The sequence below is a fragment of the Actinoplanes sp. NBRC 101535 genome (assembly GCF_030269225.1).
Classification (GTDB): domain Bacteria; phylum Actinomycetota; class Actinomycetes; order Mycobacteriales; family Micromonosporaceae; genus Actinoplanes; species Actinoplanes rectilineatus.
In genome coordinates this window covers 1-106,958 of the sequence record NZ_BSSY01000028.1, presented here as the reverse complement: position 1 = coordinate 106,958, position 106,958 = coordinate 1, and the positions used below count along the sequence as shown (strand labels likewise).

Here is a 106,958-nt window from a genome sequence, read left to right as displayed (position 1 = left end):
CTGGCGGTTCAGTTCCTGGTCCAGTTCGGTGACCCGCTGGGTCTGGCGGGTCAGGTCGCGGTTCGCTTCGGTGAACCGTTGGGTCTGGCGGTTCAGGTCGCGGGTCAGGGTGGTGACCCGTCCGGTCTGGCGGGTCAGTCTCTGGGTCAGTGCGGTGACCCGTCGGGTCTGGCGGTTCAGGTCGTGGGTCAGCTGGGTGACCCGGTTCGCGTGGGTGTCCCGTTCGCCCTGAACCGTCGTGAGCCGGTTCGCCCAGGTGACCCGTTCGGCGTCGTGTTCGGCGGTTCGGGTCGCCTCGGCGGTTCGGGCGTCGGTGGCGGTTCGGGTCAGCTGTTCGGTGAGGCGGTTCACCTCGGCGCGGTTCAGGTCGGCGATCCGGTTCAGGTCGGCGACGACGGTGCGGTGGGTCGCTTCGGCTTTCACCCGGGTCTGGCGTTCGGCCGCGAGTTTCGCGCGCAGGTCGGTGAGCGCGGCGGTGACCTGTGTGGTGCGGATCCACGGCAGGATCCAGATCCACCAGGGGGGTGCGTCGACGCTGCGTGCCCGGCGGAGGGCTTTGGTGTACCGGACCTGGCGGAGGTGTTCCACGGCGTCGGCGACGGCGGCCGGGGCGCCGGGGCGGGGTGGGTGGTTACGCCAGGCGACCCAGGCGCAGAGGGTGTTGGTCGGCCAGGTGATCCAGCGGAGGCCGAACTTCGGGTTTTCGCGGACGATGTGGCCGGTGCCGCCCTCGAACTGGGCCAGGAACTCGTGGAAGATCAGCATGCCGAGGATCGACAGGATCGCCAGGTAGACGGCGCCCAGGACGGATCCGCCGCCGGCCTCGTGCAGGAAGTTGAGTCCGGCGGAGGTGAGCATGCCGGCCCAGGCGATGTGGATCGCCTTGTCGGGGTTGAGGGCTTTCTTGACGGCCCGGAAGGCGAGCAGGGCGAACGCGATCGCGATGCCGTCGAGGGTGAATGGGACGAGGTATTCCCAGCCGCCGGTCCATTTCAGGTCGTCGCGGCCGAAGCCGGTGAGCCCGCGGGCGGAGCCGATGACGACGGCGATCCAGAACAGGCTGGCGGGGACGAGCGCTGCGATGAGCAGTTTGCGGTCCTGGCGGTCTTCGGCGGTGAGTTCGGTGCGGTTCTTGCCTGCGCGCTGGCCTGCCTTGTAGGCCTGCAGGCGCAGCATCGGCAGGCAGAACAGGGTGCCGAGGCCGAGGACGACGACGATGGTCACCCAGGCCAGGGCGGGGATGTTGGTGGCCCAGCTGGTGGCGGTGTCCCAGGTGGTTTCGGCCCAGCCGCGGTCGGCGCTCGGGGTGGCTGCGCGCGCGGGGGTCACGGGTGGGCTCCGGGTCCTGCCGTTCGGGGGAGCGGCCGGTGGTGGGTGTTCATGGTCGGCAGTCTTGCACGCGTGTGTGAGTTTTGCGAGTTTTGCGAGTTTTGGCCACCCGGACGGGTGCGGCAGTTTCCCGGGCGGGATGATCTGATGGGCTTGCGAGGTTTGCGACTTTGAAGGGGCGCCACGTGACGGAGAAGACCCAGGACGGGCATGCGCCGCGGCCGACCATGTCGGTCAAGCGGGCCGCGGAGCTTCTCGGAGTCCATCCGGAAACCGTTCGCCGCTGGATCGACGACGCCGACGCGGCGGGCGCCTCGGTCGCGGTCCGCAACCGCGACGAGCACGGGAAACCGGTCAAGGGCCGCCACCGGCGCCCGTACGCCGACGCCGTGCAGGAGTGGGCCCGCCGCCGGTCCGGCGAGGCGGCACGGCCCGGGCCGGACGAGGACTGAGGGGGCGCCGGCCGGGCGAGGCCGCCGGCGCCGCGATATGGGCGGCCGCGACCGGCTGGCAACCGCTTTCTTCGGGTGAGTCACGGCATCGATTGTTGCACCATTTTTGGTCGGTCGTTAGCGTGCTTGTACGTCCTGCGTGCGGCCGCCGGCAGGGTCCGGGCATCCACCAGCACGATTGCCCACTCCGGGGCGGCAGGGCCGTGGCGAGATGGCACGGGCAGGCCTGCGGCGTACCGCCGCGGGCGCCGATCGGGGAGAGGCGGCAGGGTGGCCGAGGACAGGCGGATGCAGGGCGAGCCGGGAGACCCGGGCGATCCGGAGGGTCCGGGAGCGGGGCGGGTGCCGTTGCCGCGTCAGCCGCGGGCGTGCGCGGACGCGGTGGCGCTGTACGACGAGCTGTTCGCTCTGGCAGCCGGCGGCGGCCAGGATGAGGAGTGGGCGCCGGTGGTCGACGCGTGGTTCGCCCGGCAGGGGCTCACCCCGCTACGGCGGCCCTGAATCGACGAAACGGCCCCGCCGCCCGGGTCTCGGGTGGCGGGGCCGTTCGCTGTCCGCGGGGCGGTCAACGCCACTCGAAGAGTTCCTCGCCGTCCTTGACACATTCGTACTCGGTGTACGTGCGGGTCTTGCCGTTCTTGGTCTTCGTCTCGACGTCGGTGACGACCTGGCCGCCGCGGCGGGCGCATTCGTCGCGACGCGATTCGCAGGCAGCCGTGCCGAGCAGGCTCAAGGCCAGGGCGATGGTCAGGGCGATCGAGCGGATGTGGTCCATCGGTCAGTGCTCCGGGTGCTGGTCGTGGCGGTGCAGGAGAGCGCGGGTGCTGAGGAGGACGGCGAGGTATGCGGTGCTGCCGCCGGCCAGGTAGACGGTGAGGCCGAGGGAGGCTCGGCTACAGCCGGGCTGGGCGCTGGTGATCTCGTGGAGGGTGCAGGAGAGCGGTTCCACCTCGGCCAGCAGGGCGATGACCGCGGCCATCGCGGCGAGGGCGATCAGGGTGATGCCGATCTGGGCGGGGGTGTGGTGGGCGGGGTGCACGCGTCTCCTTCGGGCGTGGCCGGCCCGCCCTCCGCGAGTGCGGTGGGCGGGCCGGGTAGGACATCAGATGTGGGCGAGGAGCCCGGATTGTTCGGGTTCCCACCATGCGGTGAGCGGGCCGTGGGAGTATCCGCGGAAGTGCACTGTGCCGAAGCCGGCCATGTGCCGTCGTGCCTGTGCCATCCGGGACTCGACGTACCAGCCGGGCTGGAAGTAGGTCGGCGGGCAGCAGCCGTGGTCCAGCTCCAGCAGGTACTCGCTGACCTCGACGCCGCCGCAGACAGGGTCGCAGCACACCCAGGCGTCGACAGGGGCGCCGGCGGGACCGATGTGGGCGGTGTAGGGCAGCAGGACCCGGCCGCGGCGGTGCCGGGTGACGAAGTCGCCGACGTCCGGTGCGGTGGTCCGGGCGAGTTCCCACAGCAGGTCACGCTGAGGCGCCGGCGGGAGTGAGGTGCTCATTTCCGGTGTCCGGTCTTCGTGCGGATGATGTTGTCGCGTTCGATCCAGGCGAGCCGGTCGTGGAGCTGTTCCAGGCGGCGGGGCCGGAGCCAGCGGTGCAGGTGGCGGGTGCCGTCGGGGCGGCCGGGGTAGGCGTGAGGGCCGCTGGTGGTGAGGGTGAGGGTGGCGGGCCGCCACCAGCGGCGTTCGTCCCAGGTGACGCGGGTGATGGCGTCGGGGCGGATGTGCTGGACGCGGTGGTCGCGCAGCAGGATGCGGCGCCACCGGGCGGGTCGCAGCAGCAGGCCGCCTTCGGTGGTCCAGCTCAGGGTGATGCCGGAGGCGGTGACGGGGCGTTCGGCGGGGTTGGCGGCGGCGGGGCCGGCGAGGGCGGCGATGGTGTGGCTGGTGTCGGCGGCGGCGGCCCGGTGCCGGGTGGTGATCATGCGTCGGTCCGGGGCTCGGCGATGATCTGGCGTGCGGTCGGCGGGGCGGTGGCGGGGCGGACCGGGGTGCGGGTCTCGGCGGCGACGTCGGCGGCCGGGGCGAAGCGCTCGCGGGCGGCGGGGGTGTGGTGTCCGGGGGTGGCCGGGCCGAAGCGTTCGTCGAGGAGCTCGCGGGGGGTCTCGGCGCCGGTGGTCTCGGCCAGGAGGGCGGCGGCGAGGGCGGTGAGCTGGTCGGTGGTGGCCGGGTGCCCGGTGTGCGGGCGGGCCGGCTGGACGATGTGGTCGAGGTTCCGGGGCCGGGAGGCGCGGGTGCGGGCGCGGAGGTAAGCACGGTTCACGGGGCGTTTCTCCGATCATGGCTCGGTGGCCGGAAACGCGGCTGCCCGGGACACGGGGATGTGGTGGTCCGGTGTCCCGGGCGCCAGGTGTCAGGTGCCGGGCGTGCCCTGCTGCGAATAGGGCTTGCCCGATGCCCCGACGCTACACGTGCTCGGAGTCATGCAATATGGGCTGTCGTGATTTTAGAGCGGTCATTCACTCCTGTGGGTCAGGCGAGTTCGGGGCGGAACGCGATGCTGGGCATGCCGCCGTAGCGGTCGGCTAGGGCAAGGACGTAGCCGACGACGTCGTCGGGGCGCAGGATCCGTTCGGTGAGGTCGGTCTGGTCGTCGGGTCGCTCGTATCCCTGCGGCGGTGGGATGAGCAGGGTGTAGGTGACGGTGTCGTAGGTGTGGCCGGCGCCGTCGGTGTAGCCGGGCGGGTTCTCCGATTGGTAGGTGACCCATCCTTCGTCGTCGGCTGCGATGAGCAGGGTGCGGCGTAGTGAGGGTGGGGACAGCTCGGGGCTCACGGGCAGGTCGTCAGGCACGTCCTCTCCTCCGGATGTGGCAGGGCGGCGGCGAGCGCGGGCCCGTCGCTGTCGCCAGAGAGCGCGGGTCGCGCTGCTGCCGGTGGTTCGGCGCAACACACGTTAGGACTATCGGTGCTCGTGTCGCCGCGTCTACGGGAGATGGCATTGGCCACTGTGGACAGTAGGCCGCCGGGTCTACCGTGGGCGCGGTCCGGGGTCTGGCGGACCTCGGCGACGGGCGGCATCGACTTTCCTGCCCGAGATATTGGGGCAACAGGCCTGTTGTGCGCATCTGGGCTCACCGGCCGGGTGGTTTCCGCAACCCGATGGTGATCTTCCGGTGCCCGGCTTCCCGCCCGGCGCCGGCGGGTCAGCCTGCTCCGGGCGGGACGACCTTCGACCAGGCGGAGGCGCCGCAGCGGCCGCAGGACCAGTGCCAGCCCACTACCGGCTCGTACTGGTACGGCTTGTCCACCGCGACGGTCGGGGCGTGGCCGCAGGAACACGTCTGCCGGCCGTCGGTGACCTCGAGGACGCCCGCTGCGGGGGTACGCCACAGGTTGTCGGCCCGGTCGTACGTGTAGAGCAGCGCCCCGTCGGCGCCGGTCACGGTCACCGTCACGGTGCCGCGGCAGCAGGTCAGTTTCCGCGCCTGGCGGCGGGCCACGGCGACGTCGTCGTGCACGGTCTCGACGGTCTGGTCCTGCCCGGCGACGGTCATGGTCAGCGCGCAGGCGACCGGCTCGACGATCCGGACCGGTGCCGGACGCCCCGGCGGGTTCTCGGGGTGGGTCGTCATCGTCGGGACCTGCTCTCGGCGCACGGGTCGCAGAAGGTTCCGCCCGGGTAGAGCCGGGCCGGTTCGGTCTCATGACCTGGAGTTTGGCAGCGGTGGGGGTAGGTCCGACAGATATGCCGGGCAACCCGGTGCGAGAACGGCAGGCCGTCTTCCCCGGCGGCCACCGCCCGGACCGCCCACCGGCGGCCGTCCCAGAGGGCGATCAGGTCGTAGAGCCCGGCCTGCAGGTCGACCAGGGCCGGGCCGCCTTCACCGTCGAGGTGCGGCAGGGCGGCGGGGCTGACGGCGCCGCAGGCCGGGCAGGTCCGGGCGGCCGGGTCCTGGCCGGCGCCGAGTTCGGCCAGCGGGGGCAGGGGCGGGGCGTCCTCGAGGGCACGGCCGCTCGTCCCACCGGGTCGCGGCGCGGTGGCCGTCGACGGGCCGGGGACGGCATGGAGACGCCGGCCGACGGGCTGCGGGTCCAGACCAGCTGCGGCGAGCGCGGCCGCGCCGGTGACCGGGGTGTCCGGTGCTGGCTGGCGGGGTGCCGGGACGCGTCCCGCGGGTGTCAGGGCCGCGTCCGGGACAGTCCGGGACTGTCCCGGACAGGTGCCGGCGTGCGCGGTCCACCCTCGGCCGTCGGCGGGTGGGGTCTCACCGTCGGCGAGGGCCCGCATGCGCCAGTCGCCGGGGGCGCGCATCGTCCAGACGAGCCGGCCGTCCGGGTCCGGGGTGTAGTCGACCGCGATCTGCTCGCCGTCGACGGTCTTGGCGTGGCGGATCTTCGCCCGGCAGCGGCGGTGCGGGCAGACGTCCGCAGCGGTCGGGCGGCCGGGTGAGGTCGCCGACCCGGGCCGGGACCGTACCGCGGAGCCGGTCATCGGCCCGGGTCCCGGCGGGCGTGGTCGTTGAGCAGGCCGACGATGAGCTCGGCCAGGGCGCGGTCGTCGTGGAGGGTGACGGCGACGAGCTTGTCGTCGGGGCGGCGGCCGCGGTCGTCGGCCGGCCCGGTGCCGGTACGGACGATCGTGGTTCCCCAGGACCCGCCAACGCGGTACGGCTGGTCAGGCATGGTGGATCACCTCGACGTCGCCGAGCTGGTTCAGCTCTGCCCAGGTAAGCCCACCCTTGCGGCTGGCCCAGCCGCCGGAGTACCAGCGGTCGTCGCCGAGCCGCTGGTAGGCGACCGGACGGGGGCCGACCATCAGCAGGGCGACGGAGCCTACGTCCGGTTCAGCCAGGATCGGCTTACTGGTCGGCGTGCACAGGTCGGCACGGACGAACGCCTGGATTTGGTCGGTTTTGGAGAACAGCTCGACGCCAAGGTCGACATCGTTGGGGTGCAGCTCGACGACCTTGGCGGTGATGGCGACCCAGGTGCCGGGCTGCGGGCGGTTATCGGTCACGGAGTCTCCTCGAGGACGGGCCCGCTCCAGCGGGTGGGGCCGTGCCGGTGCTTCTCGCCCCGATCGAGGTGTCCGGCGTCGAGCTGGCAGCGCATCGGGGTACCGGGGACGGTCAGGACGGCGGTGCAGATCGTGGCCGCGTCACGCAGATGCCGGCGCCGGGTCATCCGGCCATGCCCAGGTCGCGGGCGTGGTCGCAGTACTCCCAGCCGTCGTAGCCCTGCCAGCAACCGCAGTAGGGCTGGACGAGGTGTTCGATGTATCCGGCCGTCCAGCCGGTCTTGGCGGCCAGGCCGGCGACGGTGAACGGCACCCGGTCAGCGGCCTCGCGTTCGGCAGATCGGCGAGCCCGGGCATCGGCAGCCCGCTGGGCGCGGTCCTCCGGGGTGGCGTTGGCCCAGTCAGCCAGGCCTTGGCGAAAGGCTTCGTCGTCGGCGATCTGCTCGTCGGTCATGATGATCGTGGTGCCGTACTTCTCGACGGTGTACATCGCGGTCCGGGCGTGCTCGATGTCGCGAAGGACGACAGCGGGCCTGGCGTTCGGTCCGGGCCGGGGCGGCATGCGCACGGTGCTCCTCTGCAAGTGGGCGTGGGGTTCGTCAGGCCCAACAAGGTCCGAGGCATCGTGGCGCGGGAACATCCCCTGGACGTGTCGGGGGAAGCTGTTCCCGCGCACGGTTGCCTCACGACAATCAATACCCGCTGTAATCGCCTCTCCCGGCACAGCTGGCCAAATGCCTCATGCGGGTACCGAAGCGCCCAGAACTTCAACCACAGGCCCATCCTGGGCGCCTAAACCGGCGTCAGAACCAGGTCGCGGGGGAAATTCTGCAGGGTATGCGGCCATGAGGGCCGCAGCCATTCGAGCGCGTGCCTCGTCGGTCTCTGCACGGGCATGGGCGTCTTCGGAAGGCTCTTGCCGAGGCTTCACCCGAGGCTTTGGCGCAGTACTGGCCGGTTTTGCACTGCTGCGGCGGGCCTCGTGTTCAGCTACGGCTGCTGCGACCCGGGCACGGTTCTCCTCCGCAAGCTGCCGGCCGTTGGTCTTCGGGTCCGAGGCGTGAGGGCTGGACGGGGATGTGCCTCGTTCGTCGGCCAGCTGCGTCATGGCGTCGCGCCAGTGGGGGCACTCCGCGATGTGCCACATGCGCATGGGCACGGTGAACGGGTCCCGGGCGCCGATCAGGAAGGCGCGGCGAACCAGTTCGGCATCGCGCTGTCCGACCTCTCGGACCGCCGCCGATCCGATCACCTTGCGGAGTAGCCGGGTCGACCACAGTGGGGCGGCGGTGGCCACCTCGTCGAGCAGGGTCTGCTCGACGCTGGTGAGGACCGGCCAGTGGGCGTCCGACTTCACGTACTCCGCGGTCTCTTGGTTTGTCGTCTCCGGAGACGTCATCGGGTTCTGCTGGTCTGCGGTTTTCGTAGCGTGAGTTGCGCTCTTAGAGGGAGCAGAAGGAGTACGGAGAGTTCCCCTATCACCTGCAGTAACACCAAGAGTTGTTTCCCGCCCTCTGTTCGGGGGGGCAAGTTCCCCCGAGCTCGGGGCGGCTAGTCCACCTCCATCCGGGGGGGCTTGTTCCCCCCCATGGGGGGGAACAAGGGATGTCGTTTCGGGGGCCGCCTTCTTGGCTTTCGCCTTTGCTCGGCGCTCTTCGCGATCGCGTGCGTCGGCCTCCAACCGTGCCGTGACCGCGGAACCGTTACGGGCGTACCACTCAGCGGGCGACACCGGGCCGGCATAGCCGCGGGGTGGGAACATCTCCACGGTGTAGTACTTCTTAGCCGGTACGCCGACGATGTCGATGGCGATCGCGCCGAGGGCGATGAGTTCCTTCTCGAAGACGCTGATCTTGTCGCCGCGCGAGTAGGACACGACCTGGCCGCCGCGGTGGTACATCAGGATCATCGCCAGGGCCTCGGAGCTCGTCCAGGTGAGGTCGTCGCCACGGCGGTCGTTTACGTGTGACCGCAGAATCGCGTACAGCGCCTTCGCGGTGGCGCTGATGTTGGCGAACAGCACCCAGTCGTGAACGGGCGTGTGGGTCGGGCCGCTGCGTGTGCCTCCGCGGACGCCGACGTCGAACCGGTTGGGCGCAGTCTTCGCGGCGGCCTTGGTGGCCTGTTGGCGGCGGGGACGGCCTTTCGGTGGGGTGCGGCCGGCGCTCATGCGGCGCCTGCGTTCGGAGTACGGGTGGCCGGCGGCGCGTACGCGCAGGTGTTTCGCCAGGTGGTGGGCGTGTCCGTGATGCGTTTGTGGTAATTCACAGGAGGTGTCGCTCTCGATGTAGTTGCGAGAGCCGCCCGGCATCGTAGAATCGTTAACGTTCTGGGCGAACGTGAATGTCCGTCCAGGCCGAGTGGCGAGTCGCGTGTGTCTTGGGAGACGGGTGCGGGATCTCTACTTGCAGCGGTTACGTCGAGGGCTCGCAGGTGGCACTGCGAGTCCTCAGCCGTTTCAGGCCGCGGACTGGCCGAGCACGCGCTCTGCGTCGGCGAGCAGGTAGTCGCGGAGTCCGCCTTCGGTGGCGGGGTAGCCGTGCAGCTCGATGAGCGCCCAGATCTTGTCCGCTTCGTCATCGTGGGCGCGAGTCTTGACCCACCTTTTGCGTGCACCACGCTCTGTTGCTGGGCGGCCTGGTCCGCGGCGAGTTGCTGTGTCCATCGGCGGAGGTCCCCTCCAATTACTAGGTCTCGGTAATTGGCGACCGTACCGGCAATCGATCGGATTTGCTCGACCAGACTCGGCGTGTCGCCGACAAGCCTCGATCGAGTGACGACCTCGCGAGGGTCGGCCGGGGCGAGGAAAACGGACGTGAAGAGTCCCGTGAGCACGTGGAGCATGACCTGATCTCTCAGACAGGCGAGCAACACGAACGGGCAGCCCACAAGGCGTGGCAGACCAGTGTCCGGCTGGTCGGCTATGCTAGGGCCGCCGCGTACGCGTGTTCGCACTCAGATGTTGTGTGCGTACTTACTTCGTGGAGTAGTAGGGCGTTGGGCTTGTGATTTCGGGCGCTGCGAAGAACGGCGGGCAACCGCCTTAGTTCGAACGTTGCAAGTTTCCGGTCTTGATCAGCCGGATTCCAGAACCTCCTTCCCGATGCGTGCGTTGAACGGCCCGCTGGTGTTGTCCGCGCCGGCGGGCCGTTTCTCTATCTCCAGGGCCCGCCCCGGTGAGGCCGATACGCCCCCGGATCGTAGTCACCCCGAGCCGACGCAAGCGAGCACCCGCGAGTCTGTGGCGCCGCGCGATGCCAGGTAGATCCACATATGCCCCGGGATGGGTCCCCCGGAAGAAGTCGCAATGTGCGACATGCCGGACGCGCCGCGCCTCGAGGACGAACACCCGCCGGCACCGAACTCATCGGACAGCCGGTGTGGACCCGGCCGTTTCCGATCACGCACCAGGCGAAATCTCCGGTGTGCCGATCATCCACGCAGGTCAACACACCTCTACGATGTCCCGTACCGAAGTACCGGGACCCCTCGGGAAGCACACGGAGGAGACACCATGGCGACGAAGATCCATGTGATAGCCAACCAGAAGGGCGGCGAAGGCAAGACGACCATCTCGGTCAATCTCGCCGCGATCACCCACTCTGTCCTCACCGACTCCAACAGCCCCTTGGAGAAGCAGCAGGACCAGAGCGCCGGCCACAGCCCCGTCATGGTCGCTTCCACTGACCCCCAGGCTTCCTCGGTCTGGTGGGCCAACCGCGTCGGCGAGCGCGGTGGGCTGCCCTTCGACTTCACCCAAGTCGACCGTCCCAGCGACCTGGAGAAGCTGCGCGGCCTCGGCTACGAGCACATCTTCGTCGACACCCCCGGCAGTCTGGAGAACGCGCACATCCTGCGTGCTTCTCTCGACCAGTGCGACGACGTCGTCATACCCATGCAGCCCGCGGCGCTCTCCTACGAGCCGACCCGGCTGACCATCAACAAGGTCATCAAGCCGCTCGATCTGTCCTACCGCGTCGTCGTCAACAACTGGGACCCTCGCGACGGAACCGTCGACCTCCAGCAGACCGCCCAGTACATCGCCAAACAGGGCTGGCCGGCCTGCAAGACCGTCGTCCGCCGCTACAAGATCCATACCCGGGCGAGCGCCGAAGGACAGGTCGTCACCCAGTACCCCCGCAACCGCGTCGCCGCCGAGGCCCGCGAGGACTTCCTCCTGCTCGCCCTCGAGCTCGGCTACGGCGGCACCCGCAGCACCGCGAAGGAGGCCTGACCGTGGGGAAACGCGTCGACCTCTCCGAACTCGCCGACGAACCCGCCTTCAACGAAGAACGGGCACCCCAGTTCGCCGCGCGGCACCCCGACAAGGTGCCCGCTGAACAGGTGGCCCCCAACCCGCTCAACTCCCGGGTCATCAACCCCGACTCCCGGCAGTTCAAGGAACTCAAGGCGTCGATCGAAGAACGCGGCCAGATCGAGGACTCCACCGTTGCGACCCGCGACGCCTTCCTCAAGATCTACCCCGAGTTCAAGAGCCAGATCGGCACCTGCCCCTACGTGCAGGTCACCGGCGGCCAACGCCGAGCCATCGTCTACGCCCTCGCCCGCCCCCTCGGCATCAGCGTCAAGGACGAACTCGCCACCGACCGCGCCACCTGGGTAGCCGCCACCGCCGAGGAAAACCTCAAGCGCGCCGGCTACAACGCGATGGAGGAAGCCGACGCGGTCGCCCTGGTCGTGAAGGAATGCGGGAACAACCAGTCCGAAGCGGCACGCCGGCTCACCATGAGCCGAGGCTGGGTGAACCAGCGGGCGATGTTGCTACGCCTGGACCCTGAAGCCCAGCAGCTCCTCCGCACACACGCCATCCCCGTACACGAGATCAGGGGCACCGGCCTGGACTGCCTTCCCCGTGAGGAACAGCTCGCCCGAGTCCGAGCGATTGTTTCCGCCAGGGAGACTGATACGGTCGTATCAGGTGCCACCGGCACTGCCGAAACGGCGGCGAACAAGCCACCCGTTCCCCGCCAGCCGACCTCCCGCGCCGCGTCCGCCATGCGCAAACTCGGCCGCATCCCCGCCGACCGCGCCGAAGAACGCGCCGCCGTACGACGCCAACTCGGCGAAGCGCTCCGCACCGAACTACTGTCCTGGGAAGACCGCAGGGCTGTCGCCGAGGAACTCCTGCGCGACGCGCCCACCGACTGACCCGGAATCGGCCCACAACGACCGAGGCCCTCACCCAGCACGGGTGAGGGCCTCACATGTCGCCGCGCCGGGCCTCAGCCCGCGACCGGCTCCTGGCCGCCGAGCCAGCCGGGCTCGTCCGCGTCGACGTGCACCTGGACACCACGGAACGGATCCCGCACCACCCGCTGCTCAGCCGGCACCTGCCGGGCCGCAGCACGCGCCGCCTCGAACTCCCGGAGCCGGCGGCGGCCGTCCTCGAGGGCGGGCCACTCCCCGGCGGGCACAGCCCGTCCGTCGGCGAACTGGACGCCCAGCACGACGCCGTCGCGTTCGAGCCCGGCCGCGTTCAGCGCCGCCTCGGGCTCGCTGCCGAAGATGTCGTAGGTGGTGTTGTCGAAGTTGTTGACATACCAGACCGCGACCGGCTTCCGCGGCTCGTCCTGCCCGGCACCGGCCGGTGCGCGCTCACCCGGAGGCGCCTGCTCTCGGTGTGCCCGGATGAGCAGCAGGGCGAGAGCACCGATGGTCTTGTCCAACTCGTTGACGCGCAGGTCGTCCTTCATCAGGTCGTAGAGAGCACGGCCTGCGGCCGTGTCATCGGCAATGTCGTCGACGACGGACGCCTTCTCGGCGAGGACAGGCAGCAGGGCCTCCAACGTCATGTCGGTGAACCGGCGGCCGGCGGGCTCGATCGTGGTCACTGGCGGGGCTCCTTAAGTCCGATGATCTCGATGTTCGGGTTCTTCATGCTTCGTCCATCGTCTTCGGAGATGGGCGGGCCCGTCCTCGAGGACGGGCCCGGTGCGTAACGGGCTACTGGGAGGCGTGGCTGGTTTCGGTCTGGTCCTGGCGCCCGGCGGTGGGCACCGTCTCGGCAGGGGGGCTCTGGCCCGGCGCCTCGTCGGCGCTCGGGATCCCGGGCGTGACCGGCGGCTGCCCGTCGGGTGCCGTGTCGAGGTCGGGTTTCGGGTCCGTGACCGCAGCCGTTCGTGCTCCGGCCGGGTCGAACCGCATCAGGTCGAACACCAGCCACTCGATGCTGAACGGCGGGAAGGTCATCTCCTTGCCGTTACGCATCCGCGGCTTGCCGTCACAGATGATCGGGTCGTCGATCCCGGGCCGCAGCCCGCGCCGGCCGACCCGGACGCCGAGGACTGCGGGCGGGATCTCCCGGTCGAGGCGCACGAACGCGTGGGCCTCGTACGGCGTCTCCGACTGCACCGCCACCCGGTACGTCTTCTCCCCGCGCCGGGCGGCCATGTTGTCGATCTGCCCCTGAGCGTTGACGATCACCCCGTCCTTACCGCGGGCGGTCATCACCACGACCGCCTGCATGCTCTTGAGCTGGCGGATGATCCGAAGCCACATCTTGTTGACCGCCGACCAGTTCAACGGGCCGATGTTCACACTGGCGTATGGGTTGCGCATCAGGTCAGCAGCAGTCGAGTCCTCGCGCCGGGCGCGGGCTTCGGCGATCGCCGAGAACAAGTCCCACAGGACGCTGCCGGAGTCGACCAGGACCAGCTGAGGTTTGCCGTCCACCAGAGGCTGCGCGTTGATCTCCGCCGCGATCTGCTCCACCGCCGCGGTGAACTCGTACGGCGAGCCGTCGTGTTCGACGATCCGCGCCTGCGGGTCGTACTCGGCGATCTGGTCCGGGTCCTCCCCGAACGGCAGCACCCACGTGCGCCCGAACCGGCCGGACGCCGCGGCGATCCCCACCGCGGTGGTCTTGCCACTGAACTCGCTGCCGGTCAGCAGGATCAGCGGCCACACACACCCGGCCTTCGGTGCCCGGGTCCGCAGCTTGTACGAGTCACGGGCCGGCGGGCGTACCGCGGCCCGCTGCCCCCGGGGCCCGGCCTGCCCGCCGCGCTGGGCGCGGCCGTCGGTGTCGGCGGGCGGCTCCTGTGCCCCGGACAGCCACGCGTCGTCGGCGACCGGCCGGGCCGCAGCGGTGACAGTGGTGGGGCGGTCTGCGGTCGTCGTCATCGCTTTGGCTCCTTGAGCACTCGGTACGGCTTCTTGCCGTTCATGCCGGCCCAGTCCCACGTGAGGATTTTCCGGGCGTTGTCGGTCAGGGTCAGCGCTCCACGTAGAGCGGCTTTGATCTTGTTTTCGACCAGGTCCAACTCGCCGGTCAGCACCTTGATCTGTTCTTTCAGCTCGCGCCGCCGTCGCGCCCACTCCGCCGAACCGGCCACCTCCGCGAATTGGTCCAGCTTCTCCGGCGGCAGACTCGACGCCTTGATCGCCTCCGTCGTCGCCTCCGACCCGTCGACGTCCGGCTCGTGGCCCAACTCGATGTGCCACCACCACCAGTCGTCCACGGTCTTGACCATGGCGTCCAGCTCCGCGTCGTCACGCTCGATACGCCACCACCGCAGGCCATGCCGGCCACCGTCGGCGATCACGTAGCCGTGCGGGGCGCCGGTGACGGCCATGCACCACTTGACCTGAGTGACCGCGTGCACCGCCGGGCCGTGTTTCCAGGCCTGGCCCCAGTCGTCGGTGTCCGGTGCTTTCATCTCCGCGACACCGCCGTCGGAGGTGAACCGGTCCGGGTTGCACCGCAGGTGCTCGGCACCGTCGACGACCCACGTCCCGGTGCGCCGCAGGGCGATCCGGGTCTTGTCGGCGAACCACTGCCCGAGCATCAGCTCGGCGTACCGCCCCCTGGTCATGATCGGCGTCTCGTCCACCGGTCCGCGGTAGCCCATCTTTGTCAGCCAGACGCCGTACTCGCGCTCGTAGCCGACCAGGCCGAGGATCGCGGCGATGTCCGACCCGCCGATCCCGTTGAGTCGTTCGTCGCGCCACGTCTCGTACATCGTGATCGACGCGTCAGCGGGCAGAACCTCGACCGCGTCGACGGGGCGCAACCAGCCACCAGGCTCCAGGCTCGTCGTGTTGTGCGCATCAGCCGGGCGGCTGATAGCCTCGCCCATGCAAGTCTCCAAACGTTCGCGCGAATGATCTTTCGGGTTGTGAGCACGACAGTTGGGTCTTGTCTCTGAAGGCCGCCCCTGCAAGGGCGACCAAGATCGGTCCGCACTCCGAACGCGATGAGGCGTCCACCTCAGTCCGGAGACCGCGGGCCGATCGTCATATCCCGGCTACGGCATCGCGCCGAGAAGCCGCTCGACCTCCGCGACCTCCAGCCCAGTCCGCTCAGCAATCGTCGACGCCGCCCCGGACATGTTCTTGCGCCGGCCGTCCGCCATCAGCGTGTTGGCCAACGCTGTGACCTGAGCCGCCAGCGCCGTCCCGCCCAGCCCGGTCAGGTCCCACGGGTCGTCCTCATCACGCAGCTTCCGCCCCGCAGTCACCCGCCGGGCCACCTGCCGCACCGACAGCGCCCGGTCCCGGGCCACCTGCGCCTTGGCCTCCTCGAGGGAAGCACCCTGCGCGATCAGCGCCTCGACCTGACCGAGGATCTCGACCGCCTGGTCCTGCATCGGCGGCCGCCGCCGGCGCCGCGGCGCCACATCCCCGACACCCTTACGCCGGCCCACCGGCTTGTGCCGGACCGACCGGCCCTGCCGGTCCATCAGCCCGACCCGCATCATCCACTGCCGGGCCCGCCCGGCATACCACCACGGCGCCCGGCCGAAATAGCCGTCCGGCGCCACGATGGCCCGATCGTGCGGCACCGGCGGAGTCCGGCCCCGCCGGCGTGCCCTATCGGCGGCCTCCCGCCATTTGTAGTAATCCGAGACCCACACCCGGAACCGGCCCGTCGACCGGCCGGACTCCGCCGCGAACCGAGCGGAATCCCACTGCTCATCGTCGGTGGTCAACGCCCGGTACAAGTCGTCCGGCCGGTTCAGCAGAGCGGCGAACTTCGCGGGTGGCTGTCTCAGGGGTGGAGAGGACGGCCCTGGTGGGCGCGGGTCGGCGGTCGCGGTCGCGGCCATGATCACCTCGTGTCAGGTCAGGGGTTCAACCACCAAAAACATATCCGGCCGCCCAAAATCACGCAACAACACGTAACGGTCACTAGCCCGGAAGATACGAAAAGAGCAGGTCGCGCACCCACCACCCGGGCACACGACCTGCTCCACCACCCCACCAACCAACTACACGACGCCCAACTCCCCGATCGCCTTCAACGCCACCGACACCCGATACGGCAGCCGACACGACTCACACGCCGGCTCCCCGAACTTCGTATCCCCGAACTCAGCACCGTGATACCGACACGTCTGCGGCAACCCGGCCAACGCAGTCCCCGCCCTACCCAAAGCCCACTCCACCCGCTCCAGACGGCGATGCGACTCGACATACCGATCCCGGCCCCGGACCGCGGCGTCCAACTGCCGGCGCATCTCCCCGAGCAGGGCATCCTTGCGCTGGAGCTCCGTCTCCAGCCCGGCACGCACCTCAGCCACCGCCACGTCGACGTCCTCCCGCGGCCGTTCCTCGATCGCCTGCCGGACATAACAAGCACCGTCGAGCAACTCCTCGTACAGATCCCGGAGCGCATCCCGCCCGTTCCCCGGCTGCAACGTGGTCCCGTACCGCTCAACACCCAACCGCTCCCGCACGACCAGGTCCTCGCGCACCATCGACTGCACCGACGGCGACCCGTTCGGCACCGGAGCCACCTGCTCCTGCACCAGATCCTCACTACGCAACTCGTGCACTCCCTTCCACCGGCGCAGCGCCGGTCGCATCCCTCGCGGCCAGCGCCGCCTCACCACCCGGCGTCAACCGAAACAACCTGCTCCCCGGCTCCGGCTCCCCGACCACCCACCCGGCATTGACCGCCTTGCGGTGGGCACGGCCGGCCCGCTTGTTCTGCCCACCGTGGCGAAGCCCCCGCTGCATCACGAGGCCACCCTCTGACAGGTAGACTCGCCCGTCCTGCACCGCACGCAAGAAAAACGCATCATCGACCGTCAGATACACCCCGGTCACCCGGCGCTGCCGAGCAACCCGGCCTGATACCCACGCGCGACCAGATGCGCCCGATTCCGCGCATCCAGCTTCAACCGCGCCTCCAACAGCCGCGCCCGCGCCGTCGTCTCACTGATCCGCATCAAGACCGCGATCTCCTCGTCCGTATGGCCCTCCGCGACCAGCCGCAACGCCTCAACCTGCCGCGGGCTCAACGCACCCCGTCCGATCTCAGCGACCCGGTCCGTCACCACCGCGTTTCTCGGCACCACCCACCACCTCCTCCCACTTGATGCCAACCCACGCGCCGATGACCTCCTCACCAACCGGCTCGAAGAGGTTGAGCTGGGTGCCCGCCAACGGCAGTTCGCTGGTGAAGAGCGGCGCGGGGAGGAACCCGGTGCGCTCGGCGAAAGCCTTCATGCTGTGCGTGATCCCGGCAGCAGCGGCACCAGCGCCGGTGGTCGCGTATCGCCAAATGCCGGGGGTGAGCCAGCCAGCGGCCAGGCACGCCTGGGTGTCCGCATCTCCGGTCTTGCGGTTCATTTTCTCGAAGACGCGCAGCTCGCCGTTGCACACACGGAGGATGATCACCTGAGCCGGGGTCGGCACGGGCCGGGTCAATACGCCAGCCATCACGACTCGCCACCCGAGAGACCCTGCGCGGTAACCAGATCGAGCAGCGCCAAAGCGCCGGCCACAGTGCCGTCGAGGGACTCGTACACCGGCACTCCAAACCGCCGGGCGGTCCAGATCAGGTAGCGGTTACCCTTCGGCGACGGGCAGTCCGGCGGGCACCCGAGGACAGCGCGGCCGGAGCCCACGTACAGGCCGAACTCGACGTTGGTCGTGAAGGCTGGCATCGACTGGAGGTCGCGCGGGATCCAGAACAGGATCGCGCCAACGGCGTCCAGGCCGGCGACCTCCCACCCGACCTGATCGTGGTAGTCAACGGCCCACCGCCCGTCCCGGGGCTCCGGGACGAGGACGGTCAGCGGCTCCGTGCCAGTCCAGGTGTCGCCGAGCGCGGCGATCGCGTCCGGCCGCCAGGAGGGCACCGCCGCGGACCTTGGGGTCGGGCCGGCCAGGAACACCGACGGGCCGCCCGCGGGGATGGGCTCGCGAGCCCAGACGAGGTTGAGGGTCATGCCGTACCTCCGACGGTTTGCTGTGGCGTCCACGGCAGCGGCAGGCCATCGCCGTGGCTGCGCGGTACGACGTGGATATGGAGGTGGAAAACGGTTTGGGTAGCGGCGGCGCCCCGGGACGTGATGATGTTCGCCGCGTCCAGCTCGCCCGCGAGCTCGGCGGCGCGCGCCATCGTCCAGGCCGACACGACGGGGTCCACACCGACGTCCGCGACGTGGGTACGCGGGATGACCAGGGTGTGGCCCGGGTGGACGCCGCCGATGGGGCGGATGGCGATGCTGTCGTCCCACGAGCGGATCATGATGGCGGGTGCTTCGCCGGCGATGATGGCGCAGAAAACACAGGTGGCGTCACGCATCGCGCGGCTCACGGTTCGCCGACCGATGGCTGTGAACCGGTATCTCTGCGCAGCACGTTGAAGCCGATCTCCGTGAGGGCAGCCCGGAGGCCAGAGAGCGTCCGGTCGGCATCGTGGGTGATGCACTGCTCCCACGTGTCCATCTGCGCACCACGCCGATAGGCGACCATTGCTCGGTCGAGCTGATCCGGCGTGACTTCTATGGGGTCGGACATTCGTGCCGGGCCGGTGCGCGTCAGGCTCAGCGACCACCACTTACCGCCGACGATCTGAGTGATCCTGATCGACTGGTACGCACCATCTTTCGTCTCATGACACAGGCGGAACTGAGTCCATCGGAAGGTCAGCAGGTACGTCTTCCAGCGGCTAGCCACGCCGCTCACCTCCCACCTGACGACGACGGGCGGCAGCCAGCGCTTCCCATGCCCGGTAGTGGCCGCGCTGTGAGCGGACGGCCTGATCACCGAAGAACTTCCGGTAGCGCCGCAGATACCGCTCCCACTGGCGCAGTTTCCGGTTAGCGCAACGGACGCTAGGCACCAGACACCTCCGGCGGATACGGACGGACATCCATGACGTCCTGGTCAGCGGGCTGGAACAGGTTGCGGAACTCGGCGTCCTCACGTGCCCGGAAGTCACCGCTGGGTGTCCGGTAGATCCAGTCGCCGAAGTTGGCCTTGTTCCGGCCAGTGGGCTCGAAGACGGTCAGACCGGAGCAGGACTTGTCCGGCTCGATGAACGGCTTGGAGTCGGCCCACTCGAAGACGGCGTTGATGTTGTCCCGGGTGAGTTGGACGGCCGGCACGGTGAACCAGCCGCGCTTGAAGTACTGAAGGTCAGGAGTACGCACGGAAGTTCACGCCTCCCTGGTCGCCGGGTGGTTTGTGATCCGGTAGCCGGGGCTCGGCTTGAGCCCCGGTGCGCCGAAGAGCGGGACGACCTTGAGGTCGCCGTCGGCGAGCGGCATCTGGCCGAGTGCGGTGCGGCCGTCCTTGGCGGCCGGCTCGGTCGGGTAGGGGCCGAAGGCGCCGAGGATGCCGCTGCCGTCGCTATAGGTCAGGACGACGGCGTAGCCGGTGATCGGGCTGGTCATCAGAAGGTCACCGCCTGGGGGTAGGTCGAGCCGCAGCCCGAGCCGTGGACGTCGAGGGCCATGCAGGAGCGGCACCGGCCGTCCTCGCCGCAGACGCCCATGACCGGGTTGGCCGCGGGCGCCGGGTCGGGCCGGTCGGTGAGCGCCGGCGCGAGGAGCTCACGGAAGCGGGCGTACTCGGTGGTGGTCATGGTGAGCTGACCGCTGCCGCCGAGGTGCTGGCCGCCGGTCGCGGCGAAGAGCCGGAAGTGGACGTGGTGGCCGTTGTCGCTGAAGACCTTGATGCCGAAGCGGACGTCGCTCATGCGATCCGCCTCGCGTTCGGGTCGGGCGTCGCGAACCGCTCGACCTGGGTCTTGATGTCGGTGACCTGGCCGGGCTTGAAGTCGCGGGCGAAGCCGCGCGGCGCGGTGGTGATGACGCCGTCGGCGTCGAGCTCGAAGTAGTCGAAGTTGAGGGTCGAGCTGCTGCCCGAGTGGCGCTGCATGGTGCGGACGCGGATGGCGTAGCCGCCGTCCTTGCGCTCGTGCACGGCGGGGCACCAGCGGTCGCCGAACCAGTAGCTGGCGTCGGCGAGCGGGAAGTAGCGCTCGATCTCGGCGATCGTGATGACGCGGGGCGGGCGCTTGCTCATCAGGCGCTCACCGCCATGTTGGCCAGCTCGAGCAGGACGTCGGCGTGGCATGGCTGGTCGAGCGGGCACCAGCACGCCAGGTCACGGCTGGCGAGGACACGGGTCCGCAGGGCCGCCTTCATCACGGTGTGCGCCTGGATCAGCTCGGCGTCCCAGAACATCGGGTGGAGCTCGTCGGCGTCGATCCAGGAGCGGAACTTCCGGACCACCTCGGCGGGGGTCCACAGGCACTGGATCGTCGGGCCGCAGAAGTCGACGCCGACCCGGAACGGGTTGCCGAACTTGGTGGGCCGGCCGACGTAGACGGCGCCCTCGGGCATCCGCCACCCGGCGGTGCGGCGGCGCTGGATCCGGGCCGGGGGCATGCCGGTCAGCGGGTTGTTCCGTACGGGGACGGAAAGACGGTTACCCACGAGATGTCAGGCCTTCCGGGTCAGAGCGTCGACGGCGAAGTGGAGCCGGTTCTCGGCGGCAACCCGGGAGCCGCGGTCGCCGGCCCCGTCAGCCTCAGCCCAGGCCACCGCCGCGGCGATGAGGGTTACTTCCTCACTGGTGGCCAGGTGGTTCTCGCTGGCCGGGACGTCCTGGCATCCGCAGGTGCCCGTGTGGAGGTCGCGGTGCTTGCCGTCTGGTCCGAGCGGCCGGTGCCGGTCGCATTCGTCGATCAGCCGGCCGAGCCGGGCGATGTGGATCTCTTTGTGTTGCTGGCCCAGGTCGGAGCCGCCGATGCAGGCCTGCGCCACGGACAGCGTCTCGCGTAACATCTTCGGCCCGTCAGGGACCTCGTAGCTGGTGGTCATCGGCGTTCAGCCTTTCGCTCGTGGCCGGGTCGGCGATCTGCCCATCGGAGTAACCGGCCTTCGCGAGGCGCCGGGTGACCACGACGTCGTCGAAGTCGGCGTAGTCGGTGTGACGGGTGACCAGGTAACCCTGGCCACCCGCAGCGCTGGTCATGGACCGTGCTCCCGGTGGGCCGAACACGTCGTGGACCAGGGCGCGCAGAGCGTGTAACAGCGGCGGCAACGGCCGAGGCCGGCCCAGCCGGAGATCGCGAAGACCGTGGCGGTCAGGGCCAGCAGCAGGATGAGGACGGTCACCGGCGGACCACCAGCCCGAGAGCGATCAGGCAGAGACCCAGGTACAGGCCGCCGAGCGACTCGACGACCAGCACCGGGTGGGCGAGCAGACTGCTCACAACGGCACCCGCACGTCCTCGGCCATGGCCGTGGCGGCGCCGGGCGGTCACTGCGGTGCCCCGTCGGCGAGCGCGGCGTCGAGCAGCTGCACGGTCCGCTGGGCGGCGACGAGCCGGGCCGCGACCACGACCGGGTCCTCCTCGACGCGGCGCAGCATCCCGCCGGGCCCGGGGACCAGGGTGGTGACACCGGTCCGGGCGCCGTGGCGGTCGACGGTCTGCTGGGCTTCGGCGCGCAGGTCGGCCAGGGCGGCGCGGGTGTGGAAACTCCAGGCGCGGGCGGCGGCGAGGCTGAGGTGGTCGCGGCCGATGCCGAGTGGCTTGTACAGGGCGGTCCAGGGGGTGGAGCCGCCGTCGTCGCGGATGTAGTGCCACTGGTGGTCGGCGCTGGTGGCCTCCCACGTCTCCAGGCCGGTCAGCCCGGCCTCGGTCTGGCGTGGGGCCTTGACGGTCAGTGCGGGGTCCAGGGGGGTCAGCGTGCTGCGAAGTCGCGCCGGCCTGGCGGTGGTGGTGGGCATCCGGTGTCCTTCCGGGATGTCGTTCGGCCCGGTGTCCGGCCGGGCCGAACACCACGCTACCGGAAATGCTGAATCACGACATCTCTTGTTGCGTGACTCTTTTGGGTCGAATACCGTTCCTCTCATCGCCGCAGCACATCGGGCCGGACACCCGACCACCAGCGGCCTCCAGAGACAAGATCCCTATCGCAGCAGGGAGCACCCGATCACCATGCGCACCATCAGCGACACCGCCGCCCGCGCCGCCCTCAAGGCCATCCTGCGCGGCACCCTCGTCGTCCTCCTCGGACGCGACGCCGCCATGGGCACCATCCAGGCCTACGCCCGCAACCACTGGGGCGACCTCGTCCGCTCCGCCACCGCCGACACCCGCGGCCGCATCACCCACCGCACCATCGGCACCCGCCTCAACGCCGCCGGCTGCTCCCAGGTCCGCGACTGGTGCCTACGCAACAACCACCCGATCCCCGACCTGATCGCCAAGACCACCCCACAGCCGACCCCACGCCAGTCGATTACTCGGCAGGCCGACCCGCTCGCCCTCATCGGCGCAGGCACCGCCCCCGACCTGTTCTAACCAACCCGCGCCGTAGGCCCACACCAGGGCCTACGGCACCCCACGGCCCGGCCACCCGGAGGACCCGGTGTACCTGTTCCCGACCGACTCCCACGGACACCCGCTCCTCGACGAGCGCACCGCCACCCCCGTGCGCTGCGACGGCTGCAACACCGCGCTCACCGCCCAGCCCGGACCGGCCCAGCGCCGCCTCATCCCCTCCCCGTACTCCGAGGCCCTCTACCGTCAGCCTCCCGGCGAACTGTTCTACGTCGCCTGCACCCGCGGCGTCCTGTGCCTCGACCTGGCCGAACTCGCCGACGAGCTCCACTACCGCCACGGCTGCCCGCTCCCCGCCTGCTGGTGCCGCGCCATCACCCGCCCCACCGGCGCCAAGGCCGTCCGGTGACCGACGCCATCGACGCGATCGCCGCGGACCTCACCCTCCAAGAAGCCAAAATCCTCGCCCACTTCGCCGCCGGCGAAGACCTCCGCACCATCGCCGTCGCCGTCCGCGCCACCACCACCGACGTCCACACCGCCATCACCAGGCACACGTCCGGCAACCGCAACAAAGCCACCAACATCGTCACCGCCTGGCGCATCCGCGAACTCCTCCACGAAGAAGCCCGCCTACTGCGCCACCGCCTCGCCGAAATCGACCAGAAGCTCAACACCGCCCGCCCCGCCCGCACCCCGAAACGCAACAGCCTCCCCGCCAACATCTCCGCCACCGCAGCCGAGGCACCCAAGATCCGCGCCTGGGCCGCCGGCCGCGGCATCTACTGCCCCGCCCGAGGCCGCATCCCCTACCGCGTCATCTTCCAATACCGCCAGCACAACACCCAGACCTAGAAAGACCACCGACCATGCGCCTCACCCTGGCCCTCTACGCCACCCACGCCGCCGCGATCGCCGCCTCCGGCCTGTTCGTCTTCGCCGCCGCCGACGCCTGGCTCGCCCTCACCCACTGACCGCCACACCGGAAGGAACCACCCGTGACCCGCGCACCCGACGACATCGACACCACCCGCGTCCTCATCCTCCAAGGCGTCAACCAGGAGACCGGCCACCTCGACGAGCAGCAGATCACCGAGGTCCTCCACGACCTCGCCGCCGACTTCCAGACTCTCGACCGTCACCTGCTCGCCGGCGGGAACCTGCCCACCGCCTGGCAGAACGCCCGCCCCAACAACGAGACCGCCCTCGACCGCATCCGCGACCTGCTCCCACCGCTGGCCGGCGCACCGGTCGATGGCACCCTCGCCATCGTCGAGCACACCGGCGGCCACAAGAACCACGTCGACAGCACCCGCGTCTACGTCCGCTCCGACCTCACCGAGGAAAGCGCCCGCGTTTTCGGCTGGGCCTGGCCCCTGCCGGGCCTCTCCGATAACGGCGCCTGGTGGGAGATCGGCGCCGACGACGGCACCGGGCCGCGCACCTGGGACGAACTGAACTGGCTCGACGACCCGCCCTGCGACCGCGGCACCGTCAACATCACCCTCTACGCCCCCACCAGCACGATCGCCCAGGTCCTCGACGACCGCCCCGGCCCGCAGCCCGAGACCGCTGCCGGCCACCCGGCCGCGCAGCCCGACCTCCCCGTCGACGACGCCGTCGAGACGTACGCGCTCAAAGCCGTCCTCTCCGGAGCCGAGGGCACCCTCGAGGACGACCTCAACGAGGACGGCGCGGTCACCGACACCCAGCACGAACAGGCCGTCGACCTCGGATACGCCCTGCTCCACGCGATCCGCGACCACGCCGACCTCCTGCTCGCCACCGCCCGCCAGCACCTCGAGGCCGGGAACACCACCCGATGACCGGCACCGTCTCCACCGTCCTCGCCCGGCTCCGCAAGGCGGTCACCATCAAGGCCGTCAACCTCGACCCGCAGAAGACCGACGCACTGGTCACCGAGGTCAAAACCAGCGTCCAGGCGATCATCAACCGCCTGCACGACGGCCCGGAACCCCCCACCCAGACCCCGCCCACGCCGCCACCGGACCTCACCGCGGTGCTCGCCTGGGCCCGCAACGAATACAAGCTCAACCTGATCGCCGCCCGCTGCACCACCAGCAGGTTCATGTACGCGATCTGCAACGGCCGCCTCGAGGGCATCCGCCAGGTCACGAACCAGCTCACCACCACCGCCGGCCTCACGCCGGTCGACTGGGAACAGATCAAACGTGACGTTCCCGCCGACGGGATGTACCGGTGACCGCCACCGGCCCGATCAGGTTCGGGATCGCCGTCGACCAGCGCACCCCCGCCCACGTCCACTTCCGGCTGTTCGCCGCCACCGGCGGCCAGCACCTCGGCTGCGCCGGCGTCCTCGCCCTGGGCGCCGCCGAGTACGACGCCTTCCGTACCGCGCTCGGCCCGCTGCTCACCGACCGGCCCGACCCGCCGCCCGCCCTGGACCACACCCGGACCGTCCACGGCTTCTACCTGGTCCGCGACCCAGCCACCGGCCGCACCGTCACCTACGACGCCATGGCCGAGAAACTCGACGCGAGCTGGCTGCCCGCCACCGACCGCCGCACCAGCGCCAGCGCGACCTGGATCGCCGCCGGGATCCTCGACCAACACGGCGAACCCGCCCTCTGGGCCCACCTCGAAGGCCTCTTCCACCAGCTCACCGAGAAGGACACCACCCAGCCGTGACCGACACCCACACCCAGCACGGCCCCGACCAGACCCCCGCCGGCGAGGTCCACGCCGCCGCGAAACTGCTGCGCGTCCACGCCGAACGCGCCACCCCCGGCCCGTGGAACGCCTCCCCGGTCTGGTCACCTCGGTCCCACGTCACCAGCGCGGTCTACGCCGAGGCGCACCCGCCCGGCAGCGAGGTCATCGGGGCCACGCTCAGCAACAACGTCGTCGGCCCCACCAAGAAATATGGAGGCTGCTGGCGCCCGCAGGACGCCGAGTACATCGCCCTGATGGACCCGACCGTCGCCGCAGCCCTGGCCGAGATGCTCGACCACGTCGGCGACGACATGCACGACAACGACGCATACGAGAAGTCCCACCCGGGCGGCGTGTTCGTCCACGACCGCTTCGACGACGCCCGGCACGACTGGACCGCCGCGCTCGCTCTGGCCCGCACACTCATCCCCGCCCCGGTCACCACCGCCAGCGGCACCGAGGACGGCGCCCCGTGACCAACGGCCACGACACCGCCCCGGACCGGCAACCCCAGGGCCACCCGGACGACGACCAGAACCCGACCGCCGCGCAGCCTGTCCCGGACGCCGCACCCGACGACGAGCCGTACGAGTCGATGGGCGACATGATCCAACGCTGGCGCGGCCCGCTCGGCGGCGGCTGATGCCCCACACCGACGACCACGGCTACGCGCTCATCGCCACGCTCGGGCCGATGCTCCCGCTCCCGCTCGTCACCGCGATCATGCGCGTCATCGCCGACGCCGCCGAAGCGACCGGCTGCCGCAAGACCGGCATCGGCGACGGCCTGGAGATCAAGGCGATCCTGCCCGCACCCGGCACCCGTACCGAACTCCACGCCATCACGATCGGCCCCAGCGGCTGGCACCCGCAGATGTACGCCTGGACCTGCTCCTGCCTCACCGAAGCGACCAGCTCCTACGGCGACCCCGGCGGCGCGTTCACCGACGCGCTCGCCCACATCCCGGACGGCGACACCTGGACCGCCCACCCGACCAAACCCCGCACCACCAACTGACAAGAAAAGGGGGGCCAGGCCGTGGTCACCCGCTGGACACCCGCCCACCGCGCCGACCTCGGCCTCACCCCCACCGACCTGCCAGCCCACACGATCACCGTCACCAACCGCACCTGGCACCTGCTCCACCAGTACCTGACCGCCAGCGGCGCCCGTGCCACCGACCACCTCGCCGGCCGCGACCAGTACATCCCCGCCCAGCTCGCCAACCACTGGGGCGCAGTCCTGTCCGCCACCGACCCCGGCGACTGGCTGCTGGTCGGCCGGTGGAACGGCCACGCCGTCGTCACCGCCGGACTCACCCACGCCACCAATGCCCACGGGTTCGCCGACACCCACGAACTGACCCCGCTCGCCGGAACCCCGCTGCACACCTGGCTCCAGCAGACGGGCCTGCACCTCGCGACCACCCCGACCGGGCTGGTCATCACCGCCACACCACACCAGGAGAACCGCATGTCCGTGAACCTGTCCAAAGGCGGCAAAGTCGACCTCACCAAACAGGCCGGCGGCACCCTCGCCATCGCCCGCATCGGCCTCGGCTGGGACGTCCGCCGCACCACCGGCGAACCCTACGACCTCGACTCCTCCCTCATCGCCCTCGGCACCGACAGCATGAGCGTCGGCGCCGACTGGTTCGTCTTCTACAACAACCCGGCCTCCCCGCACGGCCTGATCAAGCACCACGGCGACAACCTCACCGGTGCCGGCCAAGGCGACGACGAGCAGATCCTCGTCAACCTCGACCAGCTCCCCGCCCACATCCACGAACTGGTCGTCGCCGTCACCATCCACGAAGCCCGCGCCCGCGGCGGCCAGAACTTCGGCCTCGTCGAGAACGCCTACATCCGGATCCTCGACGAGGCCACCGGCACCGAACTGGCCCGCTACGACCTCACCGAAGACACGGGCCAGGGCGTCAACTCCCTGGTCTTCGGCAAGCTCTACCGCCGCGGCACCTCCTGGAGCTTCCGGGCCATCGGCGACGGCTTCACCGAGGAACTGGCGTGCCTCGTCAGCGCCTACCAGATCCGCTGACCTTCGGACAGCCCACCGGGGCCGGGCCGGTTCGACAGCCCGAACCGGCCCCCGCCCCGGACACCCCGTCCTTCCCGCACCACCAGCAGAAAGGCCCGCCATGGGACTGCTCGACCGCCTCAAACACCTCACCACCAGCGCCGGCACCAGCCCGCTCACGCCCGCCCACACCGTCACCCTGATCAAGGACCGCGCCGGGACCCCCGCCGTCGACCTCACCAAACTCCGCCGCGACGGCCACATCGACCTCGCCAAACGCGCCGACACAGCCGGCATCGCCCTGCAGAAACGCGGCCTCGCCGGCATCCGCGCCCAGGTCGTCCTCGTCCTCGACCACTCCGCCAGCATGCACACCGACTACCGGCACGGCCACGTCCAGACCCTCGTCGAACGCGTCCTCGCCTTCGCCATGCAGGTCGACGTCGACGGCCTCGTCCCCGTCATCCCCTTCGACACCCACGTCCGCCCGGACGTCGCCACCACCGTCCACACCTACCCCGGCGTCGTCGACCGCGAGATCTGGCACCCCCAGGGCATGGGCTCCACCAACCTCACCGCAGCCCTGCACACCGTCCAGACCCTCGCCGCCGACACCGACCAGCCGCTACTCGCCGCGATCGTCACCGACGGCGACCCCAACAACAAACAGACCGCCACCCGCGCCGTCGCCGAACTCTCCCGCTACCCCGTCTTCCTCAAAATCCTGGCCATCCGAGACGTCCCCTACCTCGCCCAGCTCGACGACATGCGCGCCGACCTGCGCCTGGTCGACAACGTCGACACCAAGACCTTCCCCCAGCCCGCCACCATCACCGACCTGCAGTTCGCCGACGCCATGGCCGACGAATGGCCCACCTGGATCACCGCAGCGACCCGCGCCGGCGTACTCGCATGACCCGCCCCCTCGTCTTCCTCGACACCGAAACGACCAGCCTGGGCCCGGACCGCCGACCCTGGGAGATCGCAGCCATCCTCCGGGAACCGGACGGCACCGACACCGAGTACTGCTGGTTCGTCGACCCACGCGACCTCGACCTCGGCAACGCCGACCCCGCCAGCCTCCAGTTCGGCCGGTACTACGACCGCCACTCCGCATACACCCCCTACGACCCCAACCGCCACGCCACCCGGGTCCGCCGGGAAACCGACGTCCTCCACCTGCTCGAAGGCCTGACCCGCGGCGCCACCCTCCTCGGCTCCAACCCCGCCTTCGACGCCGACATGCTCGCCACCCGCATGCGCGCCAACGGCATCTGCCCCTCCTGGCACTACCGCCTCGAGGACGTGCCGACCATGGCGAAGGGCTGGCTCTACGGCACCGGACGCCCGCTGCCCGAACCGGCCAAGTCCGACCAGATCTCCCTCGCCTGCGGCGTCGACCCGCAACGCTACGACCGGCACACCGCCCTCGGCGACTGCCGCTGGATCCGCGACCTCTACGACACCATCACCCGGAAGGACCGGCCCACCGCATGAACACCAGCACTCAGACCGCCACCACGCCGACCGGACTCAACTACGTCCAGCAGATCACCCGCGACCTCACCACCCAGCTTCCCGACTGCGACACCCACCTCATCGGCTTCTACGCCCTGCTCGCCCTCACCCACGGCCAGGACACCACCCTCGAACACGTCCACGACGCCTGGGCACTCTGGCGCATCAGCACCCGGCCCGACCACCCCGACCTCATCCTGTTCGACCAGCTCACTCCCGAGGTCCAGGAACTCGACCGGCCGTATATGCAGGCCATCCACCAGGCCGCGGCCCGGGTAGCCGCGGCATGAGCCGGCACACCGTGCCCGCCGACACCGACGGCATCGAAATCATCGTCGGCTGGGACGTCCCGCAGGCCACCTTCTTCGCCCAGGCCTGGGACCGCCGCCGCCTCGCCGACGACCCAGCCGCCGAGCTCGTGTGGATCGGCACCGAATACCGCGAGATCCAGGACCCGCAGACCGTCCTCGACGCGATCAAGCCTTGGGCCACCATCCCGGAGGGCCTCGCCGACACGCTCTACCAGGAGGCGCACGCGTGACCGACAGCATCACCCCGCCGATCCCGGCATCGTGCGCCAGCCGCCCCGTCGTGGGCGGCCTGGCCGCACCGTTCGTCAACATCCGCCTCGCCGACGGCGGCGTCGACTTCCGCACACCCCACCAGCCCACCTATGAACGCTGCTGGGTCGAGGGCCTCTGCCAGACCTGCGGCCAGCCGGCCGGCCCGCTCGTCGTCCTCTTCGGCGGCCCCCGCCAACTCGAATCCGGGCGCTTCGACGAACCGCCGCTCTGCCCGCCCTGCGCCGTCTACGCCTCCCGCGCCTGCCCGATGGTCGCCGGCCGCATGCCGCACTACGCCGACCGGCAGCGCCTCGCCGAAGGCCGCCGCGGCCACGTCTGCCCGGACGCCGGCTGCACGTGCGGCGGGTTCCGCGAATCCGACCCGGACGCGTACGACGCCTCCGGCGAGCCCGCCCACGACTGGTACGCCGTCTACGTCCGCGCCGGGGCCTGGCAGCTCACCGGCAACGACGTCGAGGTCCCCTGCTCGGACCGGGGGTGCCTGCACAAGCGCCTGCTGATCAACGGCTGCCAGCTCACCGAGGAACCCCGCAAGGTCGTCCTGGTCTCCACCCAGGACCGCGGACGCGTCTGGGAACGCGTCCACCAAGCCACGCCCGCCGGTGAGCACGTCAACTGCCCGCACGACCCGGAAGGCGCCGACGGCAACCCGTTCGCCACCACGGTCTGCGCACCGCTTCCCGCGGACGTGCGTACCGAGGTCGTGGATCTCACCGAGACGAAACTGGCCGGCCTCCAGGGCGAAGACCCGGCACGCCTCGCCGGCACCCTGCGCCGCCTCACCGACCGGGTCCAGGAACCCGGCCACAGCATCAGCGGCTACAACCCGCAGCGGCCCGGCCATTGACCTGGACCGGGAAGAAGACCTGCCCCTGCGCGCGGCCGCGGTACTCCTCGGAGACCGCCGCCGCGCGCCAGGCCGCCGCCGAGAACCGCCGGTGCGACCCGGTCGTCACCGCGTACCGGTGCGAGGGCTCCCGGGCCTGGCACCTCACCGGCCGCGGTTTCCAGCCCACCGCCCTGCGATCGGCCGCCCGCCGGCTGGCCCACCGCCTGGTCGCCCACCCGGCCGGTGTGCTCCTGGACGACTTCCGCGCCACCACGCTCGGCCAGCGGCCCGGCAGCAAGCCGTGGAAGAGCACCTGGCGCACCGCGAACCGGCTCGTCGCCCTGGGCGCCGCGGCCTACGCCCCGGACGTCCTCGAGGGCGAGACCCAGCCGAGGCTGCTGCTCGCCGACGACCGGGCAGCACGACGGATCGTGCAGATCGGCCTGGACGCCTACATCGAAGAGACCAGCCGGCCCGCCCTCGAGGCGGCACCGGGGTGAGGCCCGCCGTCCGTGAGCTTCTCGCGCCGCGGCCGCCGCCACCCCGGCCCTGCCCCGATCAGACTTCGCAGCGCCCGACCTCCAGAAGAGGACCAGACCCGCCATGCCCCAGCAGCCCGCCCTCGAGGCCATCGCCGCGCGGATGGACGACACCGACCGGACCATCCTGGAAATGTTCTCCGCCGGCAAACGTGTCCGTGCGATCGCCGCCGACATCGCCGCGGACCTGCACACCGTCACCGAGGTCATCAGTGAGCTGGCGTCGAACGAGCGTGACCTCGCCGCCCGCCTCGTCGCGATCTTCGACCAGCGGCACCCGCGCCCCACCGCGCCCCCGGTACCCGAGCTGCGTCCCACCCCGCCCCCGGCACCCGGGCCGGGCGCCGACGAGCCGCAGGAACCGGCCGCCGAGGACACGGCCGGCACGGGCCTCGCACTCATCACCCGCGGCCCGGTGCAGGCCGCGCCCAGCACGGCCGCCGGTCCCGGGGAGCGGGCCGAGACCGCGATCAGTACCGCGTACGCCGAACTCGCCGCTCTCGCCGGGCCCCGCCAGCCGCTGCCCGAGGTCTCCAACCTCGACCAGCTTCTGGCTGCCGCCGTCGAGTCCGGCGACACCGGCCTGGCCGCGCTGGCCGGAAACATCACCACGATGCTCGCCCGGATCCGGTCCTACTACGACCGCGAGCAGCACGCCCGCCGGGTTCGTGGGCTGATCGCCGAGCACCGGGCCGCGATCGACATGCTCTTGGAGGACCTCGACGCGCTCGGGCCGGACGCCGACGGCCCGTTCCCCATGGCCGCTGTGGCGGCGTTGCCCGGGCTTGCCCCGCGGACACCTCACTCCTGAGGGTGGCCTCCACTCGGATTCACCTTTCCGGGGTGATGTCGGGTGATGTCGCGGGGATGGCACACCCGCGTCGCCGAGCGGGACAGCCCGTACCGGCCCTGACCGCGGGACCGGCATGCACCTGCATGCCGGGCCCGCCGTCTCCGGGGGCGGGCAGCGGCACTGACCTGCGCGGCAACGACGAAAACAGGGGCGAAGGTCTCTACCCGGGCCGCGCGCCTACCGGCGCGTACGGTCCTGGGTAGAGGCCTTCGCCCCTGCTCTGAAAACGCTCTCTGTGGTACGCCAGGCCCGGAAACCGGCACCCGTACCGCGTGAATGATCTAAACCGGGCCATAACGCCCCGCCTTACGGGGCGTTATGGTACCCAAGAGTGAGATCCGGATAGAGACCACCGAACGGCAGCTCGGCGTCTCATCTCCGCGATCTCATATGTGCAGGTCAGGACACCTGAAATATGTACCGTCCACGGTCTGCGCACGCCCCTGGGGAAGCGTTTCACCCCGGTGAAACCACCCTCAGGGCGAGATGTAACGCACCGTTGACGGACCTGCTGACGACTTGCTCTGATCAGCGCAGAAGCCCTGCGCCGTGAAAGCTTGTCCACCGCGGACCGTGCCGCCGCGCGCCGATGGGGACACTGCCTTGCCCGCAGTGCCCCCACCGACGGTGCAGACGGCGTAGTGCCGGCCGCAGTAGCGATCCGGTGGGGACGGGGCGGTGATCGTTTGCCGCGTACGCTGCCTCGTCCCTGCCGGCTCGCCACCCCTTTTACAAGGCAAGCCGCGGGAGACCCAGCCGATATCCACGGCCATGGGTCCATCGTGTCCGGATGTGATCCGGTCCGTGCCATTGTGCCTGAGATAGCCGCGAAAGACACCGTTTGCGACCGATCTAATGCTACGGACGTACGAGTTACGCCATTCCGGCCGCCGGGGCGGCTGGAATGACCAACGCCCCGCCTCAATTCCAGTGACGCTCAGGTAATCAGCAAAGCACCCACGGTTATTTCAATGTGACCGAACGGCCGAGCATCGACGCCCACGTCCGCGCCCCCACCCGGCCATCCACGACAAGGCGGTGCCGGCCCTGCCACCACCGCACCCCCGACTCCGTCTTCACCCCGAACACCCCGTCCGGCTTCCCCGCCATCGCACCGATCTTCTTCTGCAGCCACAGCACATCCGCACCCCGCACCGGCGGCCGCCGCAACCGCAGCAGCCGCTCGCCTTCCCGCCACACCTTCGCAGGCGCCTGCAACAGCGCCACCGCCGCCAGGAGATCCGCCTTCGCCCCGCGGGCCTCGAAATGCATGTCGTCCGGCCGCGTGAAGTCCATCCCGGCCCGGATCAGCCGCTTCCCCTGGTACGAGTACTTGTCCTGCAGGTCCCGGATCGTCGCCCGCTGCGACGGGCTGAACGTGTTCTTCGCGCCCATCGCGTGCTCCGGAGCGTTCAGATCCATCGCCCCGCCCCAGGCGTGCTCCGACCAAACGTTCGTGCCCGCGATCTTCCGCGGGTTATGACCCCAGCACCAGCCTTCGACCAGCGGCTCCACCTCGCGGTGGAAGTCCCCGGCGAACCCGAGCAGCAGCGCCGCGACCTCCCGCCGCAGCGGCAGCACCACTGTGGTGGTGGGCACCTTGAAGTTGCCGATCTTGCTGGAGCCCCACGGCTCCACCGACCACCCCGACACCGTCGCCATCAGGACCCACCCCCGCCCGGCTGCACGACCACGGCCTGGTCCGCCGCGTCGTCGTGCCCGCCCGGGCACGCCGTCAGATCCTCCGGCGGCATCGCCACCGTGCCGGCCACCTCCTCCATGCCCACCGGCGCGAGTTCCGCCAATGGCTCGTCCTGCTGCTCGTTCGGCTGGCCCACGCCGCCTCCTTCTCCCGGAATGCGCAAGGGCCGCGCCCTCGAGGACGCGGCCCTTCTGAACACGCTGTGGTACCGGCGCGCCCGCTGCCGCCGGTACGCTCGGCCTCGTGCAGCCCCAAGACGACGACGCCCTGACAGCGTGCGCCTTCTCCGTCTACACCAGCCGTATGGGCGGCGAGCCACTCGTCGTGGAGATCTACGACGGCGACGGGCCGCCGCGGCGTTCCACCGTGGTACCCGCCGGCGAGACCCGATGGCGGGCCACCGGCACGCCAGGGCAGATGTTCGCCGGCCCAGCGCACGACATCCCACAGCCCATCCCCGGATCACGGGCGGTGGACGCCTGCCCCGTCACCGGATGCCCGTGGGAATACGAGCTGGCCAGCCCACAATTTGAGGACCGCGACGGCCGCACCGTCGTGGTAGTGCCGCCGCCGGCCTGCGCCGACCCGGCCACCCGCGCCGCTGGAGTGCTCGCCGCCCAGCAGGTCCTCACCGGACCGGCGGCTGCCAACTTCGAGGCGGTGAGCCGGCAGATCATGGAGGCGACCAACGCGCAACACGACGCGGTACTGCGCGCGCACCTTCTCGCCCACCCGCACCGCAATCTCCAGGCGACGTTCGGAGACCGGCTCGACGCGGTGCTCCAGGTGCTGAACCCGCCAGCCTGAGCCGCTCGCAGGTCAGGTCAGGTTCTTGGAGCTGTTGAGCACGTACCACTTCGCGTTCGAGGCGACATAGACGAACTCGAACAGGTCTCGGCGGCTGGCGGTGGTCGTGAGCGTGTTGGCGTGGGTCGTGGAGAAGACGAACGCCGCGTTCCACGTGACGGCCCGCGACCCCGTCGCGTCCTGGATCAGCTCGACGATCAGGCGTTGGCCGTCCGCCGGGTTGGTCGGCGCCGCCAGGGTGGTGGCGCCGGTGAGAACCAGACGCTGGTACGACCCGGCGTTGCAGTCGATCGTCACCGTCGCCGCGTACGTCAGCAGCTTCGTCTTGCCGATCAGCGCCGCTCGCCCGGCCCGCAACGCGGCCGCGACCGTGCCCGGCCCGTCCAGCACGATGTCCTTCAGTACCAGGGTCTCGACCACATCGCCGTTGACCGTGGACCCGGTGTCCGCGTAGATCGCGCACGGGCCGAAGACGTTCGGGTGGTAGCTGTTGTCGTCGTCGACGAGCGTTACCGTCGCCGCCGGCTCGACGTAGGCGAGCCCGCACATGACCTGGGAGAAGTAGCCGTCGAGGTCTGCGAGGACCGCGCCGTTACGCAGGGTCACGTGGACCATGTCGACCACGCAGTCCCGCGACGACGACCCGAGCGACACGGTCGTCAGGAACTGCTCGGCGTTCGAGTCGATGACCCGGATGTGGCTGCTGCCGCCGTCGAACTTCCACATCGTCGTTCCGGTGTTCGCCGGCTGCGCGATCCCGAAACACGCGATGAACGTCATCTGGTTGCAGCTGCCCGCAGGGGAGCTGATGTTGTACGCGGTCCCGCCGTTCCCGATGATCTCCACGAAGCAGCGGGAGAACACCGCGTCACCGCAGTTGAACGTCGCGCTCTCGTTCAGCACCCGGATCCCGTTGAGGACCCCGGCGACCTCGATGTTCGTGACCGTGAACCGGAACCCCGACCCGAGCGACATCGCCCAGCCCGTGTGCGACCCGGACACGAACGGCCCCTTGATCGCGACACGCTCGATCGTGCCGTGCCAGAACGACCGCTCACCCGCACCGACCGCGACCGGCTTCGTCGCGTAGATCCCGTGCGTGGCCCCCGCGATCGACAACGTCAGGTCCGACACCACCGGGCACACCGCGTCCCCGAGCTGGATACCCGCCAGGATCCCGGACGTCACGTGCAACACCGTGTTGTACGTACCCGACCCGCGCAGGATCTTCGTGGTTTCGGTGTCCACGTCGTTGACCCCGAGCAGCTGCACCGGCGCCGCGATGTAGTAGTCGCCCGGCGACAGCATCACCGGCAGCCCCAGCACGTTGTTCAGCGCCGTGTTGATCTGAACGTCGTCGGCCACCCCGTCGCAGAAGTAGTTCGCGCCGGCGAACCCGGTCGGGGCGTTGACCGCGGCGACCCACAGCACCCCGGTCGGCGACGCCGTGCCCCCGCCACCGCCGCCGGACGGCGTCGCCCACCGCATCCCCGCGCCCTGGCTGGAGTCGGCGGTCAGCACCTGCCCGTTCGTTCCGACACCCAGCCGCTGCAGCGCCCCCGACCCCGACGCGGCGAGGAGATCGCCCTTGGCCGTGGCCAGGGCGTGCAGCACGGCGTCGCCGACCCGGCCCGCGATGTCGTTCGCGAACATCAGCTTCCGGGGGCCGCCGTCCGCGGACGCCCACATCATGGACACGCCCTCGGGCCCGTAGAACTGGGCGATGTCACCGGCGGCGTACGCGCCGTTCGAGCCGTCCTGCGACACGACGCTCGTGATCGGGGTCGTCCCGTCGACGTCCTCGGCCAGGTCGGTGTACTGCGTCCCCCCGGTCCGCGCGCTGAAGAACTGGATCACCGCGCCGGAACCGACCGACACGACACCACCGGTGTCGGCCTCGAACACGTAGTCGGCGATTCCCGCGCCGAACGGGTGCCGCACAGTGTCAGCCATGAATGTCTCTTCCCGTCAGGCGGTGGCGGCGAGCCACGTGATGTTGCCGAAGACGAACGACCCCGAATCGATGCCGCCGCCCTGATACGTCGGGTCAGCCGTGATCACACCCGCCGTCGTGATCCGCAGATTCGACGAATGGTCCGGCCCGGTGCAGTGGTAGACGCCCTGCCACTCGGCCGCCGGCCGGTACGCGGCACCGAGCGTCGCGACCGTCGCGACCACCGTGTTCGCGATGTTCGACCCGGTCCGCTTGACCGCAACGGACGCGACGACCAGGTCCCCGGCCCGCACGACCTTCGTCGACCCGGACCAGCCGGACGGCGCGGGAACCTCGATGACCCCGGAATTCGACGCCAGCCTCATGTACGTGCCGCTGGTGGTCCCGATCCAGTGGATCCCGGTGTTCTGCTCCGTGAACACCACACCCGCCTCGACCGGCGGCCGGCCCAGGCTGAACCCGACGTACCCGGACCCGGAGATCCACCACGCCCGGTTCGTCACGTCCGCCGCCGCGATCGTCGTGGCACCCGCAGCAACCTTGATCTCGGCCAGGGGGATGTCCCACACCCCGGTCCCGTCGACCGTGTCCTGCCGCACCGCCGACGGCACGATCGGCGTCGCCGCCGCCGTACCGGTGATCACCACCGGGGTGATCGAGAACGCCGCCCCGGCCGCCCGGTTCATCCGCAGCACGAGCAGGTCGATCCGCGGGTTCGACGTGGCGTTCGCGACGATCTGCGTGTTGTCCACGACCGTCTCGGAGATGTTGCGCCAGATCATGCCCCGGATCAGGGCCCGCACCCCCGACCGGATCTTCACCTGCCTGCCGGACGAATCGGCGTACACCGGTGTCGTCCCGGTGAACCCGATCAGCCCCGACAGCCGCGCGCCGGCCAGCTGCTCCAGTTCCGGCATGGTGACCGCACGGTTGTTGTGTCCGGTGTTCGGGTACGACTCGTACGCCACCCGGCCACCTCCTTCGTCCTCGGTGGTCGGGTAGTGAAGTCGTGTTTAGAGGGCGCCCTGCAGCCGGCCGATCGTCCGCCACAGCTTGCGGATCTCCGCGGCCTTCGCGTCGGCGAGCAGGTCGTTGTCGGTGCCGACGATCGGCTCGACAACCTCGCCCCGGTCCGGCGTCACCGTGATGTCCGCCCCCAGCACCAGCGCGGACACGAACGGCCCGCCGCCGTACGGCTGCACCGACACCTGCGCCCCGAGCGGGTAGTCGAAGCCGTACCGCAGCTGCGGCGTCTCGATCACCCGCGCGCTGAACCGCGTCTGCGGGCCCTGCTCCTTGAGCGCCTCGTCACCGGCCTGGTCCAGCTCGCCGGCGTTCGCCGCCCCGCGGGCGTCGACGAACACCTCACGCCGCGCCCACCCGCTGCTGTGCGCGCCGGTGTTGATCCGTTCCTTGATGACCCGGCCGATCCCGGCGGTCGCGTCACCGACGACAGCCACCGTCGCGGTCGGCGCCGACGCCGCGTAGGTCAACTCGCGGATGTTGCCCATCGGCCGGCTGAACACCACGCTGGCGGTCAGGTCCTGCGGCTTGAACACCTGGAACTGCATGCCCGACGACGTCTGCACGATCCGGTACCCCAGCCCCGCCCCACCGGCCAGCCGCGACACCTCCCGCAGCGCGTCCGACAGGATCGTGTCGCGGGTGAACGACGCGGACACCGTCACCCCGGGCAGCAGGCTCGCGCCGGCCGCCATCGTCAGCCCGGTCAACCTGCGCGCGGCCAGGGCACCCGGGCCGAGGTTGAGGTTGGCGAGGGCGTACATCGCGGTCTCCGGGTTTACCGCGGCGATCGCGTACTTCGCGGACGTCTGCGCGGTCGCGGCCTGCGCCGGGTTCGGGTACACCAGGCGGTAGCCGCACCACACCCGGTCGTCGGTGCACTTGACCTTGACCGTGCCGTACCCGTCCGTCCCGTCGGTTTCGATGTTGTAGGCATTCTCCGGCGCCTCGATCGGCCCGGAAAACTCCACCGCCACCTGCCCCGACGGCTCGTCCGTGCGCCGTACGACCAGGCGGGCGTCCGGCGTTTGCACCGCCGACAGGATCCACGGCACCGCGCTGACCTGCAGCTCGCCGAACCCCGCCTCGTTGTGCCTGGGCTTGAGCTCGATCCGGCTGTGGCCGGGCGTGTTGGTCACCGGGTCGGCGTGACCGATCGGATCCGTCAGGATCGTGGTGCCCGCCGCGTTGGTGATCAGCACCTCGTACCGCGACCGGCCCATCAGGCAGTCTCGAATTTCTCGTGGAACTGCGCCGTGATCGCCGTGCCGTCAGTGCCGCCCGGCACCGTCGGCGCCGCGGCACCGGACGCGGAGAACTGGATCTGTGTCTGCGACCGGGCGTCGACCCGCCACGGAATCCCACCGGCCAGCAGGTTCAACGCGCTGATGGCCTGGACACCGCCCGGGCCACGGACCTGGATCGGCCGGGTCGACATCGTCAGCACCTGCCCGGCCGTCAGCGTGTACGTCAGCACGAACGTCTCACCGCGGGTGACGTTGGTCGCCGTCAGCGAGGAGAGCGGCCCACGGATCGTCCACGTCGGCCACGCGTCCGCCACCCCACTGTTGGACAGCGTCGCCTCACCGAGCACCTGCCCGCTGCTGATGGCCGGGTAGGTCGGGGTGATGAAATCCGCCCCGGTCTCCTGCGACCACGTCTTCGACACCGGCTCGACGCCCTGCCAGTACCCGTCCGGGCACAACAGCGTGATACTCGGGGTGGCCTGCCGCCACGCACCGTCTTCCGGCTCCTGCTCCAGCCCGGACCGGTACCGCGCGATGATCTCCCTCGAGGTGCCGTCCGGCCGGATCAGCAACAACCTGCCCGGGCCGAGCCTCTTGGTCTGGGTGAACAAGTCGGTCACGTACCGCCACCGCTCCAGGAACTGCAGGTGCGTGTCCCCGCGGATCCGCAGCGGCCACACGATCGTCCGTTCCCGGACCCGCTCGGACTCCACCGTCACACCACCGTCGGCGGCCGGCGCGGTCACCTGGTCCAGGGGGACCGCACCCAGCCCAGACACGGACTTCAAGCTGAACAGGTCGGAGCCGGGCGGGTTCAGCTGCAGGTCCGTCCCGTCGGGGGCCAGCCACCACGGCTCGTAGAACCCGATCGGCTCGATGACGGGAACGAACCCACCACCGCCGCCTTCGCCGGCACCGCCGTCACCGGGATCCGGATTGCCACCGGACTGGGCACCCCTGGACAGAGGCATACCGTGCGCCCCCTTCTCTCAGCTGCTGCAGGACAGGGGACTAGCGGGGCCGGCCGACCCGGGCACGGGCGTCCATCTCCCGCTGATACGTCGCCAGTTCCGCCGGCGTCGGGTTGTAGCTGAGCGGCGTGACTGACAGATGCGTCGAGTAGTCGTACGACGCCGACGACGCCGGACGTCCGTACGCCACCCGCCCGCCGTACCAGCCCGCCGCGACGTTGAGCAGGTCCCGGCCCCGTTGCCGCGACCCGTTGCGCGGGATGAATGCCTCGCCGCCGGTGCCACGCTCGGCGAACCCGTACATGGTTGCGGCCCGTCCCATGAACAGCTGGGCTTTGTCCATCCGGGCCAGGCCCTGCGCGGCCATGTGGATGCCGCCCTCCCGGTTCGGGACCAGGGTGATCCGCCCGTACGTCTTGATCAGCGAGTCGATCGTGGCTTTCGGGTAGCCACTCGACGCGAGCATCTTGCGCAGCGCGGCGATCTGCTTGTCGTACTCGCCCGTCGCCGACTTCGCGGACTTGGTCTGCTCGTAGCGGGCCTGAGCCATCGCCGCAGCCGACTCCAAGAAGCTGATGATGTTGGACAGGTTCTCGCGGCCGTACTCGGTGCCGGTGTTCACCCCGACCTGGTTCAGCGACAGCTGGTCGCGCAGGTCGTCCATCCCGCCGAGCGTGGAGATCCACGCCTTCGCGAAGCCGATGTTGCCCAAGCTGTTCGTCGGCACCGGCGGCGGCTTCGGCGCCGCCTTCGGCACGTCGTACTCCGGCGGCTGCGCCAGCTTCATCAACGACTTGATCGTCGCCGAGTTGACCTTCTGCTGCTTCAACGTGGTCTTCAGACGGGCGATGTACTGGTCGTACACCGCGTTCGCCTTCTTCACGCTGCCCGTTTCCTCGAACTTCGTGTTCGCGGCCTCCTGCGCCGCCCGGATCCCGTCGAACAGAGCGGACCGGTTCTCCCGGCCCTTCGCCGTCGCCGTCGAGAACGACCGGCCGTTCGCCTTCAACTCCTTGTTCAGCGCGGCGATCGCGTTCTTCGCGTCCAGGGCGGCCTCGGCGTAGTCGAGCTTGGTCGCCTTCTGCCGCGTCTCCGTCGACGTGGTCGCGACCTCCTTCGGCGCCACATTCACCAGCCCGGACGCCGCGGCCAGGGTGACGCCGCCGAACCGCATCGGCATCATCCGCATCCCGTACCACTCGGCGGCCACACCCAGCAGCGCCCGGCCGCGGGCCCGGTTGATCCCCCGCCGTGGCAGGAACAACTCCCCGCCCGTCTCCGGCTCCGCCCACTGGTACCTCGTGCCCGGCGGGGCGATCATCGGCTGCAGCAGCCCACCCGCCGCAGCCGTCACCCCACCGCGCTGCCGCGGCACGTACGCGCCGCCGGCGGCGTTACCGATCGCCACCGTCGAGCCGCCCAAGTTGCTCAGGTTCTGCCGGACCTGCCGGATCGCCGCCAGGGCCTGCGTGTTGTTGACGTTGATGGAGGCTTGGCCGTCCGGCATCCCCTGCAGCTCTGCGACCAGGTTCTCCACCTTGCCGGTGGACCCGTCCACGCCCGGCGTCGACACCTTCGTCGACTTCGACCCCGGAATGCCCTGCACCGCCTGGGCCAGGTCGTACACCTTCCCGGTCGAGTCGACCAGGTTCTTGCCGTCCCACTTGAACGTCTTGCCCGGCGGCAGCCCAGCGATCCCGTGCGCCAGGTCCAGCACGTTCCCGGCCCCGTCGACCACACTGTCACCGTTGAACGTGAACGTCGTCCCCTTCGGGATCGACGCCAACCTCGCGTTCAGCGTGTTCGCCGCCTGCCCGGCCGCCTCGAGGGATGCCGGCATCTCCGCGTACTTGGCGATCAGCGCCTCGACCTTCGCCGGCGCGTACCCCTGCTCGAGCAGCGCCGCCCGCAGCCGCTGGATGTAGCCGTCGTAGACCTGCGCGGCCTTCTCCACCGACCCGGTCTCGTCCAGCTTCGCCTGCGCCGCCGCGGCCGCGCCCTCGACCATCGCGAACAACGCGGTCCGGTTGTCCCGGCCCTTCTTCGCGTTCGCGTCGAGCGTGCGGCCGTTCTTGTCCAAGGTCTCGTTCAGCGCGTCCAGGGACTCCTCGGCCGCGATCTGCGCCTTACCCCACGACAGCGCGCCGCCGTTGAGCTCGTTGAAGACGTCCAGCACCGACCGTGCCAGGGTGACCGTCTGTTCCAGCGGAGCGTTCAACAGCGCGGTCCGGGCGGCCAGGGCCGCGGTGCCGTCGCCGGCGCCGTGCGCGGCGGCCTGCATCTTCTGCAGTTCCGCCCACGTCCCGGGCAGCAGCTGCTGCATCTGCTCGATCGAGACGCCGGACCGGTTCATGACCTCGTTCCAGGCCCGGCCCGTGCCTTCGACGTCCTTGGTCGTCTGCGCGTACGACAGCAGCTGCGCGTCGAGCGCGGCGAAGTTCCCCTCGGCCTGCGCGAACGACGGGCTGCCGAACAGCTGGGCCAGGTCCCCGGTCAGCGGGATCGCCTTCTCCAGCCCGCCGAGCATGCCGGCGAACCAGCCGTCCGACGACGCCATCCACGCCTGGGTGTCCATCTCCCCCCAGCCGTAGCTGAAGGCCTCCTGCAGCTCGCCCGCGTACTTCCCGGTCTCGGCCAGCTGCTTCAGCGACGCGTCGAGGCCGGCGACGTTGGCCGCGTCGTTCTGGAACGCGTCGAACACCTGGTGCCCGAGCTCCAGGGCCAGGAACGCGCCCGCGGCCTTCCCCGCGCCCGCGGCCAGCCCGGTCAGGCCCCGACCTGCTGCGGCACCGGCCGCACCGTACCGGGTCAGCGCGGCAGCGCCTTTCGTGGCCGCGGCGGTGGTCACGGTCATCGCCGTGCCGATCTTGGCGACGCCGACGGCCAGAGCGACCGCGGCGAACAGCACCCCGCCGAGCGCATCGTTCAAGGTCAGCAGGATCCGCAGCAGGGTGGCCACGGTCTCCGACCCGGCGGCCAGGATCCCGAACAGCTGCGCGACCGACGCCGCCATCCCCGGATCGGCGACCGCGTCCCGCAGCACCGCGCCGATCGGCCCGAGGACGGCGCTCAGGCCTTCCCACGCGGTCGTCAGCGTGTGCACGATCCCCGCCACGTCCCCGGCAGCCTCACCGGAGGCCACGTAGGTGCGCAGGGACGCGCCGGCCTGACCGATCGCGTCGTTCGACGCCGCCGCCTCCTTGATCACCATGCCGGTGATCGCCAAGACGTCGTGGGTGATGTTCATCAACTCACGCGCAGCGTGCTGCCCGCTCTCGAAGAACGCCGCCAGGTCCCCACTGGCCCGGGCGCTCTCGACACCGGCGTTGAACTCGTCCAGCCAGCCCAGCAGCCCGTCCCCGACCGCCCGCGCCACCGGGTCCGCCGAGTTGATCAGCGTGGCGATCGACTTCGACGTCGGCCCGACCCGCGCCGTCACCCCGTCGAAGAAATGATCAGCCGACGCGGTGATCGCGTTGAACGCCCCCACGGCCTCCGGCGACGAGCTGGCCAAGGCGATCTCGGCGAACAACTCCGACCAGTCATCGGCGATCTTGTTGAGGCCGCCAGACACCTGCGGCAACGTCTGCGACACCAACAGATCCAGCCCGGCCGCGGTGCCCTTGAACGCCCGGCCCTGCAGATCCTGCTGCATCCCGACCATCGCCGGCCGCAACGCCGCATACTGCTCCACCAACTGCCGCGCCGACGGGGCCAGCTTCTTGAACGGGTCCTTCCCCGACAACTCATTGACCTTGCCGAGCGCGTCGCCGAGATTCCGCGACGCCACATACATGACGCCCATCCCGGACGCCGCACCCGCCAAGATCCCCGGCAGGGCTGCCGCACCCGTCGCCGTCGCCGCCAGCAACGGCGGCAACGCCTTCAACCCACCGCCCGCAGCACCCAGCGCCGCCACACCCGCACCCGCGAACAACAGGCCACGCCCCGCGGCCTGCCCCGAACGCTGGACCTGCTCCCCGGCCTTCTTCGCCTGGTCGCCGTACTTACCCAGCGCCTCACCGGCCTCACCAGCCGACGCCCCGACCTGCCGCTGCGACAACTGCAGCTGCTTGTTCGCCCCGATCGCCTGCGCAGCGCCCTGAACGTAGTCACGGACTGCCATTCGCAGCCGCACGGACACAGTACGAGACGACACGCGGCGCCCCTTTCATTCTCAGGGTGGGCGCCGCCGGCCAGGAGCCCGCGGAGTCTTCGGCACCAACTGCGTCGTATGGATCAGCCACGGCGACGCGTCTTCGTCGTCATCGCCACGCGGCGCGGCCCGCCGCTCCGACCGCGCGAGGACCTTGCAGGAGAAACACTCGGTGGGGTCCTCGGCCCGCCACGCCTGCGACGACCGCGGATCGTCCGGATCGGTGTCCGGATCAGCCGACTGCTCCAGGTGCTCACCACACCTGCGGCACAGCCCCGCCTCCCACATGTCCAGCGCGAGCATCAGGCTGCGTTCCCGGCCGTCCCATTCCGGCTCCGGCCGCATCGTCCAGGCCGCCGGCCGTCCCGCCTCGTCCCACGCGGTCACCGCGCAGATCGTCGCCGGCTCCCAGCCCTCGAACCGGCGCACGCTGACACCCAGCGTCCGGGCCACCTGGACCCGGCGCCTCAGCGCCGGTGACTCTCCAAGTCGCCGAGCGAGAAAGGGAGATCATGGTCCCGGCGGTTCACCTTCACGGCGGCCTCCGCCAGCCGTTCGAACTGCGCGTCGGAGATCCGCGCCCGCCCGGTCAGCAGCTTCTCCCACCGGGCATCGGTCATCTCCGGCTCCGCCAGCGACAACCGCACCAGCGCCGGAAAGAACGTGATCGAGTTGAACCCCTCCGAGTCATGCGGATGCAACCGCTTGGCGTCGGCGGGGTCCCGGCGCGGCGGGTGCGCCTGGATCAACTTGTTGTACTCCGCCCCGATGTTCGCCAGCGTGAACACCACGGTGAACCGGCGCATCTCCTGCTGCAGCCGATCCGCCTCCTCCTGCTCCGGATCCCGCACCTCCACCGGCACGCCCGGCGCCCGGGTCCCGAGCCGCCGGTCCGGATCGTCCGGATCCACCCTGCCGGCCACCCGGGCCGCAGCCGCCCGGTCGGCGGCACGCGCCCCGATCCGGGCGATGACCGCCTCGTACTGCTGGACCAGCCGGCCGTTCAGGCACAGCGGCACCTGGGCCTGCGACGGGGAACCCTCGTCGAGGATCTGATCGAACGTCAGCGGGGACTTGGGAAGAGCCGACATCGCGGGGAACTCGCCTTCTGCCCCCGGCTGCGCAGGGGGCGCACGGGGACAACCCAGACCCGGCAGCCTCACAACAGGGCGTACCAGGGCCGGACAGAAACGACAGGGACGTGCAGGTGCCGGGCCGTGCGGGGAGGTGCACGGCCCGGCACCTCTTCGCGCCACGTCCTCGGAACAACGCGGCGCAAGATCTGGCGAACCAGACGTCAGGTGGTGACGACCGCGTTACGGATGACCTCGCCAGTGACGAAACATTTCTGCGTGATCCGGTGCACGCTGTTCCGCGACGGGTTGTTGCGCCGCTGCACACCCAGGATCACCGGGAACACATCCACGATGTCGCCCGCAGCGAAAGCCTGGTCAGCGTCGATACCCCACCGCATGACCACGAAGCCCTTACGACCCGCGACCAGCTCCAGCTCGGCCTCGTTGTCCGCCGGGCTGTCCGGGTTGAACACGTACGTCCACTCCAGGGTGTCCGTCGAGTCGCCCGGCTGCTCGAACACCTTCTTCGAGCAGAGCCGCGGGTCCTCCACGTTACTCTCGGTGGTCTCGGTGTTGAGCGCGTTATCGCCCGCCAGGTAGCAGGACACATCCAGCGACCCCACCGCGCTGATCTCCGTCGGCGACGGCTCCTCGAGATCGGCGATCGTCGGCACGAAAACCACCGCGACCGTCCCGTTCGTGGTCACCGACATCGGCTGGCTCACTGGCCCGGCTCCTTCTTACTCGAACCCTTCGCCGAGCCGGTCTCACCGATCGCGGCGAGCTCGGCCACCGTCTTCGGGCTCCGGCCGACCTTCTTGAAATTGACCTCGTAGCCGGCCACCGGCTTCAGCCCGGCCTTGGGCAGCATCGACGCCGGATAGTCCGCCCGCGCCCCGGTGCTCTCGTCGGTGCACCAGACCCACGCCCTCGGGCCGTGGGCGGTCACCGACCCATCACTGTTGACCTGGACCGTCGCGCCCGGCGCGGTCGCAGGATTCCTCGTTCCGGCCAAGCCGTCACGCTCCTCTAGCTGGTCATGGGGGATGAATGCAGGGAAAACAGAACGGCGGACGTCCATACAGGACGTCCGCCGTCAGCGGGAACAGGATCAAGAACCGGTGGGCCACCCCCACCGTCATGCGCCACGTCACCGGGCCTGCGCCCGGGCAGCACCGGACGCCACCGGTGCAGCGCGAGGATCAGCCGGTCGACGCCGCCGATCACATCGGCACGGGCCAGGCCGGCGACCGTGACCGTCACCGTGGTGACCACCTCACCGCCCCACCCGGACAGCCGCTCCGCGTCACCGCCGAGCGGGCTACCGCCCGCGGTCCAGACCACCGCGTACGGGTATTCCGCCTGGTCGGGCACCTCGTCGAGGTACACCGTCAGCGCCGACCCCAGCACCGCGAGGCGGGTGGCGGCCAACTGGGCGAGCGCCTGGGCGTGCGCGACGGAAGGCTCAAGGTCGGGCACGGCCACCGCCTCCGTGCAGGCCGATCATCGAGATGGCCTCGGCCGCGGCGACGAAGTCCGGCTCGACCCGGTCCAGCGCCGGGCCGAGGTAGGACTGCGGGGCCATCCGGCGGGTCCCGTACTCGACGAAACCGGAATACTTCAGGTCCGAGCCGATGTCGGCGGTCATCGCCCCGAACCGGCCATCACCGTCGAACTCCGTGCTGATCGAGTTCTTCAGCGCACCGGTGTCGACCGGCGCGAACCCTTTCGCCAAGGCCTCCACCTGGAACCCGCACTTCTTCACCACCGCCGCACCGCGCTGGCCGATCGTCCCGGACGCCGACTCGATCTCCGCCGTGACCGTGTTCAGCTCCTCGATCCCCTCGAACCAGATCGTCGCCACCGCCAGCTCACCCCCGGATCGTCGGCCGGTACACGTCGGCACCGAGGTTGCGCTGCAGAATCTGGGTCGCGGTCGGGACGTCCACCACGTGCAGCACCAGACCGGCCTGCAGCGGATCAGGCGAGCACACGACCTCGACCAGATCGTCCACAAGCGGGACGTCGCCCAGGTCGACCGGTACGGCGACCAGGTAGTTCCCGGTCACGAGCCGGGCGCCGGCCTCCGACGCCGCAGGCGAGAGCCCACCGCGGTTCTGGACCCGGCCCGGCCCCTCGTAGTACACCCGCGCCGGGACCACCGGCGTCCGGCCCGACACCGGGTCCCGGGTACCGAGCGTCTCCGGCCGGCTCACCCGGACTGTGGCTTCCATGCCGCCGGTCACGAGCCGGGTGTGGTGCTGCTGCCACCTCGGGTGGATCATCCGGGTGTTCGCCAGCGGCATCAGTACCCGCCGCCGTACCAGGCCCGCGGCCCCAGGTCCACGAAGTCGAATCCGAACCCGTCGTCGATGTCCGCGCCGGCCGGGTCCTCACGGTCGGCTTGCTCCCGCAGCGCCTTCGCCCGGGTCCGCAGGTCCGCCGACACGGCCGGGCCGTCCGTGCTGAGGTCCTGTGTGCTGATCTTCTTCGCGACCAGGGTCTCCGAGGTGGCGATCGACTCCAACTGCGCGGCCGCCGCCCGCTTCAGGTTCCCGCCCTCTAGGGCGAGGAACGCGAGCAGCTCGGCGTCGGTGTGCAGCGGGAACGCCACATCCGTGTCTGTCGTCAGCAGCCGGATCCGGCCGACGTCCGACGACAAGTCCGTCGTGATCGGCGGCGCCCCGGTCACATCCGGGCTCACCACGAACTTCCCGGCGATCACCCCGTCGGCCGTACCCGACGACTGCACCCGCCACCCGTGCTGGCCCGACGCGGCCGCCTGGTACGACAGCCGGTACGTGCCCGTGCCGGTCTCGTGCGCCAGGACCATCGGCGCCGTGCCACCGGACGGCGTCGCCACGATGCCGGCCACCGTCGCATCCGGCACCGGCGTCCCGTCGAGGTCGGTGATGTCCCACTCGACGACGAACACCGACCCGATCCAGTACTCCCGGGCTGCGGTCACCACACACCTCCGATGATCCGGACCTGCGGCCCGTTCGGGATCCGGACCCGGCCGGACGAAGACGGATACACCCGGACCCGGCCGCCCGCCGGCCGCAGCCGCGCAGGAACCCGCACCACCACCAGCAACCCCACCGACTCGGCCACACCACGCACCCGGCCCTGCTGGCCGCGCCCTGCCTGGCCGTCGACGGCCAGCACCACCGTCGCCGCCGAACCACCACCAGCGGCACGCGTCACCGCGTCCGCCAGCACGACCGTCTCGGCCGCAGCCCGCGACCGCGCCACGACCCGCGCCCACCCGTCCGACACCGCCACCGCAGCCGACCCGGACGCCGTACCCGAACCGGTCCGCGACACCACGTCGGCCACGCCGAGCGCCTGGGCGACCGCCCGGGCCATCACCAGACCACCCCGGACCGCCGCGTCGGTCACCACCGCAGCCTCGGCCACCGCCCGGGAACGGCCGGCACCCGACCCGCCCACCGCATCCGACAGCCCCACCGCGGACGCACCGCCCGCAGTCGCGCCGGACGACCGCGACACCATGTCCGCCACGGGGAGGGCCTCGGCCACCGACCGTCCCAGCACCACGACCCGACCCAGCTGATCGGCCACCGCCGCAGCCTCGCCGACCGCACGCGCCCGGCCCGCCGGCCCACGGCCGACCGCATCTCCGACGGTCACCGACTCGACCACACCGACCAGACCGGACCCGGTCCGCGACACCGCGTCCGCGAGCACCACGCCCTCGAACAGCGCACGCGCTCCGGACCACACCGACCGGACCGCCACGTCCACCACGCCGGCCGCCTCGGCCGCACTCCGGGCCCGGGCCACCTGACGGCCCACCGTGTCGGCCACGGCCAAGGCCTCGGCCACCGCACGAGCCCGCCCGGCAGCACCACGGCCGGTGGCGTCACCGACCACCACAGCCTCAGCCGTACCGCGCGTCAGCCCGGCCAGCCTGCCGACGACATCGGCCACCTGCACCGACTCCGCCGCACCCGACCCGCCGGCACTCTGCCGCGTAGCCACCACGCTCAGACCCACCGCCTCGGCCACACCCCGGGCCAGGACCAGCCCGGACCGCGCACCCTGGCCGTCGACGGCCAGGGCCTCACCAGCACCGGCCGCCCGGGAGAACGGGCCTCGGGCGACCACGTCGGCCACGGCCACGCTCTCCGTACCCGCCCGGACCAGCCCAATCGCCCGGCCGACCTGGTCGGCCACCGCGACCGCCTCGGCCACCGGACGTGGACGACCGAACACACCCCGGACCGGGCTGTCGACCGTCGCGACCGCCTCCGCGGCCGCGCGCGGCACCGCGCTGGTACGGCCCCAGGCGTCGGCCACCGTCAGGGTCTGCGCCACCGCCCGGCCCGCCATCGCCAGCACACCACGCGCCGGAACATCCCCAGCCGCCACGGCCTCGGCGACCGACCGCGACTGCGCCGGCGGTCCCGGCAGCCCCTGGTCGGTGATCAGCACGTCGTCCACGCGGATGTCGACGTTCGCCACCGACGCCACACACCCGACCGCCAGCTCGTCCACCGCGGCCGTACCGAAATCCGCCGCCGACGCGGTCAGCGTCTCGTCCGGCACCGACGACGCCGGGTTGTAGTAGATGTAGACGATCCCGGTCGCCGATGATCCGATACTCACGTCCCAGGCGATCCGCCACACGCTGCTGCCCAAGGTCATCGCCCCGGACGACGCGGCCACCGACGTGTTCGCCGCGTTACGCAGCTCGATCACACCCAGGTTGTTCACGCTGATGCGGAACGCCTGCGACACACCCGAGCGCACCCGCAGCAACGCCGTCTGCGACGGAGCCGCCGTGGGGGCGACCGTCATCCGGCCGTACACCCGCGACACCGGAGCACCCCACTCCGACGCCGACCACGTCGCATACGACTGCGCCGCCGTCCCGCCGGTCGTGTACCGCATCGCGAGCGACCCACGCGGAGCCGCCGAGTCGTACGTCAGCGACGCGCCCGAGCCGATCGTCACCGACCCGAACGCGACCCCGCCCACGCCGCTGTTGCCTGCCGAGACCGCAGTGCCCGATGGTTGGCCGGACTCGAAGGAGTGCCAGAGACGAGCCATGGTGCTGGGCCCGGATGGGGCAGACCTGGTGGACAGGACGATCGGATGCCCGTAGCTGATGGGAGACGACGCCGTAGCCACCGAGGTGCCCGAGAGCGCGGTCTGGTTGGCACCCCCGCCGGTCCAGTCCAAAACAGGAACCGAAACATCAGGCTGATCAAAGACCCACATCGCGCCGGCGCCGAGAGACAGCCACGATCCAAGCGAGAATGCATACCGTGGAAGGTCCGCTTCGGCCACGGGTCGGCTGAACCATCCAATGGCAGCAATGTCGCCGATCCAGGGAGAGGCGCCAGAAACCGCGCTACCGATTCGCGCACCTGTGAGCGCGTTAGCAGCGCCTAACGCGCTGGAGGTTCCGGTGCTCGTGGTTGGCACGCCGCTGCTGTAAGGCATGGTGCATCGGCGCTGGCTTCCTGACCCCTGGGTCTTGGAACACGCAATGAATGCCCAACCGGTTGATGCATTCATATTGTGGGTACTGGACCAGTTGGCTGCGCCGCCCTCAATGCGAGTGCGCCACACCCCCGATGACTGAAGCTCGAACCACAGGCCGTTTAACGCATTCTGGATTCCCGACGGCGCCTGGTTGGAGGCCACCGACCCAACCCGGGCAATGGCCAACATCGTCCATTGATCGATAGTAGGTAATTGGCCGGTGGAAACGGTGATGGCCCCGGAGCCCCCGAAATTCCGTGGCATGACGACTCCTTGTTCAGGTCGTGGTGTAGCTCAGTGCCACCTGTACAAGTTCCGCATCATTCGTAGCTGTATCCGATCCGTCAGCAGCAGCACGCGCGACGCGAACCACCACGAAGTCCCCTGCTGCGAGAGAGTCCGCGTTGGTCAGCGTGATCGACGTCTCGGCCAGGTAGCCGGCCGTGCCCGGCACCGTCGTCGTCCCCGTGTTTGCGCTCGCGAAGTCTTGGGCGTCGACGTCCTGTGCGTCGCCCGGCGTCGTGGCCGAGACCCGCACGTCCCATACCACGCCACCCGACGTTGCGGAGGCCATCTTGAACTGGACCTTCGCCACTGGGGAGGAGGCGTAGTCGTCGGGCATCCGGAACTGCCAGCAGCACCACTCTTCGCTGGACGCGTCGAACGCGAGCTGGAGGAAGTACACGCCGGGTGCGGTCGCGGATGACTTGGTCATCTGCATCGCCGGGGCAAGGTTGCTGGACGTCCCGTCAGGCAGTGTCGCCGCGCCGGGGGACAGGATGATGGAACCGGTGGCCATGCTGCTGCTCCGTCAGGCTCGGCGGGTAAGAGGGGCGGGCGTCGGCCCGCAAGCGCGGGCCGACGGGTGCCAGGTCATGACACCGTTACGGTGACCGTGATCGTGGTGTTGTCGCCGGAGGCCGAGAACGTTGCCGACGGGGAGAGCAGCGACGAGTAGACCATCGTGCCGCTCGACGACGCGTTCAGGACGGCGACCTTGTTGACCGTCACCGGATATGAATCAGATCCATTTCCGGTGAACGTCTTGGTCAGCGTGTACGTCGCCGCCCCGGTGGTGTGCGCGTACGTCCCGACCGCCCGCACCAGACCACCACCCGCCGTGGTGATCTCACCGGTCAGCGTCGTGTCACCCGCAGACGGGGACGTGTTGTTCGCGGTCAGCGCGATGTACTGCGCCGCCGCCGGACGCGAACCGGACGCGTCTCCGAGAGCGCCGCACACGAAGTCACGGCCTGCAGTGTGCAGCATGTCAGCCCTTACCCTTCGTCTCGCCGGCCACCGCGGCGGTGTCGGTGGTGTACGGACCGTGCATGACGTCCGGGTCCTCCGGCTCGCGGACCTCGACCCCGCCGAAATGCTCGGCGAGCAGGCTCGCGTACGCGCCGCTGGTCGACGCCACCCACGCCGGCGCGGACGCGTCGGACATGTGCGGCCACGCCTTGACGACGGTGCCGACGCCCTCGAGGAGCGGGGTGCCGCCGGGGATGTTGAGGAAGGTGCACGCCTTCTTCATCGGGATCGCCCGCCGCACCTTGGGCTCGCCCTGCTGGGCGAGTTCGGTGTCGGTCATCGCCGCGAGGCGCTCGTGGTCGGTGACCTCTTCGACCGCCTGACGGTTACCGAGCCACACCCTCACGTCGGGACTCGGCTCCGGGCTGTCCTTGCTGGTCGCGCTGGTGCTGGTGCTCGCCACCGCGCTCCTCCTGTCTGGAGTGTGTGGGCAGCGGCACCCACAGCCCCGGGCAGGCGGGGTTGTGGGTGCCGCTGGGATCAGATGCCGCGCCCCGGCCGGGCCGGCTTACTCGCCGTCGGCGCTGCCGGTGGCGGGTTTCGGCTTCCCCGCCCGGCGCGGGGTACGGCGCCGAGTACCAGGCGCCGGCGCGGCGGCCGGGCCGTCGCCGGTGTTGCCGGGGTTCTCGTCCTCGCCCTCGGGCTGCTCGTCCAGGACGAAGGTGGCGTCGTGGCCGGGCCGGACCGGGGTGGGGCCGGAGTCGGCGGGGAGTGCGGGTTCACGCAGCAGCACGCCGTCCTCCTGTCCCTGCCGGTCGGTACCCGGCGCGGTTTGGCGGGGTGTGCCCGTCCCTGCCCGGGTGGGGCCGGGACGGGCAGCGCCCGTGCTGGTCTTGCCCGCCGCCGTGCTGGTGCCGGCCTGCTCGCCCCCGAGTGCGTCGAGCAGGTCGGCCAGCAGCTCGCACATGACGACGCCCACCGGGTCTCGTTCGAGGTCGATGGGCGTGATGTGCTTGAGGCGCTGTTGGAGCTGGTCGCGGCGGTTCATCAGGAGACGGAGGAACCGTCGCCCTTCGATGCGATGCCCATCCGGCTGTCCACGAACGAACCGCCAAGGATGTGTTGGACCTTGCGGTGCGCGTCACCGTGGTCGAACGACCACGCGACCTCGGCGCCGCCGCCGAACCGGCGCATGTCCGGCACCTTCTCGTACAGCGCCGGCTGCTCGTACCCGCGCAGGAAGCCCATCTCGGCGAGCGGCCGCGGGCCGTCCGGGGAAGCGAGCAGCCACCAGCTCGTGTCGGCGTTCGCGGTGGTCTGCACCGCCGGGAGCTGGAAGTTCACGCTGATGGACAGGTTCGCGGCGATGCCGTTACCCGAGATGTGCGTTTCGTTGCCCGAGCCGTCCTTGAGGATGTAGTTCGTGGCGTTGATGATGTCGTTCGCCGTCGCCCACAGGCCCGGGCCGACGACGAGGTTCACCGCGGTGATGACGATCGGGTTGCCCCGCTCGTCGGTCCGCTTCATCAGCCGGGTCAGTGCCGCCTGCAGACTCGCCCGGGTCAGCGCCGCATTGGACGCGGCGACGTTGTCGTTCGCCAGGTTGAAGTAGGAGGCGTTCGGGCCGGATGCGTCGGCGAGCAGCCGGGCGGCGAAGTACTCCTCGGTGATCAGCGCGGACTGCGCCAGGTCACCCGGCAGGCTCTCGTACAGGTCGAGGTCGTCGTTGACCATCGCCTCGAAGGAGAGACCGAAACCGGCCTCGTACTTGTCGACGGCGTACTCGTAGACGCCCTCGGCCGTGGTCCGTTCCGGGTGCTCCGCGAGTTCCGGCACGATCGTCAGACGGCCGGCGATACCCGTGTTGGTGAACCGCTTGACCTTGCGGAAGTCGTTCACCTTCGCCCGGCGGATGTACTTCGACCAGGTCGTCGGCGCCGCCAGGTACCGCGCGTACATCTGCCGGTCGATCGTGTCCGCGTGCAGCAGCGGGAACAGATCCGTCGACATCGCCTCGGTGAACTTGTAGATCGGCGTGCGGCCCTTGAGGATCGCCTCGACGAACTGCATCGCCTCGACGGTCGCCGCCTTGTACTTGTACGGGTTCCCGGCGATCTTCGGGTGGGCCATCGCCAGGGACCGCGAACCGCCCTTGACGTGGCCGGTGGAACCGAGCATGGCCCGGCCGGTCTCCGCGGCGGAATCGCCGAGCGACTCGACCACCGGGGTGAACAGAGAAGTACTCATGATGCTGTTGGGTGACCCTTCTTGGGTTGCGGTCAGAGGAGCAGCCGACTCAGACGAAATCGACGATGATGGCGCCCTTGGCGCCCGAGGCCAGGGCCTCCGCCGCGACGCCGAAGAACTTGCCGTTCGTGGCGTCCTTGTTGATGTTCGGGTTCGACGCGCCCGGGCTGTTGTCGTAGTACAGGTCGTCGCCCGCAGCGATCGCGTTGTTCGCCGACGCGTCGTAGCCGTGCGCGTTCACCCGCACCGACCCGACAAACTTGACCGTCCCCCGGCCCGTGGTCGCGTCCTGATCAGTCAGCAGGTAGCCCGGCCGCCGGCCGACCATGCACGGGTCACCGACCTTCCCGCCCGAGGCCGGGAAGGTCAGCTTGCGGTCGAGCTGCTCGCCGTGTTCGTGGACGATGAAGTCACGCTGTGCCATCGCGGAAATCTCCTTGTCTTGAAGTCACAGCCCCCACGCCGCCCGGCCACAAACGGCGCGGCGGGCAGCACCAGAAGCAGAAAGAGAGGGGGTGAAGGGTCAGGAGGCGTTGACCGCGATCACGGCGGCCTCACGCGTCATTCCGCGCCCCATGTAGATCCCGATCAGTTCCTCACGGTTCGCCGCGTCGGCAGCCCGCTCGGCCTCCGACAGCTGCACCACCGGGTTGGCCGGCATGAAGTCGAAGAACCCGCCCGGCGCCGACGCCGCGGTACCCGGGCCGGCGAACCCGGCCGGCATCCCCGAACCCGCACCCGCAGCAGCACCCGCACCCCGGACCCGGCCCACACCGGCCGACTCGAGGATCTGCGCCGCGTAGGCCCGCTCGGCGTCGATCGACGCCGACACCCGGCCCTTCAGCACGTCCTGGTCCAGAGCGCGGTCGGACTCCCGCAGCGGCAGCACCGCAGCGCCGTACTCTGCCCGGACCCGCGCCCGCGCCGGCTCCGGCAGATCCGACTCGGCCAGCAGCGCGTCCACGACCGGCCGGGCCGTCTCCGCCGCCCGGTACCGGGCCAGCTCGACCTCCGCCGCAGACGCGCGCTGCTCGGCGGCCTCGCGCGCCACGACCTCGGGGGACTTGTTCTCGGGCATGAAGCCCTCCTTCACGGTGGTGGGCGCGTTCGGCCCGGAATCGGCCGCCGGCAGGCTGCCGACGGAAGAAGAAGTAGATGGAGCGGCCGGGCCGGGCCCGGTGGCGTCCTCGGCCAGCAGCACCGGCCCGGGCATCTCGAGCGCGGGCAGCTCGGGCGCGGGGGTCTGCTCCCACGGGTGGCGCTGGTACAGCTGCGGGGCGCCCACCTCGAGACGGCCGACGAACACGGCCAGGGCGTCACCGATCGCCGACGAGAGCAGGATCCGCTCGTCGCGCGTCAGGACCCCGTCGCCGTACATGCCGTCGGCGAGCTGGGTGAACTGCAGGTGGATCTGCGACTCGACCCGGGTACCGATCGACTCGGCCTCCCGTACGGCGGTCTCACCGGACCGGTCGGACTCCATCAGCGCGAGGATCCGGCCGCCGGCACCGGGGACCGTCACAAAGTCCACGCTGCGGCCGGAGGTGAGCGCCTCGATGATCAGCCCGTCGCGGCCCTCGGCCGTGCCGTACTCGCCGTTGCCCGTACCGTTGATCGAGACGCCGATCGTTTCCCACGCTTCACGGATCAGCGGCTGCCACGGCGCGAACACCCTGGCGGTGGTCCGCATGACCAGCCGGCCGTCGGCCTCACGGACCGGGTACGGGTCCTCCTCGAACACCGCGGCCAGCGTCCGCAGCGACCGCTCGGGAAGATCAGCGTCTTCGCTGGCCGTCGGATGATCGATGTACATCTGCGTGCCGGCCGGGTACTGCACCGGCACGTCACGCTCGAGGACCGTGTCGGGGTAGTACCGCGACCCCGACCGGTTCCACCCGGACCGGATGACGTCGATCGGGATCAGCCGGCCGGTCAGCTCCTTCGGCGCGGCGGTGACCGACCCCGACGCCTCCCGAAGATCGATGATTTCGCCGGCAACGGCCGGCGCCGGTGGAGACAATGCGACCTCCAGGCAACAAAGGCGCCGCCCCATCAGGGACGACGCCGAGAAGAAAGAGAGACAAGACTGTGGGCGAGCAGAAGCGGTACGGCGACAGCACCACCCGCCGCCTCGACCGGATCACCGCACGCGAATGGCACCAGCTCTACCTGGCCGTCCAGGACCGCATCGAGACGATCAGCCAGCAGCCGGCCAGCCCCGAACGCTCCGACGCCCTCGCCGCCCTGCGACCACTCCTCGAACGGCTCAGCCAGTAGCGACCATCGTCATCGGTGCCCTACGATCGGAGACGGCCGCCGCACCGCCGGCCAGGATCCAAGCCCAGCACCGCGCGCCTACGCCGTGCCAGCCGGGCGAGGAGGACGAAGGGGCGACGCCTCGCGGGCACCCTCATCGAAGACGCTGGCCCGTCATGCTGTCCGAGCACCGGCCGGAGATGAGCGTAGGACGTCCCCGGCAGACAAAGGTGATCCGGCATGACCGCCAACAAGCAGCTCAAGAAAGACGCCCGCGCGCTCGCCGCAGCCGAGGGCATCTCCTATCAGGAAGCCCTGTTCCGCCTCGACCCCGCCCGCGGGGACCGTCAGCTCGCCCAGCAGGCCGGCACCGTCGACCTCGACCGGATCGCCCGGGACCTCGCCGCCGTGTGGAACCGCGGGCGCACCGTCGACCCGTGGCCGTACGACCCTTACGACGACCCGAACGCCGAGCCGTGCACCGGCCACGGTTCCTGCCGGTGCGACAGCTGCCTCCACACGGAACACCGGGAGACCCGGAAGTGCCGTGTGGTCGTCCCGACCGACGGTCAGCCGTACGCCTGGTGCGCGAAACCGGCCCTGTGGCGGGTCATCCCGATCTGCATCCACAGCAGCGGCGTCATCAGGCAGGGATCGGACGGTGACCCGGACGCCGACAAGTTCGGCTCCGTCACCCTCGGCGACAACATCCAGCGCGACACCTGGACTCAGCTGTACGCCTGCTCCACCCAGCACGCCCGCCAGCTGATGAACGACACGAAGCAGAAACGCGACCGGGGCGACTGGCCGGGCCAGGGAACCGGGTGGTTCTACGAGGTCGAGCCCTACGTCTACCAACCCGACGTATTCGACGTCTCGACACCGCTGCACCTGATCGAGTCCCACGCCGACTCGATCACGTACTGGGCCAAGGCAGCTGCCCGAGCCCTGTTCGACGGTGACCGAAAGCAGCAGCAGTACGCCACCGAGGCTGTCCTGTCACACCTGGCCAGCGCAGTCGGCAGAGCCGCCCAGATTGGCCAGCAGCCCCCCGCTGAAAACGACGAGGACGACTACCCCAACGACCCGGGATACTACGGCCGGCCCGTCGACGACCCGGACGGCGAAGCCGCAGCGCTCACCCAGGAGCACGCCGATCACCTGAACGAGCTGGGATGGCACGACGAGCTGGGTGACCAGGGCCGGGACGAGACGAGACAATAGCCCGATGAGCCCCGATTTGATTGTCATCTACGCGTTCATCCTGCTGATGTTCTTCGGCGGCAGCATCATGGGGCTCGTCAAGCACATCCAGGGCCAGCGCCAGACGTTCAGACTGGACATGGAGAAGGAGAAGACCAAGCAGCTCCAGGCGCAAGCCCTGTCGGCCGAGCAGGCCAACATCGCCAAGGACCTGGAGCTCCGGCGAGCCGAAGCGGAGATCGCCCGGTTCGACCGGCGGCTCCTCGACGGCCCGGCCGCCTTATCCGAGTAGGCCAGTGACCAGGCCGGCCGCCGCCTTGCGGTAGCCCATGCACGGCCACGCCACCCGCGACCGGTCCGGGCTGCACGGCCAGCACAGCACCCCGATCTCTCCGTCCGCCCGGCCCGGCGCGTGCCCGGTCAGCACGCCCAGCCGGGCGGGGGAGACCAGGGCGGTGCGGGCGGCGGTGACGGTGAGGGTGTGCTGGAGCGTGGTGGTGAGGCCGGCGATGTTGACGAGCGCCATGGTGGGCACCTCCGGAGAACGACGAAGGCCTCCCCGTGGGGAGGCCTTCGGTGTCCTGTTGGCCGGGGAGAGAATGCCTACAATTCCTATTGACATTCAGATACATCATAGTGACGATTATGTTGTAAAATAATAATGTGTGTCACACACTATTGTTTATCGAACTGCAACTCGCTTACCTCTGAGCCTCGGCCCGGCGGTTCGATCGGAATCCCGAGAGAAGGACGCTGACAGAAGTGCTTCGCTGCGCAAGCAAACAGTGTTGTCCGCTCACTTCGAGATCGGCGAAGGCCCGTATCGTCCGACCTGACCGGCTCGTCGAACGAAGGAGCGAACCATGGCCAGCAACGCACCCGATCCCCTGGACGTCGGCACCATCCTCACCCGCGAGCAGCGCCTGGAGCAGCTCACCGCACGGGCCGACCGCCCGGCCGGCGAGCGCGTCGCCGTGCTGAGCGAGGAGGAGCTGCTCGTCGTGGCCGAGCTCCTGGACGAGCTGAACGCGATCACGAACCCGGACGGCGTCACCCGGGATGGCTGGGGCCGTCTGGCCAGGGTGATGGCGGTGCGGGTCTACGACCGGCTCGGCATCTAGCCGGCCTGCTGCGATGTCGGGGCGGTCAGGGTGACGCCCGGCTGGGCGACCGGTGTTGCGTCATTTTAGTTCGGCTGGATACCGTGGGGTGGTTCCCGCGTCGCACCCGCTCACCCCGGAGGCACCCGATGTCCGACCTCGTCCCGACCAGCAGCACGCCACCCGCGTCCGCGTTCCCGGCCACCACATCCGCGTTCACCTCGTTCACGATCGACTGCAGGATCGGCCCCCACGGCTTCCAATACCTGGCCACCCGCGACCGCGCAATCGTGCTCGCCGTCAGCGACTGGGACCGCGACGCCGGCATCGCGTGGGCTGACCTCACGGCCAAGCTCGCCCCGATGATCCTGCGGACCGCGAACCGCGCGATCAGCTGACCCAGCCCGTTCCTCCGAAGCCCCCGCGGCCTGGCGCCCGGGGGTTTCGGCGTGCCCGGCCCCGCCCGGGTGTCGCCTGCGCGGGTGTATTCGTTGTATGCCGCTGTCACCTAACGTCTTACGTGTGGAGCAGCGCAAACTCGGAAAACGGTCTCTGTCCGTCCGCGTCGGGCAAGACGGCTACCAGCACATCGAGGGCCGAGCCGGACGCGCCGATGTGGACGTCTCGCACATGGTCCGCCGGATGCTCGCCTACGCGGCCCAGCACATGCCCGAGGGCTGGGTCCCGCCTCGGGGAAAAGCATGATGGCCGGCGAGCTGCTCGTCTGGCGCCCGGCTCCTCTGCCCGTACCCCGCCAGTGGTTCACCAGGCGCTGGCGACGCCGGGTCAGGCAGCGATGGTACGCAGACCCGCCGGTCTTCGTCATGGTGGCCGGCCGGTGCGTCCGATGCGGGCTACCGTTCACCTCGCGGGTCAGCCAGCGGGCAGCCGCCGGCCAGGACCACCTCTTCTGCTCCACCACCTGCAAGAGCAGGATCAAGAAGAGACGCAAGAAGGCCAACCAGAGGGAACGGTTCCTCGAAACCCTGGTCGAGGACGCCAGCCCGCTGGTCCGCGTCGTGGCCCTGACCGCGTTGACCGTCTACCAGGAGATGGGTGGGGAGGCGGTCAGCGCGCTGAGGATGTGCATCGGGAAGCACCGCAACACCCTGGACCAGGCGAAGAAGGCCGCGCTCGATCTGAACCACAAGCACCTGGGGGCCGGCACGCCGGTGGCCACCGTATACCGCTGCCCGATCTGCGGGACCTACCACGTTGGCCGGGGCGAGCGGCTCGATGTGGAGCGGTACCAAAACGCCGGGCCATGGTTCGCGGCGCTGCTCGGTGAGGCTGGCCGGCTGGACGAGATGGTCGCTCTCCTCGAAACCGCTCCACGTGTTGGACGGGCAGAACTGACCGACCTGCTCACGGAGGCTACGACCTACTGGTGAAAACGTCCGAGCCGACCGATCTGCCCGGTTCTTGGCGGGCGGCGAGGAGTTCGAGCTGCCGGACGGTCCGGGGCACGTACGACGGCCGCCATCCGGGGTTGTCCTTGAGGACGGCCATGTCCTCGAGGGCGACCGCTCCCGTGCGGTAGAGGGCGTGCCGGGCGGGGCCGAGGATCGCGCGTTGCTCGGCGGCCGGCAGGGCCGCGAGGACCTGGTCGCCGCTGCGGAAGTCTTCGTCCGGCTCGTCGAGGTCGATGCCGAGCTCGCGCCACGTCTTGGTCAGGGGCAGGCGTGCGCAGCGGCCGGAGTGGTGGTCCCAGGGGCCGGGCTGGGACAGGGGCCAGACGGTGCCGTGCATCGCCCAGCAGCTCACGCAGGTCCGGCGGTCGAGGGCCGATGACCACCGCCATCCGCGCAGGACGTCGGCGTTGGCCGCGTGGACCTGGCCGGATGTTTCCCGGTAGGCGTCGAGGATCTCGCAGCGGGCGATGTTGACGGCGCGGGTGAGGCCGCCGTTGAAGGCGCCTTCGACCCGGCGGACCATGTCGCGTGCGGCTTCCTTCGGGTTGCGGCCGAGGGCGATGCCGGCGACCAGGGCGCGGTGCATGGCGGCGGTGGCGTCGGGGGTGAGGGGCCAGGTGAGGGAGGTGACCTGCTGGCGGACGCGCAGGACGATCGCCTCGAGGGCGGACGGCGGGACCATGGCCGCGTACCGTGCGATCGCCGTGGCGGTCAGGTGTGTGGGGAGCTGGGAGGCCATGATGCCCGGTTCGGCGTACAGGGTGGCGCGGATGACGGCTTCGGCGGCGGTCATGATCGTGGCGATGGTGGTGAGGGTGAGGCTGCTGAGGGCCTGGGTGGTGGCGGCGGTCGCGGCGGCGAGGTGGGGCAGGGAGTGGATCTGCCATGGTGCCGGCCAGGTGCCGTGCTGCGCGAGGTGGCTGATGAGCTGGTCGACGAGTTCGCGCCACAGGCCGGTGAGGGTGTCCCAGGCGTTCGTCCAGGCGGTGGTGAGCTGGCGGACGGCGTCGTCGGTGTGCCCGCCGGTGGTGCGGGTGAGTTGGTCGAGGAGCCAGAGGGTGCGTTCGGTGACGGCTATCTGATCCACCTCTTCCGATCTTCCGAGGTGGTGAGATAGTGTCGCGTTACCTGGTGTTGCGTGGTTCCGCATCTGCGGTGGCGGCTGGAGACCCGCTTCTTCGCCACGCGGTCAACATCAGGTCATGCAAGTAGGTAGGTGCAGTGGAAAAGGCGGGCGGGACGACCGGCCAGGGCCCGACACCCGGACCGGACGTCCCGCCCTTCCCCTCTTACGCCTTCTTCGCGAGCGAGGCCCGGTGCCGGCCGATCAGATCCAGCAACTGGTTCGACAGCAGGTCATCCACCGCGGCCGGCGCGGACCGCGCGGCGTGGTGCTCGGCGTAGTCCGACGGACCGCCCGGCCCGGCGTGCGGAGCCGAGTCGCCCGGGTCGGCCGGGACGCTGTCGGCGTGTTCCTCGGTCCAGGTACGGGTGGCGGCCGCTGCGGCGGCGAGCATCTGCTGCCGGTTCATCTCTGCTCTCCGCCGGTGCTGCCAGGGACCGGGCCAGCCGCCGGTTCGGCGAGGACCGGCGGCTGGTAGCCGCCGTCCATCCGGTCTACGAGTGAGCTGGCAGGTGGAACAGCGGTGACAGTGGCCGGCACCTCGTCGGTTGCCCACCTCTGGGCAAGGGAAGCCGGTTTCGCTTTCATGCGATCACCTCGATGTCTAGGACCCGGATACCGTTTTCGTCGACTCCGTGGTCGGCTACCACGCGACGACGCTGGCCGCGGGCGGTCAGGATTTCGGCTTCATGCTGGAAATCAAGCCATACCTCGTCGGGACGCCCCATCGGGGATACCTGGACGCCGGGAGAGCCCTTGGGCAGCAAGATCCTCATCATGACCGGCGGCATGTCGGGTTCTTCCATCTGGGCGACTTGGGCGAACTGGCTGGCGACTCGGACGTCGGCGGTGGTGGAGGCGAAGGCCGAATCCTCCCACTCCATCCCGGTGACGTCGGGCCCCCAGGCGTCACCGAAGATTTTCCCCGGGTCTTTGATCGTCCGGTAGACCAGTACGTCTTTCGGCAACGGCGAGGCAGCCATCGCATCGTCGATCTTCTTCACCACATCGGTGATCTCAGGACCGCCATCAGCGGTACCACGCAGGTAGGAGTTGATCTCGGAGAACGCCTCGCCCTGGTATGTGGCCAGTGCATCCCCGATTACAGCGCTCTGGGATTCCGACCAGCCGGAAGGCACAGAAATGGGGACCCCGGACCCGAACCTGACGGGAACAGAATCAAGGCCGCCCTGACCCTGTGCAGCCTTCTTCGCTGCGGCATCCCAACCAGAGGCTGTCATCCCACCGGACACAACGCCACCCGGCGCTGGGCCGGCAGCGGGAGTTTCCTGCCCGGCGGGTACCGCGGTACCGTTTCCACCAGCCCGGGCAGGGGCGGGCGCGGCTTCCTGTTTGCCCGCCTGCTGTCCAGCGCCGGCCTTCGGCAACACGCGGACGTCGATCTGGCGGATCCCGTCGACCACACCGCGGTCGGTTACGACCTCGATCTCGTGGCCGCGGTCGATGAGGATCTCGGCCTCGGACGGATCACGTGGGTCGTAGAGGTCGATCGCCTTGGTGCCGGCAGGGACGGCCACCCGCATCTGGACGGGGTCTTCGCCGCGGGAGAACGGGGCGATCGCGCCGGTGTCGGTGGACGTCGACAGGAAGCCGTCCTCGCGCCAGCGCATGCCGGTCAGGTCGCCGTCGAGGCGGTCGCCGAACATGGCCCGGGACTGCCGGACCCCGCGCAGGACGGTGATGTCGGCGTTCAGTTCCGAGCCGGTCATCGCGTCGTCGATCCCGGCGATCGCCTGCTGGGTCTGGGCGTTGCCCGGACCGCCGGTCCGCAGCGCGCCGTTGATCTGTTTGAAGTCAGTGCCGTTGCGAGAGTCCTGGTAGCCCTCGAGGCCTGCGCGCTGGTCGTCGGTCAGGTCGCTGCCGGGCCGGTGCGGGCCCTTCGGGATGGCTGCGGAGACTGCGGCCCGGTCGATCTCGGCGGAAGCCGGCGCCGGGACGGCCGGTTGCGCCGGGGTGGGCAGACCGGTGCCCACCGTCGTCTCGCTGGGCGCAGGCCCGGACGGGGTCTCTGGTGCCGTCTGCGGGACGGCCCCCTCCCCGGCGGACAGGCCCTGCTGGTGCTTGTCACGGATGACGTCCGGTTTGAGGTCGTCGCGCCGGTCCGGGTCCGCGTACTGGGCCTCGAGGTCCGCGACCGCACGGGCCACCGCCGTGTCGATCTCCAGTTTTCCTTCGCGGGACTCGTGCCGCCGGTTGTGGGCCTTCTGCCTGACCTGATCGGCCAGACGACGGCCGGACATCCCGCCCTTGTCCCATTTGGCCAGAGCCTGCGACAGGGCGTCGGTCTCCATGCCGTCACGGCGGACCAGGGGGATCGCCCACAGCTGGTCCATCAGCTTGCGCAGGGCGTCCGGGGTCGAGTCCGGGACCTCCGGTGCCGGGCCGTCGGGAGCGTCGAGACCGATGACCGCCAGTTGCACGGCCCGCTTACCGGGCCCGTCTGGCAATCGGCCCGCGAGCGTCTTGAGCTGGTCGAGCTGGGCCTGGGCGGGCAGACGTCCCATGACGGTGTCGGTGGCCAGCCGGCCGAGGTGCTCGGCCAGCGGCAGGCCGTCGACGTCGAGCATCCGGTCGTCGCCGAGCATGCCGACGGCCTGGCCGATCTCGCCGTCGGCGTGGAACGCGACCGGGCTGTCGGGGTCGACGCCCCACTTGTTGTCCGACAGCGGCTGGGTGCTCATGACCCGCGGCAGCGGGCCACCCGGCTGGACCGTCGGCACGTCGGGCACTCCCGCATCGGCGGGGGCCTCGGGTGCGGGGGCGGGCGGCGCTGCCGGGAGCTGGTTCTCCGCAGTACCGGGCGTGGGGGTGATCTCCACGTCGGCGGCGTCGAAGATGACGAGCTGGGACCCGCCGATCTCGGCGCCCAGCTCGTCGTCCATGACAGGCTGGTGCACGTACACCGAGTCGTACCCGGCGGCCTTCAGCCGGGCGGTGATCTCTTCCGGGCCGAGGTCCTCGAGGCGTTCGGCCAGGCCCTCGTCGGCCATCCGGTCGATCAGCAGATAGGTACCGTCCGAGCCGTCCGGTGCCACGTCGACACGGAACGGGTTCTTCACCCGGGACTGAGCGGTGAACTGCAACTCCGCCTGGTTCTCCGGGGAGTCGATCTCCGAGTAATAGAGGTCAGCTGCGTCCTTGTTCGTGGACAGGTAGATTCCACGGCCGAATACTGCGCCGTACGTGCTGCCGTCGCCTACCTTGAGGCCTTCGTTGCGGATCGAGGCCGCCGTGGCCTTCGTGGAGGCCGCGTGCCATAGCTGCGGCCACGTCACCGGCCGCGGGTCGGCCTCGGCCTGGGCGGACTTCGGCGCGGTGACCTGGGCGGTGTCGAGGCGTTTGACGCCCGACCAGGAGGCGTCGAGCATCAGCTGCTTGCCTGGCCACATCGCGGCGCGGCCGCTCCCGGACTCTGGTGTCCAGCCGACCATGGCCCACTCCATCGGAGTGGGCATCTCGTCGAGCGAGGCCGCCTGCGTAGTCCGGTCGACAAGGCCCTGCATCGCGGTAACGGTCGCGTCGTCCCACGTGCCGTCCTTGCCGCGGTTGGCGATCAGGCCGGCGGCATCATTGCCGATAGATTCGGCGGAATCGGTGTTGGCGAAATCGAAGCCGGCACGTGCCCAGGCGTAGCCGCCGACGTCGAGATTGGCGCTGAGGCCCACTTTGGTGAAGCCGTGAGCGGCCGCGAATTGCTCGTTGCGGGCAGCGAAACGGTTCGCGAAGCCCGACCCCTGGACAGTCTTGTGGAGGCGCAGGAGTTCGTTGAAGAGTTGCGGCTCTTCGCCCCGCTGCAGAGCAAAAGCCCGGATGGCCTGGCCGACATTGTCGCCGTCGGCGTTCGTCAGGTCGAGAGTGACCATGATCTGGTCGGACAGAACGCGGACGCCGTTAGGGGCCATCGAGGCAGTGATGCCGCTCGTGGGATCGGCGAAGTGCATGCGCTCGCCCAGGAACTGCCCCAGCTTCTCGGTGTCCTGGGCGCTGAGGCCGTTGTCCTGCATGCCGCGCAGGACCTCGGAGATGCTGAGCGCGTCACCGGGAAGATCACCGGCTGTTGCGGGGCGGAGCGGGTCCACGTTGTCCGCATCGGCAACGGCGTTCGACGTGCTCTTTTCTCCGGCTGCGGCTCGGGCGAGTTGAAGCGCCCGTTCACGTCCGGACTTGGAGAAGGAGATGAGGTGCATCTCGTCTTCTTCAGTGGAGATCGCGGCTTCCTCATCGCGTTCGTCCGGGTCCAGCGAGGCCGACAGGACCGCCCCGGGCCGATCGAGGATCTTGGCGATTTCGGCGTCGAATTCCTCGTGGGAGAGCACGTCCACGCGGGTGCGGAGTTCGCTGAGCGGCACGGTGGTGCCGTCGGCGGCGGCCAGTCCCCGTTCGGCGAGATAGGCATCGGCGGCACCGCGGATTTTCGCTTCGGGGCTGGCCAGATATTCGAGTGCCGACATGAGCTCGGGGGTTTCGTCGCCTCGCGCCTGGTTCTGGTCGAGAAGGTCGAATGCCCTGTTCAGCAGGTTCTCCGGCGGTCCGCCATCGTTGATGAGCGCCACGAGTTCCTGGCCGATGGCCTGGGCGAGTTTCTGATCGTCCGTCACAGCGACCTGGGTGCTGTCTGCATCGACTGGCTGCTGGCCGGGTTCGTCGGCAGCCGGTTCCCCGGTGGTTTGTGTGGCAGGGCCGTCTTCGCCGTCACCTCGGCGGTCGGGTTCGTTGGTGGAGATCAGGTGCTTGGCCTCGGGGCCGATGACGATCGCCGCGTCGAGTTCGTCCTGGGACAGCTCGTTGCGGGCTGGGTCCGGCTCGAGGCGGATTCGGCGTTCCCGGTCGAGGCGGCGCAGTTCGGCGTCGGTGTCCTCGCGGGACATGCCGGGCAGCTGGTCGCGGACCTTTGCCAGAGGAACCAGGTCGCCGGGCTTGCGGCCGTCGGCGGTCAGGGCGTCGTGGATGGCGTCCATGATCTGGTCGGCGGGTGCGACAGCCTGCTCTTCGGGCGCTTGTGGGGCAGAGTCGTCCTGGCCGTCGGCGGCCGCGGGCGTCCCGGGGGTCCCGGGGGTCCCGGGTTCCGGAACTTCGGTGGGCTGGCTGTCGTCGCGGTCGGTGCTGGGCGTCTCCGGGGCACTGGCCGCGGGCACGTCTACGGTAGGAGCGGCATCGCGGTCGCGGTCGTCCTGGGGGCCCATCTCGTCTTCGATGAGGGCGTCGACGAGCTGGGCCTTACGCATCCGGCCGGGCTTGAGGCCGCGTTCGCGCATCTGCTCCTTGAGCTCCGGGACGCGGAGCTTCATCAACTGGGCGCGGTACTCGTCGGCGGTCAGGTCCGGCTGCGGCTCGTCGGCGTCCGCGGGCGCGGGGGCGTCGCCGGGCAGGGTGGTGCCGGCCGTCGTGTCCTCGGGCGCCTGCTCCGTGCCGTCCTGGCCCTCGCCGTCGTCGTTTTGGGCGGGACCGGGAGCGGCAGTCCCCGTTTTTCCGCCGCTCCCGGTGCCCCCGCCCCCGGGCGCAGGGTCCTGCTGGCCCTGGCCGGAGTCTTCAGCAGCGTCCAGTTCGGTCTGCTGCTGGTCGTCGTTGGCGGGCTCGGGCTCAGGCGCGCTGGCCGGGCCGTCCCCGCTGGTGGTGGTGTTCGTGTCTTCGCTGCCAGGGGCGGCCGTGGTGCCGTCGTCCACCGTGGTGGTGTCCTGGTCGCCGTCGTCCTGCTTGCCCTTGCCTTTCGGCTTGGCGGGGGTGTCGGTACGGGGGATGACCACGCCGTGGAGGTCCCAGCCGCCGGCCGGGTTCTCGGTTGCGCCGGTGATGGCGATTTCGGTGTCGCGGGCGAGGAGGACTTCGCCGGCGTCGTCGTTGATGTAGGCCTTGGTGCCGGCGGGTGCGGCGATGTGCATGGTGACCATGCCGGGTGCGGACGGCCCGGGCCGGTCCACGCTGGTGGAGGCGGGGGCGGCGTCGCGCATCTTCATGCCGACCAGGTCGGAGCCGGGGATCTCGTTGAACATCTTCGACGGGACGACGCGGCGCAGGACGATGTCTTCGGGGAGGTCGGTGAACGCGGCGTCGAGCTGGTCGATCGACTCGACGGGCTTGCCGGAGCGTAGGGCGGGGTTGGTTTCCTTCCAGCCGCCGGCAAGGTATCGGCCGATCGCGCCGCCTTCAGCGGACGGGGTGGCGGCGGAGTTGCGCTGCAGCCACTCGCCGGCAGCGTCGGGGCTGCTGATCTCGGCCGGTTTGAAGCCAGCCATGCCCTGTTGGGCGCGTTTGCGGTCCTTGCCGGTCATCGCCTTGGTGGCGGACCGGATGAACCGGCCTTTCGAGTCGCGGGGGTGTGCTGCCGGGTTCCAGGTCGCCTTACGCTTCGCGGCCACCGGCGCACCTCCTAGATCTTGAAGAGGGCCGGGTCGTATCCCCGGTTCGCCGCCGGGGCTGTGCTCCCGGGCGGTGCGCTGTCAGGTGGTGGGGTGCCGTCCTCGAGGGCGGCACCGTCCGGTGCCGCGGACGGGGCGCCAGGCGCGGCCGGTGTCCCCGGGGCTGCGGGTGCGGCCGGGTCGGGTTGGCCGTCGTCGGGCACCGGCGGTTCGGAGCCGAACAGGCCGAACTCGGCGTCGGCCTGCCGTTCCAGGGCCTCCGGGGAGACGCCTTGTTCGGTCGTCGGCAGCATCGCGGCCGCCGCGGCGGCCGGGTCGCCCGGGTCCGGGAGGGGTTTGCCGTCGGGGCCCATCTGGCCGGGCCCGGCCTGGGCGGGGTCGCCGCCTGTGCGGGCGAGGTCGGCGGCCTGCTGTCCTGGTCCGCCGGCGCCGTTGGCGGGGGTTTCGGGCCAGAGGAACTTGCCCTGATCGTCGATCATGGAGTCGACGATCTGTTCGACGTCACGGACGCCGAGGGCCTGCAGGACCAGGCGCAGCAGCAGGTCCGGTTTGAGGGTGCCGGTCCCGAACGCGGACACCGCCGCGTCGATGACCGTCTTGGGGTCCTGTTCGCTGATCGGCGGGAAGACCACTTCGACGGTGTCGTCGGTGTCACCGCGCAGCTTCACGGTTTCCCGGTCGGTGACCTTGTCCCGGACGATCTTCCCCTTGAGGGGGCCCTGAGCGGCACGGACGGCCTCACAGACCACATACCGCAGGATCCGAAGGAACGCACCCGTCCAGATCTTGCGCCGCAGGCCGAACGTCAACTCCGTCGGCTTGTCCAAGGTCTCCGCGGTCGCCCGTGCCCCGGTCTGGCCGGGGTCGGCGAGCAGGATCGTCACCGGCAGATCCAGGCCGGCGGCGACCATCGTGGCGATCGGGCGGCCGGACTCGGCGTCGATCGTCGCCCCGGACTTGGGGATCGCCTCGAGGGACGCGCCCATCGGGGTGATCGCGGTGCCGCCGATGTCCTGCGGTTCCCCGGTCGGCCCGCGGCTGGTGCCGGCCGCGGCGATCGCGGCGCGGGCCTGGGCGCGGTTGCGGCCTTCGGCGGTCAGTTTCCACGCGAATTTCGACAGCGACCGCATCAACACGGCCCACTGCTCCAGGAACTCCTTGTACGCCCGCGCCCAGTTCACCACGCTGTAGGCGTCGGGGATGCCGCGTTTCCAGCCCTTCGGCCGGTTCACCGCGACGTGGACGACCGGGGTGTCCCAGGCGACGTCGATGCCGGCGAACCGGGCGGGCCGCGGGGCAGGCCGGTAGTCGACGTCCGGGTAGAGCCGCTTCGTCTTCTCGGTGGTCTTGATCCCGTCCTTGCCGTACGTCTCGGTGTCCCACTCCCGCAGGTAGAACCAGGGGGTGGCGGCGTCGTCGGGGTCGGAGATGATGTCGGTGATCTCGTCCGCGACGATCGTGCGGGCCTGCACCCAGCCGGTCTGCGGCCGGGTCGCCAGGCTGATGTAGATCTCGCCGTCGGTGCCGAGCGCGCGTTCCATCTCGTCGCAGGCCTGCGGCCCGAACACCGCCGCCGCGTTCCGGTCATCACGCAGGAACGCGTCGACGACGGCCTGGACGTCCTGCTCGCCTTCACGGTCCGGGTCTTTACCGGTCGCCCGGGCGATCACCTCGTAGCCCTGGCCCCACGTGTACACCGACCGCAGGGTGAGGCCGTGTTTCATCAGCGGGTTCGCGATGCTCATCAGCCGGCACACCGCGCGTAGCTGCACCATGCCGGTGGCGGTGAACTCCTGCCGGGCCAGGACGGTGAACGCCCGCCACCCGGGGTCGTTGACGATCTGCCGTTCCAGGTCGGCGACACCGGCCTCGGACAGGCGGGTGGACGAGGCCTCGGCCAGGCGTTCGGACAGCAGGTGCACGGTGTCCTGGTGCTGACGCAACTCCGTACGCAGCTGCACGGCCAGACCGGACTCGGCAGCCTCGGACAAGCTGGTGGTGCGGCGGCCGCGGCGCCGGGCGGTCGTGGCGGTCACCGCGTACCCCCGCCCCTGGTCTCGACATACCGGCGGATCCAGGCCGCGCGGTCCGTGTGGACGTGGACATACCGGCCGCCCTGCCACCGCCGGCGGACCCGGCACGGGCAGTCAGGGGCCGGGGTGTGGGTGGTGCCGTCCTGCGGGATCTCGTGCATCGCCACCCCGCGCCTCCCCTCACACAGCCGAAGCCGCCGATAGGCTGAGACACGACGGGGCGGCCCCCACGGCAGGGAAGTGAAGTACCGCGCGGATCGCGCTTTGCCGGTTGGGCGCGCATGCCCGCGAAGATCCGCGCGGTCGCCGCCCCGCCCGCACGTCAGCGCAGAAGCGCGTGGATCTCACGCTCGAGGAACCGGCGGTGCCTGCCGGGCGTCCAGATAACGGTCAGCTTTCCGTCGGCGGCCCACCGCGCCACGGTTGACCGGCGGACACGGAACAGCGCTGCAACTTCGCAGGGACGCAACAGCGGCTCGACGGGTGCCTGGTCGGCGGTCACGTCGGCCTCAGTCCCGGGGCGGCCAGGACCACTGGCCCGGCCCGTCACCCGGGCCGACGTTGTACTCCGTGAAGCCGCCGGCCTCGCCGGGCGTGAACACCCACAGGTGGACGTGCTGGTCCGAGTCAAGGCCGGGGATGACGCCGTCCTGGACGCCGCGCGGGTCGAGAGTCTCGATGTCGGCGGTGACGACCGCGGCACGGACGGCCTTGTAGCCGATCTTGCCCCGGTAGCGCAGGATGCGCCCGGTGGCCGGCTTCATGACTGTTGGGGCGACGTCCATGATGGTCTCCTTCATGATCTGCCAGGGCGGGCAGTCGCAGCAGGGCACGTAGCAGGTGTGGTGGTACGGCCGGGTCCCGGCAGGGATAGGACCGCCGCGGGCGTAGACCAGGGTCAAGGCGGCTTCCAGTTCGGCCCAGGTCAGCGGTTCGGCGGCGATGCTGTGGACGTCCGTCGTGGGCGGCGGGGCTGTGAGCGCGAGGAGCCGGGCCACGAGCTGTTCCTCAGCGTCGAGCTCCGCGGTCATGCGGTGGCGGGGCGTGACCGGGCGGACCGCGCCTGGAAGGTCTGCGCCAGCTCGATCAGCGTGTTGATGTCCTGGGCGTTGCCGCCCTTGCTCTCGACCTCGACCGCGGCGATCGTGAGTGCCTGCGGCATCGCGGCACGGGCCGCGATCGCGGCGAGGCGGCCGACGTGGCCCGGGTTGTCGGCCATGTACGGGAACTCGGCGATCAACGCCATGCGGATCTTGTTCTCGACGGCGTCCAAGGGCGGCTTGCGCCCGGGCCGCGCCGGGCCGGGGACTGGCTCCGCTTCCGCCGGGCCATCGGTGGCCCAGACGATCGGGGTCTGCCGGGCGGCGCCGAGGGCGGCCCATGCGTGGCCGAGGCGGGCGCGGGCGTCGCCGTAGGCGATCCCGTCTTTGACCCGGGCGCGGCCGTCCGTTCCGAGTTCTTCGCAGGTGGCGTCGAGGATGATTTCGCTCTGCTCGAGGGACCGTTGTGCCCGGAGGAAGCAGGTCTCGGCGTCGGCTGGGGTGGTGGGCTGGTCGTCGAGCACGGGGAATGCCCTTTCAGGAGTGCGGGGTCTCGCAGAGCTGCTCGTCGGCGGCCGGCGGCCGGCCTTCGACGCGGTACGACATCACCGGGCTGGTGCCGTGGTGGCGGTTGGTGGCGATGAGCGCGCCTTCGGGCCACCAGGCCGGTCCGGTGTCGGGTTGGCCTTCAGGAATCTGGACGCGGCCCTGGTACCAGGCGGTGTTGTCGATGATCAGCGAGCCGCAGGTCGTGCAGCACTGAATGCCGTCGTCCTGTGGGGCGGCGGCGGGGTGGATGATGAAGTCGGCGACTTCGGGCACGGGGATGCCTTTCAGCAGTCGGGCGGGATGTTCAGGGGTGAGGCCGGGGCGGTGGCCAGCAGGCCGGCCTCGGCGAGCTTCAGGGCCTGGTGCTGGGCGTGGCTCTTGCCGAGCTCCGACCAGCCGCAGAGGCAGCCGCTGAAGTCACGGCGCTGGTGGGCGACGAGAACGGCCTGCGCGGCCGTCACGGTTGCGTCCTGGTCCACGGGCCTGCCTCTCACCACATGGAGATGGAGCCTTCGGCCGGGCCGTCCTCGTCGTCCTCGACGATCTCTTCGTCGGTGAGGAGCGGGTCGATCAGCAGCCGGTTGAGGGCTTGGGTGAGGGCGTCGACGATGTCGTCGTTCTGGCCGCGGGGGAACGCCTTGGCCTCGTTGGTGACTTTGTAGACCCAGACGTGGAGGTCGGAGTCGGGCAGCCATACGTTGCCGGCTTCGACGAACGGGGTGACGGCGTACGCGCGTTCGACTTTGCTGCCGTCGGGGGTGACCGGCACGATGCCGCCGATCTTGCGGTGCAGCACGTTGATCACGGCGGGTCCGTTGGCCTTGTCCTCGACGAGTTTCAGCCGGGCCTCGGGCCACTTCGCGGTCAGTTGCCGGAACGCGGTGACGGTCTCGGTGAACGACAACCGTTCGTGGATCATGTCGAGGAGGAACGCCTCGACGCCGCGCCGGCCCCAGATCTGCAGGCAGACGTAATCGGAGTCCTCGGTGTCCTTGAACGCGAAGTCGCAGCTCATGACGACCTCGTCGAAGCCGATCGCGAGGTGAACGCCGTCCGGGCGGGCCTGCCACTGGGGCTGCTCGTAGAACCGCCACCAGTCGCCCTTGAAGATGTCGCCGGTGGCCGGGCTCGGCCGGCCCTGGCACAGGGCGGTCCAGGCGCGGGTACCCATAGCTTTCTTACGGGCGTCCCACTCGGCGGTGTCACGGCCCCGGGCGGAGACCATGTACTCGCCGGGCTGCCGGCCGAGGAGGTCGGTCTCGCCTTTGTGCGGGTCGTGGTCGGCTTGGGCGGGGATGTTGATGACCCGCCAGATGTCGCCGTCTTCGCGTTGCTGGAGCCAGCCGATGAGGTCGTCGTGGCGCCAGCGGGTGGCGACGATCGCGACGGCGACGCCGGGCCCGAGGCGGGGGACGGCGACTTCTTCCCACCAGTTACGGACTGTGTCCTGCCAGGCGTTGCTGTCGGCCTGCTTGCCGTCCTTGTACGGGTCGTCGATAATTAGCAGGTCGACGGCGCGGGAGGTCAGGCTGCCCATCGGCGAGGTGCAGTAGACCCCGCCGCGCTGGCCGTCGAGTTGCCACTCGTCGACGGCGACGTCCGGCTGCACGGAGATGCCGAGTTTGTCGCCGTGGGCCACGATGTCGTCGCGGATCGTCTTGCCCCACCGGCGGGCGATCCGGTGCGCGTACGAGACGATCGCGATCCGCAGCGACGGGTCGTTGGCGAGCATCCAGGTCGGGAACCGGCGGCTGATCCGCTCGGACTTGCCCTCCTGCGGCGCGAGGGACACCATCAGCCGATTGGTCGTACCCGCCTTGACGTCCGCAAGCGCCGCGTCGATCACGTCGAGCGCCGGCGTCTGGATCGTCTTGGGTTCCAGCGCGGCCGCCATATGCCCCGGGGTGTCCCAGCGCTGTGACCGCGGGGCGAACTGGGCGCGGGCGTGCTGCCACGCGGAGCTGAGGTCGAGCAGCCCGGTCATGCCGTCAGCAGCAGCGGCCCGGCAGTGGCCTGGTCGATGTGTGTGACGACGAGGTCCTGGACCCGCCGGTCGGTCGCCGAGACGCCGAGGTCGCGCAGGACGCCGAGGATGACGGCCTGGATCATCACGCCGACCTGCTCGGCCAACGCGATCCGGGTTTCGGCGACCTTGGCCTGTACGGCGAGGGAGCAGAACTTGCCGACCATCTCGTGGGCCTTCTGCTCCAGCTGCACGAGCGCGCGGATGCCTTCGTCGGTGGCGAAGATCCGGCCGTCGCGGTCGACGTCGTACTTGTCGCCGACGAACGCGGTGACGCCGCCGGTGGTGAAGATGCGCTCGAGGTCGGCGCGGGCGGTCTGCAGGGCGGGGTCCTCGTGGAGGATCCCGGCGAAGTCGCCCGCGTCGTTGAACCGGGTCTCGGTCTCTTCGTCGGCGAGGAGGATCTTCTTGGCTTGGTGGGCTTTACGGAGTTGCTCGGCGGCTTCGTAGGCCTCGCGGAGCAGGGTGCCGTAGAGGTTGGACTTCCATTTCCAGAACGAGATGAGGCGCAGGATCTCGATGCGGGGGTCGAGGTTCGCGCCGTCGTGGCCGTCGAGGGTCCACTTCGAGAACTCGATCCGGAGTTGGCCCTCGGCGCGGTGCTGCTCGAGTTTCTTGCCGGCGTGCATGCGGCAGGCGGTGGTGCCCTTGACGGCGTCGCCGTGGCAGAGGGCGCCGGTCTTGGTGCGGTGGCCGTAGTGGCCGCATTTGGTTTTGGGGAGTTCTTCCGGGTGTTGGCGCTTGGGGATTGGTTGGCGCATGGGGTTCCCCTCGGGGTGGGGCACCGTGGTGGTGGGTTGTGGTGGCGGTGGTGGGGCTGTGCAGGTGCCCGTTCACCGAGACGCTTGTTGCGCCATTTTAGTTCGGTCGGATATGGTTGGGTGGGGTTGGACGGCCCCTCGTTCAGAGACGAGTGCAAAGGGAGACGGCGTGAGCCACTTGAACCGGGTGATCCAGTTGGGCCGGCGGGTGCTGGAGATCGAGCGGCTGCAGCTGGCCGGTGGGCTGGGTGACGCGGAGTACGGGGCGCTGGATCTGGAGCTGCGGGAGGTGCTGGCGTTGCGGCAGCTGGAGATCGTGGCGGCGCATCGGGCTGGGGCGTCGTGGGAGACGATCGAGGATGCGATGCGGTTCCACGGTCAGCACGTGGACCGGGTGCCCGGTGGCGAGGAGCCTTCGCCGGCGGATGTCCTGGACTCGCTGTTGCGGGAGCACGGCGCCGAGTGGGTGGTGGAGGGGCTCGACTGGATGCGGGCGGCGGTCGCGGAGCACGGTGTGGAGCGGGTGCGCGCGTTCATCGAGGGCCTGGAGCCGGATGGGCGGCTGGTCCTGCGGGATGACGACGTCGACGCCCGCTGAAGGCTGGTGCCAGGCCGGGCGCCGTACCCCCGCGGAGGGGTGCGGCGCCCGGTTGGCGTTTTGGAGACCGGACGGCCGAGCGTGCTCTTCCCGGCCGTCCGGTCGTTGCGCGCCCTTCACCGGGGCCCGTCGAGCATGCGGCAGCGGCTCGGGGCGGGTGGGGCGGGCGGGTTTGTGCACCACGCGTGGGTGCGGGTCGCGGTGGTGTCTCGGAGGACTCTCAGCGCGATGGTTGCAGATTGGGGGTGATACGGGGATTTGTCAAGACGATCCGGCGCTTAGCCAGTGACTTCCTTGATGGCCTGGTAGAACTCGGGATCGTTGGTCCGGGGTATCAGCGCGTTCCGGTTCCCGGACCACAGGTCGGTCCTCAGCTGGAAGCTGCATACGCTGCGCCACTTTCGCCGGCGCCATCGCTGCGGGAGGGCCAGGACCTCCACCGTGGCGGTGTAAGGGCCGTCTTCCAGCTGGGTCTCTGGAGCGTCGTCCCACTGGAACTCGATCACCCGCTCGACCGACTTGCGGCCTTCGACCGCGAACGGCATGGCGTACTGCCGGTGCTTGCCCTGCTCCGGGTAGACGGACCCGTGGGAGGCGATCCAGAACATCCGCTTGGGCAGGGCCTTGTGGTCTGGGGAATTCTCATCCCCGGCGCCACCGCTGAGGCGCAGCTTGATGTCGGCTATCACCAGGGCCGCGGGGGCCGGGTTGTGGAAGACGAGCGGGATGCAGAGCACGATCTTGTGGTTGGTGATGGCCCCGCTGAACACGTGACCTGTCTCGACGCGAGGGCGGCCGCGGCGAACCTGTATCCACCAGAACGATGCGAGCGTGAAGACCAGCGCGGCTACGGAGATGACCACCGGTGGGGTGATCCAGGCGTTGGTGGCTCCGAGGAACGGAAGCGCAATATCCATACGCAGAGTGTTCCGAGCGAACGCAACTTCAGGTCGTCGGCCCCGCCGGCCGTGGCCAGCCGAGAGCGTCGGCCGCGGTGACCGTGAGCTCGTAGAGGGTGCGGGCGGGGCGTGCCTGGGCGTGGGCCTGGTCGGCGGGCTCGGCGGTGGCGGTGGCCCAGCCGGCTTCGCGCATACGTCGTAGGACAGCGTATACGCCGGACATGGACATTCCGGTGTGGGCGATGATCGCGGTTCCCCAGGTGTGGCCGTCGCGGATGGCTTCGGCGACGGCGCGGGTCTGGGTGGTGAGGCGCAGGGTGCCGGGTGGGACGTGGCCTCTCATCGGGCGAGGGGCCAGGCCGGCGGGGGTGCTGGCTGTGCTTGCGCGGCCGCCGGCTGGCGGGGTGTGGCCCAGAGGCGGCGGGTTTCGGTTTCGTCGTCCATGGTGCGCGGTGGCAGTGGGGCGGGGGCGAGGCGGGCGACGCCGACGGCGCGGGCGGTCTGGGTGATGCGGTTGCGGAGATCTTGGACGTCGAGGAGTTGGGTTTCGGGGTCGCCGTCGTAGAGCGGCCGGGGTGGTGCGGGGAGGTCGGTGGCGGTGCCGGGGTTGTAGGCGAGGACGGTGCTGCGTGATCCCCAGCCGTCTTTGAGGCAGGTGGCGAGGCCGATGTAGGCGAGGCAGAAGCCGGTGTAGAAGTTGAGGAGGGAGGCCAGGGGTGCGAGGGCCCAGAGGCTGAGGTGGGCGCGGAAGGGTTCGCCGGGGCGGGCGATGGTGAGGTAGCGGGCGCCGGTGATGTAGGTGAGGCCGAAGGCCCAGGCGGCGATTTCCCAGGGGATGTCGCCGAGGGCTGCGGGGCGGATGATCAGGACGAACGGCATGACGACGGCCATCCAGGTCATGGACAGGAATGACCACATGGTGGACCACCAGACGAAGCGGGTGGGGCGGAAGACGCGCAGGGTCCAGACGCCGCCCCAGAACAGCGAGCGCCACCAGCGGATGCGCTGGGAGGTGAGCTGGGCGAGTTTCTCGGGGTGGAGGGTGTAGCCCCAGCAGCCGGCTTGGAAGAGTGCTTCGCCTTCGAGGAGGGCGTAGCGGGTCATCATGGCGTCGTCGCCGGATTTCATCTTGCGGCCGGCGACGGTGTGGGTGAGGTAGTGGTCGAGGTACTTGTCCCAGATCGCTGCGCGGTAGAAGGAGAGGGCGCCGGAGTTGACGGCGACGCTGCGGAGCAGGGAGTGGGCGGCGCGGCCGTTGAGGTAGGCGCAGACGAAGGCGGGTTCGACGAGGCGGGTGAGCAGGTTCGCGGTGGTGTTGAGGCCGACGAGCATGCCGGTGACGCAGGCGGTCCGCGAGTTGCGGAAGGCGGCGAGTCCGGCGGCGATGGCGGTGGGGGCGAGTTTCACGTCCGAGTCGATGGTGACGATGATGTCGGCGTCGCGGTCTTGGCGGAACGCGACGGCCTGGGCGTGGCGTTTGTCGCCGACCGGGTTGAACGAGTAGCGGACGTCGACGCCCTGGGCGCCGCCGGCGCGTTGCCACTGGCGCAGGACCGGCTCGAGGGTGGGGATGTAGCCGGGGTTGCCGTTCTCGACGATGTGCAGGCGGTTGACCGTGCGGGTCTGGGCTGTCAGGGAATCGAGGAACGCGCGGAACATGGCGTGGTCCTCGTTGTGGGCCGGGACGATCACGGTGACGAACATCCGGTCGAGCATCGCCGCGGCGTGGGTGCCCTCGAGGGGGAGCGGGATGTCACGGTGCAGGTACGGGAAGATCGACGTGAAGACGAGCCAGGCGAACGCGACGGTGCAGACCAGGCGCAGGTCGGTCCAGCCGTACTCGCGGATGGAGATGGCGTGATGCGTGGCGAGGGCGGCCGCGGCGGTGAACGCGACGACCGCGACCGCGTTGGCGCCGCGCCGGTAGGGGCCGGCCACTAGATCTGGCCTCTGCGCCAGCCTCGGGCGCGGGAACGGCCGGGCCGGCCGGGGACCACGTCGCCGATCTTCTGGGGGCGGGCGAGGCGCAGGAGCAGGAATCCCACGATCATGACGGCGGCGGCGATCGCGGCGAGTTTCGGCGCGGGGACGGCGGTGCCGCCGATGACGAGGGCGCTGCCGGTGATCGGGAGCGTCTTGCCGAAGCCGCCGGTGGCGAAGCTCAAGGGTTCTCCTCGTGTCGGGCCCGCTGGTCGGGCTCGTGGGACGAGAAAGAACCGTATTGGGCGATGGGTGGTGCGCGTAATCGCCCGTCAGCGGTCATCCGGAAGAGCGTTCACATGCTGTTCGGGTGGTTCTGGCGCCCGGACGGCGTAACCCGTTCGCTGGCTATAGCCGGGGAAGGTTTAATGCGCTGCCCCGGACGGGGGAAACCGTTCGCCCGGTTCCACGTGGCATCGAAGCATGGCTAAGTTGGCCGGATGACCACTGCGGGCAATATCGTCTTCGCCGCCCTGATCACGACGGTGATTGGGGTGCCGCTGTTCATCCCCATCGCGGTGTTGCTCGGTCTGCCGTTGTGGGTGCCGGTCGCCGGGATCGTGGGTGGGGCGCTGCCTCCACTGGCGTTAGCCGCCTGGTACCGCAGGGTCGATGGGTCGTTCGACGAGCAGTACCCGGGCTGGCGTCATCTCTAGCGGCCAGACGTGACCGGGACGGTCTGGCCGATGGGTTTCGACGCCTGTCCGCGGGCCGGTGGTGGGCGTCCTGGCGTACGGGGTCTGCTGGCGTGCCGGTTGCCGGGTCAGACGTCCGGGTCGTAGTGCCCGGACTGCGAGTACAGCAGCCGGTAGCAGGCGCCCAGGTCGTTGTCGGGTACGCGGGCGTCGGGCTGGAGCCACTGGTCGGCGATCTTCTTCCAGCCGTCGGCGCCGTAGCGCTGGTCGGCGTGGGCCGAGACGATTCCGGCGAGGGTCTCGGCGACTTCGACGTACCGGTCGGGGCTGGAGGTCCAGGCGCGGAAGATGTCGGCGAGCTGGTCGCGGGCGGCGCGGTGGACGCGGTTGTCGGGTCCGGCGGCGCGCATTGCGTCGACGTCCGAGCGGTCGCCGCCTCTGGGCCCGGCCAGGTTGTGGCTGTTGCCGATGAACACCAGGTGCTTGAGGTATTCGGATTCCCAGGAGCCTTCGCGGCCGGCGAGGACGGTGCGCATGGACGGTTCGTACGATGCCGGGACGGACGTGCCCTGGTCGATGAGCTGCTGGCGGGCCTCGTGGACGATGGCCTCGAGGGCGGCCGCGATCGTGAGGACGGCTTTGCGGCCGGCGAGGTCGATTGCCTTCTCGATGGCGTCGACTTCGGCGTCGGTGGGTGCCAGGACCGGGCGGAGAGGGCCGCGGTCGGCGGTGAGCTGGTCGTAGGTGATGCCGTCGGGCAGGTCGCGTTTCCAGCCGTAGTCGGCGCTGTAGCGGGTGCTGGTCCCGTCGGCGGCGAGGCTGAGGTGCCAGCCCTGACCGTGGGTGTCGACGACGCGGTACGGCTGCTCGGTATCGGTGGTCACGGGGTCGGCTCCTCGGTGGTCGGGGTGGCGAGCCTCAATGCGGGCGCGAACGGTGGGCGGGCCACGTCGGGGATCGGGTTGGTCGGCAGGTCGTCGGCGTCGTCGAGTTCGTCCCACCGGTCTTGTTCGGCGGCGCGGTCTGCGGCATGGCGGGCGCAGTCGGCGGTGTGCTCGGGCTGGTCGAGCTTGACGCCGTTCTCGGGGAGGCGTTCGTGGATGCGGGCGCCGCAGGTGTAGCAGGGCCAGTCGAGGCGTGGTTCGTAGACCCAGCGGTCGTAGGGGAAGTCTTCGCCGGGCCAGGTGCCGGCGAGGGCGTACATCCAGGTGGCGACGCGCAGGGAACGGCCGGCGTTGTCGGCGGCTTCGGTGAAGTCGGTGCCGAGCCATCCGGCGATCTGCTCCCAGGAGGTGCCGCGGCCGCGGGCGTGGCGGATCGCTTCGTACTCCTGCAGGCGGGCGGCCTTGGTGAGGGCGCGGGCGGCGGCGAACTGGTGTTCGGGCAAGGGTGTGTTCTCGCCCCAGGTGAAGCCGGGGATGATGCGTTTTTCGGTCCAGGTGGCGGGGTCGGCGCCGTGGTTGCGGGCGTCGTCCTGGACGATGCGCCAGACGGCGGCGGAGGCTTCGGTGCGGGCGTTGCGGTGGCGTTTCTCCTGCGGGGTGTCGCCGTCGAACATGCTCACGGTCCGGTTCCTTCCCGGGGCGCTGCGAGGGTGATACGGGGAACCGTACCGGCTCCGGCAGGTATCGAGTGTTTCCGTTGCCCGGGTTCGCCGGACCGGGTCAGCCGCGGCGCAGGGCGGCGCGCTGGTTCGCGGTGGTGCCGCCCCAGACGCCGTGGCGCTGGTCGGTGGCGAGCGCCCAGGTGAGGCATTCGTCGCGGACGGTGCAGCGGGTCCGGCAGTAGGCGAGGGCGCGGGCGGGGGTGCCGCTGTTGGGGAAGAAATCTTCCGGGTCGATGCGGATGGTGTCGGTGCAGGCGGCGCGGTCGGTGAAGGGTGGCCGGGCGTGGGCGGTCGTGGTGTCGGGTCGGCTGGGCATGGGGTCTCCTGGCCAGGGTCAGCGGGTTCGGCGCCGGGGGCTGGTGCGGTTGCGGCTGACGCCCTGGGTGTGTGGGCGGGCGATGACGCCGGTCTCGCGCAGGGTCTCCAGGGCCCGGGTCTGGTCGTAGAGGGCGCGGCCGGTACGCGGGTCGTATTTGTCGGGTCGGCAGCGCATCCGGATGGTGGTGGCCGAGTAGCGGGTGCCGGGGTCCGGGTTGTCGCGCCAGAGGGCGGCGAGGGTGTCGGGGTCGGCGAGGTAGCGGGGCCCGTCGGGGGTTTCGAGGGTTTCGGTCACGTGGACGGGCACGCGAGGCCTTCGGCGAGGGGTGCGGCGGCGTCGTAGTAGTCGGGGCAGGGCCAGCGCACGGGGCCGGTGTAGTAGGGCGAGGACGTGCAGATCGGGCAGCAGATGAACCGGCCCGAGGTGCGGGGTGCGTGGCGTTCAAGCGTGCGGCGGCGTGCGGCGGTCGAGATGGACGATTCGAGACGGCCGGGCTGGTCGAGGGCGGCGAGGACGGCCTGGTGCTGGACGTCGGCGGGGGCGTCGCGGTTGACGACGGCGGGGCGGGGCTGGAACCAGGCGCCGCCGACTTGCCGGGGCTCGCTGCCCTCCACCGTTTCGGGTAGGCCTTCGCCTTCGAGGTGCACGGCGATCGCGAGTGTCAGGAACCGGGGCTCGAAGCCGATGATGCGCTGGCCCGGGGGCAGGCGCAGTAGGTCGGCGAGGGTGCTCTCGTCGAGGAGGATGACGCCGCGCTGGCGAGGCTGCTGGGGGAGGTGGTAGGCGGCGCGGGTGAGGACGATGGTGCTCCACTGTTCGGGGGTTGCCGGGTCGAGGGGATCGGCGGTGGTGTGGTCGCCGGGGTGTACGCCGTCGGCGTCGACCGGTCGGTGGCAGCGGCGGCGGTCGCCGAGCATGGCGGTCCAGGTGGCGGTGCAGTACAGCGAGGTGGTGGCGGCCAGGCGGGTGAGCAGGTGGCCGGGCATCGGCCGGCTGGTCGTCCATCCGCGGGCGGCGGGGCCGTCGGTGATCGGGTCCTCGGTGATCGTGTAGCCGCTGTAGACCAGGGCGCCGGGTTCGTCGCGGTGGATGTGGTTGGCGGCCAGCCAGGCTTGCAGGTCGTCGGCGAGGACGGTGCCCGGGGGGACGTCGGTGATGAGGACGGGGTGGCGCATCATCGGGCGGCTCCGATCAGGGAGAGGACGGCTTCGGCGGCGCAGTCCGAGCAGGCGCGGATGGGGGTGTAGACGGGGTCGGTGTGGCCGCGGCCGGCGCAGACCGGGGCCGCCGCGTCGATCGCGGCGCGCAGCGCGTTGTGGGAGGGCGCGGGCCCGGAACGGGGCGTCATCGACGCCCGGTCCGGGAGGTCCAGCTGTGCCCGTTCGCCGATGGTGCTGGGGCGTGGGGTGAGGCCGGTCAGGTCGAGGGTGTCGTCGGTGTCGTTTCCCCAGGTTGCGCCGCCGCGCTGGTGGTCGCCGTCGTGGTAGCCGCGGTCGTCGACGGTGCGGTCGCACCAGCGGTTACGGCCGCCGGCGGTGCCGCGGTGGGCGGTGCAGCGCAGGCCGTCGGCGGTGGCGAGGGCGGTGAGCAGGCTGGTGGAGGGGTGGGAGGTGAGGGCGGTGATCTCCCAGCCTGGGGTTTTCCAGGTGAGTAGGTGGCTGGGGCCGATGACGATGTCGATCGGGTCGCCGGGGGTGACGTGGTGGGTGGCGAGCCAGGCGCGGAGTTCGGTCCAGGCGTCGGTGTGCAGGCGCGGTTGTGGCCAGAGCAGGCGGGTGGGGCGGTCGAGGGGGGATGGGCCGAGTGGCATGGGTTCCTCCAGCAGCTGGTCGAAGAGGGTGGGGGCGTCCGGTGGCGGGGTGGTGGTGAGGTGCCAGCGGCGGACGGTGAGGCCGCGTTGGTCGGCGCACTCTTCGCCGTACCCGAACACCGCGCGGTGGCGCAGGACGCGGCGTCCGCAGCCGATACACGCGATCGTGGCCCTGTGCCCGGGGCCGGGAACGGTGCCGGGCGGGGTGAGGGCGTCCAGCAGGGACGGTGGGGCCGTCACCGGCGGCCGTCGCGGGTCCAGCGCACGAGGGTGATGAGCGCCCACGTCGCGGCGGCGCCGAGCAGGATCGCCCCGCCGGTCTCGTGCCGGTCTACGGGCGGGAACAGGTGAGGGCGGGCGGCGACGGTGCCGGCGGCCAGGGCGATGAGGACGGTCAGGGCGGTCAGGGGCGCGCCCCAGCGGTGCCACCAGCGGCGGATCGCGGCCCGGACGGGGTGGTGGACGGTACTCGATCGGTAGATCACGCGTGGTCCCGGTGGTGGGTGGCCAGGTCGGTGGGGTGGAGCGGGGCGTAACAGGCGGCGGCCTGGAATACGGGTGGTTCGAGGATCAGGGGGATACGGACGGCGTCCGGCTGGTCGGTGACGGGGACGAGTAGGACGGCGCCGGCCGGGGTGGTGCGGATTTCGAGGGGGCCGGGCAGGTCGTCCGTGGTCGCGAGGGTGACGCGGTGCAGGAGGAGCCAGTCGCGGATGACGGGGACGTCGGCGGGGCGGGCGTCTCGCGGGTCGAGTGCCCAGATGAGGCGGTCGGGGTCCGGCGAGACGCGGGCGGCCGGGGTACGCAGCCGCCGCCACCAGGCGGCCAGGCGGCCGGCCCGGGGTAGGGGCCGTGGTGCGTTCTCGCAGGCGGTGCACCAGCCGGATGCGGCGTCCTCGAGGAGGGCGGTGTGGCAGCGGGCGCAGCGGTGATCGAACGGGTCGGCGGTCACCGGCTGGTCCTGTCCGCGAGGGCGCGGGCGATGTCGGCGCGGAACCGGCGGGTTTCGGCGCGGCGGATCTGGCGTGGGGTGCGGCCGCGGTCGGGGCAGTCGGGGCCGGGTGGGCAGCGGCAGACGGGGCACCAGGCGGGTGAGGTGCGGCCGGGCATCCGTTGTTGGCCGTTCATGCGGCGGCCGCGGGGGTGAGGGCGGTGCCGGTGAGGCATTGGTCGGGGCAGGTGAGGGTGGCGGGTGTCCAGTAGGGGGTGGTGTCGCGGCCGCGGCCGGTGACCTCTTTCCAGCCGATCGTGAGGGGTTCGTCGCAGGCGTGGCAGTGGGGCAGGTAGTCGTGGGCGGCTTCGGCGAGGTCGCGGTCGGTCTGGGTGTAGCGGCGGCGCCGGTCGATGGGCCATTTGGTGCGGATGAGGCGGGCGAGGGGGAGCCATTCGCGCTGGTCCCAGAAGGAGTGGCAGCGGGGGCATTCGATGCGGGTGCGGTAGGGGTCGTGCCAGAGGCCGTAGCCGCAGACCCGGTCGGTGTCGGTGCCGTCGAGGTCGCGTAGTTGGGTGGGGCAGCGGCCGATCCACTGTTCGTCGGATGTGTAGCCGAGGACGTGCTGGAGTTCGGCGTGCAGGGCGGCGAGTTCGGCGGCGAAGGCGGGGAGGTCGACGTCCGGGTGGTCGGTGTCGGCGGCCAGGACGGCCCATTCGGCGAGGTAGGCGGCGTCGACTTGGACGGCGGCGGCGGTCTGGGTGGCGCCGAACCGGACGGCCCAGCCGGCGGCGACCGCGTCGTGTTCGGTCCGGCCGGGGGTGAGCGCACCGGTGGGGTGCAGGGCGGTGTCGACGCGCTGCTGGTGGTCGGGGCCGTCGTGGCGGATCCCGAGTAGGGCGGCGCGGACCTGGGCGTGGTCGGCGGCGAGCTGCTGTTCGTAGAGGCGCTGCAGGACGATGAGCTGGGCGACCGCGGGCATCAGCGCCGGGGAACGGCGGGCGGCGCGGAGGCGTTCGCCGGTCGTGGCGCGGTGCAGGCGGCGGGCCTGGTCGGCGTCGCAGGCCAGCGACACCCGGGCTTTGAGGGGGCTGCGGGTGTGGTGCAGGGCGATCCGCCAGCGGCGGACCCAGGAGTCGAGCCATTCGGCGGGTGGGATGAGGCCGACCTGGTCGTCGTCCATGCGCAGGACGGGGCGCCGTTGGGGGCGGTGGGGGGTGCCGCAGCGGCAGTCGTGGTGCAGGTAGCCGTCGGTGACGATCTCGGAGTGCCAGGTGGGCAGGGTTTTACGTTCGGTGACCGGTTGGCCGTCGCGGATGACGGTGACGTCGTAGGTGGAGGTGGTGGTCCAGCGGCGGACCTGGGGGGCGAGCATGCGGGCGTCGCGGCGGATCTCGCGGCCGCCGGGGGCGAGTAGCGAGAGGACGGCGAGGTTCGCCGGGGTGGGTGAGCCGACGCGTGAGGTGGCGACTTTCTGGCCGGGGTCGGCGGCGGGGGAACCGGGGACGAGTTGGGCGGGGAGGCGGCCGGTCATGGCCGCGACGCCGGCGAGCTGGTCGCGGATGCGGTCGAGGTGGCGGGTGCAGCAGCGGCCGGGGCCGGGGTGGGGGTGGTTGCCGATCAGGCAGATCTCGGAGTCTTGGTGGTCGTACAACGTTGGCCTCCCGCTGCTCCCTGTGGGTGTGCGCGGCGAGACAGGCGCCCCTTGGCTCTGGTTCCTGCTCGGCGGCCCGTGGTGGTGGTGAGGCTGCGAATCTCGCCACCGGAGGGGCCGTTCGAGGCGGGGCAGGGCAAGGAGAGGGTTCCCGGGTGTCCAGGCCCGGGGTGGTGCGTGTCTGGTGTGGTTGCCGCGTACACCGATGTCCGGCGTCCACCCTAGAGCCTCGGTGCCGGGGTGCGGGTGGGGGCTCACCAGCGCGGACGGGACGAACTCGGGGAAAGGGAGACGGCCCGCCCTCTCACCCAGGGCGGGCCGTCCACGCGAATCGCACCGATCCGCTCACCTATCCGCGCAAGACCACATTACGTGGTTCCGGTGGCCGGTTTCCAGTAGGGGTACCTGCGGGTCGCCCGCAGGTGGGAGGTTCCGGCGGGTATGCGAACTTGCCAGCGCATCCGGGAGCCGATAGTTTCTGCCGGTCACAGTCCGGTTGACCCTGGACTATCGATCATGGACCCCGGACGTGGCTGTGGTGGCTGTCCCGGGACGCGACGGCAAAGGGCCGGCGCCTGGCATCTTCGCGATGCTGGGGCGCCGGCCCTTTGAGCTTCGCAGTACTTCGCATTGAGCTTCGCAGTACTTCGCACTGGTGAGGCAGGCAGCGGTCAGGGGCGCATGTTCGCGCCGGCCGCCACGCACGCGGCGCGGAGTTCGGCTGCGGTGGTGGCGTCGCGGATCGCCGGGGTCGTCGCGGTGGTGGCGAGTTCCCAGGCTTGGGCTTCGTCGGCGATGCCGTGGGCGGCCATGTCGAGCCAGTCGCAGGCGGCCGAGCCGTTGGGGTCGGCGGCGGTGAAGGTCTGGTCCCGGGCGACCTTGTCGTCGGGGTCGAGGGTGGCAGCGGCGCCGGACCCGACGATCCCGGCGACCGTGAGTACCAGGATGCTGACGGCGGCCAGGCCGAGCCCGGCGAGAATCCAGAGGGCGATCAGCAGGGGGCGGGGCAGTAGCCGGTTCTGCGCGGGCGGTGTGGTCACGCCCGCGACCCTGGCGACTCGAGGGCGGCTGAGGCAAGTCCTGTCACTCTGCCGGGGCTCCTGCTGAGCTGGTCATATTGGCTTTTATCTGGATCTGGTCGTCCTGCGGCTGCGGGTCCCCGGTGGGACCGGGCGTTGGCCGCGGCCGGGGCGCCGATGCCCGGTGAAGAGTGGCCGGGTGCCGGGTCAGGGCGGGCATGAGGTGGATGGGCGTGAGTGGATTTTGTGTCCTGGCCTGCACATCCTCTCGCGCATCCTAGGATGTTGTAGAGATTGCGGCCTATTTCTTAAATGCGGCAGTAGTCGCCGCCCGGTGGATCTGGTACCGGCAGGCTGCGGAGACCCCGAGGGCACCGGCGCTGTGGGGTGCGTCCGTCACAGGGGTGCCTCCGTTCGGGTAGAAGGCAGCGCGGCCCGCGTCGGCCGGGGGTGGCCGTGGTTGGGTTCTGGACACTCGGGGTTTCGGGTTGTGCCGGCTGCGATGCGACGTGGTTCCCGGTTCCGGGTGGTGGAGCGCTGCGAGCCTCCTACTTTACGTCGTGTTTTATGGCGGTAGGTGGTGTTGCGCCATTCTTTTTCGGCTTCACCCGATCGGAGATCCTCATGGCGGTACGGACGGTGGGCGAGCGCAGTGTTCCGGTGCCGGAGTTGCGGCGCCGGTTGCAGGTGGCGGCGGTGCGGTCGCGGGCTCAGGTGCTGCGGGCCGCGGTCGGGGCGGGCCCAGGCGTGCCGGCCGACGACTGGACGGGCACGGGTGCGGTGCTGGATATGCGCCGGGCCGGGGTCGTGAACCCTGGCCTGATGCTGCCGGTGGGGACGCGGGTGATGGGCCTGCCGTGGCCTGCCGGGGTGGTGGCCGAGTGCCGTGACACGGCGCTCGGCGGGGTGCGGCAGTCGTTCTGGGTCGCCGTGCCCGGCGGAAAGCGGGAGGCGGTGCACGTGGGCACGCTGAGCCGGGTGCTGTTGCGGGTCGGGTGGTGGTGGGAGTGCCGGTGGTGCGGGCTGGGTGCGCCGGGTGCGGTGTCGCAGGCGGCGCAGGCGGCCGAGCTGGCGGGTCACGAGGCGGTCTGCCCGTACGGTGCACGTGGCTAGGGCGCGGGTGCCGTGGCAGGCGGCACGCAAGTACGTGACGCCGGTGGCCGAGGGTGGTCTGCTGGAGCCGGGCGGGGCGCCGCCGGTGCTGCGGACCGCGCCTGTCGGTGACGCGGACGTCGGGTTGTGGGAGGAGTGCGGCTGCGACTACCAGCGGCCGAGCTCCGGTGGCCGGCCGGTGCCGCAGCGGGAGGATCCGGCGTGGGCGGGGTGGACGGAGGACCCGCCGAAGACCGCGGGGACCGGGAGGCAGTCGTTGCGCAGCGCGTTGACCCGCAAGCCGCGGGCGGGGGATCTAGGTGGGCTGCTGGGGCCGAACTTCTACGGGCTGGGGCACTTCCACTCGGGTGATTCGCGGATGGAACAGCCGGGGATGCCGGATCTGCTGCTCTGGTCACCGGCGGGGCGTCCGCAGGCGTGGGAGCTGAAGGCGATGGGGAAGGTGCCGACGTGGCCGCAGGCGGTCACGATGACGTCCATGGCCGCGGCCGGGTTCACGGTTCGGCTGGTGCGGCCGTGTTGCCTGCTGTCGGGGTGGGTGGACCGGTGGCTGGCCGAGCTCGCCGGGCGGGCGCCGGTGATGGTGAGCCCGTGGGCGGGCGGCCCGGATCGTGTGGCCGCCCCGGGCGCGGTGGTGCCGCGGCAGGGTGCGGTGGGTGTGGCGCGGCCGCGGGTGGCCGGGGCGGTCGAGGTACGGCGGTTCCCTGCGCCGGCTCCGGAGCTGCCGGGGATGTCGCTGGTGGAGGCGGTGGGCGTCGTGGACGGCCTCGAGGGTCCGTGTACCGGGTATCTGGTGCCGTTGCCGGGCGGGCCGTCGGGGCAGGCGGTGGTGGAGGCGTGGCTGCGGGCTGCCGGGTTCACGCCGGGGATGGTGCCGTGGCCGATGCGGCTGGTCGCTGCCGTGGGGTGGCTGGCCGTCTGGGTGAACCTGGGGCCGGGAGCGGGCCGGGGGTGGCGGGTGGTGCGCGTGGAGTCGGCGGTGCCGGAGCGGGCGCTGCTGGCGATGGGCGGGCGGGCGGTGGCGGGCCGGGGCCTGGTCGCGGTGGCCGCTGCGGTGCTGGACGCACGGCCGGATCTGCCTGGGCGGGTGCCAGTTGCTGCCGGGCTGCCGGGTGCCGGTACGTCACCGGTGCGGGGGCGGTGAGTGTGCCGGCGCCGTCGGTGGAGGTTCTGGTGCGGTGGGAGGCGTTCCGGGCGGGGATGCGGCGGCGCCGGGTGGAGAGGGGGTTGACGCAGGTCGCGTTGGCGGCCCGGATGGGCCGGTCGCAGGACTTCGTGTCGTACCTGGAGAGCAACAGCCGGTCGGTACCGGAGATGGCGACGGTCATGTTGTGGGCGGATGCGCTCGGCGGGCAGCCGGGTGTCGTGTTCCCCGGTGAGCAGGAGGCGGTGACGTGTTGAGGTTCGACGATCAGCAGGACGGGGCGGCGTCGGCGCGGCTGGCGGAACTGACGGCCGGGGTGACCCGGTTCGCCGCGACGGTCCGGGAGGCGCTGGGCCCGCACGCGGTGGAAGAACACGACGGGCAGGGTGGTCACCGGTGGCGGTGGACACAGCGGGGGCTGTGGACGCTGACGGTTGGCGGGCTGCTCGAGCCGGAGCCGGTGCTGGCCGGGCCGGCCGGGACGTGGCGGTTCGCGGCGGCGAGCCTGGGGGCGGCGGACCTGGTGCTGTTGATGCTGCACCTGGCCGCGGCGATGCCGGTCGGGGCCGGGATGCCGTTGGAGCGGGTGGCGCAGGCCTTCGGCCAGGCCCCGGTGGCAGAGCTGGCCGAGGCCTCGGTGCCGAGGGCCGTACCGGCGCTACCCGGGCCAGTCGCGGTGGAACGGACCTCGGTGATGCGGCGGCCGGACGCCACGATGGTCGAGCCGATCCCGCCGCGTGGGGTGGTGCCGATGCCGCGGCCGGGCGGGCCGGCTGCGGCGGGCAGTCGGCACGCCGCGGGGTGACGCTGGGGTAGGGCGCGGGTGGTCAGGCGTCCGGTGGCGATGCGGTGACCACGGTGACCTTTTCGCCGCCGATGAGCGGGGCGCCGTCCGGGCCTTTGAGGTACGGGGCGATCCATTTGGGCCGGTGGTCGGACAGCGTGGGGTACCAGTGGTTGCGCCAGTGTCCGCGCACCACCCACCGGTGCCGCCACTCCCGGCTGTTCTCGCCGCCGGTCTGCTCGGCATCGCGGGCACCGGTGACCGTGCGGCGCAGCCGGACCACCCGTACGTCACGCGGGGGCAGGCCTGCTCGCTCGGTACGCCGGCGTTCAGGCCGCGGGGTGGGTTGGTGCTCGGTCTCGGCCAGGTTGTTCTGGGCGGCCAGTTGGAACGCGGCGAACAGCAGGCGGGTCCAGGCGATGGTGCCGTCTTGGCCCTGCTGGCCGTGCAGCAGATACTCCTCGGGGCTCTGCCCTGCTGGCCGCCATGCGAGTGCCGCCTCGTTGTCCACCGTCAGCGGGGGCAGCAGTGCGCGGGCTCGTTGGAGGGTCCGCTCGTCCAGGATCCCGGGCAGGTGGAGCCGGGAGCGAGAGTAGAACGACACCCACAGGCCGCCGGCGGGCCAGCGCGGGTTGCTCTGGGGCCCCCAGGAGGCGCCGATGATGGTTACGTCCTCGTCGTAGAGGCGTTCGGCGGTGGCCCGCATGGTGTCGTCCCCGTCCGCGCGGGTCATCGTGTCGACGACGTCGTCGACGCGGTTGTCCTGGCCGGTGTAGGCCGCGATCGGGCGGGCGAACATCACGAACCCTTGTTTGCTGGGCAGGTCGTGGGGCTGGGGTGCGAAGGCGGGCATGGTGGGGTGGGCGGCCTCCAGCAGGGCGCACAGGTCGTCGTCGACGTACCAGAGGTCGGCTTCGCGTAGGCGCTTCGTCTCCGCGGCCGCCAGTTGCACGGCCACGTGTTCCGGTGGGCCGGCGGGGCGGATGTGCTGGTGGCCGGTGACGATCGCGTCGAAGTAGAACTGTGAGCCCCGGGAGCTGCTGTACCAGTCGGCCAGGTCGCGGCGCAGGCCGGGGATGTCGGCGGCGGTGTAGACGGGCTCGGGCGCGGTGGTCATGCCGGCTCCTTGTAGTGGGTGATCGCGGGGTGCCCTGGGTGCCCGTTTTCAGCGGCGCCGGTCGCGGATCTGGTAGACCCGCGAGCGGTCTTTGAACCCGGCGTCTTTCGCCAGGTCGGTTGCGCCTCCGTCCGCCGCGAGGGCGGAACGGATCAGATCGTCGCGGCGGCCCGTCTCGGCGGTGAGCTCGGCGGTGAGCCGGTCGATCCGGTCGCGGGATTCCCGGATCCCGGCGCGGAGGCTGTCCAGTCCGGTGTCAGTGGTGCTGGTCAAGGTGCTAGTCCTCCAGCTTCTCGATCTCGTGGGCGGCGCGGTCGCGGGCGTCGTCGGTGGCGAGCCCGGCGTTCTCGAGGACGGCCAGGGCGGCCCGGTAGTCGTCGGCCTGGCATCCGGCATCCCAGCCTTCGGCGTAGAGGCCCTCGGCGGAGTTGACGATGGTGAGTTTCTCGTACCAGTTGCCGCGGATGTCGGCCTCGGTACGGATGCCGAGGCTGTCGAGGTAGCGGCCGTCGGGGGTGATGGCGACGACGTGGGCACCGGCTCCTTCGAAGATGGCGATTTTCCATTCGCCGGTGGGCAGGAAGGCGATCTCCCAGATGGCGGTGGCGAGGGTGGCGCAGTCGCCGTTCTGGTAGTTGCGTCCTGCCGGGATGACCATCGTGTTGTCGCTCATGCCACAACCGTAGAGCGCGCTACACGGTCATGTCTAGTGCGCTACACAATCGGATGACGAAACCGGCGGCTCAGTGGCGGCGCAGTTCCCACCACCGGTGGCCGGAACCGCTGACGCCGACGAGGCCGGTGCGCTGCCAGCCCTTCGCCGCGTGCAGGGCGATGGGCTGGGCAAACAGGTATGTCACCGCAGGCAGCTTGTACGCCAGGATCACGTCGTGGTGCCGGCCGTGGAAGGCGGCCTCGTACAGCCCGCAGCCGCGGTGGGCCCGGACCTCGTAGTTGGAGTGGCATTTGATCACCCCGTCGTCTTGGACGCGGGCGGCGCACCACGCCGCAGGGGTGCCGTCCTCGAGGACGGTGACCGTCCAGTGGGTGCCGGGTACGTCCAGTTCGCCGGGGCGGCTCTCTGCGTCCGCCCACATGGCCGTGACGAGAGCCCGATCGGCGCGGATCGCGGCGAGCAGGTCGGTGTATCGCTGCTCACCGTGCCGCAGCGTCACGGTCGTCTCCCAGGTCATCGAGGGTTGTCGCCGTTCGGGTCTGGCTGGATGTCCACGATGATGTGCGTGGGGTCGGCCGGGTCCTCGTGCCAGCTCACCCGGGCCGGGTTGACCAGTACGCCGTCGCGGACCAGGTCGTCGACGACCTGCAGAGCGCGGGCCTCCGGGCCGCCTGCGATGTCGGTGGCCAGGTCCTCCAGTTCGCCGGCCTGCTCCGGCGTGACGCCGTCGGATATCAGCGGTGCGGCCTCGGCGGGCAGGTAGCCGGCGTCGGCCCACCGTGCGGCGTCGGCTGCGGTGAGGGTGATCCCGGAGTTCTGCAGATGTTCGGCGAGGCGCGCCCAGTCCCCGGCGATCCGGTAGTCGGTGAGCTGGCTGGCCTTCGCCCGGTACTCCTTGACGAACTCGATCTTCATTCGCCGGCCCCTTCCTTGACGATGCGATCGACCTGGGTGTGCGAAACGTCGGCCAGGCCGGCGATCTGGCGCAGGCTGTCCGACCCCCAGCCGTGTACGCGGCGGATCAAGGTGTCCCGCTGGGTCCTCGCCTCGTCGAACGCGGCGGCGGCGTCCTCGAGATCCTCGCGGATCTCGGCACGCGCGGCCTCGCGCAGCTGTTCCAGGCAGTCGTCGAAGCCGGTCGGGACGACCGGGCCCTGCATCGAGGTCCGGGCTTCCTTCTCCAGGTCGGTCACCAGCTGTGCGAGCTCGGCGTCGCTGAGGTCGGCGGTGACGTCCAGGTCGGCGTTGGCGAAGTAGTCGGCGGCTTCCAGCTCCGTGATCACGTAGGCGTCGTCGTCGTACCCGGCGATCAGGGCGGTCAGCTCGTCCTCGGCGGCGTCCGCGTCGTCGTCGAGGCGGCCGACGTGGTTGTGGCCGTCCCATGCGATCGTGGAGCCTCGCAGGATCCGTTCGGCCAGTGGGGCGGCTTCGTCGAGCAGGCGGTTGGCGGCGGCCGCGGTGAGGGCCGGCATGTCGTACCGGCGTACGCGGTCGCAGAAGACGGACTCCGGGACGGCGCGGCTACTGATCGGTTCGCCGTCGTAGGCGCAGGTCATCTCGCCGTCTTCCAGGTCGAGGATCAGGTGGACCGGCTGGGGGTCGGACTCGCTGGCGTAGTGGCCGAACAGCTGGGTGGGGTCGTTCTCGTTGAGCTTCGTGATAGTGAGGGTGGTCGCGGTCATGGGTGGCGCCTCCAAACATCCGATCCGATGCCTGTAACTTTATGTGACAGCGGTCAGCCTGTCAAACTTTGTTACACGCGATCGTGCTGAGCCGTTCGGCTGACCGCTTTCGAGGTTCGATCACCAGCCGGGCCGGGTACACCGCCCAGGCAGCCCCCTAGACTGCGGGGCGTACTCGCAAGGCGCGCGGAAGCCGAGCGGGCGGCCGGACGGGCATCGCGGCCCCGTCGACGGGCTGACCTGGCTTGAGGTGTGCGTCTCGGCCCCGGGACCGGGGTCTGCTGCGAGGGACGCCGGCCCGGCCCGGGGAGACGTCCACAGTGTTCGAGCTGCCGTCGAGGGAACCACTGCAGCCGGGCACGGCCCGGGACAGCCGGTCCGCGGGGGTGAGCGCGCTGGCCGAGGGCGCGGTCCGGCTGTACCGGGTGGTCCGGGCCCGTGCCCGCGGGTCGGAGACGCTGTGGGAGGCCCTGGCCGGGGTGGTGACGCTGCTGGTGGCGTCGACGGCGATCGGGATGCTGGCCTACGGCGACAGCGTGTACGCCGGGCCGTCGTACGAGGCGCTGCGCCGGATGCCGGGCGGGATGCGGACCTACGGGGCCGGGCTGCTCGCTCTGGCCGGGATTCTGATCTACGGGTTCGGGCAGCAGCAGCTCGGCCAGCGGCGCCTGTTGCGGATCGGTCTGGCGCTGACGGCGGCCTGGTACATGGCGTGGCTGGTCGCCCTGGCCGCGACGTACGTCCTCGAGGGGCACCTGTGGTCGTGGTCGGCGCTGACGGCGAACGCGGCGATCGCGGCGGTGGCGAATCTGGTGGCCCGGCATGTGCCGCCGGACCGGCGGCGGTGACCGGTGGCGCATCCCTCTGTCGCCCAGGCCCTGGTGGTGCTGGGCGGTGAACGACTGTTCGCGGTGGCTGCGGTGGCCGCTGCCGCGGCGGATTCGACGTCGCTGACGCTGATCGGCACGGTGGTCGTCGCGGCGCTCGCTCTGGCCGGCGCCATCTTCACCGCGTCGTCGGCGCTCAGGCAGTCGACGCAGAACAACCGGATCGCCGCGGACCGGCTGCACCACGACCGTGATGCGGTGTACGACGCCCGCCTCGAGGCCGAGGCGACCCGGTTGCGCGGGGAACGGGACGTGCTGGCCGACCGGTGCACGAAGCTGCTCGAGGACAACCTCGCGCTGAAAGAGACCGTCTCCCGGATGCGGCTCGCGCTGCTGGCCCACGGCCTGGACCCGGACGACATCGTGAAGGGTGGCGGCCATGCTGCCGGACCGGCCTGACCAGGACGACGCGGATATCGCGACGGTGGATCTGGACCTGAGCAGGGTGACGATCGTGGACCGGATCGCGGCGCGCCGGCTGACCGCGGCGCTCGCGGTGGCGTCGGTGGCGGTGGTCGTCGTGGCGACGGCGATCGCGCTGGTGTGCGCGTACTCGCGGATCGCGGTCCTCGAGGACGACCTGCGGCAGCGCCGGTCGTACCGCGACAGCCAGCACGAGCAGCTGCGGGAGGCGTTCTGTGTGCTGGCTGACGGCAAGAACGAGGCGCGGGTGGTGGAGCTGCAGCGGTGGTACGCGTGCCCGGCCGATCCGGGCACGCGGAATTGAAGTTTCGCCCGGGTGCGCGGTTGGTGGCCCGGGGTTTTCGCGGGGGTGGAGACGATCGTGGTGGAGGCGGGTGTGGTGGCCGGGGTGCTGGCCGCCGCGGGGATGGGCGGGGCGCCGGACGCGGTGTCGCAGGAGCTGGCGATGTGGTCGGCGCTGGCCGGCTGGTTCACGCCCCTGGTCGTGGCGGTGATCCAGCAGCGTCGGTGGGCGCCGGAGGTGAGGGTCGCGGCGACGATCGCCGTGTGCGTGTGCGTGGCCGCGGTGACGTGTGTGCTGGAGGGGACGCTGACGGCGGACCGGTGGGTGTCGTCGGCGCTGACGGTGGCCACCCTCGCGGTGGTGACCTACCAGACGGTGTGGAAGAAGGTCGCGGACCGGGTGGAGGGTGCGACGTCGCCGGGCCGGCACCGTGCGCCGGAGGGCGGGCGGTGATCACTCGGTTGGGGGCGGCCGTTCGGGCCGTGTGGGGTTGGTACGAGCGGCGGCGGGTGGCGGTCTTCCTGGTGGTCTGTGTGGTCCTGATGGTCGCAGGTGTGGTCTGGGGGCGCCTCGCCGTGGGCGAGTGACGGTGCGGGCGCGTACCGTCACGACAAATGTCGTCGATGAATCGCGCAAGGAGACCTAGCGTGGATACCGCAGTGCTCGGACGGCCGGACGTTCCGATCCTCGACGTGGAGCGCCTGGAACGGCGTCTGCAGGTGCGGGCGGACCAGCGTGGTGCGTTCCTCGACCGGGCGCGCCTGCGGTTCCCGCGGGCTGCTCCGGCCGACGCCGGGCTGGTGCTGGCGCTCGGGGTCCCGTGTGACTTCTGCCTGCACCTGGTGTTCACCGACGGCGAGGACGGCCACCGGCTGATCGGGTTCGTCCCGGGATCGGCGTCGGGGGAGAGCCGGCACTGGGCGCAGGGCCTGGGCGCGTCCTGCGGCTGAGGCGCTGCGCCACCCGGGTGGGGTATTGACCCGCGCCGCTCCGAAGATCAACGGGTTGGGGCGGGGGACACCTATCGACGCCCGGGTTCCCCCGGCGCCGGCCCGGATTCGCAGACGGGCCGTCGGCCAGCGCGGTACCCGGGGCCAGGCTGGTCCCGGGGCGGCGCCGGCAGGGGGATGCGCGTGAGTGCCCCGGGCCGAACAGAGGATCCTCCGCTGTCCGGTTTCCTTGTGCGTGCGCTGCTCGGCGGCGCCGCTGTGGTGATGAGCGTGGTGGTACCCGCTGAGCAGGCGGGAGCGGTGGCCGTGGCCGGTGCGCGGCCGGTGGTGGCGGGTGTGGTGATGCCCGCCGGGATGCGGGCGCAGGGCCGGGTCCGCGCCCAGGCGGCCGGGTACGCGGCCGGCGCACAGGCTGCGGCCGGGGTGCAGCGGAAACGGTCGAAGATCGTGGCGTACGCCAGGTCGAAGGTCGGCTCTGCCTACCGGCGCGGAGCGACCGGGCCGAAGGCGTTCGACTGTTCCGGGCTGACGAAGAAGGCGTACGCCAAGGCGGGGATCACGTTGCCGCACTCGTCGTACCAGCAGGCGGCGAAGGCGAAACGGATCCCGCGGTCGCAGGCGCGGCCCGGGGACCTGGTCGTCGGGCCCGGGCACGTGGGGATCTACATGGGCAGCGGGAAGATGATCGACGCGGGGAACCCGCGGGTCGGCGTCCGGCACCGCAAGATGTATCGCGGGCTGCACGTCGAGCGGCTGCCCGCGCTCGGCTGAAGTTCTGGCCGGGGCGTTTCCTCGAGGAGACGCCCGGCGACGAAGACGCCCTCGGGCGCCTGCCCCGGCGTAGACCAGGGGGATACCAGGTGCCCGAGGGTGTCTTCGTGTCCGTGGGGCGGGTCAGCCGGGTGGGTCGGTGTCGCCGTCGGACGGGGAGAGTTCGTGCAGTGCCCACAGGTAGGCCGGGCAGGTGCGGTCGGCGGGGCATCCGGTGTCGCAGGGCTGGCCGCGGTCGTGGATGGTCATCAGGCCGCGGGCGGCGATGGGGAGCAGAGCGGGCGGCAGGGTGTCCAGGGCGCGGGGCTCCTGATGTTCGCCGGGGCCGGTCACAGGAGCTGCTCGCCGTGCCGGGGCCCGTCGAGGACGGGCTGGCTGGGGGCCCGGCCCTCGAGGGCGAGTTTCTCGAGGATGTCCGGGATGGCGTCAGCGGGTAGGTGCTGGTCGGCTGCGGGTGGCGCTGGTGGGGTGCGGTTCCAGGGCCAGCGTCGGGGCCGGTTGATGTTGGTTTCCACTGCGGGAGCCTCCGCTTATGTCGGGTGAGGACAGCGCTGGGCTGCTTGATGTGTCCCGACGGTAGGAGCGCGGTGGGCTGCGGTGATAACTAGCGGATATCAGTCGTTGAGGAGTTGGCGCTGGTTCGTGGCGACGGCTGCGGAGCGCATCTGTGTGGACAGTGCGTTGCGTTTGGTGCGGCGGATGATCACGCCGATGGTGTCGGAGACGGTGGGCCGTAGGCGGAACCATTGTGGGCCGATCGCTTCGGAGCGCAGGAACGTGGCGATGGCTTCCTGGTCTTTGCCGATCTGGGCGAGGGCGGTGGCGACGTCGGCGTAGAACGGGGCCTGTCTGTTGGCGACGGGGATGAGGGTGGGGTCGACGCGGCGGGCGGCGTCGAGGGCTTGGCGGGGTTCGCGGAGCTCGAGGCGGATGCCGGTCTCCCAGAATCCGACGTTGGTGGGGCCGAACGCGAATTTGGCGTGGCCGAGGCCGGTGGGTTCGCCGAGGGAGTCGGCTGCTTGGCGGGCTTCGGTGAGGTGGTCGACGGCGAGGGGGCGTTTCCCGTCGATCGCGGAGCGCAGGGCGGCGTAGAGGTGGAGCATGCCGTAGGCCTGGCGTACGCGCGGGTCGCCGGTGTGGGGCTGGATCTCGTCGGCGATGCGTTTGGCCAGGGCGGTGGGGGCGTCGGGCATCTCCATCGGCATGGCGTGGACGCGGATGTACTCGCCGATGCCGATCCAGGCGGGGTCGCCGAGTTCGCGGGCTTCGGCGACGGCCAGGCGGGCGGAGGCCATGGCGAGGTCTGGGTGGCCGAGGTGTTTTAGGGTGTAGCCGACGAAGTAGCTGGCCTGCACGAAGTCGGCGCCGTTTAAGCCGAGGATGAGGTTGGGGATCAGGGGGGCGGCGGTGGCGAAGTCGTAGGCGCCGCCGGCGGCGATGAGGCGGTCGAGGGTGGGGTCTGGGGTGCCGCGGTCGCCGAGTTCGCGGCGTAGGAGGGCTTCGCGGATGGCGGGGATGTGGGCGGCGGCGGTGGTGCGGGCCGGGTCGGCGGGGGTGCCGGGCTGGGCGGTGAGGTCGGCGACGGAGATCTCCAGGGCATTGGCGAGTTTCGCTTCGAGGGCGCGGGAGTCGACGCCTTTGATGCCGCGTTCGATGTAGGAGAGGTAAGGCTGGCTGATCCCGGCGAGGCCGGCCAGGGCGCGTTGGCTCCTGCCTCGGCGTTTGCGCCAGTAGACGACGTTCTGGCCGATGTAGCGGGCGTGCGGGTCGGTCGGCATCGGGTACTCCCCTGGTAGAGGTCAGGGTTCGGGTGGCCGGCCTCTACTCCGGCCACCCGCTGTCGACGGTACCCGCGGGTGGCGGGTGTGGCTGGTGCGTGACACGGAAGGGCCCCCGCCCCGGGCTCCGGGGCGGGGCCGGGATGTGTCAGGCGGCTCGGAGCTGGTCGGCGGGCGGGCGGGGCGACGGGATAACCGGGGTCTCGGGCAGCGCCGCGCGCAGGACGGCGAGGAAGTGGCGCTTGGCGGCGGCGAAGGTGGGGAGGCGCCGGGCGTTGACGTCGGCGGCGATGTCGGCGGCGAAGTGCGGGCCGGGGTCGGGGAGCCCGGCGTGGATGGCGTGGGCGCGGATGAGGGTGGCGCTGAGGTGGGCGGCGCGGCCGGCCGGGGCGGGCTGGGTAGCGGGGCGCATGGGTTCTCCTCGTGGGTTGAGACGAGCGGGCATTTCGGGCGCTGCCCCCACAGGCTATTCGGCCGATCTAAAATGGCGCAACACATGCGGGTGGAATGCCCCTACCCGGATGCTTTTCGGCCGGGAACAGTCACGGCATGTCCTGTTGCGCCGTTTTAGACCGGCACATAGCCTGGACCCGGCCGCCGCGGTGAGCATTCCCGCCCGGCCCGCGCCCTGCCTCAGCACCCCCACCCCGCCTCCTCGAGGGAGCCCTCATGCGAATCTTCGCCGCCCTGCCCGCTTCCGCCCGCCGTGCCGCCGGCTACACGGCCCTGGCTGTCACGATGACCGCGGTCGCGGTCGTGGTGTGCATGGCCGGGACGATCGTCGCGACCTGGTATGCGCCCACGCCGGCGGTGGCCATGCTGTTCGGCGCTCCGGCCGGGGCGCTGCTGGGGATGGCCCTGGTCGTGCCCGGGTACCTGGTCGGGCACCGGGACGGCCGGCGCGAGAGCTCGCGCGGGCAGCGGACGCCCCGGGCCGAGGAGCGGCTGGACGTCCTGCTCGCCCGGGCCCAGCAGGACGACCTGTTCAGTGAGGCGGTGCGGGCCGGGCGGGCGCGGCACCGTAACGCGGCGCCGCTGGCCGGCAAGCGCCTGGTCCGCCAGGCCGTCCCGCACCGGCACGCTCGTGTCTAGTCGGGGTCGTTGCACGTCGTCCTGGCCCGTCTCCTCGAGGAGAGGGGCCCGTCTGTTTTCCGGCCCGGTGCCGGTGCGAGGGGAGGCCCCGGTGCTGGTGCACCCTGCCGGCGCGCAGAGCGCCGCCCAGCAGATCGTCCAGCTGGTCCAGGCGCTGACGCCGGGCTGGCGTGAGGAGGCCGACGAGACGTCCTGGCGGACGGAGAACCCCGAGCCCGACAGCATGTACACCCAGTGGCTGATCGTGGCGACCGGCCAGCTGCACCCGTGGAATCCGTTCCACGGGCGGCCCGGGCCGCTGGTCGTGGCGTTCGCCGACGGGGTGGAGACGCGGATCCAGCTGCCGGGCGTGGTCGACGGCGGGGACCTGGCGGCGGTGGTCGAGGCGCTGCAGGCGCTCGGCGCGCTCCCGTCCGCGCTGGCGGGGTAGCTGCTCGCTGCGGCCCTGCGGGGGTGTGCGTGTCCGTCAGGCGGCGGCGGGGAACAGGTTGGGGAACTCGGCCGGGTCCAGGGGCCCGCCGGCGTCGAGTGCGGCCAGCAGGCGGCGCCGGTAGTTCGGCGGGGTGACGGGCAGCTGGCGGCGCTCGTGGGCGAGGCGGGTGTGGAAGGCGCGCAGTTCGGCGAGGCGGGCGGCGTCCTCGAGGGCGGCCTGGGCGGGTGGGCGCAGGGCGAGGGCGGCGGAGGCCGCGGCGGGGTCGCCGGTGGTGGCGGCGTCGGCGAGGGCGCGGCGCAGGGCGGGCAGGCAGCGGCGGCAGATGGTGGTCAGGTCGGTGGTGGCGTCGGCGCGCTGGCGGGTTGCCGTGTGGGTGCGGCCGGTGCCGGCGCCGCAGTGGGCGAGTCCGCGGATGTCGTAGTGGGTGCGGGCGCCGCTGCGGGTGGTGACCTTGCCGGTGTGGATGTGCATGAGGGCTGCGAGCCTCCGGGGTGCGGGTCTGTCTCTGACGCGGCGGGTTGTCCAGGCCCGGCCACACCCCGAACTGTATTTGACCGAACTAAAATGGCGCAACACTGCTGGGTGTCCCGTTAGAGGGAAGCTCGATTCCCGTGTGCCGGAGACGACGGCGGCCGGGCACCCTCAGGTACCCGGCCGCCGACGTGGGATGTGGTTTCAGACGTCGCCGTAGGGGGTGTCGTCCAGCGCCGTGCGGTACAGGTCCCCGGCGATCTGGGTGGCGTCCAGGTCTTCCAGGTACCGGATCAGCGCGCGGCGGGTGGCGTCGACGTGGCCGGCCAGCGCAGCGGGTTGCAGGTCCCCGGCAGAGAGCGCCACGCGGAAGGCGTCCTGACCGATGGTGTCGGCGGCGAGGCGACGGGCGATCCACCAGGGAGTACGTTCCTGAATCATCACGGTCAGGTGCACCGATTCGGTGGGGGAACCCAGGGAATGCGGGTTGTGGACCCAGCCGCGGGGCAGCAGCAGGACGTCGCCGGGGCTCAGGTCGATGATCTGATCGGGGCCGGCGTCCGCGTATTCAGCGCCCCATCGGGGTTGCCAGACGTGGCGGGTGTTCTGCCATTCGTCCAGGGGATCGGTGACGCGGGGTGCCCAGAGTTCCCACCGTTTGGTGCCGGCGAGCTGGACGGCGACGGCCAGGGACTGGTCCCAGTGCCATTGCAGGCCCTGCTGCCCGGCGGGGGTGGTGAACGCGGAGGCGTAGGCGGGGCAGGCCAGGTGTTGCTGGATGGCGTGGGTCAGAACAGTGGCGGGCGGGTACCACTGTTCGAGGTGACGCATGTGGATGGTGCATCCGGCATCGCGCAGGCGGCGGAGCCGGGCGGGGTCGAGGCGGCCGTCGCGGGTGGTGTACGCGTCGGGGTGGACGGCGGACGACGCGTTGATCACGTTGACGCGGGTGGCGGGCATGCATCCGGTGGTGAGGTAGCCGCGGAGGGTCGCGGCGTCGATCAGGTCGTGGAAACGTGCGTCGTCGGGCAGGCGGTGGGTGGAGGGCTTGTCGGGCCATGGTGTTGCGGTGAGCGTGGCGGCGGTCTGGGGGCCGAAGACGCTGTCGAGGTCCATCCGTTCCTCCTGCTGGTGTCAAGGGCTGGGTTTCAGGGGGCAGGGGATCTGGGTCAGATGGCGGTGGGGACAGCAGATGGCGCTGTATACGGCGATGCCGCCACCGGTGTAGTAGTGCCACCAGGCGTCGGCGCCGCCGAGCAGGCCCGCGCGGGAGTGGTCCAGGCGGGCGTCGAGGTCGAGGTAGGAGTCCAGGGGTGTCGGTGGGTGGGCGGCGTACTGCTTGGTGAGCCAGGCGAGGACGTCGTCGACGTCGGTCCAGGTCTGGTCGGCGGTGGTCTGGGTGCGGCGGAGCAGCCAGTGGCCGGTCTGCATCGGGGGCAGGGAGTTTCCCAGGAACGTGCCGGTGGCCGGGTCCATCGGCGTCAGGGCGGGTCCGGGACGGCGCTGGTGCTCCTGGGCGCGCAGGGTATCGGCACTTCCTGTCCACGGGCCGTAGCCGTGCCAGTGCAGCGGGGTTTCTGCCATGCCTTCGCTTCTTTCTGGTAGAAAGCGGGCCGGCGCAGGTGCGCCGGCCCGCCCGATGATGCCGGTGTGGCCTCTTGTCAGAGGGTCAGGCCACGCCGTGTCGCCCAGCCGAGGGCCAGGGCGTCCATCTCGTCGGCGTCGAAGCGCAGCGTGGGGCTGGCGTCGCCGAGCTTGCTGTCGCCGAGGATGACGCCGGCCTGGCCGGGCAGGTCCCCGAGGGTGGCGCAGGACTCGCCGCCTCCGCCGCCGATGTTGCCGCCGCACATCCTGGTCATGGCGACGTCGTCGGCGGGGAGCTGGTACAGATCCGGGTTCAGCGGCATGGCGATCTCCTTTGCGTACGCGCTACGGGGAGTGGTCCCCGCGCCGGGGCGCCTGCCAGGGTGAGGCCCCGGCGAGATGCCTTGCCTTCACCCTGGCACAGCATTTGACCGATCTAAATAGGCGTTACATGATCCCTCGTGATTCGGCATCAACTGCGGCCGGCCTGCGGCGGAGGCGCGGGCCGGCCCGTTGCCCGGGGTGTACACAGACCGGCCCGCCACCCGTTCTGGGGATGGCGGGCCGGCGGGTCCGCGACCGTGCGACCTGGCGACTGGTCAGGCAGCGGACCTCCACGGGGCACCCGTGGCGAGCGCGGCGAGAGCCCCGTCCCGGCGCAGGCGCTGGATGCCCCGCAGGCAGAGGCCTTTGACTGCTCCCGTGGTGGTCTTGAGGCGCCGGGAGGTCTCCTCGATGCTGAGGCCCTGCATGTGCCGCATCACGATCGGGTTGCGCTGTTCGTCCGTCAGCAGGGCGAGCGCCACCCGGGCGATGACGACCGCATGGCGGGCGGTGTCGTCGGCGAGGACCTGTCCCGCCGTCTCGTCGGTGGTGTCGCGGGCACGTCGCGGCAGGGCGCGAGGGCGGTCCTCGGGCGCCTCGTTTCTCTGGTAGTCGGCGACGAGGAGTTCGCGGCGGGCGGGGTTGCACCGGTGGAAGGTGGCGACCTTGTTGCGGGTGATGGTGATCAGCCAGGCCATGGGGCTCGCGGTGGCGCGGGTGAGCGTGCCGATCGCGCCGAGAGCGCACACGTAGACGTCGTGGACCAGGTCCTCGACGGCTTCCCGCGGGTAGGCGAGCATGCGGTTGCGGACGTGGCGGGTGATGACGGGCCTGGTCAGCGAGTAGAGCTCGCCGAACGCGGCCGGGTCGCCGGCCTGGTGGGCGGCGACGAGGTCCCAGAGACGGCCGGCGAAGGCGGCGTCGCCGGTGAAGTCGCGGCGGCCGGCCTGTTCGGGACGGAACGCGGGAGCGATCGGTGGCACGGCGTCGAGCCCCTCTCCACGAGGTGGGTGATACGGGCGCTGCTGATCAGACGCTAATACGTGCCACTTAATCGCGCAATCTCAACACACGTCATTTTCTGTCGGCCGATTGCCGTGCCGGATCGGGCGGTGAGATCTATAGATGCAACGGCCGGGAGACGCGTCGATGGCGGGCCGCGCCGTGTCGGGTACCTGGTTGACAGCTCAAGCATGTCCGGATAGTCCTGGACCCGCTGGCCAGGCCAGGATTCGCATCGACCGCACAGACGGGCGTCCGGCCCCGCCGGGGGACGGTCACCGCGGGGTGAGGCGGTCCGCGATCCGGCGGCGCTGGGCGCTGGTCGGCTGTTCGCCGCGGATGGCCAGGTGCAGGATCCGGGTGGCGAGCTGGACGGCGGCGGCGAGGCCGGTGCCGGTGGCGAGGGCGTGGCCGGTGGTGCCGGGTCCGTCCCAGCACCACCAGGTGAGCAGGATGGTGAGCAGGATCCAGCGGGTGGTGAGCAGGAGTGCCTGGCGGCGCCAGTCGGCGATGTGGCGGGGCAGGATGCGGCGGGTGCGGTGGACGGCGCCGGGGTTGCGGGAGCGCTCGTTCCACTGCTTGTTGTAGCGGGGGCATTCGGCGACGATGCGCTGCGCCTCGTACGTCTCGGCCTCGGTCTTCGTGGGGAAGACGGCGTGGGGGTCGATCTCGAAGATGTGGATCTCGCGTCGCCAGTGTTTGGTCGCGAGGTGTTCGGCGGCGCGGACAATCCCGGCGCGGCTGGTGATGCCGAGGTAGGCCAGCCAGCAACGGCCGCCGAGCACGAAGGCCAGGACGTGTTGCCAGACGCGGATCCACCAGCGTCCGTCGACGGGCTGGCGGCTCCAGGCGCGGTAGAGCAGGTAGCCGTGTTCGGGCTCTTCGGGCATCGGCCGACCGGGGCCGTCGGTGGTGTAGATCGGCCCGTCCGGCAGAGGCGGGCCGTCCGGTGGGCGGTAGGGGTCGGGCCGGGGCGGCGCCGGGGTGGTGGGCTGGTCGGGTGCGGTACGGATACCGGACCCGACCAGCGGCTGGGGCTGGGTCACGCGAACGGGTCGTCCGGGTTGCCCATCTTCGGGCCGGGCAGATAGGGGCCGCGGGTCTGGGGCTGGATGACGACGCCGGTGACCAGCCAGTTACGCAGCCAGCCGGTGATGGTGGTCCGGTCCGTGGGGTAGCTCTCCTCGCGCATGATGCGCTCGACGTCGAGGGCGGAGACGCCGCCGGTGCCGGCGTTGGCGACGACGATCTGGCGGACGCGGCGTTTCGGGGAGACGTGGTCGGGACCGGTCTTGGCAGCGGGCGGGGCCGGAGGCGGTGTGGTGTCGGTGGGTGAGGTGGCCGGGCCGGTGGTGCGGGGGTCGGTGTCGGGGGAGGCGTCGAACAGGGCGTTGAGGGCTTCGACTTCGGGGTCGACCTGTCGGGGGCCGTACTGCTGCTCGACGTCGCGGGCACGTTGTTCGCCGTCGGCGACGGCTGACTGGAGGTCGGAGATGATGTCGTCGAGGCCGTTCATGGCCTGGCCGAATTCGCCGAAGGCGGCGGTGACGTCGCCGGCGGGGTCGTTGCTGGAGTGCACGGGTCCTCCTCGGGTGGGTCCGGCGGGCGGGGGCGTCCCCGGGCCGGGGCCGGGCGTGGTCGCGCCGGCCGTGGTGGTGGTCTTGGCGAACATCAGCTTGTAGGTCTCGGTGTGCGGGTCGGACCAGATGTTGTCGAAAGTGACGGTCTCGAATCCGTCGGGGCCGCGCAAGCGCAGTGTCACACTGTCGCCACGGGCGAGTGACGGCTCGTCGAGGTCGGGGCGCAGCGGGGCGAGCTGGACCGAGGCGCGGTCGATGAAGGACGGCTCGACGCGGTAGCCCTTGATCCGGTCGGGAAAGTAAGGGCCGTTCATGACCAGGCCGGAGCCTTTCCAGGGCATGCTCTTGGGGTCGAACCGGCCGGAGCGCCATTGGCGGTCGAACAGGTATTGCAGGCTGCTCTCGTCCATCATGCGCATGCCGATCCGGATCCGGGCCTGCTCGATGATGCCGAGCGGGATGTGGGTCTGGACGGCCTGCAGGGCGCAGGCGACGAGGCGGACGCCGCCGCCGCGGCCGGTTTCGGCGAGGGTCTGGATGTCGTCGCGGACGTCGTCGGGCAGGGTGGCGAACTCGTCGACGACCAGCATGATCAGCGGCGGGCCGGCGGGGAGGCCGGAGGAGACCGGCACGTAGTCCTTGCCCTTGGCGAACATCAGGTCGGAGTAGTCGGCCTTGCGCCCGCGGCTGATCTCCAGCAGGGAGGCGACCAGCGCTCGCGCCTGCAGTTCGGTGACCGCGACTTTGGCGAAGACGGGCCGGTCGGCGCGGCCTTCGTGGTGGGCGCGCTGGAACGGGCGGAAGGCGCCGCCGTTGCCGGTGAGGTCGATGCCGCAGAGCAGGACGTCTGTGCAGCGGGCGAGGCCGAGGGTGATGACAGACAGCTGGTTGGACTTGCCCGAGTCGGTGTTGCCGACCATGACCCAGGTCTCGAACCGGGCGGGGGCGGTGATCTCCTTGCGGTCGGAGGCGACGCCGAGAGCGATCGGGTCGGCGATCGAACGCGGCGACAGGTCATCGGGGTACGGGACGTCTTCCTTGAGGGCGCTCTGGGTGGTGACCTTGATGACGAAGTCCCGGCGGCCCATCCCGTCGGTGGGGTGCGGCATGACCTCGACGCCGCAGCCCTCGGGCAGCCCGCCGTCGCCTTCCGGGGCCGCGGCGGCGAGCTGCTCCTCGTAGCCCTTGATGTCGCCGAGCAGGGTGCCGTCGGCGGGCAGCTGGCAGTCGAGGGTGAACCCGTACGCCGGAGTCCAGATGTCGACGGCTTTGACGGTCACCGTGGTGCCGGTGATGGTCTTGATGAACGGCGCCCAGCGGAAGGCGATCGCCTCCTGCTCGTTGACGGGCAGGCGGGCCTGCTCGACGGCGTCCGCGCCGTCGGCCTTTCGTTGGGCGGCTTCGGCGAGTTGCTGGGCGGCGGCGAGTTCCGCGGCGCGGCGGCGTTGTTCGGCGCGTTCCATGGTCCAGCCGATCATGGCGACGCTGGCGGTGCCGACGGCCAAGCCGAGGACCGGTTCGCCGGCCCACGGTGTGCCCGGCGAGGAGAACGCGGAGAGTAGCCGGAAGCCGGGGCCGAACGGGTCCCATGGGCCGATGACCAGGCCGGCGTCGGGGCCGAAGGGCCGCCAGGGGCCGAACCCGAACCTGATGCCCTGGAAGCCGGACAGTGTCCACGCGGACCAGATTCCGGCGGTGAGCCAGCAGATGGCGCGGAACCGCAGGACGCCGGGGGGTTGGCCGTAGTGGTGGGCGACGAGGATCCCGGCGACGGCGAACACGACGCCGAGGGTCAGCCCCCACAGTGAGGACAGGTCCCAGACGTGGGCGAACGCGGACAGGACCCACATGGCGCCGCCCGCGAGGACGGCGCCGACGGCGGGGCCGGTGCCGGGGCCGAGGCTCCAGTCCAGGCGCCGTTCCTTGTGGTCGGCCATGGTCACTGGCCGCCGCTGCCGGTGTAGCCCTGGTTGGCGCGGTGGTCCCACATCGCGTGGCGGGGGTCGTTGAGCTCGGCGATCCGCTGTTCGGACACCTTGATCGCCAGCGGGACGATCGCCGCGGCGGCGGCGTTCAGTTTCTCCTGGGCCTTCTGCAGGGCGGTCATCGCGGCGCTCACCCGCGGGTCGAGCGGGGTCTTGGCCGCGGTGGCGTCGGCGAGGAATTTCCACAGTTTCGCGGACTCGGTCATGAGTTCGGGCAGCCGGGAGAAGTCCTGGTGGAGCATCGGCATGACGCCGGGCGGAGGGGTGTAGCCCTTCGCGGTCTGCTGGGCGGCGATGACGGCTTCGATGAGCTGTTTCATGGTGGCCATGGCGGGGTCCTTGTCTGCAGGTCGGGCAGCAGCGGGGCGCTGCTTCGGTGGTGCGGTTTTCATGCGGGGAGGCGGGGCTGGGGTGGGCGGGGGTTTCGGGCCGCCCTGGCCGCGGACGCCGTCGCCGACGGCGGGCGGGCGGGGGCCGGTGGTCTTGTCAGGCGGGACTTTGTCGGGGATCGGGTGCCGGCCGGTCTTGGAGTTCTTGCCCTTCTTGGTCCCGCCGGTGCCGCCCGTCTTGGGGTCGGCCTTGCCGCCTGCGGTACCCCCGGCGCCGGGCTTCGCGGCCCGGCCGCCGACAACTCCGGTGCCGGGACCGGGGCCTCGCCCGGGGATCGGGTGCGGGCCGGTCGCAGCCGACGGGCCACCGGCTCCTGGGCTTCGGCGGCGCAGCAGCGACGACAGCAGGCCGCCTCCGCGTCCGGCACGGTGCCGCCCGTCGCCCGACCCGGCGGGGCCTTCGCCGCCGGCCGGGCGGCGGCCGAGCAGTGAGCCGAGCCGGCCGAGGAGACCGCCGCCGGTCCGGCCCGCGGCGCCGAGCCCGCGCCCACCGGCTCCGGTGCGCCCGCCCCCGGTCCCGGTGCCCGCGCGGCCGATGGGGCCGAGCCCGAGCCCGGTGCCGCCCGGGCCGAAGACGCTGCCGGTCTGCTGGCGGTTGCGGCGCATCTTGCGGCCGGTCATCACCGCGGCGCCACCGGCGGCGAGGGCGGCTGCGGCGGCCAGGCCGGCGGGTCCGCCGAATTCCAGGGCGGTGGCGGTGACCGCGCCGGCGGCTTCGGCGGCTCCGGCTGCGACGGGGCGCAGCGGGACGACCGGGCGGGTGTACGGGCGGTCGTGCGGGTCGGGGCGGGGCGTGACCGGGCGGACCGGCCGGACGGGGCGTACGGGGGCGGGATCGGCCGGCGGCGTGTAGCCGGGCGGCGGCGCGGGCGCCGCGGCCGGGGTGGCCGGGGCGGTGCCGTCGTCGGTGCTGGTCACGCGGTCCTCCGGGGCGGGGTTCGGGCGGGGCTGTTGTTGTTGTGGTTGTTGTTGTGGTCGTCTCGGCCCGGGGTCTCCGCGCGTTTTCGCTGGTGGGAGGGGGTGTGGTGGGCCGCAACAACAACGACAACAACAACCACAACAACGGGGATTCAGGTGGGCTGGTGGGGGTGTTTTCGTGGCCGCAGGCGAAGGGGGGCGGGCTGTGGCCGGGTGGGTGTGGGCTGGTCGCTGGTGCGGGTCGGGTTCATCGGAGGCTCCCAGGCGGGTCAGGCGGGTCAGGCGGGTCAGGCGGGTCAGGCGGGTCAGGCGGTTCGGGCCTCGTGGGTCGGCTGGCTCGTGAAGCAGCCGGCGTGGGTCGGTTCGGTGCAGTCGGCGATGTGCTGGTTCGCCGCTTCGGCGAGGCGCTGTGCCCGACCCGACAGGCCGGCCCGGGTCACGCGCTTCGCTTCGCGGGCCGTCCAGTGGGTCGGGTCGGGTCGGGTCGCGAACATCTGCGCCAGGGCCGACCCGTCGTCCTGGTTCACGGGTCGGGTCGGGGTGGGTGAACCGGCTGAACCGCCGCGGCCGGGTCGGATCGGGCGTACGTTGCCCTGAACCAGTGCCTCGCGCAGGTCGGCGTTCTCGTCGGCCAGGTCGGCCGACCTGACCCGCTCGTCCTGGAGCAGCTGGGTGAACCGTTCGATGGTCTCGCCCGCGTCGGTTCGGGTCTGCTGGGCCGCGGCTTCCGCAGCGGTTCGGGCGGTTCGCTCGGCCTTGAGCTGCTGTTCGGCGAGCTGGCGGTTCACCTCGGCGGTTCGGGCCGCCTCGGTGAACCGTTGGGTCTGGCGGTTCAGTTCCTGGTCCAGTTCGGTGACCCGCTGGGTCTGGCGGGTCAGGTCGCGGTTCGCTTCGGTGAACCGTTGGGTCTGGCGGTTCAGGTCGCGGGTCAGGGTGGTGACCCGTCCGGTC

Annotated in this window: 145 protein-coding genes; 44 read left to right on the top strand and 101 right to left on the bottom strand. The window is 70.8% G+C overall.

Annotated elements, in window-relative coordinates:
• Positions 1-1,329, bottom strand: a 1,329-nt coding sequence (locus tag QSK32_RS43060) for a hypothetical protein (protein WP_285475294.1), incomplete at its 3' end; no start/stop codon positions are given.
• A 185-nt stretch (positions 1,330-1,514) separates the two neighbouring features.
• On the opposite strand from QSK32_RS43060, the gene QSK32_RS43055 reads away from it, so the two are divergent.
• Positions 1,515-1,781, top strand: coding sequence for a helix-turn-helix domain-containing protein (locus tag QSK32_RS43055; RefSeq protein ID WP_285475293.1), 267 nt, complete (start codon positions 1,515-1,517; stop codon positions 1,779-1,781).
• Positions 1,782-2,051: 270 nt separating this feature from the next.
• The gene (locus QSK32_RS43050; RefSeq protein ID WP_285475292.1) at positions 2,052-2,282 is read left to right on the top strand and encodes a hypothetical protein; all 231 of its coding nucleotides are present in this window, start codon (positions 2,052-2,054) and stop codon (positions 2,280-2,282) included.
• Between the two features lie 64 nt (positions 2,283-2,346).
• Here the strand turns inward: QSK32_RS43050 and QSK32_RS43045 are convergent, their stop codons facing one another.
• The 13 genes from QSK32_RS43045 to QSK32_RS42985 form a co-directional block, all read right to left on the bottom strand.
• Positions 2,347-2,556 (bottom strand): hypothetical protein, encoded by a 210-nt coding sequence (locus QSK32_RS43045; protein WP_285475291.1) that lies wholly within the window; start codon positions 2,554-2,556, stop codon positions 2,347-2,349.
• Positions 2,557-2,559: 3 nt separating this feature from the next.
• Positions 2,560-2,820: a hypothetical protein gene (locus QSK32_RS43040; RefSeq protein WP_285475290.1), complete on the bottom strand. Its 261-nt coding sequence runs from the start codon at positions 2,818-2,820 to the stop codon at positions 2,560-2,562.
• 63 nt (positions 2,821-2,883) lie between these two features.
• Entirely contained in the window at positions 2,884-3,282 is a 399-nt protein-coding gene (locus QSK32_RS43035; RefSeq protein WP_285475289.1) for a hypothetical protein, read from the bottom strand.
• Positions 3,279-3,707, bottom strand: coding sequence for a hypothetical protein (locus tag QSK32_RS43030; protein ID WP_285475288.1), 429 nt, complete (start codon positions 3,705-3,707; stop codon positions 3,279-3,281). Before QSK32_RS43030 ends, QSK32_RS43035 begins: the two co-directional genes overlap by 4 nt.
• Positions 3,704-4,045: a hypothetical protein gene (locus QSK32_RS43025; protein WP_285475287.1), complete on the bottom strand. Its 342-nt coding sequence runs from the start codon at positions 4,043-4,045 to the stop codon at positions 3,704-3,706. Before QSK32_RS43025 ends, QSK32_RS43030 begins: the two co-directional genes overlap by 4 nt.
• 209 nt (positions 4,046-4,254) lie before the next feature.
• Complete coding sequence (locus QSK32_RS43020) at positions 4,255-4,575, bottom strand: hypothetical protein (RefSeq protein ID WP_285475286.1); 321 nt, start codon at positions 4,573-4,575, stop codon at positions 4,255-4,257.
• Between the two features lie 352 nt (positions 4,576-4,927).
• A complete protein-coding gene (locus QSK32_RS43015) occupies positions 4,928-5,356 on the bottom strand; it encodes a hypothetical protein (protein ID WP_285475285.1) in 429 nt (142 codons plus the stop codon).
• A complete protein-coding gene (locus tag QSK32_RS43010; RefSeq protein WP_285475284.1) occupies positions 5,353-6,216 on the bottom strand; it encodes a hypothetical protein in 864 nt (287 codons plus the stop codon). Before QSK32_RS43010 ends, QSK32_RS43015 begins: the two co-directional genes overlap by 4 nt.
• Positions 6,213-6,407, bottom strand: a complete 195-nt coding sequence (locus tag QSK32_RS43005) for a hypothetical protein (protein ID WP_285475283.1) — start codon at positions 6,405-6,407, stop codon at positions 6,213-6,215. The genes QSK32_RS43010 and QSK32_RS43005 overlap by 4 nt, the downstream gene beginning before the upstream one ends.
• Positions 6,400-6,741 carry a hypothetical protein gene (locus QSK32_RS43000; protein WP_285475282.1) on the bottom strand — a complete coding sequence of 114 codons (342 nt, stop codon included), beginning with the start codon at positions 6,739-6,741 and terminating at the stop codon, positions 6,400-6,402. The genes QSK32_RS43005 and QSK32_RS43000 overlap by 8 nt, the downstream gene beginning before the upstream one ends.
• A complete protein-coding gene (locus tag QSK32_RS42995; protein WP_285475281.1) occupies positions 6,738-6,908 on the bottom strand; it encodes a hypothetical protein in 171 nt (56 codons plus the stop codon). Before QSK32_RS42995 ends, QSK32_RS43000 begins: the two co-directional genes overlap by 4 nt.
• The gene (locus tag QSK32_RS42990; protein WP_285475280.1) at positions 6,905-7,309 is read right to left on the bottom strand and encodes a hypothetical protein; all 405 of its coding nucleotides are present in this window, start codon (positions 7,307-7,309) and stop codon (positions 6,905-6,907) included. The genes QSK32_RS42995 and QSK32_RS42990 overlap by 4 nt, the downstream gene beginning before the upstream one ends.
• 171 nt (positions 7,310-7,480) lie before the next feature.
• Positions 7,481-9,052, bottom strand: a complete 1,572-nt coding sequence (locus QSK32_RS42985) for a hypothetical protein (RefSeq protein WP_285475279.1) — start codon at positions 9,050-9,052, stop codon at positions 7,481-7,483.
• Positions 9,053-10,255: 1,203 nt separating this feature from the next.
• Here QSK32_RS42985 and QSK32_RS42980 point away from each other — a divergent pair.
• Both QSK32_RS42980 and QSK32_RS42975 read left to right on the top strand, forming a co-directional pair.
• On the top strand, positions 10,256-10,975 hold the full coding sequence (locus QSK32_RS42980; protein ID WP_285475278.1) for a nucleotide-binding protein: 720 nt from the start codon (positions 10,256-10,258) through the stop codon (positions 10,973-10,975).
• 2 nt (positions 10,976-10,977) lie between these two features.
• Positions 10,978-11,910 carry a ParB/RepB/Spo0J family partition protein gene (locus QSK32_RS42975; protein ID WP_285475277.1) on the top strand — a complete coding sequence of 311 codons (933 nt, stop codon included), beginning with the start codon at positions 10,978-10,980 and terminating at the stop codon, positions 11,908-11,910.
• 74 nt (positions 11,911-11,984) lie between these two features.
• Here QSK32_RS42975 and QSK32_RS42970 read toward each other — a convergent pair whose 3' ends face one another.
• From QSK32_RS42970 to QSK32_RS42880, 19 genes are all read right to left on the bottom strand, one after another.
• Positions 11,985-12,593: a hypothetical protein gene (locus tag QSK32_RS42970; RefSeq protein WP_285475276.1), complete on the bottom strand. Its 609-nt coding sequence runs from the start codon at positions 12,591-12,593 to the stop codon at positions 11,985-11,987.
• Between the two features lie 112 nt (positions 12,594-12,705).
• On the bottom strand, positions 12,706-13,884 hold the full coding sequence (locus QSK32_RS42965) for a DEAD/DEAH box helicase family protein (protein ID WP_285475275.1): 1,179 nt from the start codon (positions 13,882-13,884) through the stop codon (positions 12,706-12,708).
• Complete coding sequence (locus tag QSK32_RS42960) at positions 13,881-14,840, bottom strand: YqaJ viral recombinase family protein (RefSeq protein WP_285475274.1); 960 nt, start codon at positions 14,838-14,840, stop codon at positions 13,881-13,883. Before QSK32_RS42960 ends, QSK32_RS42965 begins: the two co-directional genes overlap by 4 nt.
• A 168-nt stretch (positions 14,841-15,008) precedes the next feature.
• Positions 15,009-15,809, bottom strand: coding sequence for a hypothetical protein (locus QSK32_RS42955; protein WP_285475273.1), 801 nt, complete (start codon positions 15,807-15,809; stop codon positions 15,009-15,011).
• Between the two features lie 162 nt (positions 15,810-15,971).
• Positions 15,972-16,529 (bottom strand): hypothetical protein, encoded by a 558-nt coding sequence (locus tag QSK32_RS42950; RefSeq protein WP_285475272.1) that lies wholly within the window; start codon positions 16,527-16,529, stop codon positions 15,972-15,974.
• Between the two features lie 279 nt (positions 16,530-16,808).
• On the bottom strand, positions 16,809-17,042 hold the full coding sequence (locus tag QSK32_RS42945) for a response regulator transcription factor (protein WP_285475271.1): 234 nt from the start codon (positions 17,040-17,042) through the stop codon (positions 16,809-16,811).
• Positions 17,023-17,427, bottom strand: coding sequence for a hypothetical protein (locus QSK32_RS42940; RefSeq protein ID WP_285475270.1), 405 nt, complete (start codon positions 17,425-17,427; stop codon positions 17,023-17,025). Before QSK32_RS42940 ends, QSK32_RS42945 begins: the two co-directional genes overlap by 20 nt.
• Positions 17,427-17,939: a nucleoside 2-deoxyribosyltransferase domain-containing protein gene (locus QSK32_RS42935; RefSeq protein WP_285475269.1), complete on the bottom strand. Its 513-nt coding sequence runs from the start codon at positions 17,937-17,939 to the stop codon at positions 17,427-17,429. The genes QSK32_RS42940 and QSK32_RS42935 overlap by 1 nt, the downstream gene beginning before the upstream one ends.
• Entirely contained in the window at positions 17,936-18,298 is a 363-nt protein-coding gene (locus QSK32_RS42930) for an HIT family protein (protein ID WP_285475268.1), read from the bottom strand. The genes QSK32_RS42935 and QSK32_RS42930 overlap by 4 nt, the downstream gene beginning before the upstream one ends.
• An 8-nt stretch (positions 18,299-18,306) precedes the next feature.
• Positions 18,307-18,672 carry a hypothetical protein gene (locus tag QSK32_RS42925; RefSeq protein ID WP_285475267.1) on the bottom strand — a complete coding sequence of 122 codons (366 nt, stop codon included), beginning with the start codon at positions 18,670-18,672 and terminating at the stop codon, positions 18,307-18,309.
• A gap of 158 nt (positions 18,673-18,830) precedes the next feature.
• Positions 18,831-19,148, bottom strand: a complete 318-nt coding sequence (locus QSK32_RS42920) for a hypothetical protein (protein WP_285475266.1) — start codon at positions 19,146-19,148, stop codon at positions 18,831-18,833.
• Between the two features lie 6 nt (positions 19,149-19,154).
• Positions 19,155-19,391 carry a hypothetical protein gene (locus QSK32_RS42915; protein ID WP_285475265.1) on the bottom strand — a complete coding sequence of 79 codons (237 nt, stop codon included), beginning with the start codon at positions 19,389-19,391 and terminating at the stop codon, positions 19,155-19,157.
• The gene (locus QSK32_RS42910; RefSeq protein ID WP_285475264.1) at positions 19,391-19,696 is read right to left on the bottom strand and encodes a hypothetical protein; all 306 of its coding nucleotides are present in this window, start codon (positions 19,694-19,696) and stop codon (positions 19,391-19,393) included. Before QSK32_RS42910 ends, QSK32_RS42915 begins: the two co-directional genes overlap by 1 nt.
• Entirely contained in the window at positions 19,693-20,025 is a 333-nt protein-coding gene (locus tag QSK32_RS42905; protein ID WP_285475263.1) for a hypothetical protein, read from the bottom strand. The genes QSK32_RS42910 and QSK32_RS42905 overlap by 4 nt, the downstream gene beginning before the upstream one ends.
• On the bottom strand, positions 20,025-20,390 hold the full coding sequence (locus QSK32_RS42900; RefSeq protein WP_285475295.1) for a DUF4326 domain-containing protein: 366 nt from the start codon (positions 20,388-20,390) through the stop codon (positions 20,025-20,027). Before QSK32_RS42900 ends, QSK32_RS42905 begins: the two co-directional genes overlap by 1 nt.
• A gap of 54 nt (positions 20,391-20,444) precedes the next feature.
• Positions 20,445-20,825, bottom strand: coding sequence for a hypothetical protein (locus QSK32_RS42895; protein WP_285475262.1), 381 nt, complete (start codon positions 20,823-20,825; stop codon positions 20,445-20,447).
• On the bottom strand, positions 20,800-20,979 hold the full coding sequence (locus tag QSK32_RS42890) for a hypothetical protein (protein ID WP_285475261.1): 180 nt from the start codon (positions 20,977-20,979) through the stop codon (positions 20,800-20,802). Before QSK32_RS42890 ends, QSK32_RS42895 begins: the two co-directional genes overlap by 26 nt.
• On the bottom strand, positions 20,976-21,122 hold the full coding sequence (locus tag QSK32_RS42885; RefSeq protein ID WP_285475260.1) for a hypothetical protein: 147 nt from the start codon (positions 21,120-21,122) through the stop codon (positions 20,976-20,978). Before QSK32_RS42885 ends, QSK32_RS42890 begins: the two co-directional genes overlap by 4 nt.
• Before the next feature lie 145 nt (positions 21,123-21,267).
• A complete protein-coding gene (locus QSK32_RS42880) occupies positions 21,268-21,738 on the bottom strand; it encodes a hypothetical protein (protein ID WP_285475259.1) in 471 nt (156 codons plus the stop codon).
• A 211-nt stretch (positions 21,739-21,949) separates the two neighbouring features.
• Between QSK32_RS42880 and QSK32_RS42875 the strand changes: the two genes are divergently transcribed.
• From QSK32_RS42875 to QSK32_RS42795, 17 genes are all read left to right on the top strand, one after another.
• Positions 21,950-22,315: a hypothetical protein gene (locus tag QSK32_RS42875; RefSeq protein WP_285475258.1), complete on the top strand. Its 366-nt coding sequence runs from the start codon at positions 21,950-21,952 to the stop codon at positions 22,313-22,315.
• A gap of 67 nt (positions 22,316-22,382) precedes the next feature.
• Entirely contained in the window at positions 22,383-22,703 is a 321-nt protein-coding gene (locus QSK32_RS42870; RefSeq protein WP_285475257.1) for a hypothetical protein, read from the top strand.
• Positions 22,700-23,149, top strand: a complete 450-nt coding sequence (locus QSK32_RS42865; protein ID WP_285475256.1) for an Lsr2 family DNA-binding protein — start codon at positions 22,700-22,702, stop codon at positions 23,147-23,149. Before QSK32_RS42870 ends, QSK32_RS42865 begins: the two co-directional genes overlap by 4 nt.
• Before the next feature lie 143 nt (positions 23,150-23,292).
• Positions 23,293-24,120, top strand: coding sequence for a hypothetical protein (locus tag QSK32_RS42860; protein ID WP_285475255.1), 828 nt, complete (start codon positions 23,293-23,295; stop codon positions 24,118-24,120).
• Positions 24,117-24,518, top strand: coding sequence for a hypothetical protein (locus QSK32_RS42855; protein WP_285475254.1), 402 nt, complete (start codon positions 24,117-24,119; stop codon positions 24,516-24,518). Before QSK32_RS42860 ends, QSK32_RS42855 begins: the two co-directional genes overlap by 4 nt.
• Complete coding sequence (locus QSK32_RS42850) at positions 24,515-24,964, top strand: hypothetical protein (RefSeq protein ID WP_285475253.1); 450 nt, start codon at positions 24,515-24,517, stop codon at positions 24,962-24,964. The genes QSK32_RS42855 and QSK32_RS42850 overlap by 4 nt, the downstream gene beginning before the upstream one ends.
• Positions 24,961-25,464, top strand: coding sequence for a hypothetical protein (locus tag QSK32_RS42845; RefSeq protein WP_285475252.1), 504 nt, complete (start codon positions 24,961-24,963; stop codon positions 25,462-25,464). Before QSK32_RS42850 ends, QSK32_RS42845 begins: the two co-directional genes overlap by 4 nt.
• Complete coding sequence (locus tag QSK32_RS42840; RefSeq protein ID WP_285475251.1) at positions 25,461-25,631, top strand: hypothetical protein; 171 nt, start codon at positions 25,461-25,463, stop codon at positions 25,629-25,631. The genes QSK32_RS42845 and QSK32_RS42840 overlap by 4 nt, the downstream gene beginning before the upstream one ends.
• Complete coding sequence (locus QSK32_RS42835) at positions 25,631-26,005, top strand: hypothetical protein (RefSeq protein WP_285475250.1); 375 nt, start codon at positions 25,631-25,633, stop codon at positions 26,003-26,005. The genes QSK32_RS42840 and QSK32_RS42835 overlap by 1 nt, the downstream gene beginning before the upstream one ends.
• Positions 26,006-26,026: 21 nt before the next feature.
• Positions 26,027-27,043, top strand: a complete 1,017-nt coding sequence (locus tag QSK32_RS42830) for a TerD family protein (RefSeq protein ID WP_285475249.1) — start codon at positions 26,027-26,029, stop codon at positions 27,041-27,043.
• Between the two features lie 100 nt (positions 27,044-27,143).
• Positions 27,144-27,938, top strand: coding sequence for a VWA domain-containing protein (locus tag QSK32_RS42825; RefSeq protein WP_285475248.1), 795 nt, complete (start codon positions 27,144-27,146; stop codon positions 27,936-27,938).
• Complete coding sequence (locus QSK32_RS42820) at positions 27,935-28,519, top strand: 3'-5' exonuclease (protein ID WP_285475247.1); 585 nt, start codon at positions 27,935-27,937, stop codon at positions 28,517-28,519. Before QSK32_RS42825 ends, QSK32_RS42820 begins: the two co-directional genes overlap by 4 nt.
• Positions 28,516-28,830 carry a DUF7701 domain-containing protein gene (locus QSK32_RS42815; RefSeq protein WP_285475246.1) on the top strand — a complete coding sequence of 105 codons (315 nt, stop codon included), beginning with the start codon at positions 28,516-28,518 and terminating at the stop codon, positions 28,828-28,830. Before QSK32_RS42820 ends, QSK32_RS42815 begins: the two co-directional genes overlap by 4 nt.
• The gene (locus QSK32_RS42810; RefSeq protein WP_285475245.1) at positions 28,827-29,081 is read left to right on the top strand and encodes a hypothetical protein; all 255 of its coding nucleotides are present in this window, start codon (positions 28,827-28,829) and stop codon (positions 29,079-29,081) included. Before QSK32_RS42815 ends, QSK32_RS42810 begins: the two co-directional genes overlap by 4 nt.
• Positions 29,078-29,971 (top strand): hypothetical protein, encoded by an 894-nt coding sequence (locus QSK32_RS42805; protein ID WP_285475244.1) that lies wholly within the window; start codon positions 29,078-29,080, stop codon positions 29,969-29,971. Before QSK32_RS42810 ends, QSK32_RS42805 begins: the two co-directional genes overlap by 4 nt.
• Positions 29,968-30,453, top strand: coding sequence for a hypothetical protein (locus QSK32_RS42800; protein WP_285475243.1), 486 nt, complete (start codon positions 29,968-29,970; stop codon positions 30,451-30,453). Before QSK32_RS42805 ends, QSK32_RS42800 begins: the two co-directional genes overlap by 4 nt.
• Before the next feature lie 103 nt (positions 30,454-30,556).
• Entirely contained in the window at positions 30,557-31,303 is a 747-nt protein-coding gene (locus QSK32_RS42795; RefSeq protein WP_285475242.1) for a hypothetical protein, read from the top strand.
• Between the two features lie 1,005 nt (positions 31,304-32,308).
• Here the strand turns inward: QSK32_RS42795 and QSK32_RS42790 are convergent.
• A complete protein-coding gene (locus QSK32_RS42790; protein WP_285475241.1) occupies positions 32,309-33,007 on the bottom strand; it encodes a peptidoglycan-binding domain-containing protein in 699 nt (232 codons plus the stop codon).
• Positions 33,007-33,183 carry a hypothetical protein gene (locus QSK32_RS42785; RefSeq protein WP_285475240.1) on the bottom strand — a complete coding sequence of 59 codons (177 nt, stop codon included), beginning with the start codon at positions 33,181-33,183 and terminating at the stop codon, positions 33,007-33,009. The genes QSK32_RS42790 and QSK32_RS42785 overlap by 1 nt, the downstream gene beginning before the upstream one ends.
• A 107-nt stretch (positions 33,184-33,290) precedes the next feature.
• Between QSK32_RS42785 and QSK32_RS42780 the strand changes: the two genes are divergently transcribed.
• A complete protein-coding gene (locus QSK32_RS42780; protein ID WP_285475239.1) occupies positions 33,291-33,854 on the top strand; it encodes a hypothetical protein in 564 nt (187 codons plus the stop codon).
• 12 nt (positions 33,855-33,866) lie between these two features.
• Here QSK32_RS42780 and QSK32_RS42775 read toward each other — a convergent pair whose 3' ends face one another.
• From QSK32_RS42775 to QSK32_RS42675, 21 genes are all read right to left on the bottom strand, one after another.
• On the bottom strand, positions 33,867-35,807 hold the full coding sequence (locus tag QSK32_RS42775; RefSeq protein WP_285475238.1) for a hypothetical protein: 1,941 nt from the start codon (positions 35,805-35,807) through the stop codon (positions 33,867-33,869).
• A 15-nt stretch (positions 35,808-35,822) separates the two neighbouring features.
• Complete coding sequence (locus QSK32_RS42770; RefSeq protein ID WP_285475237.1) at positions 35,823-36,776, bottom strand: hypothetical protein; 954 nt, start codon at positions 36,774-36,776, stop codon at positions 35,823-35,825.
• A gap of 45 nt (positions 36,777-36,821) precedes the next feature.
• Positions 36,822-38,054: a siphovirus ReqiPepy6 Gp37-like family protein gene (locus QSK32_RS42765; protein WP_285475236.1), complete on the bottom strand. Its 1,233-nt coding sequence runs from the start codon at positions 38,052-38,054 to the stop codon at positions 36,822-36,824.
• Positions 38,054-39,049, bottom strand: a complete 996-nt coding sequence (locus QSK32_RS42760) for a phage tail family protein (protein ID WP_285475235.1) — start codon at positions 39,047-39,049, stop codon at positions 38,054-38,056. Before QSK32_RS42760 ends, QSK32_RS42765 begins: the two co-directional genes overlap by 1 nt.
• A 40-nt stretch (positions 39,050-39,089) precedes the next feature.
• Positions 39,090-43,208: a hypothetical protein gene (locus tag QSK32_RS42755; RefSeq protein ID WP_285475234.1), complete on the bottom strand. Its 4,119-nt coding sequence runs from the start codon at positions 43,206-43,208 to the stop codon at positions 39,090-39,092.
• Between the two features lie 18 nt (positions 43,209-43,226).
• Positions 43,227-43,634, bottom strand: coding sequence for a hypothetical protein (locus QSK32_RS42750; protein WP_285475233.1), 408 nt, complete (start codon positions 43,632-43,634; stop codon positions 43,227-43,229).
• Positions 43,635-43,672: 38 nt separating this feature from the next.
• Complete coding sequence (locus tag QSK32_RS42745; protein WP_285475232.1) at positions 43,673-44,296, bottom strand: hypothetical protein; 624 nt, start codon at positions 44,294-44,296, stop codon at positions 43,673-43,675.
• Between the two features lie 206 nt (positions 44,297-44,502).
• Positions 44,503-45,006, bottom strand: a complete 504-nt coding sequence (locus QSK32_RS42740) for a phage tail tube protein (protein ID WP_285475231.1) — start codon at positions 45,004-45,006, stop codon at positions 44,503-44,505.
• The gene (locus QSK32_RS42735) at positions 45,003-45,296 is read right to left on the bottom strand and encodes a hypothetical protein (RefSeq protein WP_285475230.1); all 294 of its coding nucleotides are present in this window, start codon (positions 45,294-45,296) and stop codon (positions 45,003-45,005) included. Before QSK32_RS42735 ends, QSK32_RS42740 begins: the two co-directional genes overlap by 4 nt.
• Before the next feature lie 14 nt (positions 45,297-45,310).
• Positions 45,311-45,760, bottom strand: coding sequence for a hypothetical protein (locus QSK32_RS42730; protein WP_285475229.1), 450 nt, complete (start codon positions 45,758-45,760; stop codon positions 45,311-45,313).
• Positions 45,747-46,145 carry an HK97-gp10 family putative phage morphogenesis protein gene (locus tag QSK32_RS42725; protein ID WP_285475228.1) on the bottom strand — a complete coding sequence of 133 codons (399 nt, stop codon included), beginning with the start codon at positions 46,143-46,145 and terminating at the stop codon, positions 45,747-45,749. The genes QSK32_RS42730 and QSK32_RS42725 overlap by 14 nt, the downstream gene beginning before the upstream one ends.
• A gap of 7 nt (positions 46,146-46,152) precedes the next feature.
• Positions 46,153-46,587, bottom strand: coding sequence for a DUF6093 family protein (locus tag QSK32_RS42720; protein ID WP_285475227.1), 435 nt, complete (start codon positions 46,585-46,587; stop codon positions 46,153-46,155).
• Positions 46,587-47,249, bottom strand: a complete 663-nt coding sequence (locus tag QSK32_RS42715) for a hypothetical protein (protein ID WP_285475226.1) — start codon at positions 47,247-47,249, stop codon at positions 46,587-46,589. The genes QSK32_RS42720 and QSK32_RS42715 overlap by 1 nt, the downstream gene beginning before the upstream one ends.
• Positions 47,246-49,261 carry a hypothetical protein gene (locus tag QSK32_RS42710; RefSeq protein WP_285475225.1) on the bottom strand — a complete coding sequence of 672 codons (2,016 nt, stop codon included), beginning with the start codon at positions 49,259-49,261 and terminating at the stop codon, positions 47,246-47,248. Before QSK32_RS42710 ends, QSK32_RS42715 begins: the two co-directional genes overlap by 4 nt.
• Before the next feature lie 811 nt (positions 49,262-50,072).
• On the bottom strand, positions 50,073-50,594 hold the full coding sequence (locus QSK32_RS42705) for a hypothetical protein (RefSeq protein ID WP_285475224.1): 522 nt from the start codon (positions 50,592-50,594) through the stop codon (positions 50,073-50,075).
• 74 nt (positions 50,595-50,668) lie between these two features.
• A complete protein-coding gene (locus QSK32_RS42700) occupies positions 50,669-51,064 on the bottom strand; it encodes a hypothetical protein (protein WP_285475223.1) in 396 nt (131 codons plus the stop codon).
• Between the two features lies 1 nt (position 51,065).
• Positions 51,066-51,509 carry a hypothetical protein gene (locus QSK32_RS42695; protein WP_285475222.1) on the bottom strand — a complete coding sequence of 148 codons (444 nt, stop codon included), beginning with the start codon at positions 51,507-51,509 and terminating at the stop codon, positions 51,066-51,068.
• 105 nt (positions 51,510-51,614) lie between these two features.
• Entirely contained in the window at positions 51,615-52,094 is a 480-nt protein-coding gene (locus QSK32_RS42690; protein WP_285475221.1) for a hypothetical protein, read from the bottom strand.
• Complete coding sequence (locus QSK32_RS42685; protein ID WP_285475220.1) at positions 52,094-53,293, bottom strand: phage major capsid protein; 1,200 nt, start codon at positions 53,291-53,293, stop codon at positions 52,094-52,096. The genes QSK32_RS42690 and QSK32_RS42685 overlap by 1 nt, the downstream gene beginning before the upstream one ends.
• A 49-nt stretch (positions 53,294-53,342) precedes the next feature.
• Entirely contained in the window at positions 53,343-53,717 is a 375-nt protein-coding gene (locus QSK32_RS42680; RefSeq protein WP_285475219.1) for a capsid cement protein, read from the bottom strand.
• A gap of 99 nt (positions 53,718-53,816) precedes the next feature.
• Positions 53,817-55,313, bottom strand: a complete 1,497-nt coding sequence (locus QSK32_RS42675) for a hypothetical protein (protein WP_285475218.1) — start codon at positions 55,311-55,313, stop codon at positions 53,817-53,819.
• Positions 55,314-55,381: 68 nt separating this feature from the next.
• Here QSK32_RS42675 and QSK32_RS42670 point away from each other — a divergent pair, with 68 nt between their 5' ends.
• The 3 genes from QSK32_RS42670 to QSK32_RS42660 all read left to right on the top strand — a co-directional run bounded on the left by QSK32_RS42670 (position 55,382) and on the right by QSK32_RS42660 (position 57,044).
• Entirely contained in the window at positions 55,382-55,570 is a 189-nt protein-coding gene (locus QSK32_RS42670; protein ID WP_285475217.1) for a hypothetical protein, read from the top strand.
• A gap of 219 nt (positions 55,571-55,789) precedes the next feature.
• Entirely contained in the window at positions 55,790-56,773 is a 984-nt protein-coding gene (locus tag QSK32_RS42665; RefSeq protein WP_285475216.1) for a hypothetical protein, read from the top strand.
• Positions 56,774-56,777: 4 nt separating this feature from the next.
• Positions 56,778-57,044: a hypothetical protein gene (locus tag QSK32_RS42660; protein WP_285475215.1), complete on the top strand. Its 267-nt coding sequence runs from the start codon at positions 56,778-56,780 to the stop codon at positions 57,042-57,044.
• Here QSK32_RS42660 and QSK32_RS42655 read toward each other — a convergent pair.
• Positions 57,033-57,278, bottom strand: coding sequence for a hypothetical protein (locus QSK32_RS42655; RefSeq protein ID WP_285475214.1), 246 nt, complete (start codon positions 57,276-57,278; stop codon positions 57,033-57,035). The genes QSK32_RS42660 and QSK32_RS42655 overlap by 12 nt on opposite strands.
• Positions 57,279-57,615: 337 nt before the next feature.
• On the opposite strand from QSK32_RS42655, the gene QSK32_RS42650 reads away from it, so the two are divergent.
• The 4 genes from QSK32_RS42650 to QSK32_RS42635 all read left to right on the top strand — a co-directional run bounded on the left by QSK32_RS42650 (position 57,616) and on the right by QSK32_RS42635 (position 59,243).
• Complete coding sequence (locus QSK32_RS42650) at positions 57,616-57,873, top strand: hypothetical protein (protein ID WP_285475213.1); 258 nt, start codon at positions 57,616-57,618, stop codon at positions 57,871-57,873.
• A gap of 128 nt (positions 57,874-58,001) precedes the next feature.
• A complete protein-coding gene (locus QSK32_RS42645) occupies positions 58,002-58,250 on the top strand; it encodes a hypothetical protein (protein WP_285475212.1) in 249 nt (82 codons plus the stop codon).
• 124 nt (positions 58,251-58,374) lie between these two features.
• Positions 58,375-58,557 carry a hypothetical protein gene (locus QSK32_RS42640; protein ID WP_285475211.1) on the top strand — a complete coding sequence of 61 codons (183 nt, stop codon included), beginning with the start codon at positions 58,375-58,377 and terminating at the stop codon, positions 58,555-58,557.
• On the top strand, positions 58,554-59,243 hold the full coding sequence (locus QSK32_RS42635) for a hypothetical protein (protein ID WP_285475210.1): 690 nt from the start codon (positions 58,554-58,556) through the stop codon (positions 59,241-59,243). The genes QSK32_RS42640 and QSK32_RS42635 overlap by 4 nt, the downstream gene beginning before the upstream one ends.
• Here the strand turns inward: QSK32_RS42635 and QSK32_RS42630 are convergent.
• The 11 genes from QSK32_RS42630 to QSK32_RS42580 form a co-directional block, all read right to left on the bottom strand.
• Positions 59,227-60,351, bottom strand: a complete 1,125-nt coding sequence (locus tag QSK32_RS42630) for a phage minor head protein (RefSeq protein WP_285475209.1) — start codon at positions 60,349-60,351, stop codon at positions 59,227-59,229. The genes QSK32_RS42635 and QSK32_RS42630 overlap by 17 nt on opposite strands.
• Positions 60,352-60,553: 202 nt before the next feature.
• On the bottom strand, positions 60,554-60,796 hold the full coding sequence (locus QSK32_RS42625) for a hypothetical protein (RefSeq protein WP_285475208.1): 243 nt from the start codon (positions 60,794-60,796) through the stop codon (positions 60,554-60,556).
• A 175-nt stretch (positions 60,797-60,971) separates the two neighbouring features.
• The gene (locus QSK32_RS42620; RefSeq protein WP_285475207.1) at positions 60,972-66,764 is read right to left on the bottom strand and encodes an ADP-ribosyltransferase; all 5,793 of its coding nucleotides are present in this window, start codon (positions 66,762-66,764) and stop codon (positions 60,972-60,974) included.
• 11 nt (positions 66,765-66,775) lie between these two features.
• Positions 66,776-68,800: a hypothetical protein gene (locus QSK32_RS42615; protein ID WP_285475206.1), complete on the bottom strand. Its 2,025-nt coding sequence runs from the start codon at positions 68,798-68,800 to the stop codon at positions 66,776-66,778.
• Positions 68,801-69,119: 319 nt separating this feature from the next.
• Positions 69,120-69,299 (bottom strand): helix-turn-helix domain-containing protein, encoded by a 180-nt coding sequence (locus tag QSK32_RS42610; RefSeq protein ID WP_285475205.1) that lies wholly within the window; start codon positions 69,297-69,299, stop codon positions 69,120-69,122.
• Between the two features lie 7 nt (positions 69,300-69,306).
• Entirely contained in the window at positions 69,307-69,828 is a 522-nt protein-coding gene (locus QSK32_RS42605; RefSeq protein WP_285475204.1) for a hypothetical protein, read from the bottom strand.
• Positions 69,825-70,361 (bottom strand): hypothetical protein, encoded by a 537-nt coding sequence (locus QSK32_RS42600; RefSeq protein ID WP_285475203.1) that lies wholly within the window; start codon positions 70,359-70,361, stop codon positions 69,825-69,827. The genes QSK32_RS42605 and QSK32_RS42600 overlap by 4 nt, the downstream gene beginning before the upstream one ends.
• Positions 70,362-70,374: 13 nt before the next feature.
• Positions 70,375-70,659 (bottom strand): hypothetical protein, encoded by a 285-nt coding sequence (locus tag QSK32_RS42595; RefSeq protein ID WP_285475202.1) that lies wholly within the window; start codon positions 70,657-70,659, stop codon positions 70,375-70,377.
• Between the two features lie 11 nt (positions 70,660-70,670).
• Entirely contained in the window at positions 70,671-70,865 is a 195-nt protein-coding gene (locus QSK32_RS42590) for a hypothetical protein (RefSeq protein WP_285475201.1), read from the bottom strand.
• Positions 70,866-70,876: 11 nt separating this feature from the next.
• A complete protein-coding gene (terL, locus tag QSK32_RS42585) occupies positions 70,877-72,370 on the bottom strand; it encodes a phage terminase large subunit (protein ID WP_285475200.1) in 1,494 nt (497 codons plus the stop codon).
• The gene (locus QSK32_RS42580) at positions 72,367-73,170 is read right to left on the bottom strand and encodes a hypothetical protein (protein WP_285475199.1); all 804 of its coding nucleotides are present in this window, start codon (positions 73,168-73,170) and stop codon (positions 72,367-72,369) included. The genes terL and QSK32_RS42580 overlap by 4 nt, the downstream gene beginning before the upstream one ends.
• 169 nt (positions 73,171-73,339) lie before the next feature.
• Between QSK32_RS42580 and QSK32_RS42575 the strand changes: the two genes are divergently transcribed.
• Positions 73,340-73,768, top strand: coding sequence for a hypothetical protein (locus QSK32_RS42575; protein ID WP_285475198.1), 429 nt, complete (start codon positions 73,340-73,342; stop codon positions 73,766-73,768).
• A 278-nt stretch (positions 73,769-74,046) separates the two neighbouring features.
• On the opposite strand, the gene QSK32_RS42570 is transcribed toward QSK32_RS42575, so the two are convergent.
• The 4 genes from QSK32_RS42570 to QSK32_RS42555 form a co-directional block, all read right to left on the bottom strand.
• Positions 74,047-74,631, bottom strand: a complete 585-nt coding sequence (locus tag QSK32_RS42570) for a hypothetical protein (protein WP_285475197.1) — start codon at positions 74,629-74,631, stop codon at positions 74,047-74,049.
• 82 nt (positions 74,632-74,713) lie between these two features.
• Entirely contained in the window at positions 74,714-75,010 is a 297-nt protein-coding gene (locus tag QSK32_RS42565; RefSeq protein WP_285475196.1) for a hypothetical protein, read from the bottom strand.
• Positions 75,007-76,605, bottom strand: coding sequence for a glycosyltransferase family 2 protein (locus QSK32_RS42560; RefSeq protein ID WP_285475195.1), 1,599 nt, complete (start codon positions 76,603-76,605; stop codon positions 75,007-75,009). The genes QSK32_RS42565 and QSK32_RS42560 overlap by 4 nt, the downstream gene beginning before the upstream one ends.
• Complete coding sequence (locus tag QSK32_RS42555; RefSeq protein ID WP_285475194.1) at positions 76,605-76,832, bottom strand: hypothetical protein; 228 nt, start codon at positions 76,830-76,832, stop codon at positions 76,605-76,607. The genes QSK32_RS42560 and QSK32_RS42555 overlap by 1 nt, the downstream gene beginning before the upstream one ends.
• A 255-nt stretch (positions 76,833-77,087) precedes the next feature.
• Here QSK32_RS42555 and QSK32_RS42550 point away from each other — a divergent pair, with 255 nt between their 5' ends.
• Positions 77,088-77,303, top strand: coding sequence for a hypothetical protein (locus tag QSK32_RS42550; protein ID WP_285475193.1), 216 nt, complete (start codon positions 77,088-77,090; stop codon positions 77,301-77,303).
• Between the two features lie 107 nt (positions 77,304-77,410).
• On the opposite strand, the gene QSK32_RS42545 is transcribed toward QSK32_RS42550, so the two are convergent.
• The 10 genes from QSK32_RS42545 to QSK32_RS42500 all read right to left on the bottom strand — a co-directional run bounded on the left by QSK32_RS42545 (position 77,411) and on the right by QSK32_RS42500 (position 84,642).
• A complete protein-coding gene (locus tag QSK32_RS42545; protein ID WP_285475192.1) occupies positions 77,411-78,166 on the bottom strand; it encodes a hypothetical protein in 756 nt (251 codons plus the stop codon).
• Positions 78,163-78,846: a hypothetical protein gene (locus QSK32_RS42540; RefSeq protein ID WP_285475191.1), complete on the bottom strand. Its 684-nt coding sequence runs from the start codon at positions 78,844-78,846 to the stop codon at positions 78,163-78,165. Before QSK32_RS42540 ends, QSK32_RS42545 begins: the two co-directional genes overlap by 4 nt.
• 100 nt (positions 78,847-78,946) lie before the next feature.
• Positions 78,947-79,204, bottom strand: coding sequence for a WhiB family transcriptional regulator (locus QSK32_RS42535; RefSeq protein WP_285475190.1), 258 nt, complete (start codon positions 79,202-79,204; stop codon positions 78,947-78,949).
• A gap of 18 nt (positions 79,205-79,222) precedes the next feature.
• Positions 79,223-79,513 (bottom strand): hypothetical protein, encoded by a 291-nt coding sequence (locus QSK32_RS42530; protein ID WP_285475189.1) that lies wholly within the window; start codon positions 79,511-79,513, stop codon positions 79,223-79,225.
• A complete protein-coding gene (locus tag QSK32_RS42525; protein ID WP_285475188.1) occupies positions 79,498-80,385 on the bottom strand; it encodes a hypothetical protein in 888 nt (295 codons plus the stop codon). Before QSK32_RS42525 ends, QSK32_RS42530 begins: the two co-directional genes overlap by 16 nt.
• On the bottom strand, positions 80,382-81,257 hold the full coding sequence (locus QSK32_RS42520; protein WP_285475187.1) for a hypothetical protein: 876 nt from the start codon (positions 81,255-81,257) through the stop codon (positions 80,382-80,384). Before QSK32_RS42520 ends, QSK32_RS42525 begins: the two co-directional genes overlap by 4 nt.
• Positions 81,254-81,502: a hypothetical protein gene (locus tag QSK32_RS42515; protein ID WP_285475186.1), complete on the bottom strand. Its 249-nt coding sequence runs from the start codon at positions 81,500-81,502 to the stop codon at positions 81,254-81,256. Before QSK32_RS42515 ends, QSK32_RS42520 begins: the two co-directional genes overlap by 4 nt.
• Entirely contained in the window at positions 81,499-81,969 is a 471-nt protein-coding gene (locus tag QSK32_RS42510; RefSeq protein ID WP_285475185.1) for a hypothetical protein, read from the bottom strand. Before QSK32_RS42510 ends, QSK32_RS42515 begins: the two co-directional genes overlap by 4 nt.
• 172 nt (positions 81,970-82,141) lie before the next feature.
• On the bottom strand, positions 82,142-83,602 hold the full coding sequence (locus QSK32_RS42505; RefSeq protein WP_285475184.1) for a hypothetical protein: 1,461 nt from the start codon (positions 83,600-83,602) through the stop codon (positions 82,142-82,144).
• A gap of 671 nt (positions 83,603-84,273) precedes the next feature.
• A complete protein-coding gene (locus QSK32_RS42500) occupies positions 84,274-84,642 on the bottom strand; it encodes a hypothetical protein (protein WP_285475183.1) in 369 nt (122 codons plus the stop codon).
• Between the two features lie 603 nt (positions 84,643-85,245).
• On the opposite strand from QSK32_RS42500, the gene QSK32_RS42495 reads away from it, so the two are divergent.
• The 4 genes from QSK32_RS42495 to QSK32_RS42480 are packed head-to-tail and all read left to right on the top strand — an operon-like array spanning position 85,246 to position 87,683.
• A complete protein-coding gene (locus QSK32_RS42495) occupies positions 85,246-85,734 on the top strand; it encodes a hypothetical protein (RefSeq protein ID WP_285475182.1) in 489 nt (162 codons plus the stop codon).
• A complete protein-coding gene (locus tag QSK32_RS42490; RefSeq protein WP_285475181.1) occupies positions 85,727-86,878 on the top strand; it encodes a hypothetical protein in 1,152 nt (383 codons plus the stop codon). Before QSK32_RS42495 ends, QSK32_RS42490 begins: the two co-directional genes overlap by 8 nt.
• Positions 86,875-87,135, top strand: coding sequence for a helix-turn-helix domain-containing protein (locus QSK32_RS42485; RefSeq protein ID WP_285475180.1), 261 nt, complete (start codon positions 86,875-86,877; stop codon positions 87,133-87,135). The genes QSK32_RS42490 and QSK32_RS42485 overlap by 4 nt, the downstream gene beginning before the upstream one ends.
• Positions 87,129-87,683, top strand: a complete 555-nt coding sequence (locus tag QSK32_RS42480) for a hypothetical protein (protein ID WP_285475179.1) — start codon at positions 87,129-87,131, stop codon at positions 87,681-87,683. Before QSK32_RS42485 ends, QSK32_RS42480 begins: the two co-directional genes overlap by 7 nt.
• Positions 87,684-87,705: 22 nt before the next feature.
• On the opposite strand, the gene QSK32_RS42475 is transcribed toward QSK32_RS42480, so the two are convergent.
• From QSK32_RS42475 to QSK32_RS42450, 6 genes are all read right to left on the bottom strand, one after another.
• Positions 87,706-88,779 carry a hypothetical protein gene (locus QSK32_RS42475; RefSeq protein ID WP_285475178.1) on the bottom strand — a complete coding sequence of 358 codons (1,074 nt, stop codon included), beginning with the start codon at positions 88,777-88,779 and terminating at the stop codon, positions 87,706-87,708.
• Between the two features lie 48 nt (positions 88,780-88,827).
• Positions 88,828-89,052: a hypothetical protein gene (locus QSK32_RS42470; RefSeq protein ID WP_285475177.1), complete on the bottom strand. Its 225-nt coding sequence runs from the start codon at positions 89,050-89,052 to the stop codon at positions 88,828-88,830.
• 4 nt (positions 89,053-89,056) lie between these two features.
• A complete protein-coding gene (locus QSK32_RS42465) occupies positions 89,057-89,452 on the bottom strand; it encodes a hypothetical protein (RefSeq protein WP_285475176.1) in 396 nt (131 codons plus the stop codon).
• Positions 89,453-89,522: 70 nt separating this feature from the next.
• Positions 89,523-89,972: a hypothetical protein gene (locus tag QSK32_RS42460; RefSeq protein WP_285475175.1), complete on the bottom strand. Its 450-nt coding sequence runs from the start codon at positions 89,970-89,972 to the stop codon at positions 89,523-89,525.
• A complete protein-coding gene (locus tag QSK32_RS42455) occupies positions 89,969-90,370 on the bottom strand; it encodes a hypothetical protein (RefSeq protein ID WP_285475174.1) in 402 nt (133 codons plus the stop codon). The genes QSK32_RS42460 and QSK32_RS42455 overlap by 4 nt, the downstream gene beginning before the upstream one ends.
• The gene (locus tag QSK32_RS42450) at positions 90,367-91,137 is read right to left on the bottom strand and encodes a hypothetical protein (RefSeq protein WP_285475173.1); all 771 of its coding nucleotides are present in this window, start codon (positions 91,135-91,137) and stop codon (positions 90,367-90,369) included. The genes QSK32_RS42455 and QSK32_RS42450 overlap by 4 nt, the downstream gene beginning before the upstream one ends.
• A 320-nt stretch (positions 91,138-91,457) precedes the next feature.
• Here QSK32_RS42450 and QSK32_RS42445 point away from each other — a divergent pair, with 320 nt between their 5' ends.
• The 7 genes from QSK32_RS42445 (at position 91,458) to QSK32_RS42415 (ending at position 94,451) form a co-directional block, all read left to right on the top strand.
• A complete protein-coding gene (locus tag QSK32_RS42445) occupies positions 91,458-91,985 on the top strand; it encodes a hypothetical protein (RefSeq protein WP_285475172.1) in 528 nt (175 codons plus the stop codon).
• Between the two features lie 3 nt (positions 91,986-91,988).
• On the top strand, positions 91,989-92,423 hold the full coding sequence (locus QSK32_RS42440) for a hypothetical protein (RefSeq protein ID WP_285475171.1): 435 nt from the start codon (positions 91,989-91,991) through the stop codon (positions 92,421-92,423).
• Positions 92,404-92,751, top strand: coding sequence for a hypothetical protein (locus tag QSK32_RS42435; RefSeq protein ID WP_285475170.1), 348 nt, complete (start codon positions 92,404-92,406; stop codon positions 92,749-92,751). The genes QSK32_RS42440 and QSK32_RS42435 overlap by 20 nt, the downstream gene beginning before the upstream one ends.
• Positions 92,752-92,796: 45 nt before the next feature.
• On the top strand, positions 92,797-93,183 hold the full coding sequence (locus tag QSK32_RS42430) for a hypothetical protein (protein ID WP_285475169.1): 387 nt from the start codon (positions 92,797-92,799) through the stop codon (positions 93,181-93,183).
• A complete protein-coding gene (locus QSK32_RS42425) occupies positions 93,180-93,317 on the top strand; it encodes a hypothetical protein (protein WP_285475168.1) in 138 nt (45 codons plus the stop codon). The genes QSK32_RS42430 and QSK32_RS42425 overlap by 4 nt, the downstream gene beginning before the upstream one ends.
• 60 nt (positions 93,318-93,377) lie before the next feature.
• The gene (locus QSK32_RS42420; RefSeq protein ID WP_285475167.1) at positions 93,378-93,680 is read left to right on the top strand and encodes a hypothetical protein; all 303 of its coding nucleotides are present in this window, start codon (positions 93,378-93,380) and stop codon (positions 93,678-93,680) included.
• 231 nt (positions 93,681-93,911) lie between these two features.
• Complete coding sequence (locus tag QSK32_RS42415) at positions 93,912-94,451, top strand: C40 family peptidase (protein WP_285475166.1); 540 nt, start codon at positions 93,912-93,914, stop codon at positions 94,449-94,451.
• Positions 94,452-94,574: 123 nt separating this feature from the next.
• Here the strand turns inward: QSK32_RS42415 and QSK32_RS42410 are convergent, their stop codons facing one another.
• The 4 genes from QSK32_RS42410 to QSK32_RS42395 all read right to left on the bottom strand — a co-directional run bounded on the left by QSK32_RS42410 (position 94,575) and on the right by QSK32_RS42395 (position 96,641).
• The gene (locus QSK32_RS42410) at positions 94,575-94,784 is read right to left on the bottom strand and encodes a hypothetical protein (protein WP_285475165.1); all 210 of its coding nucleotides are present in this window, start codon (positions 94,782-94,784) and stop codon (positions 94,575-94,577) included.
• Complete coding sequence (locus QSK32_RS42405) at positions 94,781-94,966, bottom strand: hypothetical protein (protein WP_285475164.1); 186 nt, start codon at positions 94,964-94,966, stop codon at positions 94,781-94,783. Before QSK32_RS42405 ends, QSK32_RS42410 begins: the two co-directional genes overlap by 4 nt.
• Positions 94,967-95,065: 99 nt before the next feature.
• Positions 95,066-96,229, bottom strand: coding sequence for a helix-turn-helix domain-containing protein (locus QSK32_RS42400; RefSeq protein WP_285475163.1), 1,164 nt, complete (start codon positions 96,227-96,229; stop codon positions 95,066-95,068).
• A 148-nt stretch (positions 96,230-96,377) separates the two neighbouring features.
• Entirely contained in the window at positions 96,378-96,641 is a 264-nt protein-coding gene (locus tag QSK32_RS42395; protein ID WP_285475162.1) for a hypothetical protein, read from the bottom strand.
• 257 nt (positions 96,642-96,898) lie between these two features.
• Here QSK32_RS42395 and QSK32_RS42390 point away from each other — a divergent pair, with 257 nt between their 5' ends.
• Together QSK32_RS42390 and QSK32_RS42385 are read left to right on the top strand one after the other, a co-directional pair.
• Positions 96,899-97,321: a hypothetical protein gene (locus QSK32_RS42390; protein WP_285475161.1), complete on the top strand. Its 423-nt coding sequence runs from the start codon at positions 96,899-96,901 to the stop codon at positions 97,319-97,321.
• Positions 97,322-97,412: 91 nt separating this feature from the next.
• A complete protein-coding gene (locus tag QSK32_RS42385) occupies positions 97,413-97,751 on the top strand; it encodes a hypothetical protein (RefSeq protein ID WP_285475160.1) in 339 nt (112 codons plus the stop codon).
• Between the two features lie 36 nt (positions 97,752-97,787).
• On the opposite strand, the gene QSK32_RS42380 is transcribed toward QSK32_RS42385, so the two are convergent.
• The 9 genes from QSK32_RS42380 to QSK32_RS42340 form a co-directional block, all read right to left on the bottom strand.
• Positions 97,788-98,225 carry a hypothetical protein gene (locus QSK32_RS42380; protein WP_285475159.1) on the bottom strand — a complete coding sequence of 146 codons (438 nt, stop codon included), beginning with the start codon at positions 98,223-98,225 and terminating at the stop codon, positions 97,788-97,790.
• Between the two features lie 204 nt (positions 98,226-98,429).
• Positions 98,430-99,341, bottom strand: a complete 912-nt coding sequence (locus QSK32_RS42375) for a JmjC domain-containing protein (protein ID WP_285475158.1) — start codon at positions 99,339-99,341, stop codon at positions 98,430-98,432.
• A gap of 18 nt (positions 99,342-99,359) precedes the next feature.
• Positions 99,360-99,809, bottom strand: coding sequence for a hypothetical protein (locus QSK32_RS42370; RefSeq protein WP_285475157.1), 450 nt, complete (start codon positions 99,807-99,809; stop codon positions 99,360-99,362).
• Between the two features lie 77 nt (positions 99,810-99,886).
• On the bottom strand, positions 99,887-100,132 hold the full coding sequence (locus QSK32_RS42365) for a DUF397 domain-containing protein (RefSeq protein WP_285475156.1): 246 nt from the start codon (positions 100,130-100,132) through the stop codon (positions 99,887-99,889).
• A 276-nt stretch (positions 100,133-100,408) separates the two neighbouring features.
• The gene (locus tag QSK32_RS42360) at positions 100,409-101,116 is read right to left on the bottom strand and encodes an RNA polymerase sigma factor (RefSeq protein WP_285475155.1); all 708 of its coding nucleotides are present in this window, start codon (positions 101,114-101,116) and stop codon (positions 100,409-100,411) included.
• A gap of 294 nt (positions 101,117-101,410) precedes the next feature.
• Positions 101,411-102,181: a hypothetical protein gene (locus QSK32_RS42355; RefSeq protein WP_285475154.1), complete on the bottom strand. Its 771-nt coding sequence runs from the start codon at positions 102,179-102,181 to the stop codon at positions 101,411-101,413.
• Positions 102,178-104,652 carry an FtsK/SpoIIIE domain-containing protein gene (locus QSK32_RS42350; protein WP_285475153.1) on the bottom strand — a complete coding sequence of 825 codons (2,475 nt, stop codon included), beginning with the start codon at positions 104,650-104,652 and terminating at the stop codon, positions 102,178-102,180. Before QSK32_RS42350 ends, QSK32_RS42355 begins: the two co-directional genes overlap by 4 nt.
• Positions 104,653-104,654: 2 nt before the next feature.
• Positions 104,655-106,007, bottom strand: a complete 1,353-nt coding sequence (locus QSK32_RS42345; RefSeq protein ID WP_285475152.1) for a hypothetical protein — start codon at positions 106,005-106,007, stop codon at positions 104,655-104,657.
• A 305-nt stretch (positions 106,008-106,312) separates the two neighbouring features.
• Positions 106,313-106,958, bottom strand: a 646-nt coding sequence (locus QSK32_RS42340) for a hypothetical protein (protein WP_285475151.1), incomplete at its 5' end; no start/stop codon positions are given.

Bases quoted from the DNA above. Each gene is read 5' to 3' on its own strand.
- QSK32_RS43045 (WP_285475291.1), bottom strand. From the start codon at position 2,556: ATGGACCACATCCGCTCGATCGCCCTGACCATCGCCCTGGCCTTGAGC.
- QSK32_RS43035 (WP_285475289.1), bottom strand. From the start codon at position 3,282: ATGAGCACCTCACTCCCGCCGGCGCCTCAGCGTGACCTGCTGTGGGAA.
- QSK32_RS43030 (WP_285475288.1), bottom strand. From the start codon at position 3,707: ATGATCACCACCCGGCACCGGGCCGCCGCCGCCGACACCAGCCACACC.
- QSK32_RS43015 (WP_285475285.1), bottom strand. From the start codon at position 5,356: ATGACGACCCACCCCGAGAACCCGCCGGGGCGTCCGGCACCGGTCCGG.
- QSK32_RS43010 (WP_285475284.1), bottom strand. From the start codon at position 6,216: ATGACCGGCTCCGCGGTACGGTCCCGGCCCGGGTCGGCGACCTCACCC.
- QSK32_RS43005 (WP_285475283.1), bottom strand. From the start codon at position 6,407: ATGCCTGACCAGCCGTACCGCGTTGGCGGGTCCTGGGGAACCACGATC.
- QSK32_RS42995 (WP_285475281.1), bottom strand. From the start codon at position 6,908: ATGACCCGGCGCCGGCATCTGCGTGACGCGGCCACGATCTGCACCGCC.
- QSK32_RS42985 (WP_285475279.1), bottom strand. From the start codon at position 9,052: ATGCCGGGCGGCTCTCGCAACTACATCGAGAGCGACACCTCCTGTGAA.
- QSK32_RS42980 (WP_285475278.1), top strand. From the start codon at position 10,256: ATGGCGACGAAGATCCATGTGATAGCCAACCAGAAGGGCGGCGAAGGC.
- QSK32_RS42965 (WP_285475275.1), bottom strand. From the start codon at position 13,884: ATGACGACGACCGCAGACCGCCCCACCACTGTCACCGCTGCGGCCCGG.
- QSK32_RS42960 (WP_285475274.1), bottom strand. From the start codon at position 14,840: ATGGGCGAGGCTATCAGCCGCCCGGCTGATGCGCACAACACGACGAGC.
- QSK32_RS42955 (WP_285475273.1), bottom strand. From the start codon at position 15,809: ATGGCCGCGACCGCGACCGCCGACCCGCGCCCACCAGGGCCGTCCTCT.
- QSK32_RS42940 (WP_285475270.1), bottom strand. From the start codon at position 17,427: ATGGCTGGCGTATTGACCCGGCCCGTGCCGACCCCGGCTCAGGTGATC.
- QSK32_RS42935 (WP_285475269.1), bottom strand. From the start codon at position 17,939: ATGACCCTCAACCTCGTCTGGGCTCGCGAGCCCATCCCCGCGGGCGGC.
- QSK32_RS42930 (WP_285475268.1), bottom strand. From the start codon at position 18,298: ATGCGTGACGCCACCTGTGTTTTCTGCGCCATCATCGCCGGCGAAGCA.
- QSK32_RS42915 (WP_285475265.1), bottom strand. From the start codon at position 19,391: ATGACCAGCCCGATCACCGGCTACGCCGTCGTCCTGACCTATAGCGAC.
- QSK32_RS42910 (WP_285475264.1), bottom strand. From the start codon at position 19,696: ATGAGCGACGTCCGCTTCGGCATCAAGGTCTTCAGCGACAACGGCCAC.
- QSK32_RS42905 (WP_285475263.1), bottom strand. From the start codon at position 20,025: ATGAGCAAGCGCCCGCCCCGCGTCATCACGATCGCCGAGATCGAGCGC.
- QSK32_RS42900 (WP_285475295.1), bottom strand. From the start codon at position 20,390: ATGCCCCCGGCCCGGATCCAGCGCCGCCGCACCGCCGGGTGGCGGATG.
- QSK32_RS42895 (WP_285475262.1), bottom strand. From the start codon at position 20,825: ATGACCACCAGCTACGAGGTCCCTGACGGGCCGAAGATGTTACGCGAG.
- QSK32_RS42890 (WP_285475261.1), bottom strand. From the start codon at position 20,979: ATGACCAGCGCTGCGGGTGGCCAGGGTTACCTGGTCACCCGTCACACC.
- QSK32_RS42880 (WP_285475259.1), bottom strand. From the start codon at position 21,738: ATGCCCACCACCACCGCCAGGCCGGCGCGACTTCGCAGCACGCTGACC.
- QSK32_RS42875 (WP_285475258.1), top strand. From the start codon at position 21,950: ATGCGCACCATCAGCGACACCGCCGCCCGCGCCGCCCTCAAGGCCATC.
- QSK32_RS42855 (WP_285475254.1), top strand. From the start codon at position 24,117: ATGACCGGCACCGTCTCCACCGTCCTCGCCCGGCTCCGCAAGGCGGTC.
- QSK32_RS42835 (WP_285475250.1), top strand. From the start codon at position 25,631: ATGCCCCACACCGACGACCACGGCTACGCGCTCATCGCCACGCTCGGG.
- QSK32_RS42825 (WP_285475248.1), top strand. From the start codon at position 27,144: ATGGGACTGCTCGACCGCCTCAAACACCTCACCACCAGCGCCGGCACC.
- QSK32_RS42820 (WP_285475247.1), top strand. From the start codon at position 27,935: ATGACCCGCCCCCTCGTCTTCCTCGACACCGAAACGACCAGCCTGGGC.
- QSK32_RS42815 (WP_285475246.1), top strand. From the start codon at position 28,516: ATGAACACCAGCACTCAGACCGCCACCACGCCGACCGGACTCAACTAC.
- QSK32_RS42810 (WP_285475245.1), top strand. From the start codon at position 28,827: ATGAGCCGGCACACCGTGCCCGCCGACACCGACGGCATCGAAATCATC.
- QSK32_RS42795 (WP_285475242.1), top strand. From the start codon at position 30,557: ATGCCCCAGCAGCCCGCCCTCGAGGCCATCGCCGCGCGGATGGACGAC.
- QSK32_RS42790 (WP_285475241.1), bottom strand. From the start codon at position 33,007: ATGGCGACGGTGTCGGGGTGGTCGGTGGAGCCGTGGGGCTCCAGCAAG.
- QSK32_RS42775 (WP_285475238.1), bottom strand. From the start codon at position 35,807: ATGGCTGACACTGTGCGGCACCCGTTCGGCGCGGGAATCGCCGACTAC.
- QSK32_RS42765 (WP_285475236.1), bottom strand. From the start codon at position 38,054: ATGGGCCGGTCGCGGTACGAGGTGCTGATCACCAACGCGGCGGGCACC.
- QSK32_RS42760 (WP_285475235.1), bottom strand. From the start codon at position 39,049: ATGCCTCTGTCCAGGGGTGCCCAGTCCGGTGGCAATCCGGATCCCGGT.
- QSK32_RS42745 (WP_285475232.1), bottom strand. From the start codon at position 44,296: ATGTCGGCTCTTCCCAAGTCCCCGCTGACGTTCGATCAGATCCTCGAC.
- QSK32_RS42720 (WP_285475227.1), bottom strand. From the start codon at position 46,587: ATGCCGCTGGCGAACACCCGGATGATCCACCCGAGGTGGCAGCAGCAC.
- QSK32_RS42705 (WP_285475224.1), bottom strand. From the start codon at position 50,594: ATGGCCACCGGTTCCATCATCCTGTCCCCCGGCGCGGCGACACTGCCT.
- QSK32_RS42700 (WP_285475223.1), bottom strand. From the start codon at position 51,064: ATGCTGCACACTGCAGGCCGTGACTTCGTGTGCGGCGCTCTCGGAGAC.
- QSK32_RS42690 (WP_285475221.1), bottom strand. From the start codon at position 52,094: ATGAACCGCCGCGACCAGCTCCAACAGCGCCTCAAGCACATCACGCCC.
- QSK32_RS42685 (WP_285475220.1), bottom strand. From the start codon at position 53,293: ATGAGTACTTCTCTGTTCACCCCGGTGGTCGAGTCGCTCGGCGATTCC.
- QSK32_RS42680 (WP_285475219.1), bottom strand. From the start codon at position 53,717: ATGGCACAGCGTGACTTCATCGTCCACGAACACGGCGAGCAGCTCGAC.
- QSK32_RS42665 (WP_285475216.1), top strand. From the start codon at position 55,790: ATGACCGCCAACAAGCAGCTCAAGAAAGACGCCCGCGCGCTCGCCGCA.
- QSK32_RS42660 (WP_285475215.1), top strand. From the start codon at position 56,778: ATGAGCCCCGATTTGATTGTCATCTACGCGTTCATCCTGCTGATGTTC.
- QSK32_RS42655 (WP_285475214.1), bottom strand. From the start codon at position 57,278: ATGGCGCTCGTCAACATCGCCGGCCTCACCACCACGCTCCAGCACACC.
- QSK32_RS42650 (WP_285475213.1), top strand. From the start codon at position 57,616: ATGGCCAGCAACGCACCCGATCCCCTGGACGTCGGCACCATCCTCACC.
- QSK32_RS42645 (WP_285475212.1), top strand. From the start codon at position 58,002: ATGTCCGACCTCGTCCCGACCAGCAGCACGCCACCCGCGTCCGCGTTC.
- QSK32_RS42635 (WP_285475210.1), top strand. From the start codon at position 58,554: ATGATGGCCGGCGAGCTGCTCGTCTGGCGCCCGGCTCCTCTGCCCGTA.
- QSK32_RS42625 (WP_285475208.1), bottom strand. From the start codon at position 60,796: ATGAACCGGCAGCAGATGCTCGCCGCCGCAGCGGCCGCCACCCGTACC.
- QSK32_RS42605 (WP_285475204.1), bottom strand. From the start codon at position 69,828: ATGACCGCGGAGCTCGACGCTGAGGAACAGCTCGTGGCCCGGCTCCTC.
- terL (WP_285475200.1), bottom strand. From the start codon at position 72,370: ATGACCGGGCTGCTCGACCTCAGCTCCGCGTGGCAGCACGCCCGCGCC.
- QSK32_RS42580 (WP_285475199.1), bottom strand. From the start codon at position 73,170: ATGCGCCAACCAATCCCCAAGCGCCAACACCCGGAAGAACTCCCCAAA.
- QSK32_RS42565 (WP_285475196.1), bottom strand. From the start codon at position 75,010: ATGAGAGGCCACGTCCCACCCGGCACCCTGCGCCTCACCACCCAGACC.
- QSK32_RS42550 (WP_285475193.1), top strand. From the start codon at position 77,088: ATGACCACTGCGGGCAATATCGTCTTCGCCGCCCTGATCACGACGGTG.
- QSK32_RS42535 (WP_285475190.1), bottom strand. From the start codon at position 79,204: ATGCCCAGCCGACCCGACACCACGACCGCCCACGCCCGGCCACCCTTC.
- QSK32_RS42525 (WP_285475188.1), bottom strand. From the start codon at position 80,385: ATGATGCGCCACCCCGTCCTCATCACCGACGTCCCCCCGGGCACCGTC.
- QSK32_RS42495 (WP_285475182.1), top strand. From the start codon at position 85,246: ATGGCGGTACGGACGGTGGGCGAGCGCAGTGTTCCGGTGCCGGAGTTG.
- QSK32_RS42475 (WP_285475178.1), bottom strand. From the start codon at position 88,779: ATGACCACCGCGCCCGAGCCCGTCTACACCGCCGCCGACATCCCCGGC.
- QSK32_RS42465 (WP_285475176.1), bottom strand. From the start codon at position 89,452: ATGAGCGACAACACGATGGTCATCCCGGCAGGACGCAACTACCAGAAC.
- QSK32_RS42460 (WP_285475175.1), bottom strand. From the start codon at position 89,972: ATGACCTGGGAGACGACCGTGACGCTGCGGCACGGTGAGCAGCGATAC.
- QSK32_RS42455 (WP_285475174.1), bottom strand. From the start codon at position 90,370: ATGAAGATCGAGTTCGTCAAGGAGTACCGGGCGAAGGCCAGCCAGCTC.
- QSK32_RS42450 (WP_285475173.1), bottom strand. From the start codon at position 91,137: ATGACCGCGACCACCCTCACTATCACGAAGCTCAACGAGAACGACCCC.
- QSK32_RS42435 (WP_285475170.1), top strand. From the start codon at position 92,404: ATGCTGCCGGACCGGCCTGACCAGGACGACGCGGATATCGCGACGGTG.
- QSK32_RS42400 (WP_285475163.1), bottom strand. From the start codon at position 96,229: ATGCCGACCGACCCGCACGCCCGCTACATCGGCCAGAACGTCGTCTAC.
- QSK32_RS42395 (WP_285475162.1), bottom strand. From the start codon at position 96,641: ATGCGCCCCGCTACCCAGCCCGCCCCGGCCGGCCGCGCCGCCCACCTC.
- QSK32_RS42390 (WP_285475161.1), top strand. From the start codon at position 96,899: ATGCGAATCTTCGCCGCCCTGCCCGCTTCCGCCCGCCGTGCCGCCGGC.
- QSK32_RS42380 (WP_285475159.1), bottom strand. From the start codon at position 98,225: ATGCACATCCACACCGGCAAGGTCACCACCCGCAGCGGCGCCCGCACC.
- QSK32_RS42375 (WP_285475158.1), bottom strand. From the start codon at position 99,341: ATGGACCTCGACAGCGTCTTCGGCCCCCAGACCGCCGCCACGCTCACC.
- QSK32_RS42370 (WP_285475157.1), bottom strand. From the start codon at position 99,809: ATGGCAGAAACCCCGCTGCACTGGCACGGCTACGGCCCGTGGACAGGA.
- QSK32_RS42365 (WP_285475156.1), bottom strand. From the start codon at position 100,132: ATGCCGCTGAACCCGGATCTGTACCAGCTCCCCGCCGACGACGTCGCC.
- QSK32_RS42350 (WP_285475153.1), bottom strand. From the start codon at position 104,652: ATGGCCGACCACAAGGAACGGCGCCTGGACTGGAGCCTCGGCCCCGGC.